This window comes from Frigoriflavimonas asaccharolytica (assembly GCF_013294015.1).
GTDB classification, from domain to species: Bacteria; Bacteroidota; Bacteroidia; order Flavobacteriales; family Weeksellaceae; genus Frigoriflavimonas; species Frigoriflavimonas asaccharolytica.
Map to the genome: position 1 here is coordinate 57,672 of NZ_JABSNO010000003.1, position 115,343 is coordinate 173,014.

106 protein-coding genes (2 of these 106 cut by a window edge) are annotated in these 115,343 nt (G+C 32.4%); 49 read left to right on the forward strand and 57 right to left on the reverse strand.

The features are described 5' to 3' along the window. The 6 genes in view from hisC to hisIE are tightly spaced (at most 22 nt apart) and all read left to right on the forward strand, a layout consistent with a single transcriptional unit that may run on beyond the window. Positions 1-606, forward strand: the 3' portion of a protein-coding gene (gene hisC, locus HNQ03_RS02650) for a histidinol-phosphate transaminase (RefSeq protein ID WP_173778102.1). Its footprint begins 417 nt before the window's first position; 606 of the gene's 1,023 nt are visible here — the last part of the coding sequence; its start codon lies beyond the left edge, outside the window; it ends in the stop codon at positions 604-606. Positions 607-608: 2 nt separating this feature from the next. Continuing rightward, complete coding sequence (gene hisB / locus HNQ03_RS02655) at positions 609-1,703, forward strand: bifunctional histidinol-phosphatase/imidazoleglycerol-phosphate dehydratase HisB (protein ID WP_173778103.1); 1,095 nt, start codon at positions 609-611, stop codon at positions 1,701-1,703. Continuing rightward, complete coding sequence (gene hisH, locus HNQ03_RS02660) at positions 1,700-2,278, forward strand: imidazole glycerol phosphate synthase subunit HisH (protein ID WP_173778104.1); 579 nt, start codon at positions 1,700-1,702, stop codon at positions 2,276-2,278. The genes hisB and hisH overlap by 4 nt, the downstream gene beginning before the upstream one ends. Before the next feature lie 22 nt (positions 2,279-2,300). Continuing rightward, positions 2,301-3,014 (forward strand): 1-(5-phosphoribosyl)-5-[(5-phosphoribosylamino)methylideneamino]imidazole-4-carboxamide isomerase, encoded by a 714-nt coding sequence (hisA, locus tag HNQ03_RS02665; protein WP_173778105.1) that lies wholly within the window; start codon positions 2,301-2,303, stop codon positions 3,012-3,014. 2 nt (positions 3,015-3,016) lie between these two features. Further along, the gene (hisF, locus tag HNQ03_RS02670) at positions 3,017-3,769 is read left to right on the forward strand and encodes an imidazole glycerol phosphate synthase subunit HisF (RefSeq protein WP_173778106.1); all 753 of its coding nucleotides are present in this window, start codon (positions 3,017-3,019) and stop codon (positions 3,767-3,769) included. Further along, on the forward strand, positions 3,766-4,350 hold the full coding sequence (gene hisIE / locus HNQ03_RS02675) for a bifunctional phosphoribosyl-AMP cyclohydrolase/phosphoribosyl-ATP diphosphatase HisIE (protein ID WP_173778107.1): 585 nt from the start codon (positions 3,766-3,768) through the stop codon (positions 4,348-4,350). Before hisF ends, hisIE begins: the two co-directional genes overlap by 4 nt. A 53-nt stretch (positions 4,351-4,403) precedes the next feature. On the opposite strand, the gene HNQ03_RS02680 is transcribed toward hisIE, so the two are convergent. The 10 genes from HNQ03_RS02680 to HNQ03_RS02725 form a co-directional block, all read right to left on the reverse strand. Next, positions 4,404-4,892, reverse strand: coding sequence for a YehS family protein (locus tag HNQ03_RS02680; protein ID WP_173778108.1), 489 nt, complete (start codon positions 4,890-4,892; stop codon positions 4,404-4,406). A gap of 152 nt (positions 4,893-5,044) precedes the next feature. After that, positions 5,045-6,562 (reverse strand): carbon-nitrogen hydrolase family protein, encoded by a 1,518-nt coding sequence (locus tag HNQ03_RS02685; protein WP_173778109.1) that lies wholly within the window; start codon positions 6,560-6,562, stop codon positions 5,045-5,047. 224 nt (positions 6,563-6,786) lie between these two features. After that, positions 6,787-8,139 (reverse strand): MATE family efflux transporter, encoded by a 1,353-nt coding sequence (locus tag HNQ03_RS02690; RefSeq protein WP_173778110.1) that lies wholly within the window; start codon positions 8,137-8,139, stop codon positions 6,787-6,789. A 67-nt stretch (positions 8,140-8,206) separates the two neighbouring features. Beyond that, a complete protein-coding gene (locus tag HNQ03_RS02695; protein ID WP_173778111.1) occupies positions 8,207-9,391 on the reverse strand; it encodes a sigma-54-dependent transcriptional regulator in 1,185 nt (394 codons plus the stop codon). Between the two features lie 167 nt (positions 9,392-9,558). Beyond that, positions 9,559-9,783, reverse strand: coding sequence for a hypothetical protein (locus HNQ03_RS02700; protein ID WP_173778112.1), 225 nt, complete (start codon positions 9,781-9,783; stop codon positions 9,559-9,561). Between the two features lie 270 nt (positions 9,784-10,053). Further along, entirely contained in the window at positions 10,054-10,701 is a 648-nt protein-coding gene (locus HNQ03_RS02705) for a YggS family pyridoxal phosphate-dependent enzyme (protein ID WP_173778113.1), read from the reverse strand. Between the two features lie 6 nt (positions 10,702-10,707). Beyond that, complete coding sequence (locus HNQ03_RS02710) at positions 10,708-11,397, reverse strand: SIR2 family NAD-dependent protein deacylase (RefSeq protein WP_173778114.1); 690 nt, start codon at positions 11,395-11,397, stop codon at positions 10,708-10,710. 170 nt (positions 11,398-11,567) lie between these two features. Next, positions 11,568-11,981, reverse strand: coding sequence for a DUF6157 family protein (locus tag HNQ03_RS02715; protein WP_173778115.1), 414 nt, complete (start codon positions 11,979-11,981; stop codon positions 11,568-11,570). A 54-nt stretch (positions 11,982-12,035) separates the two neighbouring features. Continuing rightward, positions 12,036-12,494 carry a BlaI/MecI/CopY family transcriptional regulator gene (locus HNQ03_RS02720; protein ID WP_173778116.1) on the reverse strand — a complete coding sequence of 153 codons (459 nt, stop codon included), beginning with the start codon at positions 12,492-12,494 and terminating at the stop codon, positions 12,036-12,038. Positions 12,495-12,519: 25 nt separating this feature from the next. Next, a complete protein-coding gene (locus HNQ03_RS02725; RefSeq protein ID WP_226927418.1) occupies positions 12,520-12,930 on the reverse strand; it encodes a phosphatase PAP2 family protein in 411 nt (136 codons plus the stop codon). 315 nt (positions 12,931-13,245) lie between these two features. On the opposite strand from HNQ03_RS02725, the gene pdhA reads away from it, so the two are divergent. The 13 genes from pdhA (at position 13,246) to HNQ03_RS02790 (ending at position 25,195) form a co-directional block, all read left to right on the forward strand. After that, a complete protein-coding gene (gene pdhA, locus HNQ03_RS02730; RefSeq protein WP_173778118.1) occupies positions 13,246-14,253 on the forward strand; it encodes a pyruvate dehydrogenase (acetyl-transferring) E1 component subunit alpha in 1,008 nt (335 codons plus the stop codon). Positions 14,254-14,320: 67 nt separating this feature from the next. Beyond that, positions 14,321-15,976: a 2-oxo acid dehydrogenase subunit E2 gene (locus tag HNQ03_RS02735; RefSeq protein ID WP_173778119.1), complete on the forward strand. Its 1,656-nt coding sequence runs from the start codon at positions 14,321-14,323 to the stop codon at positions 15,974-15,976. A 131-nt stretch (positions 15,977-16,107) separates the two neighbouring features. Continuing rightward, positions 16,108-16,464: a hypothetical protein gene (locus HNQ03_RS02740; RefSeq protein WP_173778120.1), complete on the forward strand. Its 357-nt coding sequence runs from the start codon at positions 16,108-16,110 to the stop codon at positions 16,462-16,464. Further along, the gene (locus HNQ03_RS02745; protein ID WP_173778121.1) at positions 16,461-16,685 is read left to right on the forward strand and encodes a hypothetical protein; all 225 of its coding nucleotides are present in this window, start codon (positions 16,461-16,463) and stop codon (positions 16,683-16,685) included. The genes HNQ03_RS02740 and HNQ03_RS02745 overlap by 4 nt, the downstream gene beginning before the upstream one ends. Positions 16,686-16,714: 29 nt before the next feature. Then, positions 16,715-17,380 (forward strand): ABC transporter ATP-binding protein, encoded by a 666-nt coding sequence (locus HNQ03_RS02750; RefSeq protein ID WP_173778122.1) that lies wholly within the window; start codon positions 16,715-16,717, stop codon positions 17,378-17,380. 147 nt (positions 17,381-17,527) lie between these two features. Continuing rightward, positions 17,528-18,139, forward strand: coding sequence for a murein L,D-transpeptidase catalytic domain-containing protein (locus tag HNQ03_RS02755; protein ID WP_173778123.1), 612 nt, complete (start codon positions 17,528-17,530; stop codon positions 18,137-18,139). A gap of 63 nt (positions 18,140-18,202) precedes the next feature. After that, complete coding sequence (radC, locus tag HNQ03_RS02760; protein ID WP_173778124.1) at positions 18,203-18,880, forward strand: RadC family protein; 678 nt, start codon at positions 18,203-18,205, stop codon at positions 18,878-18,880. Continuing rightward, positions 18,877-19,752 (forward strand): hypothetical protein, encoded by an 876-nt coding sequence (locus HNQ03_RS02765; RefSeq protein ID WP_173778125.1) that lies wholly within the window; start codon positions 18,877-18,879, stop codon positions 19,750-19,752. The genes radC and HNQ03_RS02765 overlap by 4 nt, the downstream gene beginning before the upstream one ends. Before the next feature lie 165 nt (positions 19,753-19,917). Continuing rightward, a complete protein-coding gene (locus tag HNQ03_RS02770; RefSeq protein WP_262888535.1) occupies positions 19,918-20,304 on the forward strand; it encodes a polysaccharide deacetylase family protein in 387 nt (128 codons plus the stop codon). A gap of 137 nt (positions 20,305-20,441) precedes the next feature. Continuing rightward, the gene (locus HNQ03_RS02775; RefSeq protein ID WP_173778127.1) at positions 20,442-21,041 is read left to right on the forward strand and encodes a class I SAM-dependent methyltransferase; all 600 of its coding nucleotides are present in this window, start codon (positions 20,442-20,444) and stop codon (positions 21,039-21,041) included. A gap of 100 nt (positions 21,042-21,141) precedes the next feature. Continuing rightward, positions 21,142-21,669, forward strand: coding sequence for a DUF7935 family protein (locus tag HNQ03_RS02780; RefSeq protein WP_173778128.1), 528 nt, complete (start codon positions 21,142-21,144; stop codon positions 21,667-21,669). Positions 21,670-21,689: 20 nt separating this feature from the next. Further along, positions 21,690-22,301, forward strand: coding sequence for an inorganic pyrophosphatase (locus HNQ03_RS02785; RefSeq protein ID WP_173778129.1), 612 nt, complete (start codon positions 21,690-21,692; stop codon positions 22,299-22,301). Between the two features lie 140 nt (positions 22,302-22,441). Continuing rightward, positions 22,442-25,195 (forward strand): sodium-translocating pyrophosphatase, encoded by a 2,754-nt coding sequence (locus tag HNQ03_RS02790; protein ID WP_173778130.1) that lies wholly within the window; start codon positions 22,442-22,444, stop codon positions 25,193-25,195. 471 nt (positions 25,196-25,666) lie between these two features. Here HNQ03_RS02790 and HNQ03_RS02795 read toward each other — a convergent pair whose 3' ends face one another. The 6 genes from HNQ03_RS02795 to HNQ03_RS02820 all read right to left on the reverse strand — a co-directional run bounded on the left by HNQ03_RS02795 (position 25,667) and on the right by HNQ03_RS02820 (position 32,338). After that, entirely contained in the window at positions 25,667-26,350 is a 684-nt protein-coding gene (locus HNQ03_RS02795) for a hypothetical protein (RefSeq protein ID WP_173778131.1), read from the reverse strand. A gap of 72 nt (positions 26,351-26,422) precedes the next feature. After that, a complete protein-coding gene (locus tag HNQ03_RS02800) occupies positions 26,423-28,228 on the reverse strand; it encodes an OmpA family protein (protein ID WP_173778132.1) in 1,806 nt (601 codons plus the stop codon). Positions 28,229-28,375: 147 nt separating this feature from the next. Continuing rightward, entirely contained in the window at positions 28,376-29,305 is a 930-nt protein-coding gene (locus HNQ03_RS02805) for a DsbA family protein (protein WP_173778133.1), read from the reverse strand. Between the two features lie 131 nt (positions 29,306-29,436). Beyond that, on the reverse strand, positions 29,437-29,979 hold the full coding sequence (locus HNQ03_RS16200; protein ID WP_173778134.1) for an RDD family protein: 543 nt from the start codon (positions 29,977-29,979) through the stop codon (positions 29,437-29,439). Positions 29,980-29,996: 17 nt separating this feature from the next. Further along, positions 29,997-31,145 carry an aminotransferase class I/II-fold pyridoxal phosphate-dependent enzyme gene (locus tag HNQ03_RS02815; RefSeq protein WP_173778135.1) on the reverse strand — a complete coding sequence of 383 codons (1,149 nt, stop codon included), beginning with the start codon at positions 31,143-31,145 and terminating at the stop codon, positions 29,997-29,999. Positions 31,146-31,195: 50 nt separating this feature from the next. Continuing rightward, positions 31,196-32,338, reverse strand: a complete 1,143-nt coding sequence (locus tag HNQ03_RS02820; protein ID WP_173778136.1) for a methionine aminotransferase — start codon at positions 32,336-32,338, stop codon at positions 31,196-31,198. 67 nt (positions 32,339-32,405) lie between these two features. On the opposite strand from HNQ03_RS02820, the gene HNQ03_RS02825 reads away from it, so the two are divergent. From HNQ03_RS02825 to HNQ03_RS02845, 5 genes are all read left to right on the forward strand, one after another. Continuing rightward, positions 32,406-33,407 carry a M28 family metallopeptidase gene (locus tag HNQ03_RS02825; protein ID WP_173778137.1) on the forward strand — a complete coding sequence of 334 codons (1,002 nt, stop codon included), beginning with the start codon at positions 32,406-32,408 and terminating at the stop codon, positions 33,405-33,407. Positions 33,408-33,553: 146 nt separating this feature from the next. Beyond that, positions 33,554-33,889 carry a hypothetical protein gene (locus tag HNQ03_RS02830; protein WP_173778138.1) on the forward strand — a complete coding sequence of 112 codons (336 nt, stop codon included), beginning with the start codon at positions 33,554-33,556 and terminating at the stop codon, positions 33,887-33,889. A 120-nt stretch (positions 33,890-34,009) separates the two neighbouring features. Then, the gene (locus HNQ03_RS02835) at positions 34,010-35,092 is read left to right on the forward strand and encodes an efflux RND transporter periplasmic adaptor subunit (RefSeq protein ID WP_173778139.1); all 1,083 of its coding nucleotides are present in this window, start codon (positions 34,010-34,012) and stop codon (positions 35,090-35,092) included. A 19-nt stretch (positions 35,093-35,111) separates the two neighbouring features. Continuing rightward, on the forward strand, positions 35,112-38,300 hold the full coding sequence (locus tag HNQ03_RS02840) for an efflux RND transporter permease subunit (RefSeq protein WP_173778140.1): 3,189 nt from the start codon (positions 35,112-35,114) through the stop codon (positions 38,298-38,300). Further along, positions 38,281-39,720, forward strand: a complete 1,440-nt coding sequence (locus HNQ03_RS02845) for a TolC family protein (protein ID WP_173778141.1) — start codon at positions 38,281-38,283, stop codon at positions 39,718-39,720. The genes HNQ03_RS02840 and HNQ03_RS02845 overlap by 20 nt, the downstream gene beginning before the upstream one ends. A 244-nt stretch (positions 39,721-39,964) precedes the next feature. On the opposite strand, the gene HNQ03_RS02850 is transcribed toward HNQ03_RS02845, so the two are convergent. The 6 genes from HNQ03_RS02850 to uvrA (HNQ03_RS02875) form a co-directional block, all read right to left on the reverse strand. Beyond that, positions 39,965-41,950, reverse strand: coding sequence for a hypothetical protein (locus HNQ03_RS02850; protein WP_173778142.1), 1,986 nt, complete (start codon positions 41,948-41,950; stop codon positions 39,965-39,967). 151 nt (positions 41,951-42,101) lie between these two features. Then, positions 42,102-42,716: a response regulator gene (locus tag HNQ03_RS02855; RefSeq protein WP_173778143.1), complete on the reverse strand. Its 615-nt coding sequence runs from the start codon at positions 42,714-42,716 to the stop codon at positions 42,102-42,104. Between the two features lie 43 nt (positions 42,717-42,759). Then, positions 42,760-45,633, reverse strand: a complete 2,874-nt coding sequence (locus HNQ03_RS02860) for a sensor histidine kinase (RefSeq protein WP_173778144.1) — start codon at positions 45,631-45,633, stop codon at positions 42,760-42,762. A gap of 136 nt (positions 45,634-45,769) precedes the next feature. Further along, positions 45,770-46,672: a CPBP family intramembrane glutamic endopeptidase gene (locus tag HNQ03_RS02865; protein WP_173778145.1), complete on the reverse strand. Its 903-nt coding sequence runs from the start codon at positions 46,670-46,672 to the stop codon at positions 45,770-45,772. A gap of 23 nt (positions 46,673-46,695) precedes the next feature. Beyond that, a complete protein-coding gene (locus HNQ03_RS02870; RefSeq protein ID WP_173778146.1) occupies positions 46,696-47,202 on the reverse strand; it encodes an O-acetyl-ADP-ribose deacetylase in 507 nt (168 codons plus the stop codon). 61 nt (positions 47,203-47,263) lie between these two features. After that, complete coding sequence (uvrA, locus tag HNQ03_RS02875; RefSeq protein WP_173778147.1) at positions 47,264-50,053, reverse strand: excinuclease ABC subunit UvrA; 2,790 nt, start codon at positions 50,051-50,053, stop codon at positions 47,264-47,266. Between the two features lie 359 nt (positions 50,054-50,412). Here uvrA (HNQ03_RS02875) and HNQ03_RS02880 point away from each other — a divergent pair, with 359 nt between their 5' ends. Then, positions 50,413-52,224, forward strand: coding sequence for a TonB-dependent receptor plug domain-containing protein (locus tag HNQ03_RS02880; protein WP_173778148.1), 1,812 nt, complete (start codon positions 50,413-50,415; stop codon positions 52,222-52,224). Between the two features lie 70 nt (positions 52,225-52,294). Here the strand turns inward: HNQ03_RS02880 and HNQ03_RS02885 are convergent, their stop codons facing one another. From HNQ03_RS02885 to yiaA, 4 genes are all read right to left on the reverse strand, one after another. Further along, positions 52,295-53,851: a flotillin family protein gene (locus tag HNQ03_RS02885; protein WP_173778233.1), complete on the reverse strand. Its 1,557-nt coding sequence runs from the start codon at positions 53,849-53,851 to the stop codon at positions 52,295-52,297. A 28-nt stretch (positions 53,852-53,879) separates the two neighbouring features. Beyond that, complete coding sequence (locus HNQ03_RS02890) at positions 53,880-54,449, reverse strand: NfeD family protein (protein ID WP_173778149.1); 570 nt, start codon at positions 54,447-54,449, stop codon at positions 53,880-53,882. Between the two features lie 82 nt (positions 54,450-54,531). After that, positions 54,532-55,413 (reverse strand): polysaccharide deacetylase family protein, encoded by an 882-nt coding sequence (locus tag HNQ03_RS02895; protein ID WP_173778150.1) that lies wholly within the window; start codon positions 55,411-55,413, stop codon positions 54,532-54,534. A 150-nt stretch (positions 55,414-55,563) separates the two neighbouring features. Next, on the reverse strand, positions 55,564-55,959 hold the full coding sequence (yiaA, locus tag HNQ03_RS02900; protein ID WP_173778151.1) for an inner membrane protein YiaA: 396 nt from the start codon (positions 55,957-55,959) through the stop codon (positions 55,564-55,566). A gap of 146 nt (positions 55,960-56,105) precedes the next feature. On the opposite strand from yiaA, the gene HNQ03_RS02905 reads away from it, so the two are divergent. Beyond that, positions 56,106-56,570, forward strand: a complete 465-nt coding sequence (locus tag HNQ03_RS02905; RefSeq protein WP_173778152.1) for an acyl-CoA thioesterase — start codon at positions 56,106-56,108, stop codon at positions 56,568-56,570. Positions 56,571-56,734: 164 nt separating this feature from the next. Here HNQ03_RS02905 and HNQ03_RS02910 read toward each other — a convergent pair whose 3' ends face one another. The 13 genes from HNQ03_RS02910 to proS all read right to left on the reverse strand — a co-directional run bounded on the left by HNQ03_RS02910 (position 56,735) and on the right by proS (position 70,098). After that, positions 56,735-58,210 (reverse strand): cryptochrome/photolyase family protein, encoded by a 1,476-nt coding sequence (locus tag HNQ03_RS02910; protein WP_173778153.1) that lies wholly within the window; start codon positions 58,208-58,210, stop codon positions 56,735-56,737. Between the two features lie 3 nt (positions 58,211-58,213). Then, positions 58,214-58,342: a DUF2256 domain-containing protein gene (locus HNQ03_RS02915; RefSeq protein ID WP_173778154.1), complete on the reverse strand. Its 129-nt coding sequence runs from the start codon at positions 58,340-58,342 to the stop codon at positions 58,214-58,216. After that, on the reverse strand, positions 58,339-58,968 hold the full coding sequence (locus HNQ03_RS02920) for a flavin reductase family protein (RefSeq protein WP_173778155.1): 630 nt from the start codon (positions 58,966-58,968) through the stop codon (positions 58,339-58,341). Before HNQ03_RS02920 ends, HNQ03_RS02915 begins: the two co-directional genes overlap by 4 nt. 106 nt (positions 58,969-59,074) lie before the next feature. Next, positions 59,075-60,031 carry an FAD-binding domain-containing protein gene (locus HNQ03_RS02925; protein WP_226927420.1) on the reverse strand — a complete coding sequence of 319 codons (957 nt, stop codon included), beginning with the start codon at positions 60,029-60,031 and terminating at the stop codon, positions 59,075-59,077. 140 nt (positions 60,032-60,171) lie between these two features. After that, positions 60,172-60,441 carry a TIGR03643 family protein gene (locus tag HNQ03_RS02930; protein WP_173778156.1) on the reverse strand — a complete coding sequence of 90 codons (270 nt, stop codon included), beginning with the start codon at positions 60,439-60,441 and terminating at the stop codon, positions 60,172-60,174. An 83-nt stretch (positions 60,442-60,524) separates the two neighbouring features. Next, complete coding sequence (locus HNQ03_RS02935; RefSeq protein WP_173778157.1) at positions 60,525-61,289, reverse strand: TIGR03915 family putative DNA repair protein; 765 nt, start codon at positions 61,287-61,289, stop codon at positions 60,525-60,527. After that, entirely contained in the window at positions 61,290-62,546 is a 1,257-nt protein-coding gene (locus HNQ03_RS02940) for a putative DNA modification/repair radical SAM protein (RefSeq protein WP_173778158.1), read from the reverse strand. A gap of 114 nt (positions 62,547-62,660) precedes the next feature. Continuing rightward, a complete protein-coding gene (locus HNQ03_RS02945; protein WP_173778159.1) occupies positions 62,661-63,524 on the reverse strand; it encodes an alpha/beta hydrolase in 864 nt (287 codons plus the stop codon). Positions 63,525-63,628: 104 nt separating this feature from the next. Beyond that, on the reverse strand, positions 63,629-64,744 hold the full coding sequence (gene dnaJ / locus HNQ03_RS02950; RefSeq protein WP_173778160.1) for a molecular chaperone DnaJ: 1,116 nt from the start codon (positions 64,742-64,744) through the stop codon (positions 63,629-63,631). Positions 64,745-64,830: 86 nt separating this feature from the next. Further along, entirely contained in the window at positions 64,831-65,382 is a 552-nt protein-coding gene (locus HNQ03_RS02955; RefSeq protein ID WP_173778161.1) for a nucleotide exchange factor GrpE, read from the reverse strand. 333 nt (positions 65,383-65,715) lie between these two features. Beyond that, complete coding sequence (locus tag HNQ03_RS02960; protein ID WP_173778162.1) at positions 65,716-67,044, reverse strand: Nramp family divalent metal transporter; 1,329 nt, start codon at positions 67,042-67,044, stop codon at positions 65,716-65,718. A gap of 142 nt (positions 67,045-67,186) precedes the next feature. Continuing rightward, the gene (locus HNQ03_RS02965; protein WP_173778163.1) at positions 67,187-68,527 is read right to left on the reverse strand and encodes an OmpA family protein; all 1,341 of its coding nucleotides are present in this window, start codon (positions 68,525-68,527) and stop codon (positions 67,187-67,189) included. A 95-nt stretch (positions 68,528-68,622) separates the two neighbouring features. Further along, entirely contained in the window at positions 68,623-70,098 is a 1,476-nt protein-coding gene (gene proS / locus HNQ03_RS02970) for a proline--tRNA ligase (RefSeq protein WP_173778164.1), read from the reverse strand. Between the two features lie 139 nt (positions 70,099-70,237). On the opposite strand from proS, the gene HNQ03_RS02975 reads away from it, so the two are divergent. Both HNQ03_RS02975 and HNQ03_RS02980 read left to right on the forward strand, forming a co-directional pair. Continuing rightward, entirely contained in the window at positions 70,238-71,314 is a 1,077-nt protein-coding gene (locus HNQ03_RS02975; protein ID WP_173778165.1) for a prolyl-tRNA synthetase, read from the forward strand. Between the two features lie 24 nt (positions 71,315-71,338). Further along, on the forward strand, positions 71,339-72,775 hold the full coding sequence (locus HNQ03_RS02980) for an OmpP1/FadL family transporter (protein WP_173778166.1): 1,437 nt from the start codon (positions 71,339-71,341) through the stop codon (positions 72,773-72,775). A 54-nt stretch (positions 72,776-72,829) separates the two neighbouring features. Here HNQ03_RS02980 and HNQ03_RS02985 read toward each other — a convergent pair whose 3' ends face one another. Both HNQ03_RS02985 and HNQ03_RS02990 read right to left on the reverse strand, forming a co-directional pair. Next, positions 72,830-73,519, reverse strand: coding sequence for a ZIP family metal transporter (locus HNQ03_RS02985; protein WP_173778167.1), 690 nt, complete (start codon positions 73,517-73,519; stop codon positions 72,830-72,832). Continuing rightward, on the reverse strand, positions 73,516-74,268 hold the full coding sequence (locus HNQ03_RS02990; protein ID WP_173778168.1) for a class I SAM-dependent methyltransferase: 753 nt from the start codon (positions 74,266-74,268) through the stop codon (positions 73,516-73,518). Before HNQ03_RS02990 ends, HNQ03_RS02985 begins: the two co-directional genes overlap by 4 nt. A 30-nt stretch (positions 74,269-74,298) precedes the next feature. On the opposite strand from HNQ03_RS02990, the gene HNQ03_RS02995 reads away from it, so the two are divergent. From HNQ03_RS02995 to HNQ03_RS03015, 5 genes are all read left to right on the forward strand, one after another. After that, complete coding sequence (locus HNQ03_RS02995) at positions 74,299-75,477, forward strand: THUMP domain-containing class I SAM-dependent RNA methyltransferase (protein WP_173778169.1); 1,179 nt, start codon at positions 74,299-74,301, stop codon at positions 75,475-75,477. A gap of 138 nt (positions 75,478-75,615) precedes the next feature. Then, entirely contained in the window at positions 75,616-76,593 is a 978-nt protein-coding gene (locus HNQ03_RS03000; RefSeq protein WP_173778170.1) for an acyl-ACP desaturase, read from the forward strand. Between the two features lie 88 nt (positions 76,594-76,681). Further along, positions 76,682-77,113, forward strand: a complete 432-nt coding sequence (locus HNQ03_RS03005) for a BT0820 family HAD-type phosphatase (protein WP_173778171.1) — start codon at positions 76,682-76,684, stop codon at positions 77,111-77,113. An 82-nt stretch (positions 77,114-77,195) separates the two neighbouring features. Beyond that, complete coding sequence (gene map, locus HNQ03_RS03010; RefSeq protein WP_173778172.1) at positions 77,196-78,008, forward strand: type I methionyl aminopeptidase; 813 nt, start codon at positions 77,196-77,198, stop codon at positions 78,006-78,008. Positions 78,009-78,023: 15 nt separating this feature from the next. Beyond that, complete coding sequence (locus tag HNQ03_RS03015; protein ID WP_173778173.1) at positions 78,024-78,791, forward strand: class I SAM-dependent methyltransferase; 768 nt, start codon at positions 78,024-78,026, stop codon at positions 78,789-78,791. 97 nt (positions 78,792-78,888) lie between these two features. Here HNQ03_RS03015 and alr read toward each other — a convergent pair whose 3' ends face one another. Beyond that, positions 78,889-80,052: an alanine racemase gene (gene alr / locus HNQ03_RS03020; protein WP_173778174.1), complete on the reverse strand. Its 1,164-nt coding sequence runs from the start codon at positions 80,050-80,052 to the stop codon at positions 78,889-78,891. Next, positions 80,042-81,181: a M20 metallopeptidase family protein gene (locus HNQ03_RS03025; RefSeq protein WP_173778175.1), complete on the reverse strand. Its 1,140-nt coding sequence runs from the start codon at positions 81,179-81,181 to the stop codon at positions 80,042-80,044. Before HNQ03_RS03025 ends, alr begins: the two co-directional genes overlap by 11 nt. Before the next feature lie 234 nt (positions 81,182-81,415). On the opposite strand from HNQ03_RS03025, the gene era reads away from it, so the two are divergent. The 6 genes from era (at position 81,416) to purF (ending at position 86,585) form a co-directional block, all read left to right on the forward strand. Further along, positions 81,416-82,306 (forward strand): GTPase Era, encoded by an 891-nt coding sequence (gene era / locus HNQ03_RS03030; RefSeq protein WP_173778176.1) that lies wholly within the window; start codon positions 81,416-81,418, stop codon positions 82,304-82,306. Between the two features lie 62 nt (positions 82,307-82,368). Then, the gene (locus HNQ03_RS03035) at positions 82,369-82,797 is read left to right on the forward strand and encodes a DoxX family protein (protein WP_173778177.1); all 429 of its coding nucleotides are present in this window, start codon (positions 82,369-82,371) and stop codon (positions 82,795-82,797) included. 229 nt (positions 82,798-83,026) lie between these two features. Further along, on the forward strand, positions 83,027-83,638 hold the full coding sequence (locus tag HNQ03_RS03040; RefSeq protein WP_173778178.1) for a hypothetical protein: 612 nt from the start codon (positions 83,027-83,029) through the stop codon (positions 83,636-83,638). Beyond that, positions 83,635-84,333: a DUF3307 domain-containing protein gene (locus HNQ03_RS03045; RefSeq protein WP_173778179.1), complete on the forward strand. Its 699-nt coding sequence runs from the start codon at positions 83,635-83,637 to the stop codon at positions 84,331-84,333. The genes HNQ03_RS03040 and HNQ03_RS03045 overlap by 4 nt, the downstream gene beginning before the upstream one ends. A 20-nt stretch (positions 84,334-84,353) precedes the next feature. Beyond that, positions 84,354-85,076: a phosphoribosylaminoimidazolesuccinocarboxamide synthase gene (purC, locus tag HNQ03_RS03050; RefSeq protein WP_173778180.1), complete on the forward strand. Its 723-nt coding sequence runs from the start codon at positions 84,354-84,356 to the stop codon at positions 85,074-85,076. 18 nt (positions 85,077-85,094) lie between these two features. Continuing rightward, positions 85,095-86,585 carry an amidophosphoribosyltransferase gene (gene purF / locus HNQ03_RS03055; protein ID WP_173778181.1) on the forward strand — a complete coding sequence of 497 codons (1,491 nt, stop codon included), beginning with the start codon at positions 85,095-85,097 and terminating at the stop codon, positions 86,583-86,585. 64 nt (positions 86,586-86,649) lie between these two features. Here the strand turns inward: purF and HNQ03_RS03060 are convergent, their stop codons facing one another. Together HNQ03_RS03060 and aroB are read right to left on the reverse strand one after the other, a co-directional pair. After that, positions 86,650-87,300, reverse strand: coding sequence for a porin family protein (locus HNQ03_RS03060; RefSeq protein WP_173778182.1), 651 nt, complete (start codon positions 87,298-87,300; stop codon positions 86,650-86,652). A gap of 353 nt (positions 87,301-87,653) precedes the next feature. Further along, the gene (aroB, locus tag HNQ03_RS03065; RefSeq protein ID WP_173778183.1) at positions 87,654-88,694 is read right to left on the reverse strand and encodes a 3-dehydroquinate synthase; all 1,041 of its coding nucleotides are present in this window, start codon (positions 88,692-88,694) and stop codon (positions 87,654-87,656) included. A 91-nt stretch (positions 88,695-88,785) separates the two neighbouring features. Here aroB and HNQ03_RS03070 point away from each other — a divergent pair, with 91 nt between their 5' ends. Then, positions 88,786-89,754: a pseudouridine synthase gene (locus tag HNQ03_RS03070; protein ID WP_173778184.1), complete on the forward strand. Its 969-nt coding sequence runs from the start codon at positions 88,786-88,788 to the stop codon at positions 89,752-89,754. A gap of 77 nt (positions 89,755-89,831) precedes the next feature. On the opposite strand, the gene pncA is transcribed toward HNQ03_RS03070, so the two are convergent. Beyond that, positions 89,832-90,437, reverse strand: a complete 606-nt coding sequence (pncA, locus tag HNQ03_RS03075) for a bifunctional nicotinamidase/pyrazinamidase (RefSeq protein WP_173778185.1) — start codon at positions 90,435-90,437, stop codon at positions 89,832-89,834. Positions 90,438-90,526: 89 nt separating this feature from the next. On the opposite strand from pncA, the gene ytxJ reads away from it, so the two are divergent. Beyond that, positions 90,527-90,901, forward strand: a complete 375-nt coding sequence (gene ytxJ / locus HNQ03_RS03080; protein WP_173778186.1) for a bacillithiol system redox-active protein YtxJ — start codon at positions 90,527-90,529, stop codon at positions 90,899-90,901. A 1-nt stretch (position 90,902) separates the two neighbouring features. Here the strand turns inward: ytxJ and HNQ03_RS03085 are convergent, their stop codons facing one another. Both HNQ03_RS03085 and HNQ03_RS03090 read right to left on the reverse strand, forming a co-directional pair. Beyond that, entirely contained in the window at positions 90,903-91,514 is a 612-nt protein-coding gene (locus HNQ03_RS03085; protein WP_173778187.1) for a hypothetical protein, read from the reverse strand. A 107-nt stretch (positions 91,515-91,621) separates the two neighbouring features. After that, entirely contained in the window at positions 91,622-92,488 is an 867-nt protein-coding gene (locus HNQ03_RS03090; RefSeq protein WP_173778188.1) for a sigma-70 family RNA polymerase sigma factor, read from the reverse strand. A gap of 358 nt (positions 92,489-92,846) precedes the next feature. Between HNQ03_RS03090 and uvrA (HNQ03_RS03095) the strand changes: the two genes are divergently transcribed. The 3 genes from uvrA (HNQ03_RS03095) (at position 92,847) to HNQ03_RS03105 (ending at position 97,048) form a co-directional block, all read left to right on the forward strand. After that, positions 92,847-95,681 (forward strand): excinuclease ABC subunit UvrA, encoded by a 2,835-nt coding sequence (uvrA, locus tag HNQ03_RS03095; RefSeq protein ID WP_173778189.1) that lies wholly within the window; start codon positions 92,847-92,849, stop codon positions 95,679-95,681. Between the two features lie 326 nt (positions 95,682-96,007). Beyond that, positions 96,008-96,526 carry a DUF421 domain-containing protein gene (locus tag HNQ03_RS03100; RefSeq protein WP_173778190.1) on the forward strand — a complete coding sequence of 173 codons (519 nt, stop codon included), beginning with the start codon at positions 96,008-96,010 and terminating at the stop codon, positions 96,524-96,526. A gap of 24 nt (positions 96,527-96,550) precedes the next feature. Further along, a complete protein-coding gene (locus HNQ03_RS03105) occupies positions 96,551-97,048 on the forward strand; it encodes a GNAT family N-acetyltransferase (RefSeq protein ID WP_173778191.1) in 498 nt (165 codons plus the stop codon). Between the two features lie 137 nt (positions 97,049-97,185). Here HNQ03_RS03105 and HNQ03_RS03110 read toward each other — a convergent pair whose 3' ends face one another. From HNQ03_RS03110 to HNQ03_RS03120, 3 genes are all read right to left on the reverse strand, one after another. Further along, positions 97,186-98,214: a YncE family protein gene (locus HNQ03_RS03110; protein WP_194305148.1), complete on the reverse strand. Its 1,029-nt coding sequence runs from the start codon at positions 98,212-98,214 to the stop codon at positions 97,186-97,188. Positions 98,215-98,327: 113 nt separating this feature from the next. Then, the gene (gene nhaB, locus HNQ03_RS03115) at positions 98,328-99,821 is read right to left on the reverse strand and encodes a sodium/proton antiporter NhaB (RefSeq protein WP_173778192.1); all 1,494 of its coding nucleotides are present in this window, start codon (positions 99,819-99,821) and stop codon (positions 98,328-98,330) included. 68 nt (positions 99,822-99,889) lie between these two features. Next, positions 99,890-100,204 (reverse strand): DUF4286 family protein, encoded by a 315-nt coding sequence (locus tag HNQ03_RS03120; protein ID WP_173778193.1) that lies wholly within the window; start codon positions 100,202-100,204, stop codon positions 99,890-99,892. A gap of 147 nt (positions 100,205-100,351) precedes the next feature. Between HNQ03_RS03120 and gyrA the strand changes: the two genes are divergently transcribed. Then, positions 100,352-102,988 carry a DNA gyrase subunit A gene (gene gyrA / locus HNQ03_RS03125; RefSeq protein ID WP_173778194.1) on the forward strand — a complete coding sequence of 879 codons (2,637 nt, stop codon included), beginning with the start codon at positions 100,352-100,354 and terminating at the stop codon, positions 102,986-102,988. 35 nt (positions 102,989-103,023) lie between these two features. Then, positions 103,024-104,391 carry a tetratricopeptide repeat protein gene (locus tag HNQ03_RS03130; protein ID WP_173778195.1) on the forward strand — a complete coding sequence of 456 codons (1,368 nt, stop codon included), beginning with the start codon at positions 103,024-103,026 and terminating at the stop codon, positions 104,389-104,391. A 55-nt stretch (positions 104,392-104,446) separates the two neighbouring features. Here HNQ03_RS03130 and HNQ03_RS03135 read toward each other — a convergent pair whose 3' ends face one another. Further along, positions 104,447-105,100: a metal-dependent transcriptional regulator gene (locus tag HNQ03_RS03135; RefSeq protein ID WP_173778196.1), complete on the reverse strand. Its 654-nt coding sequence runs from the start codon at positions 105,098-105,100 to the stop codon at positions 104,447-104,449. Between the two features lie 87 nt (positions 105,101-105,187). Beyond that, positions 105,188-105,811, reverse strand: a complete 624-nt coding sequence (locus HNQ03_RS03140; RefSeq protein WP_173778197.1) for a DUF4082 domain-containing protein — start codon at positions 105,809-105,811, stop codon at positions 105,188-105,190. 131 nt (positions 105,812-105,942) lie between these two features. On the opposite strand from HNQ03_RS03140, the gene HNQ03_RS03145 reads away from it, so the two are divergent. The 3 genes from HNQ03_RS03145 to HNQ03_RS03155 all read left to right on the forward strand — a co-directional run bounded on the left by HNQ03_RS03145 (position 105,943) and on the right by HNQ03_RS03155 (position 110,124). Continuing rightward, positions 105,943-106,971, forward strand: coding sequence for a threonine aldolase family protein (locus HNQ03_RS03145; RefSeq protein ID WP_173778198.1), 1,029 nt, complete (start codon positions 105,943-105,945; stop codon positions 106,969-106,971). Positions 106,972-107,064: 93 nt separating this feature from the next. Next, entirely contained in the window at positions 107,065-108,837 is a 1,773-nt protein-coding gene (locus HNQ03_RS03150) for an aminopeptidase P family protein (RefSeq protein ID WP_173778199.1), read from the forward strand. Between the two features lie 30 nt (positions 108,838-108,867). Beyond that, complete coding sequence (locus HNQ03_RS03155) at positions 108,868-110,124, forward strand: hypothetical protein (RefSeq protein WP_173778200.1); 1,257 nt, start codon at positions 108,868-108,870, stop codon at positions 110,122-110,124. Between the two features lie 41 nt (positions 110,125-110,165). Here HNQ03_RS03155 and HNQ03_RS03160 read toward each other — a convergent pair whose 3' ends face one another. The 4 genes from HNQ03_RS03160 to HNQ03_RS03175 all read right to left on the reverse strand — a co-directional run. After that, a complete protein-coding gene (locus tag HNQ03_RS03160; protein ID WP_173778201.1) occupies positions 110,166-111,146 on the reverse strand; it encodes a dipeptidase in 981 nt (326 codons plus the stop codon). A gap of 49 nt (positions 111,147-111,195) precedes the next feature. Next, positions 111,196-112,170 carry an NAD(P)H-quinone oxidoreductase gene (locus tag HNQ03_RS03165; protein ID WP_173778202.1) on the reverse strand — a complete coding sequence of 325 codons (975 nt, stop codon included), beginning with the start codon at positions 112,168-112,170 and terminating at the stop codon, positions 111,196-111,198. 7 nt (positions 112,171-112,177) lie between these two features. Beyond that, positions 112,178-114,931 (reverse strand): class I SAM-dependent DNA methyltransferase, encoded by a 2,754-nt coding sequence (locus tag HNQ03_RS03170; protein ID WP_173778203.1) that lies wholly within the window; start codon positions 114,929-114,931, stop codon positions 112,178-112,180. A gap of 276 nt (positions 114,932-115,207) precedes the next feature. Then, positions 115,208-115,343, reverse strand: partial view of an HU family DNA-binding protein gene (locus HNQ03_RS03175; protein WP_173778204.1) — the end only. 251 nt of this gene lie beyond the right edge of the window; the window shows 136 of its 387 coding nt (coding positions 252-387); its start codon lies off the right edge, out of view; its stop codon occupies positions 115,208-115,210.

A 115,343-nucleotide genomic window follows, 5' to 3' on the forward strand; every position in this document is an offset into this window, starting at 1 on the left:
AAAGCCAAAATTTTATTTTTATGTTCCCCAAATAATCCGACAGGAAATTCGATTAATGATTTAGAATTTTACATTCAGAATTTTGATGGAGTTGTAATTGTGGATGAAGCTTACATTGAATTTTCAAAACAGAAATCTGCGGTAGATTTACTTAGCAAATATCCAAACTTAATTGTATTAAAAACATTGTCAAAAGCTTATGGAATGGCAGGTTTGCGTATAGGATACGGTATTTCTTCACCCGAAATTGCGGATTTGTTTAATCAGTTTAAACCGCCGTACAATATTGGTTCTGAAAGTCAAAAATTGGCTCTGGAACAGTTGAAAAATACTGAACAATTGAAACAAAATATTTCTATCGTTTTAGAAAATAGAGAAAGATTAAAAATTGATTTGCAAGAAATTGAAACAGTTTTAAAAATTTATCCTTCTGATGCTAATTTTTTTCTGGTCGAATTTAAAGATGCTGAAATTATTTATGAAAAATTACTAAATGCAAATATATTAACGAGTTTAAGGCATCCTGCTTTACAAAATTGTCTGCGAATTACTGTTGGAACTGCTGAAGAAAATTCAAAATTATTAAAAATATTATCTCAAATATAATCATGAAAAAAATATTATTTATCGATCGTGACGGAACAATAATTTTGGAACCACCTACAGATTTTCAAGTAGATTCTTTGGAAAAATTAGAATTTTATCCGAAAGTGCTGCAAAATTTAGCCAAAATAGTAAAGGAATTAGATTATGAATTGGTGATGGTTACGAATCAAGATGGTTTGGGAACAGATTCTTTTCCAGAAGAAGATTTCAATTTACCACAGGATAAAATGATGAAAACTCTTGAAAATGAGAACATTATTTTTTCTGAAATTTTAATTGATAGAAGTTTTGAAGCTGAAAATTCGCCAAATCGCAAACCGAGAACTGGAATGCTTCAAAAGTACATTTATGGAAACTATGATTTGAAAAATTCCTTCGTGATTGGCGATCGAAAAACAGACGTAGAATTGGCAAAAAATCTAGGATCACAATCTATTTTTATAGCCGAAGAAAATTTTGAAGAAGCGACTTTAACCACAACAAACTGGGACGAAATTTATCAATATTTAAAGCAAATTCCTCGCAGAGCAAAAGTGCAAAGAAACACCAATGAAACCAAAATTTTAGTTGAATTAAACCTTGATGGAAGTGGAAAATCTAATATCAATACGGGTTTAGCGTTTTTTGATCACATGTTGGAACAGATTTCTAAACACGGGAATTTTGATTTAGAAGTGAATGTTGATGGCGATTTGCAAGTAGATGAGCATCACACGATTGAAGATACGGCGATTGTTTTGGGCGAATGTTTTTTGCAAGCATTAGGAAATAAAAAAGGCATTGAAAGATATGCGTTTTTGTTGCCAATGGATGATTGTTTGGCGCAAATTGCCCTTGATTTTGGAGGTAGAAATTGGTTAGTTTGGGATGTAGATTTTAAACGTGAAAAAATTGGCGAATTGCCTACAGAAATGTTTTACCACTTTTTCAAATCTTTTTCAGATGCTTCTAAGAGCAATTTAAATATAAAATGTGAAGGCGAAAATGAGCACCACAAAATAGAATCAATTTTCAAAGCATTTGCAAAAGTTTTAAGAGCTGCTGTGAAACAAGATGAAAATAATTTTTCCATACCAAGTACAAAAGGAATTTTATGATTGCAATAATAGATTATGGCGCGGGAAATGTAAAATCGGTAGAAAATGCGGTGAGAAAACTAGGTTTTGAAACTAAAATCACTTCCAATTTAGAAGAAATAAAACAAGCCGATAAGGTGATTTTTCCTGGAGTTGGAGAAGCTTCTACCGCGATGAAATATTTGAAATTGAAAGGTTTAGATGTTTTAATTCCTACTTTGAAACAAGCTTTTTTGGGCATTTGTTTAGGTCAGCAATTGTTGTGTAAATTTTCTGAAGAAGGAAATACAAAATGTCTCGGAATTTTTGATTTGAAAGTAAAGCAATTTCCTGCGACAGATATTGTTCCACACATGGGATGGAATAATTTAATAAAAACAAAAACTTCTTTATTTGAAGGCGTTTCAGACGAAGATAATTTCTATTTTGTCCACAGTTATTATTGTGAAATTGGCGAAAATACGACATCAGAATGCGATTATATTTTGCCATTTAGTGCAACTTTGCAGAAAGATAATTTTTATGGAACGCAATTTCATCCCGAGAAATCAGGAGATATTGGTTCTAAAATTTTAGAAAACTTCTTAAAACTTTAATCATTTAACCAGAAATTTAATTATGAAAATAATTCCAGCTATAGACATCATCGACGGAAAATGTGTTCGGCTATCCAAAGGTGATTATGATACCAAGAAAATTTACAATGAAAATCCGATAGAAGTAGCCAAAGATTTTGAAGCAAACGGTATCAAATATTTGCATTTGGTGGATTTGGATGGTGCAAAATCTGGCTCAATAAAAAATGCAAAAGTTTTAGAAAACATTGCCAAAAACACTAATTTAATAATTGATTTTGGAGGCGGAATAAAATCTGATGAAGCTATAGAAACTGCTTTCAATGCAGGTGCAAACCAAATTACTATTGGAAGTATTGCCGTTGCAAACAAAGAAAAATGTGTAGAATGGATTGCAAAATATGGCGAAAAAAAAATAATTTTAGGCGCTGATTGTTTAGATAGAAAAATAAAAACTTCGGGTTGGTTAGAAGATTCAGATTTAGAGGTCATCGATTTTATAAAAATGTACAAGACATTGGGTTTAAACGATGTAATTTGCACCGATATTTCTAAAGATGGAATGCTTGAAGGTGCTTCAAATGAATTATATGAAGATATTTTAAGTGAAATTAATATTAATTTAATTGCAAGTGGTGGTGTTTCTTCTGTTCAAGATTTAGAAGTTTTACAAAAAATTGGTTGCAGCGGTGCAATTGTAGGAAAGGCGTTCTACGAAGGGAAAATTACGTTTAAAGAACTTCAAAAATTTCTGTAATTATGTTGAAAAAAAGAATAATTCCTTGTTTGGATATTAAAGACGGCAGAACGGTAAAAGGGATCAATTTTATTGGACTTCGTGATGCGGGAGATCCAGTAGAATTGGCAAAAAAATATGTAAATGATGGAGCAGACGAATTGGTTTTCTTAGATATTACCGCAACTTTAGAAGGTAGAAAAACATTGATAGAATTGGTAGAAAAACTAAGTTTAGAAATCAATATTCCTTTCACAATTGGTGGAGGAATTTCTTCTGTGGATGATGTAGAAGCTTTGCTAAAAGCTGGTGCAGATAAAGTTTCCATAAATTCTGCTGCAGTAAGACGACCAGAATTGGTGCAAGAAATTGCGCAACAATTCGGTAACCAATGTGTGGTTGTTGCGATTGATACCAAAAATATTGATGGTGAAGATTACGTTTTCATCAATGGAGGAAAAATAAAAACAGAATTGAAAACCATTGATTGGGTAAAAACTGTCACAGAATTAGGAGCTGGAGAAATATTACTAACTTCCATGGATTTTGACGGCACAAAAAATGGATTCGATACGAGAATGCTGAAAAATATATCGCAGATTTGTCAACTTCCAATCATTGCTTCTGGTGGTGCTGGAAAAATGGAAGATTTTACGGAAGTTTTTTCAGAAACTACTGCAACTGGAGCTTTAGCTGCAAGTATATTTCACTTCAACGAAATTAAAATATCAGACTTAAAAGAAAATTTAAAACAAAATAAAATAGCTATACGATGAACTTAGATTTTGAAAAAGGGAATGGATTACTTCCTGCAATTATACAAGATAGCCGCACTCAACAGGTTTTAATGTTGGGATATATGAACGAAGAAGCTCTAGAATTGACGAAAAATGATGGTAGAGTTCATTTCTTTAGCCGAACAAAAAATAGAATTTGGTTGAAAGGCGAAACCTCAGAAAATTATCTTTATGTAAAAAACATCAAAGAAGATTGTGATTCTGATGCGCTCTTAATTCAAGTAAAACCTGCCGGAAATGTTTGTCACACTGGAACTTACAGTTGTTTTGAAGAAAAGACTTCTAAAGGATTTTTATATGAATTAGAAGAAACTATTTCTGAAAGAATAGACCAAAAAGTGGAGAAATCTTACACCTACGATTTATACCAACGCGGCATCAATAAAATGGCGCAGAAAGTAGGAGAGGAAGCTGTAGAATTAGTGATAGAGGCAAAAGACGACGATGCCAATTTATTTAAAGGTGAAGCTGCAGATTTATTGTACCACTTTTTGATACTTTTGAAAGCAAAATCTTTTAAACTATCAGATATCGAAGAAATTTTAATGGAAAGAAGATAATATCAAACTTTTTTGAATAAATTGCTCAATTTCTTTTAAAATTTTTTCATTGTTTACTTGTCCTTTTGGCTGTCTTTGCTTTTTTGCGCAGAATCTTTACTTTGCAAAGCATTTAAAAAATTGCGCAAATATTGATCTAAACATGGTTTGTAAGAACTATGATTTGGATTTCTAAAGAAAGCGCTTAATTCGTGCTTACTCATTTTAACTGCGGATTTGTGAAATAATTCTAGTATTTGGTCGGAATCTAAATTCAACGCAATTTTTAGTTTTTTTAAGATGATATTATTGTTCAAAACTTTTTCAGGTTTTGGAGATTCACCTTCTCGTTTTCCGCGTTTTTCTATGATTAATCCGTCTAAAAATGTTGCAAAATCTACGTCTCGCATTTCTACAAAATTTTCTTCGTCTTCTCGTTTTAGCCAATTAACAATCTGACTTTCATCTGTTTTGTAATTGGTTAAATTGTAGATGCGTTGCATTTTGGCATCTGGATAATTAAATAAAAATCTTATTCTTCGGAATATGTCGTTGTTGGTCATGGAATAGTTTTGCGTTAATAAAAATGCGATTTAGTCTTCATTTTTCAACTTTCTCGCAGATTTTAATGTGTTATAGTAATTGCTATTAACTCATTCTGCGAGAAATTTTTTATGAAAAATTTTAGGATTATGGGTGATCTGTGATTACAAAATTAAGCATCTTTTAAATCTTTAACTTCATACAGATCTTTTCTACGATCGCTCATCGTTCTTACAGCACCGTTGTAATGCAAATCTTTCAATAAATTTAAATCTACATCTACAATCAATGTCATTTCAGAATTTGGCGTGGCTTCACCTTTCACTGCATTGCTTGGGAAAGCAAAATCTGATGGTGTAAAGACTGCGGCTTGGCCAAACTGAATATCCATATTATTTACACCCGGAAGATTTCCTACACAACCTGCAATCGCAACATAGCATTCATTTTCCACTGCTCTTGCTGCAGCACAAACGCGAACTCTGGTATATGCATTTTGAGTATCTGTGAGGTAAGGAACGAATAAAATTTTCATCCCTTGATCTGCCAAAAGTCTTGGTAATTCTGGAAATTCAACATCATAACAGATAATTAAACCAATTTTTCCGCAGTCTGTATCAAAAACTTTGATGCTATCTCCACCTTTCATCCCGTAATAGCGTTTTTCATTCGGTGTGATGTGTATTTTGCGGTATTCATCTATTTTCCCATCACGATGAAGAAGGTATGAAATATTAAAAAGTTCGCCATTTTCTTCAATCGGCATACTTCCAGAAATGATATTTACGTTATAAGAAATAGCAAATTCTGAAATTTTATTTTTAATTTCTTCTGTTAATTTTGCCAATTCAAACATACTTTCTCGCTCTTTCATATGGTTGAAAGGTGCGAGTAGAGGCGTATTGAACAATTCTGGAAACAATACGAAATCTGATTTGTAATCTCCCAAAGTATTTACAAAAAATTCTACCTGATCATAAAAATCTTCAATTGTTTTAAAATGTCGCATTTGCCATTGCACCAATCCTAAACGAATGATGCTATCTTGCATGGTAGAAACTGTATTTTTTTTGCTGTAGTAAATGTTATTCCATTGAAGTAGAACTGCGTTTTCTTTGGAAGATTCGTCTTCTGGAAGATAATTTTTTAAAACTCTTACGGGCAAAAAATTATTCGCAAGCTGAAAGCTTAAAACTGAATCGTATATTTCTTTGTCGCGTACTTTTTCAATATACATTCTAGGCGTCAAATCTTTACTATATTCCCCATAATTTGGAATTCTACCACCTAAAATTATCGATTTTAAATTTAATTGTTCGCACAATTCTTTTCTGGCATCATATAATCTTCTTGCCAATCGCAATTCTCTGAATTTTGGATCTACAAAAACCTCAATTCCATAAAGTACATTTCCGTTTTCTGTATGCGTATTGAAGGTATAATCTCCGGTAACTTCTTTGTATGTATGCTCGTCTCCAAATAATTCATACCGAACAATTATCGAGAGAGAAACTGCTGCCAATTCTCCATCAACAGTAATACAGATTTGCCCATCTGGAAATATTTTCGTTAATTTTTGAATGCTTTTTTCTTGCCAAACATATTCCTTCATTTGTGGATATGCCTTTTTCATTACTGAAATAAGGGCTTCATAATCTGAAAAAGCGAGAGGTCTGATGTTGATATCCATAGAGAAATATTGTTTTTTTTAAATTAGACAATTGAAAAAGTATTTTAAAACTTTTTAAATAATGATGATTTGAATTTTTACTATAAAAATAGAAAAATGAAATGAATTAATTATAATTGAAATGAAATAAGATTTTTATTGCATATTTTTCATTCGTCAATATAAATAACTTCCGAAATATTTATTACTAACGTTAGTGTAAATTTAAGGCTGTGGTTATTATTTTAAATTAAATTTTTCTTAGACAATTTTAAAAATCTCATTATTAATAAAAAAGCAGAGATTGTTAAGCCAATTCCAAGTGCAATCCACATTCCGTAAGCACCCAATTCCATCTTTACGCAAAGATAATATCCTAATGGAATAGTGATAATCCAATAAGCAATAAATGTGATGATGCTTGGTATTTTCACATCTTGCATGCCACGCAAAGCGCCCAAAGAAAGGACTTGCAAACCATCGGAAAGTTGAAAAAGTGCAGCTATTATTATTAAACTTGAAGCCAAATGTATCACTTCTAAATCTCCAGGTTGCGTGAAAAATGTAGGTAAAATATTTCTACCTAATATAAAGATAATTCCGCAGAAAACCATGAAAAGAAATACAATTTTTAAATTATTAATACCAACTTCTCGCAATGCTGCGTAATTTTTTTCCCCAAATCTGTTTCCCGTCATTATCGTAGTTGCAATACTAAAACCGATGCAAAGATTGAACGTAAATGAGGCTAAACTTAAAGCTATTTGATGAGCAGCAATATCGGTAGCAGAAACAAGTCCGCAAATAAATGCTGCCGCTGCGAAGGCTGTAATTTCAAAAAACATTTGCAATGCAGTTGGAACTCCCAATTTAATTAACTTTTGGAACATAGATTTCTGAAAAAGCTTGGCTTTTAAGCTAAAATCATTCATATATCTTTTCGTAGTTGGATGTTTTTTCATTACAAAAAATAGGAATACCGCCATAAATACGCGCGCAATGAATGATGCATAAGCAGAACCATCTACTCCCATAGATTCAATGCCAAACAATCCTTTGATGAAAACATAATTCAAAAAAATATTGATCACGTTTGCAATAATAGTTGCTTTGGTAACGCCAATTGTAAAACTTAAGCCTTCGGAAACTTCTCGCATCGTCTGAAAAACCATAAAAGGTAAAATACTGATAATTGAAATCCGAAGATAACTTTCCGTATCAGGAATTATTTTTGCGGGTTGATCTAAATGATATAAAATGGGCAATGCAAGCAACATGATGATGACCAATGCCAAACCTATACTCATATTTAAAACAAAACCATGGCGGAAAATTCTATTAATTCTAGTATGATCATTTTGAGATTGCGCTTCTGAAACTAAGGGCGGAATTGCTAAAGAAAAACCCAAAGCCAATACAAAAATGGAAAAAAACACGCCATTGGCCAAAGAAACCGAAGCTAGAGCATCTGCTCCCAATAATTTGCCCACCATTATGTTATCAAATAATTGGACGGTCACTTGTCCAACCTGCGTTACCATCACTGGAAGTGCCAATTGGAATAATCTTTTGGTATGAGTGGGATTTAAAATTTGCATAAATTTTGTAAAAAAAATTTGCGGCAAAATTACCGCAAATAAAAGTGAAATTAAGTGTAAATGAGTTTTATTTTCTCACAAAATTTGCAACATCTTCTGCAGAAACAGGATTGCTACCCAAAATGATCAATCTTTCTACAACATTTCGCAATTCTCGAATGTTACCTGTCCAACTAAAATTTTCTAAATCTTTAATGGCTTCATCAGAAAAACTAACCATTGCGTTGCCATGTTCTTCGGAAATAACTTTGGCAAAATGTTCTATTAAAATCCTGATATCTTCTTTTCTTTCATCCAAAGGTGGTACGTAAATTTCTATAACAGAAAGGCGATGATACAAATCTTCTCGAAATCTTGAAGCTGCAATTTCTTCTTTCATGTTTTTATTTGTCGCAGCTAATACGCGCACATCTACCCGCACAGATTTGTCGCTTCCTACGGGAGAAACTTTACTTTCTTGTAACACACGCAATACTTTTGCTTGTGCTATAAGGCTCATATCTCCAATTTCGTCTAAAAATATTGTTCCATTATTGGCGAGTTCAAATTTTCCTTGCTTGTCTTTTATAGCACCAGTGAAAGATCCTTTCACGTGACCGAAAAGTTCGGATTCAATTAATTCTGAAGGAATTGCGGCGCAATTTACTTCTATCATTGGTCCTTTGCTTCTGTTGCTTTGGGAATGCAGCGCATGCGCAACCAATTCTTTTCCCGCTCCATTTGGTCCGGTTATGAGAACTCTAGCATCAGATTCTGCCACTTTTTCAATCATATCCTGAATTTTTTTCAACGCAGGACTTTCGCCAATCATCGTAAATCTTTTATGAACTTTTTTCTTAAGAGATTTATTTTCCGTTTGCAAAGTTTGATTTTCTGCGAGCAATTTTTCTTTATCTAAAGCGTTTTTCACACTCGTTAATAGTCGATTGATATCGATAGGTTTAGAAATAAAATCATAAGCTCCGTTTTTTAAGGAATCTATTGCAGTATCGATATCTGCGTGGCCAGACATCATCACAAAAGTAATCTCTGGTTTTAGTTGCAATGCTTGTTTCAGGAGTTCTGTGCCATTTAGTTTTGGCATTTTTATATCAGAGATTACGAGAGCGAAATCGTCTTTTTCTATCAATTTATAGCCTTCCAAACCATCTTCTGCAATCACAAATTCGTAATCTTTTAGCTCGTCAGAAAGAATACTTTCTAAAACACCAGAAATGGCTTTTTCATCTTCAACAATTAGGATTTTTGGCATATTTTATATTTTATTTTAAATTTAATTCTGAGAATGGGGAAGCAAATATCGTTCCTTTGGAAAATTTTTTGCATGAGAAATTATTTCCAATCTTTCTAAAGATTTTAGGATATAACTCGCTTTTCAACGATATCATATTTTTTTTAAATTTCGTCAGCAAAAATATATTATCTTTTTTTGATCAATTTCGGAATTTCATCTTGCTGGTATTCTCCATACTTCTTAATATATTCTCCATTTGGTTCGATAATAATGTAATTCCCACAAAAATCTGCATTTCCAAAAAGCAATTTTTTTATTTCTCCATTTTTGTCTTCCACAACTTTTTTACTTTTATAATTATACATTTGCTCTACTATATAATATTGAATTATATTTTTGTATTTTTTCAAAAATTTTAGATATAATTTGTCATTTATATAATAATCTATGCAAGAGCCATTAGGTTCTGTTTTTGGTTTAATAAAAAAATTCAATATTATGGTATTAGTTTTTTCAATTTTTGAACCAGTCAGTTGGGATAATTCCTCAACTAATTCAGTTCTACTTTCAACTGACAGAATTCCCTTATTAGAATCTTGTGAATGAATATTAATGCAAAAAAAAATTAACCCAATTAAAATTATTTTTTTCATTAAACATTAAATAAAGGCTTTAATCGACTATCTACTCCCAAAAATTGCCGAACCAACTCTCACGGAATTTGCGCCACATTCTATTGCAGTTTCATAATCTCCGCTCATTCCCATAGATAATGTATGTTCTGTTTTATTTAAATTCAGATCATTAAAAAGATTTTGCAAAACAGAAAATTCTTGTTTCAGTTGTTGAGTATCGTCGGTAAAAGTTGCCATTCCCATCAAGCCTGAAAATGCTACGAAAGAATATTTGTTGTTGATTATTTCTGTAAATAAAATTTTTGCTTCATCAAGTGTTAAACCATATTTAGAATCTTCTTCGGCGATTTTTACTTGTAATAAAATTTTTATTTTTCTATTATTTTTTGCAGCTTCTTTATTTATTTCTTTCAAAATTTTTTCAGAATCTACACTTTGTATCGTATCTACAAAAGCAGCGATGTATTTCACTTTATTGGTTTGCAAGTGCCCAATCAAATGCCATTCGATATCTTTTGGCAGAATTTCCTGCTTTTCTACCAATTCTTGCACTTTATTTTCGCCAAAAACTCTTTGACCTTCATCATAAATTTCTTGAATTATTTCTGAAGGATGTGTTTTCGAAACTGCTACCAGCGTTACATCTTTAGGCAGCGAAGATTTTATTTTATGAAAATTTTCTGTAATACTCATTTTAATTTATTTTTTTGCCATTAAAACCGGCAGCAATCGCCGCATACCATCCGTTGCCGTAGTTTTGTAGCATTTTTTTTCTTCTGTAAATTTTGTTTCCAAGTTCGGATCTATCACAAATATCTCACAATTTTTTGGTACATAATTAATCAATCCAGCTGCAGGATAAACTTGCATTGACGTTCCAATAATTATTAATAAATCTGCTTCTGCACAAATTTCCATAGCGCGATCCATTTCTGGCACCATTTCGCCAAACCAATCAATATGCGGACGAAGTTGAATCCCATTTTGATCTAAATCGCCTAAATTTAAATCTTCTTTCCATTCTATAATTGATGTTTCAGAATTGATGGGTTTTGCTTTCAACAATTCGCCATGAAGATGGATAATTTTTGTAGAACCAGCTCTTTCATGCAGATCATCAACATTTTGAGTGATAATTTGTACATCAAAATACGCCTCTAAATCTGCTAAAATTGTGTGCGCATCATTAGGTTTTACGCTATTCAATTGTTGACGACGGAGATTATAAAATTGAAAAACCAAATCTGGATTTCTCGCAAAACCTCCTGGACTTGCAACATCTTCTACACGATGATTTTCCCACAATCCATTAGAATCTCGAAAAGTACTGATGCCACTTTCTGCAGAAATTCCAGCACCAGAAAGTACTACGAGTTTTTTCTTTTTCATATTAATTCTAATTTTAAAAGAAAGTTTAAAAAAATAATTGAAAATCTGTTTGTAAATTCATCGAAAAGAAATTGTGAGTGTATTGGGAACCTTTTCTACCGTTTAATTTTAAATAATTTACCGAAATATCGCTAAAGATTATCTGAGCAAAAATTGGATAATATCAAAAATTATCCTTGTTTATTTCGCATTGCTTTTGTCTGTTCTAGATTTTCATCGCAACTGAAATTTTCATATTCAGTACTTTCCATAGGAACCAAAGCTACTTTGCTATCATCATTAAAGTGAAAACCGAAACCGTATCTTTTTGCCAAAGCGGAAGAGCGAAGACAAGGTTGACCTTTAGAAAAAAATGTTTCTCTAGCAGATTTTCTTTCGCTTTCAGTTATGTTATTTTTTTGAGCAAAACATTCAAACAAAACATCATCGGAAGTATGTTTGTAAGGGTTGGCAGCCAGCATTTCATATTGAATATTTGCCAAAGTTTTGTTCCTTTTTACAGCAGGAATTTCAGATTTTTCTACAGAAATATCTTCTGCAACTTTTATGAAATTATTTTTATAGTTAGTAGTGTGTACTTTCATTAGTTTTTAATTTAAAATAGATAATAAAATGAATTTTTTGATTGTGCAAATTTATCAATTTTTACTTTTCTTTTTCTTCTTTTTTTTCGGTTCTGTAATTGTTTTAATAAAATCTGCAATTTCCAAATTTTCTATTTCAGATTTTTTCTTTTTCTTTTTTAAATCACCATCAGATTTAAATATATTTTTTAAATCATCGGTTTTTAAAGTTTTGTCCAAAATCATTTTCTGCACCATTGCAAGACTAGAATCATCAAAATGTTTCTCTAGAAGTTGATTAATTAAATGGCTCTTATAATCTTCGTAAGAAATTTCTACATAATATTTGAAAATTCTGCCTTCTTTTTTGGTAGAAACAAATTTTTTCTCTCTTAAAATTTTTAAATAAGTAGAAACGGTATTTTGATGCGGTTTCGGATTGATCTGTGCTTCCATTATATCCTTAAGATAAGCAGAATCTAAAGACCAGATAACCATCATTATCATTTCTTCAGTATTGGTAAGGTCGTTCATTTTTTATGTTTTAATTATAAGAAAATTATCCAATCTGCATTTGGATAAAGGTATAAAGGTAAGCAAAAGAAACTACTGTCGAAAGTAAAAAGCCCATCAATACCTCTTTTGGCGTATGCCTTTTTACAATAATTCTAGAAATTCCCACTAGAATTGAAATTAAAATCCAAGTGATACCTAACCAAAAATTCTGAGAAATAAATAACGCTGCAACAAAGAAATTGAGCGCTGTATGCATAGAACTTTTGATGAAAAAATTGCTCACTTGCATTATTAATAAAAGGACAAGAAGGAAAAACATCATCACATCAAATGATTCCTTCACAAAAAAGTCAAACAGTAAGTAAATAAATATAGAACTATTGATAAAGATATAGAGAGATTTCCGTTTTACCCTATTAGAAACATCTAAATTTTGATAATTCCCTTTTTTCACGTTATAAAAAATCCATAAACTTGAGGGTAAGATTATAATTAAAAATATGGGCAAAAATCTTTCGATAGAATCATGGAACGTAAAATTTTTGTAACTAAAATATATAAAGTAAAGGACTAAGGAGGTGAAAGGATTAAAAAAATTTGAAATAAATTTTGAAACCTTTTTTAAGAAAGAATTTTCTTTGATGATCATAAATAAATTTAGAATTTCAAAAATAAGATAAAAAGATTAAAAAAAAGTACTCCATATCGGAACAATCATTATTAAAAAGATAAAGTTTTTTCTTATTTTTGCTTTTTAATAGAAATTACAATGAAAGAATTTTCGCAAGATGTTTACCTTCAATGGTATAAAGATATGGAAATGTGGAGAAGATTTGAAGACAAATGCAGATCTCTCTATCTAAAACAAAAGATTAGAGGTTTTTTACATTTATATAATGGTCAAGAAGCTATTCCTGCAGGATTTGCTCACGCGATGGATTTATCTAAAGATAGTATGATTACTGCATATAGATGCCACATTTTGCCAATGGCAATGGGAGTTGATCCTAAAAGAATAATGGCAGAATTGTGTGGAAAAGCTACTGGAACATCTGGTGGAATGGGAGGTTCTATGCATATTTTTAGCAAAGAACATCGTTTCTATGGCGGTCATGGAATTGTAGGTGGTCAAATACCTTTGGGAGCAGGAATTGCGTTTGCAGATAAATATTTTGGAACTGGAGGCGTAAATATTTGCTACTTCGGAGATGGTGCTTCCAGACAAGGATCTTTACATGAGACTTTCAATATGGCAATGAATTGGAAACTTCCAGTAGTTTTTGTTGTAGAAAATAATCAATATGCAATGGGAACTTCTGTAAATAGAACTGCCAATCATGATGATATCTACAAATTGGGATTAGGATATGAAATGCCTTGTTTAGCTGTAGATGCAATGGATCCTGAGAAAGTAGCAGAAGTCGCTTTTGAAGCTATTGAAAGAGCAAGAAGAGGAGATGGACCAACATTTATAGAAGCTAGAACATACAGATACAGAGGACATTCTATGTCTGATGCAGAACCTTACCGAACAAAAGAAGAGGTAGAAATGCATAAGAAAGATGATCCTATTGAATTGGTGAAAGCTAGAATTTTGTCCAACAATTGGGCTACAGAAACAGAACTAGAAAGTTATGTACAAGATGCAAGAGTTTTTGTAGATGAATGCATAGAGTTTATGGAAAATTCTCCATATCCAGAAGTAGACAAAGTATATGAATACGTTTATGAACAAGAAGATTATCCCTTTTTAAATCAGTTCGAGAACGGTAAATAATTTAAAATTTGATCATTTAAAAATGTGCATATTCTACATAATAGCATACTAAAAAAATATAAAAACTATGGCAGATGTAATTACAATGCCTCGTCTATCTGATACGATGGAAGAAGGTAAAGTGGCAAAATGGCACAAAAAAGTTGGTGATGCTGTGAAGGAAGGCGAAATACTAGCAGAAATAGAAACAGACAAAGCAGTACAAGATTTTGAATCCGAAATTGATGGTGTAATGCTCCACATTGGCGTAGAAGAAGGAAATGCAGCACCAGTAGATTCTATTCTTTGCATTATCGGAGAAGAAGGTGAAGATATTTCTAATTTATTAGGAGGAAATACCACTGCTAAAGTAGAAAATTCTGAAGTTAATTCTGATAAAAATGATGATTCCGTAGAAATTGAAAATACCGCTAACAATAACTCTGGAGAAATTCCGGCAGGTGTGGAAATTATCAATATGCCAAGACTTTCTGATACGATGTCGGAAGGAAAGGTTGCCAATTGGAACAAAAATGTAGGAGACCAAGTAAAAGAAGGCGACATCATCGCAGAAATAGAAACTGATAAAGCTGTTCAAGATTTTGAATCCGAATTTGATGGCGTTTTACTTTTTCAAGGAGTAGAAGAAGGTGGAGCGGCACCAGTTGATACTATTTTGGCAATCATTGGTCCTGCAGGAACAGATATTTCATCATTAACTTCTGGAAAAGCAAAAAATTCTGAAAAGAAAACAGAAAAAACTGCTGATTCTAGAGTTGAAACTGAAGGAGATGAAATTGATGAAGCAGACCATTCTAAAAAAGTAGAAGCTAAAAATGATAGTGGTAGAATAGCAATTTCGCCTTTAGCCAAAAAAATGGCCGAAGAAAAAGGATTGCAAATTTCCGAAATGCAAGGTTCTGGCGAAAATGGTAGAATCGTGAAGAAAGATGTAGAAAACTATCAACCGAGCGCGAAAACAGAGGCTGCAACAGTGCCACAAAAAGCTGCAGAAGCAAGTGCAAAACCAGTAGCTGTTCAAATGCCAACGAATTTTGTTGCAGGAGAAACTACAGAAACGCCAAACTCACAAGTAAGAAATATCATCGCAAAAAGACTTTCAGAAAGCAAATTTACAGCACCACATTATTATTTGATTGTAGAAATCAATATGGACAAAGCCATCATTGCCCGTTCAGAAATTAATGCTTTGCCAGATACAAAAATTTCTTACAACGATATGATTATCAAAGCTGTAGCAATGGCTTTGCGCAAGCATCCACAAGTAAATTCTACTTGGAAAGCAGATAAAATTATCCATCATGGGGAAATTAATGTTGGTGTAGCCGTTGCCATTCCAGATGGTTTGGTGGTTCCAGTATTGAAAAATACAGACTTCATGAATTACACTCAAATTTCTGCAGCCGTGAAAGATATGGCAGGAAGAGCAAAATCTAAAGGATTGAAAGCCAACGAAATGGAAGGATCGACTTTTTCAGTTTCTAATTTAGGAATGTTTGGTATCGAGACTTTTACTTCTATTATTAATCAACCGAATTCTGCGATTTTATCTGTTGGTGCCATTATAGAAAAACCTGTGGTAAAAGACGGTCAAATTGTGGTAGGAAATACGATGAAGCTTTCTCTAGCATGCGATCATAGAGTAGTAGATGGCGCAACTGGCGCACAATTCCTACAAACTTTGAGAACGTATTTGGAAAGTCCGTTGAGTTTATTGTTGTAATTTAATTTTAATATTTGTAAATTTATTTTGGGCAGCAATTTCCGCCTTCCGTTCCCAATCTTTTTTTTTGCAAAAAAAGGATTTCCACTCAAGTCGGGCTGCAAAGTATCTCAAGTTGAAAAGTTACTTTTATGATTTTAATTAAATACCATCAAAAATTATTTACCTTATTATTTTTGATTTCATGTGTATTAAGTTGTGATTATAAAAGTAACAATTTCAAAAAAGAAACAACTTTAAGAAAAATTGAAATACTTGAAATTCCAAAAAAGAATATTTCAATTATTGAAGCTGCAAAAAAATATGGCCCAGAAGTATCTTCTACATATAAAAAAGCAGTGTGTACAGAATTTTTAATACAAATATTAGAAAAGTCTGAAAATTTAACTTCTTTAGATAAAAGTAGAATAAGGATAATCACCAACGACGATATTCAAGATTTATTAAAAAATAAATCCATGATCCAAAAGGAGTATATTTTGCTTTGATTGAAAAAGGAATTGATATTCCAATAGACGATCAGAAAAAGGTAGTGGAAGGAGATTTGGTTCAATTTTGGACAGAAACTTGGGGACATTGTGGTATTGTAAAAAGCATTAATCCTTCAGACAATACAATGGAATTATATTCATCATTTCCATCTACAAATGGTTATGGTATTCAGAAATTTGAAATTCCTAATAATACATTTTTTGTAAGACTGAAATAAAGTTTTATAAAACTTACAATAGTAAAACTATGATCCAAGCAAAAAATATACATAAATTCTACGGAGATTTAGAAGTGCTGAAAGGTGTAGATCTTCATATCAAACAAGGCGAAGTAGTTTCGATTGTAGGAGAATCAGGCGCTGGAAAATCTACCCTTCTACAAATTTTAGGTACCTTAGATTCACCCTCAAATGTGAAAAAATACGGTACAGAAATAAGTATTGATGGCAATTCTTTCATCTATATGAGCGACAAGCAAATTTCTAAATTTAGAAATTCTAATATTGGTTTTGTATTTCAATTTCACCAATTATTACCAGAATTTACAGCTTTGGAAAATGTACTATTGCCCACAAAAATTTCTGGAAGAAATGATGCAGAATCTATGGAAAAAGCCATTCAGCTTTTCGAAGATTTGAATATTGCCCACAGATTGCACCACAAACCAAGCGAAATGTCTGGTGGAGAAGCACAAAGAGCTGCGGTTGCAAGAGCATTGATCAATTCCCCGAAGATAATTTTTGCAGATGAGCCAACAGGAAATTTAGATTCCAAAAATGCAGACGATCTTCATCAATTATTCTTTGATTTGCGCGATAAATACAATCAAACTTTTGTCATCGTTACGCACAATCCAAATTTAGCAGACGTTACAGATAGAAAATTGGAAATGAAAGACGGGATGATTATTTAAGAAGTATTCAGTCTGGAGTCCTTAAGTATGAAATAATAAAATTGTCTAAAGTAAATATTTAGAATTATTTTGTCATGTTTAAATTCTTTCTGTTTCATAATAATTTTTTTCAACTTTTGCTTTAAAAATCAATTTCCAAATTCAATAATGAAATATATTCATTTTTTAAATTTTCTATTCATCTTTCTGCTTTGCATCAATTGTAAAGGCGATGCACAAATACCGAAATCTAACGTTAAAATTGAAAATAAAAAACCAACGATTTCTGCAGAAAAAATTTCTTCTTTACAAAATTTTATAAAAAATAAGATCTATAATCAAGAATTGGCCATCTTCATAGATTTCAAAATTCCATCCAACAAATTCAGATTTTTTCTGTATGATTTGAAAAATGAAAAAATTCTAGAAAAAGGCTTGGTTGCACATGGTTCTGGAAGCGAAATTCCTGGTAGTGCCGAACTTCAATTTAGCAATATTGAAAATTCTCTTCAATCTTCTTTGGGAAAATACGAAATTAGCAGTTCTTATGTTGGTAGTTTTGGAAAATCTTATCGACTAAAAGGTCTTGATAAAACCAACGATTTAGCGATGAAACGTGCAATAGTAATGCATCCATTATCTTGCATGCAAGATGTGGAGCAAAAATATCCGTCTTGTCTAAGTTGGGGTTGCCCAATGCTTTCTCAAAATTTTTTCGATAAAATCGCAAAATATATTGATGCTTCAAAAAAGCCAATAATCTTGTATTGTTATTACTAAAAATTTTATCTTTGAACAGATTTTAGATCAATTAATCATTACGCAACCATCAATTATTTCAAAATGTCCATAAAATTTCTTGCTGAAGACGATAGACCGAGAGAAAAAATGATGTTGAAAGGCAAAAGTGCTTTGTCAGATTCAGAATTGTTGGCAATCATCATGAGAAATGGAAGCCGAGAAGAAACTGCAGTAGAATTGGCACGAAGAATTTTAAATTCTGTAGACAACAATTGGCACAATTTAAGCAAATTGTCCCTACCAGATTTAATGAAATTTAAAGGAGTAGGACAAGTAAAAGCCATAGAAATAACCACAGCTTTAGAAATTGGTAAGAGAAGAGCAGCGCAAGAAATTCCTGAAAAAATTAAAATTGCTTCTAGCAAAGATATTTTCCATGTTTTGCATCCATATCTGGGAGATTTGCAAACCGAAGAATTTTGGGCAATATTCCTCAATCAAAATAATAAAATCTTACACAAAACTAGACTTACTTCTGGCGGAATTAATCAATCTGTTGTCGACATCCGCATTTTATTTAAAATCGCATGTGAGCATTTTGCGACCGGAATTATAATCTCTCACAATCACCCTTCCGGAAATTTGAAGCCTAGCCAAGAAGATTTTAAAATTACAAAAAGCATCAAAGAAGCTTCTAGAATTATGCAAATCACGCTAATAGATCACATTATAATTGCGCAAAATTCTTATTATAGTTTCGCAGACGAAGGAGAATTATGATTAGAAAAGTATCATATAAAGATATTGATTTTCAAAAATATGAAAAGTGTTTAGAAAATTCTGTGCAGAGAAATTTCTATGCAAAAAGAGAAATTTTAGATTTTTTGTGCGAAGCTTGGGAACTGCTAATTTATGGTGATTATCAATATATAATGCCAATACCAATAAAAAATAAATTTGGCTTAAACATCGCTTTAATTCCACTTTTTTGCCAACAACTTGGAGTGTATAGTTTAGAAAAAAACACCAATGTAGAGCAAGAATTTTTAGAATATTTTAGAGTAAATTATAAAATTTATCTGTATCCTTTTAATTCATCAAATAGCTTTGAAGAACAATTAGCGCCGAAAAAAAATTACATTATTGAAAAAACGGCTTATTCTTCATTAAAAAAGCGATATTATAAAGGTAGAAAATCTGCGGTTAAATCTGCACAATATCTTAATTTGCAGATAGTTTCACTTGACGCTAATATTTTAAATTTCATCAATACCCATTTCAAAGGTTTGGATAAAAACTCGGATAAGATTTTTTTTCAGGCATATCTAGAATTTCTATCTGCACAAGCTTTTTTAAAATGTTATGCTGCTTTTGAAAATGATCAATTATTGAGTCTCGCAATTGTAATTCAAGATGATGATACCAATTATTTATTAGGTTTAATGAATGATCCGGAATTTTTAAATAAAAATGCTGCTTCATTTTTACTAGATAAAATTTTTGAAAAAGAAATTGCAAATAAAAAATTTAGTTTTATGGGAGGCAGCATTCGAGGTATCGAGCTGTTTTTTAAGAGTTTTGGGGCAGAATTAGAGTGTTTTCCGATTTTACAAAATAATAAAAAACAATTGTTAATGAGTTTATTTAGATAGCTTATTATTTATTTAATGAGAGTTTTGGTGCAAAAGTTTCTGAATATCTTTCAATACAGCATTCAAAAAAAGATTTAGTTAAATATTACTTAAAAAGTTTATAAATTATTAAAAAATTTTTCAGATTATTTAGAAACTGAAAAGCCTTATTTTTCACTTTCACAATTGCATGAAATGAAGAAAATGGGTTTCGCTATTGGTAATCATAGTAGAAGTCACGCTCGTTTTCCAAAAATTGATTTTGAAATACAAAAAGCAGAACTTTTGGAAGCAAATTCCATTTTGTTGAAAGAAAATTTATCAGAAGATCTCAATTTTTGCTTTCCTTTTGGTGATGATTCTGTGAATAATGAATTTTTTGAGTGGATGTATTCTGAAGCAAATATCTTGAAATCTTTTGGGACAGCAGGTTTAAAAAAGGATCATTTTATAAATCATCTTCATAGAATTTTGATGGAACATGAAAATTTTGATGCTTCAGAAATCATTAAATCTGAATATATTTATTATTTTTTAAAAAGCTTTTTTAATAAAAATAAAATTCGAAGATGATAAAAGTTTTTTATAAATAAATATTTCCGAAGAAATTCCGAAACGATATCCATATCCATATCCGAAAAGTAAAAGCAATTTTTTTGAAAGGTGACAATTTCTATTGCCCTTGCTGTCAAAAATCTTCTTCAAAATTTTTGAAAAAAGGAAATGTCTTAGTTTGCATAGAAAACGCTGTTTGTCCACATTGTGGTTCTTTGGAAAGGTCTAGATTATTAAAATTATTTTTAGAAAATGAAACTAAAATATTTAACGATAATCCTAAAATCCTTCATTTTGCGCCAGAAGATTCTTTAAAAAATATTCTAAAAGCAAATCCAAATTATCAGGATGTAGATTTAAATCCAAATTTAGCATCGCTACAAATGGATATTACAGATTTAAAATTCTCTGATAATACATTTGATTTTATTATTTGCGCTCATGTTTTGGGGCATATTCCTGATGAAAAGAAAGCGCTAAGCGAAATGTATAGAGTTTTAAAATCTGGTGGAAAATTATTTCTATTATCATTAATGAATCTAAATTCCGAAGAAACCTTGGAAAATTTTGAAAATAATACACCAGAAAAAAAATTGAAAGCCTATGGAGAATTTGATTTGCAAAGATTATATGGTTTAGATTTTGAAAATAGACTACAATCTAAGCAAGTTGTAATAAAAAAAATAGATTATCGAAAGAATTTTGGAAAAGCTGAAAGGGAAAAATGTCTTTGGGTAATGGAGAAAGAGAAATAATTTATCAAGTTACAAAGCTTTAAATTCCCACGGATAGTTGACAATTATCAGCAATTTTTACATTTAAAAATTTCGTAAATTTGCGATTATTAAAGTAGCAATGGACTCTCTAAACGAAATTTTTTCCGAACCATATTTTCCTTACGCATTCGCGTTGGTTTTTATAATTCCGATCATTTTTTTATTGAGACTTTTCGTTTTTAAATATATTGAATTTAAAAATAGAGAATTTAAAATGCTTACTGTAAAAGGGAATGCAGAAAATAAAAGCCAATCTTATGAAAGGATGGCACTTTTTTTAGAAAGGATAAAACCTTCTAATTTGGTTTCTAATTTCGATGCTAAATTAGAAAAGCATGAATTTCTTTTTTTAACGGAAAAATCTATAATAGAAGAATTTAATTATAATACGTCTCAACAAATTTACATTACCAAAAATACGTGGTCTTCTGTAGTTATGGCTAAAGATGAAGTTATAAAATTGTTGCAAGAAACATACAATAAGATTGGAGAAAACGCCAATTTAGAAGAATATAAAACACTTTTGCTGCTCAATTATATGAACGGTGAAGATTATATCAGCCAGACAATTGATGAATTGAAGCGAGAAGTTTTGCTGGTTACCTAATACAATTAATTTTACACAAAATGATACCAAATTTTAAAGCACATCCATGGCACGGAATTTCCGTAGGGGAAGAATGTCCAGACGTAGTGAATGTTTTTATAGAAATAGTACCTTCGGATACTATAAAATATGAAGTAGATAAGGAAAGTGGTTTCCTAAAAGTAGATCGCCCACAGCAATTTTCTAATATAATTCCTGCATTGTATGGTTTTGTACCTAGAACATATTGCCACGATGAAGTTTTGAGACTAGCTTTAGAAAGTGGAGCAGAAGACGTAACTATTGGAGATAATGATCCTTTGGATATCTGTGTTTTGAGTTCTCATAATATTCACTCTGGCGGAATGTTGATGGAAGCTTTGCCAATTGGTGGTTTTAAAATGATAGATGCAGGTGAAGCAGACGATAAAATTGTAGCAGTAATGAAAGGAGATCACGCTTTCGGGCATTTCCGAGATATTTCTGAATTGCCGCAAGCTGAAGTAAAACGTTTGATGCACTATTTCCTTACCTACAAAAATTTACCAGACGAACCTGCAAAATGTAGAATTCATGAAGTTTACGGAGCTGATCATGCAAAAGAAGTAGTTTTAGCTTCTATGCGAGATTATGCAAGTAAATTTGGCGGATAACATTAAACAATATCCAAATTTCATAAATTTTTACGGTAAATTCATAGTTTTTGCCTGTTAAATTTTTAAACATCAGAATTATTTATGTACTTTTGATTTTCTTTAAATAATTTAACAGAAATTAACATTAAACAAAAACTATGAATAATCTTTTCTATTTGGTACCAATATTTGGTGTCATTGCTCTTATTTACACTTTTATCCAAAGTGCATGGGTTACCAAACAACCAGACGGCGATAGCCGCATGAAAGAAATTGCTGGCTATATTGCAGATGGAGCAATGGCTTTCTTAAAAGCAGAATACAAAGTAATGAGTTACTTTGTTGTAGTAGCTGCTCTATTGTTAGGTGTAATGGGATATGCGGATAAAAATAGCCACTGGTCTATTGCATTGGCATTTATCTTTGGTGCATTTTTCAGTGCTTTAGCCGGATTCTTAGGAATGAGGATCGCTACAAAATCCAACGTAAGAACTGCAGAAGCTGCAAAAACATCACTTTCAAAAGCATTGAAGGTTTCCTTTACAGGAGGTTCTGTAATGGGAATGGGAGTTGCTGGTTTGGCTGTTTTGGGTTTAGGTAGTTTGTTTATTATTTTAAAAATGGTATTTGCTCCAGATTCTGCTGTAGACAGCGAAGAAATGAAGCGTGCTATTGAAATCCTGACAGGTTTTTCTTTGGGTGCAGAATCTATCGCACTTTTTGCAAGAGTAGGAGGTGGAATATACACTAAAGCGGCAGATGTAGGTGCGGATTTAGTAGGAAAAGTAGAAGCAGGAATACCAGAAGACGATCCAAGAAATCCGGCAACTATTGCAGATAACGTAGGAGATAATGTAGGAGATGTAGCAGGAATGGGAGCAGATTTATTCGGTTCTTATGTAGCTACCGTTTTAGCAACTATGGTTTTGGGTAGAGAAACTACTGGTATAGATTTAAATCCATTAGTTGATGGATTTGGAGGTTTATCTCCGATTTTATTGCCGATGCTTATTGCAGGTGTTGGTATCATACTTTCGATAATAGGTACTTTTTTCGTTCGTATCTCGGAAAGTGCAGGATTGAATACTTCGACTGTGCAAAATGCATTAAATATGGGGAATTATGGTTCCATTGTATTAACCGCAATTGCATGTTTCTTCTTAGTTACCAATATTTTGCCAGCAGAAATGTCTTTAAGAGGCTTTAATTTCACTAGTATGGATGTTTTTTATTCCATTTTAGTTGGTTTAGCAGTTGGTACTTTAATGAGCATCATTACAGAATATTATACAGCAATGGGGAAAAGACCAGTGCAAAGTATTGTAGATCAATCTTCTACTGGTCATGCAACAAATATTATTGGTGGATTGGCAGTAGGAATGGAATCTACATTTTTACCAATTTTGGTTTTAGCAGCGGGAATTTTTGGATCTTACCATTTTGCAGGTTTGTACGGTGTTGCTATTGCAGCAGCCGGAATGATGGCTACAACAGCAATGCAATTAGCAATTGATGCTTTTGGTCCAATTGCAGATAATGCAGGTGGAATTGCAGAAATGAGCGAATTGCCTGCAGAAGTTAGAGAAAAAACAGATATTCTAGATGCAGTAGGAAATACCACAGCTGCTACAGGAAAAGGATTTGCAATTGCTTCTGCGGCTTTAACGGCTTTAGCATTATTTGCAGCGTTCGTAGGAATTGCAGGAATTGATGGTATCGATATTTATAGAGCAGATGTACTTGCAGGTTTATTTGTGGGAGCTATGATTCCATTTATATTTTCTTCTTTAGCTATTCGTGCTGTTGGAGAAGCTGCAATGGCAATGGTAGAAGAAGTTAGAAGACAATTTCGTGAAATTCCAGGAATTTTGGAAGGAACAGGAAAACCGGAATATGACAAATGTGTAGCAATATCTACAGAAGCATCTTTGAGAAAAATGATGTTACCTGGTGCAATTGCTATCGTTTCTCCGCTAATTGTTGGTTTCCTTTTAGGTCCAGAAGTTTTAGGTGGATTTTTAGCAGGAGCTACTGTTTCTGGAGTATTGATGGGTATGTTCCAAAATAATGCTGGTGGAGCTTGGGATAATGCAAAAAAATCTTTCGAGCAAGGTGTAGATATTAAAGGTGAAAAATTCTACAAAGGATCTGAACCTCACAAAGCATCTGTAACAGGTGATACTGTAGGAGATCCTTTCAAAGATACTTCTGGTCCATCTATGAATATTTTAATTAAATTAATGTCTATCGTTTCTTTAGTTATTGCACCTACTTTAGCGGTGATACACGCAGATCAAATAAAGGAAAATAGAGCAGCGAAATTAAAAGTAATTACATTAGCTCAAATTAAAGCAGACAATCCAAACGGAGAAGCTGCTGTAGATTTGGCCGCAATTTCTACGATGAAAGGAGCATTGAATGCAGATGGAGATTTCGTGTATGAAACAGGCGAAATGCAAGAAGTTTCTTTAATGAATGGAAAAAAAATCATGATAGGAAATAGCAGTTCTATATTTAATATGGTGAAAAGTATTGAAGGAAAAGATGAATCTATTTTAAATAAAGATGTTTGGTTTACCATAGAAAATCTTTATTTTGATACTGGAAAAAGTACCATTAAAGCAAGTTCTATGGTTGAATTACAGAATATTGCAGAAGTTTTGAAAGCCAACGAAAATTTAAAGATAAAACTTGGTGGGTACACAGATAATTCTGGTTCACAAGAAATCAACCAACCACTATCTCTCCAAAGAGCAGAAAGTGCAAAAAAACAATTGACAGCAATGGGAATTGCCGCAGACAGAATTGAGGCAGAAGGATACGGAAGTGAATTTCCTGTTTGTGCTGCAAATGATACTCCAGAATGCAAAGCTCAAAACAGAAGAATAGCTGTGAGAGTTACAGAATTATAGAATTTTTTATTTTAAAAAGATAAACGCCTCAAAGTTTTTGAGGCGTTTTTTTATTATCATTTTTTATAATTTAAGAATTTCATTGCTAAATTTAATATTCGTAATTACCTTAATAATTATTTGTTTATAAAATCTTTTTAAGTAAACATAATCCTGAATATATTTTTTAATACATATACTTGCAAATATTAGTTTTAATAAGTTTAATGTTCTCCAAAAAAACATAAATTAATGATTAAAATACTAAACAGAATCTGAATAGAATTACAATAGAACTATCGATAGCATTATTGGTAAGAAGAAAGCGCAGAATCAATAATTTTATATGTAGTATTCTTCATAAAATGTGATGCCAACTACAAATGTGCGCACAACTATTTTTAGTATGATGAAGATAAGGAATTGGTTCAATAAAAAAGACCTATCAAATTTGATAAGTCTTTTTGCTTTTTTTATTGTACGATTTAGAAATTAAAATGTGGAACAGCAAGTTTTAATTTGAAAATCATCATAATACCAAACTACATTTTCTGCATTAGGAACATCTACAGTGAAAGAAACTCCTCCTCTGTTTTTTAGTACATCATTAAATTTTTGAGCATCATCCGCTGCATTCACAGAGGGAACTATTGTCCATTGCCCATATTCATTACTTGGCAACACATTGTTTGAAGCCAAAGCAATTGGAATTTTAATTGATGTAAATACTCCCTTATTTGCAACAATTTTATAAGGGTCTTTCAATTTAAAAACTGCTCTGTAGGTAGAATTGTAAAAGTTGGTAGTATTATACAATTCCATTGCATTTTCTGCAGTGGCATCTCCAACTGCATTTAATGCTACTTTGTAATATATATCGCAACCAGTTGCGATAAGATTAGCCGTTAAAAAATTAGAATTGAAGGTAGTAGAAACACCAGATCCATCTGTGAATTTCATGGCTTTGTTGGTGTTTCCTACCGGAAAATTTGCAACAATACCAGTTCCATTGATGGTTGTCCAACCGTTGACATTATTTAAGGTTGCGGTCTCAAAATTTTCTGTGTAGGTGAAAGTACTGCAATCTTGAGATACATAAACACAATCTTCGCTTCTAGAACAATTAGAAAATAAGAAGAGTATATTGAAATAGAATATATATTTTATATTTTTCATTTTAATAGGATTATTTAATTATAAAAATAGTATTACTATGCGGTTTAGAACATAGTAATACCAAGATAAGATTTATTTTTTTTGATCCGGACAGATAACTTTCATTTCCGTTCTACGATTCACTTCATGTTCTGCATCGGTACATTTTGCGCCGTTTATACATTGGTTCAAAATGGCTTTTTCGCCCATTCCTATTGCAATCAATCTTGATTTTGTAATTCCGTTTGTAATCAAATAGTCTACTACAGATTTTGCTCTTTCGTTAGATAATCTTTGGTTGTATTCATCACTACCTCTCGCATCTGTATGAGAAGAAAGCTCCACATTTGCGTTTGGATTATCTTTCAAGAATTGCAATAATTTATTTAATTCTGGGTATGCTTCTATTCTTAATGTAGCTTTATCAAAATCATAATAAATTTTGTTTAGGGTAACTTTATTACCACAACCAGCATTATCTGCGCAAATATTCAATTCCATATATACAGATCCACCTACAGTTTTAGATGTTGTAATCTCTTTAATTTCAGAGAAATACAATTCTTTTGAAGCATAGATTCTGTATCTTAAATTATTTTGCAATATCATAGTGAAATTTCCATTTGCATCAGACTTGGCAGTTTTATTATATTCCGGACTATTACTTTCTGCATATATCAAAGCATTTTTCAGTGGTAATTTTGTTTTGCAATCCGTAATGTTTCCTCTCACAATGATGTGATTTTGAGTATAATAGATATTCTTACGAACGATAGGGTTTTTATCAAACTCTGCACTGTCTACCGTTGTAACTTCTAGTGGTTCGCCATAAAAAGCTGAATTGATTGTGTAAGTATCATAAGGTAGGTTTTTAAATGTAACACTTCCAGATCCGTCTGTAGTTTCTTCTCCAATCGGTTCACCGGTAGAATCAAATAAATTAACCTTTACGCCAGCAAGAAACTCTTTCGTTATTTTATCGAACGTGTTTACAATGATGGTGTTGTCTTGTGACTTTGGAATTTCAATCAATGGTTCTGGCTCAATCTGTTTCTTTTTGATGCCAAATCTATAATTAAGTCCTAAGGTAACACCATAAGAATCAAAATCGCAGTTGCATTCCGAATTTCTAAATTTTACGTTATCCGTTACAACGTTGGTATTATTCACATCGTTGAATTCTCTGTAAGCAGTATAACTAGATCCGCTTAAAAGCTCGGTAGTTTTCTGATGCTTTATGTAGTATCCTCCAATACTTAAAGCAACATCTTCTTGGATGTTGAACATCACATTCAATCCACCTTTGAAGGTAAGAAGGCTTTTAGAATCAAAGCCATTGTATTTATTAAGGGTTACGTTTGCAGTATTGTCTCTCAACAATAATTCTCCACCAGTTATATTGGAAAGTCCGACTCTTCCATACAATTCTGCACTTATTTTCTTTGCTTCGTTGGTCTTGAAACTTGGTCCAACACCAAAAAATAACCTCGAAATTTTACCTTCTGTATTTTGAAGATTTGTTAACGAGGTAGCGCCAAACTTTAGATTGGTGGTTGGATAAAGATTTTTCATGTTATTTTGAAAATAATCAACATCAAAACCAACACCGAAATATTTCCAGTAATAATTCAAATTCACACCGAATTTTAGCCCATTTTGAATCTCTGCATACGCAAGATGATTTTTGACAGTGGGAATGTCATACCCTATATTTGCACCTATTTGAAAATAATTAGTAGTAGCGGGCAAATCTGGTTTTATGATGGTATCTTGTTTAATACTCATCATTTTAGAATGATTTTCACTGAAAATTAATTCAGTATTTCTAATATTTGATTTTATTTGGATACTCCAAAGTAAAATCAAACTCAGAAACAGCAAAGTTTGTTTTGTTTTCATAAAATAGTTAGTTTTTTTAATGGAAACAAAAATAACGCTATTTAGCCTTATAGCAATGCTTTTTTAAAATTTTCATCAATTAAAATTGAATTTTCCCTTACTTTAAAAAAAATCTCATACTTTTTCATGTATTTTCGTCACAAAAATTTAGCTATTCGCCTTTGTACAAGTCCAAATAGAGCCATTTTTAGTATTGAATTTTTCAATTTTTTCGTCCGCAAGGAGTTGATCTAAAATCGCGTCGGTTTCGGAGCGATTTATACCCGACAATACTGAGAATTCTAAAGCAGTCATCGTTTCAAATTTTGAAAAAAGAGATTCCCAATCTTTTTTATAGCTTTCAGTTTTAATGCTGGGATTTATTTTTTTTAAAATCGCCTCATAACTTTCATATGGTTTTACGCCATACATTATTTCAGATTTCCCTTCATTGTTGATGAAAAATAGCGTAGGAAAACCTCTTACACCCAATTTTCTAGCAAAATTCAAATCTTCTTGAAATAAGAGATTTGCTGCATTTTCGTAATCTTCTTTAAATTTCACCATATTTAAATCACATTTTTCTGCGGCGAAAGCCAAATTTTCCCAGTCGCAGATATTTTTCTTCTGCAAAAAAACCATTTCTTTTATTTCTCGTAGAAAATCTTGGGCTTTCTTTTCATCTTGAATTTGTGCCGCTTTGAATGCAATACTTGGTGGATAAGAAGAATGCAACGGATTTTCTAACCATATATCTCCATCAATTGGCATATCATAATGCGCGCTTACTTCGTCCCAATGTTCTGCAACATCAGAAGGTTTGCTGATGCCACCACTATTGTAGGACCAATCTTTTAGCAAACCGCCCATTCTATATTCAATTTCTATATCATTTCCATATTCCAATTTCAGTTTTCTCAATTGTGGTTCTATTCCCCAACAAGATGAGCAAATAGGATCTGTAAAATAGATGATTTTCACCGATTTTTCTTTTGAATTTTCATCAAAATTTTCAGCATTTTTTGTTGAATTATCTTCGGCTATTTCGCAAATTCCTGTATCTATATCGCACAATAGTGGATTTTTTTCTTCTTGCATAATTTAAATTTTAAATATGAATTTTGTTCTAGCACTTTATCTTTTAAGGAATTCTATTTCCAAATATTTTCCGCCAGTAAATGGTGTTTATTTGGTAAAATTAGTTTTAATTTTTTGTGTATAGTTACATTTTATTCCTTTCTATGAAGCAAATTTTTAATTTCCAGATACACTTTGTTATTTAATACAAAAGTATTTGAAAATTTATTATTTAGATGCATTTCAAAATTATATGCTAAACCTGGTCCAGTTCTTCCATTTTTAGTATAGTAAAACGATGTTGGCAATAAATTAATTAAACATAGAAGATTTCGTTTAAATGATCTACTAAAATTTGGACGATTGCCGTAATCATCTACAACCTTCAATTTAAATATTTTCTTTCCTAAAGTTTGTCCTGTTAAAGTTTCAGAAATAGCACCAATAATTATTACCATTGGAATAGAATACAAAAAACTTAGAAACGGATTTAACTTAAATATAAAGATCAAAATAAAAATATTTGGTATTAAATCTATTACTTTAGATAACAGTCTTGCTGTATGATTGTCCTTAGATTTTGTATCGAATTTAAAATCATAATCAATCGCTTGGTAAATTCTATTTCCACCTGCATCAAAATTTTGTGTTGGTCTATGAATTAATCTTTTTTCCTTTATTTCTGAAATTTTCACTTTTTAATGATTAAATTTTAACAAAAATATTTCCTCAAATTCGCCACAGCTTCTTCCAAAGTTTCATCTTTTTTTGCAAAACTAATTCGCAGTTTACCCGTATTTTTTTCGTCATGATAGAAAGCAGAGTAGGGAATTGTTGCCACTTTTGCTTTTTCTATTAGTAATAATGAAAAATCTTTGTCGCTTATTTTGGAATTAATGTTGGTGAAATCAAAGGTTTGTGCATAGCCACTTTTCGCTTTTTCAGAAATAGTGAAAGGTACATCTTCCATTAATGTTAAAAAATAATCTCTTTTATTTTGGAAATAGATGCGATTCTCTTTTTCATCGAAAATTTCTAAAAATTTTGCCAAAGCATATTGTGCATGAAGATTGGTGGTGAAGCAAATATATTGATGCACAGATTGCAAATGTGCCGTCAACTTTTCCGAAGCCAAAATATAACTCGTTTTCCAGCCAAATAAATAGAACATTTTTTCCAAAGAAAAAAGGCAAACACATCTTTCTTTTATTTCTGGATGGTGATATGCGCTGTAAAATTGATGATCATCAAAAACCAAAACATCATAAACTTCATCAGATAGAATGACGATATTTCTATCTTTTATTAGTTCCCAAAGTGTATCCCAATCTTCTTTATTCCAAATTTTTCCAGTTGGATTATGAGGAAAATTTACAATAATCACCCTCGTTTTTTCCGTGATTGAATCTTCTAAAACCGACCATTCTAAAGGAGAATTATCTTTGGAACTGATAAAAATTGGTTTGGCTTTTCGCATTTCTACCAATGGAAGATAGGTTTCATAGCAAGGTTCTATGATGATTACTTCATCGTTTTCTTGCACAAGCGCTTGCATCGCAATATGCAATCCATAAGTAGCACCTGGAATTATAGAAATTTCTTTCTCAGTAATGAAAAGGGGATTTTCTCTTCTCTTATTAAATTGTAATATATTTTCAATTAAAATGGGAAGAGCAGGAGCAGATGCAAATTTTTTAAAATCCTTTTCTGCAGATTCTTTTAAAAATTGAGATAATCTAGAATCCATCGGGAAATCTGGTGCATTTTGTGCAAGATTTATAGCGGAATGAAGCCTAGAATGATTGCCAATATCTGTAAAAATATTAACTTCTTTTGCAGAATGTATTTTATTGAAATTCATAATTTCCTATTTTTAAATCTAACTAGAACAACATTTTTTGCTTTTAAAAATTAAAGATTTCTTAAATTTTCCACTGCTTTTATTATGGTTTCCTCTTTTTTTGCAAAACAAAATCTTACGGTTCCTGTATTTTTTTCATTGTGGAAAAATGCAGAAGTAGGAATTAAGGCCACTTTTTTTTCTACAGTTAGCCAAATTGCAAATTCTTTATCCGTCATTTTAGGTTTTATATTGGTAAATTTTCCCAATTGAAAATAGCTTCCATTTGCTTTTTCATTAATGATGAAGGGTGTTTCTTGCATCAAATCAAAAAATAAATCGCGTTTATTTTGCATTATTCTTTTATTTTCTACCACATCAAAAACTTCTAGATATTTTGCCAAGGCTCTTTGCGACGGAGAATTAACGCAGAACGTCATATATTGATGCACTTGCCTGAAAGCCATACTCAATTCTTCTTCCGCAAAAATATACCCGATTTTCCAGCCTGTTGCATGAAACATTTTACCAAAAGAATAAATGCAAATAGATCTTTTTCTTAATTCTGGATGATGAAAAACAGACATCAACTCTAGATCATCGTAAATTAAAAGATCATAAACTTCATCCGAAATTACTATAATATCTTTATCCTTTATATAAGAATATAATTTTTCTAAAGATTCTTTGGTCCAGACTTTACCGGTAGGATTATGCGGGGAATTCACAATTACGGCCTTCGTTTTTTCTGTAATTGCATTTTCAAAATGATCCCAATTCAATTCAAAATCATTATCTAACTGCACAAAAACAGGAATACCGCCATTCATCTCAATTGAAGGAACGTAAGAATCATAGCAAGGTTCAAATACAATAACTTCATCACCAAAATCTATTATTGTTTTGAGGGCGCAATATATTCCGTAGGTTGCTCCAGGTATTATGGTGATGTTTTCCTTATCTATTAATATTGGTAATTTTCTATTTTTATTAAAAATTGATAAATTTTCTACCAGTAATGGATCTCCTTGAAGTGGTGTATATTGATTGTGATTTTCTAAAGTTGCTTGTGCTAAAAAGTTTTTCAACCGAATATCGATTTCATTATCTGGAAATCCCTGTGCAAGATTTACAGCATGATGTTTATTTGCCAAGGCAGACATTTCCGAAAAAATGGTAAGATCTCTGCCAGAATGTTTTTTTGAAAGCTTCATATGGTAAATTTAGTAAGATAAAATAGAGAATTTGCAAATAATTTGATATTTTTAACAAAAAATTGAGATGGATAAAAAAATAATTGCACTTTTTTCTATTATTGCTCTTAACTCTTGTACTGCACAAGTTGGTTTTGAAAGCAAAGCGTTTAAAAATTCTTACGAAACTATCACTGCTTCAGATTTAAAAAAGCATTTGTACATCATAGCTGGTGATGAAATGGAAGGTAGAGATACAGGATCTGAAGGTCAGAAAAAAGCAGGAAGATATATGATAGAGGAATACAAAAAAATGGGAATTTCTCAACCAAAATCTATGGCGGATTATTATCAAAAAGTTCCGGCAGAATTTATGAATGGAAAAAGAGGAAGTTTACCAGATTCTGAAAATATTCTTGCTTTTATAGAAGGCAGCGAAAAACCAGAAGAGATTATTGTAATTTCTGCGCATTATGATCATGTAGGAATGGATTCTAAAGGTGTAGTTTACAATGGTGCAGATGATGATGGAAGTGGAACTGTGGGTGTAATGGAAATTGCAGAAGCATTTCAATTTGCGAAAAAAAATGGAAACGGACCAAAAAGATCGATACTTTTTCTTCATGTAACTGGCGAAGAACATGGTTTGCACGGTTCTAGATATTATGCAGAAAATCCTGTTTTCCCGATGGCAAATACAGTGGTAGATTTAAATATAGATATGATCGGTAGAGACGATCCTGCAAATAGAGGGAAAGATTACGTGTATGTGATTGGTTCTGAAATGCTTTCGAAAGAATTGAAAGTTATAAATGAAACCTCAAATAGCAAAACAGTAAAACTGGAATTGAATTACAAATACGACGATAAAAATGATCCAGATAGATTGTACTACAGATCTGATCATTACAACTTTGCTAAAAATGGAATTCCGGTAATTTTTTATTTTGATGGAATTCATGAAGATTACCACAAACCAACAGATACACCAGACAAAATTGATTACGAATTGCTGAAAAAACGCACGCAATTGGTTTTTGCTACTGCATGGGAATTGGCAAATAGAGAGGCACGAATTAAAGTTGACTAACTAAATTTCTTATGTAAAAACGATATTATAAAATTTTGTTAAAATTCATTTGTGTGCATTTATTTATCTTTTTTAAGATTTATATTTGCACCGTGAATTTTAAGAATTTTATAGTAAGTATTATTTCCTGCGTCTTTCTACTATCAATGGTAGAGGGAAAATCTGGCGACTACCTTAGTTATCAAAATTCTTTTAAAGCCGCTACTTCTCAAAATTTTAAATCAAAACCTCAACTAGAGAAAAATTTTAAAAAAAATCATTTAGTTATTCAAGACTCTTCAAATAATTTCATATTTGAAAGTTTAGATGATTTTTCAATCTTAGATAATTTTTCAAATTCTATTGGTTTTTCTACTGCTGATTTCAGTTTATTCTGCAAAGCATTAGACCCATCCAAAAATCTAGTTTCGAAAAGTGTTTTTGCAAATGCAGAACTTCACCCAGTAAAAACGTATATTCTGATTGAATCTTTCAGAATTTAGACCAACTTTCTTTTTCTATTTAATCTAAATTCTATTTTAGATCAAACATTTTTGAGTTTATTTTTAAACTCAATATCAGCCTATTCCATTATTTTCCCTTAATAAATTAGATTTTTTGCTATGAAAAAATTCGCATCCTTATTTGCGTTTGTTTTGTTGTTGTCGTTAACGAACTGCACCAACAAAGCAGAAGAAAAAGAAACCGCAGAAGTATTTCCAGTAACTACTGCACTTCAAAAAGATACCATTGTAACGAAAGAATATGTATCTCAAATCCGCTCTGTAAAAAATATAGAAATACGAGCACAAGAAAAAGGCTTTCTGCAAAATGTATACGTAGACGAAGGTCAGTACGTAAAAGCAGGTCAACCATTATTTCGCATTATGCCACAATTGTATCAGGCAGAATACCAAAAAGCAATGGCAGAAGTAGAAGAAGCCAAAATAGAATTGCAAAATGCAAGCACTCTGGCAAATAACAATGTAGTTTCTAAAAATGAACAACGTATGGCCAAAGCTAAATTAGATGGCGCCAAAGCTGAAGCAAATTTAGCCAATTTGCACTTATCTTTTACCAATGTGAGAGCGCCATTTTCTGGCATTATCAATCGTTTACCAATGAAATTGGGAAGCTTGGTAGATGAAGGGGATTTGCTAACGAGCCTTTCAGATAACGGAGATATTTATGCATATTTCAATGTGTCTGAGCCAGAATACATTTCCTACCAAACAAAAATGGCAGATAGAGGAGATGTGCATGTCAATTTACTAATGGCAAATGGTGAGCAATTTCCACAAGCCGGAATTATACAAACTATTGAAGGAGAATTTGATGCAGAAACTGGAAATATTGCCTTCCGCGCAAAGTTTCCAAATCCGAATGCTCTGCTAAGAAATGGCGAAACGGGTAAAATTTTGATGAATTTTCCTTTAAATAATGCCTTAATTATTCCGCAGAAAGCAACCTACGAAATTCAAGATCAGAAATATGTTTTTGTGGTGGATAAAACAGGTAAAGTAGTGTCTAGAAATATAAAAATTGCCTACGAATTACCAGATGTTTACGTGGTGAGTTCTGGGCTATCTGCAAAAGATAAATTTGTAGTAGACGGCGTGCAAAAATTAAAAGAGAACCAAAAGGTGAAGGTTAAATATCAGCAAGCTCAACAAGTGATTTCTTCTTTGAAACTACAAGCAGATTAATTTTTAAAAATTATACATTATGTTTAAAAGATTTATCCGAAGACCAGTATTATCCATAGTGATATCGCTGATCATAGTTTTTTTGGGAATTTTATCACTCGTTGCACTTCCAGTTACTCAGTTTCCGTCTATTTCGCCACCAAAAGTGAATATTACGGCAGAATTTCCGGGTGCGAATAATGAATTGCTCATAAAATCTGTAGTAATTCCCCTAGAAAGAGCCATAAATGGTGTTCCGGGAATGAAATATATGGCTTCAGATGCTGGAAATGATGGCGAAGCATCTATACAAGTAGTGTTTGATTTGGGTACCGATCCAAATGTAGCTGCCGTGAATGTGCAGAATAGAATTTCTTCTGCAATTAATAAATTACCACCGTTAGTAGTAAGAGAAGGTGTGAAAATTACAAGAGAAGAACCAAATATGCTTTTGTATGTTAATATTTACAGTGACGACCCAAAAGCCAACCAGAAATTTTTATTCAATTACGCAGATATCAATGTAACTTCAGAATTAAATAGAATAAAAGGAGTAGGAGATGTAGATATTTTGGGAACACGGGAATATGCAATGAGAATTTGGTTGAAACCAGACCGTTTAATTGCTTATGATATCTCTGCAGATGAAGTAATGGCAGCATTAGATGAGCAAAGTATAGAGGCATCACCAGGAAAAACAGGCGAAAGTTCTGGCAAACGTTCGCAATCTTTTGAGTATGTTCTAAAATATCCGGGAAGATATACCACAGAAGCGCAGTATGGCAACATCATCTTAAAAGCAAAATCTGGTGGAGAATTTGTCCGCTTAAAAGATGTTGCAAATATTGAGTTTGGTAGTTCTATGTATGATATTTATTCCACATTCAAAGGAAAACCTGCCGCATCTATCATGGTGAAACAGTCTTACGGTTCTAATGCAAGCGACGTTATAAAAAATGTAAAAGTTTTGATGGCAGATTTGCAGAAAAACAATTTCCCAAAAGGAATGCACTATGATTTAAGTTATGATGCTTCCACATTTTTAGATGCATCTATAGAAAAAGTGATTCACACTTTATTTGAAGCCTTTATTTTAGTAGGAATAGTGGTGTTTTTATTTTTAGGAGATTGGCGATCTACTTTAATTCCAACTATAGCCGTTCCCGTTTCGTTGATAGGAACATTTGCAATTATGTCTGCATTTGGTATTACCTTAAATATGATATCGCTCTTTGCTTTGGTTATGGCAATTGGTGTGGTTGTAGATGATGCCATCGTCGTCATAGAAGCAGTTCATGCCAAGATGGAAGAAAAAGGTTTGTCCCCATTGAAAGCCACAGAAGAAGCCATGCACGAAATTAGTGGAGCTATTATCGCCATTACATTGGTGATGGCATCTGTTTTTATTCCAGTTGCTTTTATGAGTGGACCAGTAGGAATTTTCTACAGACAATTTTCTGTAACTATGGTTTCCTCAATCATATTATCTGGTGTAGTTGCATTAACCTTGACACCAGCTTTATGCGCTTTAATATTAAAAAACAACCACGGCAAAGTTAAAAAGCAAAGCCTTGTAGACAAAGGTTTAGAAAAATTTAATAAAACCTTCAACCGTGGAGCAGATAAATACAAAAATGTATTAAATAAAACTGTTTCCAAAAAGATGATAACGCTACCAGTGTTACTTATTTTCTGCTTAGGAATCTATTTAATTGGCAATAAATTGCCTTCTGGTTTCATACCAACGGAAGATCAAGGGATGATTTATGCCATCATACAAACGCCACCTGGTTCCACGTTGGAAAGAACAAATCAAATTGCTTTAAATCTTCAAAAGAAAGCAGAAGAAGTGGAAGGTGTACAATCTGTATCTTCTCTAGCAGGTTTTGAAATTTTGACGGAAGGTACTGGTTCCAACTCAGGTTCATGTATTATTAATTTAAAAAATTGGAGCGATCGTTCTAGTTCTGCGGTAGATATTATGGGAAAATTAGAAGAAAAAGCCAAGGAAATTCCCGGTGCAGATATAGAATTTTTCCAACCACCTTCTATTCCCGGTTATGGAGCAGCAGGAGGTTTTGAGCTGCGGCTTCTGGATAAAGCCGGAAGTGGAGATTACCACAATATGGAAAAAGTGAGCAAAGATTTTGTTTCAGAATTGAAGAAAAGACCAGAGTTAGGCTCTGCATTTACATTCTATTCCGCAAGTTTTCCGCAATATATGTTGAAAATAGACAATGATTTGGCAGAGCAAAAAGGTGTGAGTATTTCTAAAGCCATGGACAATCTTTCTACTTTGATAGGTTCTAATTACGAAACCAGCTTTATTAAATTTGATAGACCTTACAAAGTAATTGTGCAAGCAAGTCCAGAATATCGAGCTCTACCCAGTGATTTGCTAAAATTATATGTGAAAAATGATAAAGATGAAATGGTGCCTTATTCAGATTTTATGCATCTGGAAAAAGTGTACGGACTGTCTGAAATCACCCGGCATAATATGTATAACGCTGCAGAAGTAAGCGGAACACCAGCCAATGGATACAGTTCTGGGCAAACCATAAAAGCCATACAAGAAGTAGCAGATAAAACCTTGCCACGTGGTTTTGGTATAGATTGGGCAGGAATTTCTAAAGATGAAGTTTCTCGTGGAAACGAAGCTGTTTATATATTTTTAATATGTTTGGGTTTTGTCTACCTCATATTATCTGCACAATATGAAAGTTTTATTTTGCCATTGCCCGTAATTTTATCCTTACCAACTGGAATTTTTGGGGCATTTCTTTGCTTGTCTCTTTTAGGTTTAGAAAATAATATCTACGCACAAGTTGCAATGGTGATGCTCATTGGATTGCTCGGAAAAAATGCAGTTTTAATTGTAGAATTTGCCGTCCAGAGAAAAGCCGAAGGAATTGGCGTTCGCGAAGCTGCTATAGAAGGCGCTTATGCAAGATTTCGCCCAATTTTGATGACATCTTTTGCATTCATTGCAGGTTTGTTGCCATTAGTAATTGCAAGCGGACCAGGTGCAATTGGAAACAGAACAATCGGTACTGCAGCAGCAGGTGGAATGCTTATAGGAACACTTTTCGGGGTGTTTATTATACCAGGATTATACTTTATTTTCGGAAGTATTGCCGCCAAAATGAAAATGGCAAAATATGAATCTGAATCCCCATTAACAGAACAAACAGAACCATACTTACACGATGATAAATTTGAAGATTAAACCAGCAATTGCCATTACAGTTTTCCTTGCGCTTGCAAGTTGTAGAGCACCAATGGCAACAGTGATAAAAGATGAAGTAAAGGAAACTTTGCCACCAAAATTCGCCGAAGAAAATACCACAGAAATAAACAGTGGCACTACACCATGGCGACAATTTTTTACAGATGCAGATCTGATAAATTTAATAGAAATTGCGCTGAAAAATAACCAAGAATTGCTCATCACGCTACAAAATATAGAAATAGCAAAATCCAACGTCCTTTTTCAAAATGGAAAATTGAACCCAACATTTATTGCAGCAGCAAGTGTTGGCGTAGAAAAAGTAGGAAGATACACCAGTACTGGAGCAGGAGATGCAAGTACAGAAATCACCGAAGGAAAAGAAGTTCCGGATAATTTGGGCAATCTAGACGTTGGTGTTTCTGCAAATTGGGAGGTAGATATCTGGCACAAATTGCGTACGGAAAAGCAAGCTGCAGTTGCCAAATATCTTTCTACAGTAGAAGGCAAAAATTTTTTGCTGTCTAATTTAATTCAAGAAATAGCCACAGATTATTATGAATTATTAACCTTAGACAATCAATTAGATGTCATACAGCAATACACCGTTTTGCAAACCAAAGCATTGGCAGTGGCAAAAATTCAAAAACAAGCAGCGGCAACCACAGAATTGGCGGTGAAAAAATTTGAAGCTGAATTGGCAAAATCTAAAGCTGGAGAATTTACCTACAAGCAAAATATTGTAGAGAAAGAAAACGCTATCAATGTGCTTTTGGGCAGATATCCGCAAGCTATTGTGCGCCATAAAGAAAATTTTATGACGAGCATTCCGCAATTGGTTTATACAGGAATTCCTTCTGAATTGCTCTCTAATCGTCCAGATATAAAGCAAGCAGAATTAGAATTGCAAGCAGCAAAATTAGACGTTCAGGCGGCGAGAAAAGAATTTTATCCCTCTTTAGAAATATCTACAGCTTTAGGATTAAATGCCTTCAAACCGGGCTATTTGTTAAAACTTCCAGAATCTGTTGCCTATAGTTTGGCAGGAGATTTAGCTGGACCATTAATAAATAAATCTGCCATAAAAGCCAATTTTGCGAGTGCAGATGCCATGCAAATACAGGCACTTTATGAATATGATAAAACGATTTTAAATTCCTACATAGAAATTTCTAATTTAATGAGTAAAGTAAAAAACATCGAGCAGTATTATCAATTAAAGTCTCAGGAAACGGAAGCTTTAAATCAATCTATCAATATTGCAGATATTTCATTTAAAAATTCTCGAGCAGATTATCTAGAAGTTTTGATGACGCAAAGAGACGCTTTAGATTCTAAAATGGAATTGATAGAAGCAAAAAAGCAGCAATTAACAACAGTTGTAGATGTCTACAAAGGACTTGGTGGTGGCTGGAAATAGAGAAGATAAAAGAAAGACCATTTCATACAATTGAAATGGTCTTTCTTTTATCTGATTTTTCATTGAAATAAATGATTGTAGAGAATTCCTAACTTCAAATGAGAATTATTTTCATCTGTATATAATTTTTTTTAAAAAATGAATTTGAGAAAAAATATTTTCTTTACGAATATTTAGGATTTGCAACTGAAGTTAGCACAAAAAACCTTGCTTTTGAGGGCAAGGTTTTATTGTAAAAAATTAATTATTTTAATAAAGTTACATGACCAACATAATTATGTTTTTTACGTTGAATAAATTCAATTGGTTTTGTAATTCCATTTAAAGTAGAAGAAGCGGATTCTATTTTTATTAGATTCATATCACCATTTTCTAAAATTTCTACTATCGATTTTACACTCACTATTTCTTTGGTTTTAGGGTTTGTAAAAGTTGAATTTAATCGATGACCATCTTCTGGATCTTCAACCATTAATTCGGATAAATCAATAGTACTTGCAGTTGCCCAACCTTCAGTTAATTTTGGATTATGAGGTAAAAATGCTTCTATTTTATCAACTTTAATAGCAATACTTGATATTTTCATACAACTAAAATCAAACCTTCTATTGTAAGAGATAGTATTGATTGGCGCACCATTTATTGTTGTGCTTGCAAATGGTAAATGACTTGCATCTAATAATTTTATAGAGTAAGGTGGAGAATAACAAGCAGTGGTATTTCCTGGCACAAATGGTTCATATACAATTCCGCTCGGCGAAGTAATTTCTAAAACTGCACCTACAGAAGTTGTGCCTCCCATTGCAAAACTTACTTGTCCTGTAAAATCACCTGCATGTAATCCATGTACAATTGTACAACATTTTTTTAATAAAGTAACATTTGCAGAAGTGGGTGTTGGTGGTGATGCAACATTCACGGTAACACATCCTAAAGTAGTTGTACAACCTGAAGAAGTGCAAGTTGCAATGATACAAATTGTATTAGTTCCTTCATTCAAATCATTGAATGAAACTGTCATGCTTCCATTATTAGAAGTAAGTAGATAGTTATTTGTTGTTCCTAAAGGAGAAGTTCTATTTAAAGCGAAAGAATCAACACCATTTATTAAAACTTTAATTTTTGTAGCCCAAACACCACTTGACAAACTATTTGAATGAGGTCGATAATTAATTGTTAAGGTTTTTGTATTGTTGCTTGCATTATAAGGTATATTTAATACCGACCCAATATTTGCACTTGTACCTGAACCACTTGGAAACTGAACAGAAGCTGTCGGATCTGGTGTACATCCACAAGTAGTAGTTGTTTTATTAGAATTAGAATTTTCTGTAACTCCATCCCAACCTTTGTATTCACTTTCAGCAAGTCCATCCCAACCTTTTCTTGGTTTGCCAAAGGCAATACTCAATCCTACATTTACGCCAAGTGCAGAATAACTGGTGCTTTTGGTTTCTCCTTTTACATACGTTCCGTTGTTCACAAAATTTGCTTCGTAAAATCCGGCCTGGTTTGGTGGTCCAGTTGGTACCAAAGTACTTATTTGTGTTTCCACTTTCGGACCTAAAATATAACTGGCATCTGCAAATAATCCCAAATTTTGAGTAATCCAATATTGCATTCTTACTTTTGGGGTAATTGCTAAACCACTTGTTTTGGTTTCTGGCAAAGTCCACAAAGCTTTTTCGTAGGTTTGTCCGTTGTATTGTGTGGTTTGCACGGCACTCAATTCTTTTTGTGTCATAGAGAAATATTCTGCCAAAACCATTGGAGAAATGGTAAATTTTTCTCCCAAATTAAAATTTACTTGTGGTCCAATTCCTATTCTAAATCCTGGGTTTCTTGGATCAACTCCTTTATAAGCTACAGAAATTGAAGTGCTACCAAAAATTGGAAAAGTATTTGGTAATGCAGCACTTGGGTTTCCGCTGCCACCAAAGTTGTATTGTCCGCCAATGTTTATACCTAGTGTTGTTTTTGGCCAACCGTCCCAACCTTTGCGAAAAGCTATAAGTGGTTGGTAATAATCTAAACTTACTCCAGATGAATTGGTTATATAAGCATTTTTTGTGGTGCTACTTGGCATTGTGCTTCCGTAACCAACAGATATTGCGGATTTTGTAATACCGTTCCATCCTTTTACGATGTCATCTTTCTTTGAACTTTCTTGCGCATTTGCGAACAGTATTGTTCCTAAAAGAAAAGCTGTTAAAATTGTTTTTGTTTTCATAATTTTTATTTTAAATTTTTTCTTTTTTAATGAATTTAATTTTTAGTGGAAAATTTTAAGATTATTATTCCACAAATGTGAAAAGAATTTGTACATAAAAAAATCCCTAAAAGTAGGGATGAAGGAGATTTGAGACTTCGAGATTTAGGGATTACACGTTTTTGTAATACCAAGCAATGGCTTCTCCTAAAGAAGAGATGTGCAATTTTTCGTAGATGTTTTTTGTATGAGAATTTACTGTGGAATAACTTACACCCAAAAAATCCGCAACCATTTTGTAGCTTTTGCCTTCTGCAAGAGATTTCAGAACTTCTTGCTCTTTTGGCGTAAGGAATTCCAGATTTTTCTTTGGAGCAAAATACTCCAAAACCTTTTTTGCAATCGCAGGATTGATGGAAGCGCCGCCTTCATAAACTTCTTCTATCGCTTGCAAAATTCTGGTGGCAGAATCAGATTTTAAGATGTAACCACTTGCTCCACCAGTAATACTTTTGAAAATTTTATCGCTGTCATCAAATGCAGTTTGTATCAATACCTTTATCTGTGGAAGATTTGTTTTAATGATTTTCAAACCTTCCAAACCATCTACTTCTGGCATATTAATATCCATCAATACTACATCTGGCTTAAATTCTTGCATTATGGCAAGTACGTTTGCACAGTTTTCGGCTTCACCAATGTATTCCAAATTTTCGCTCATAGAAATAAGGGCTTTCAAACTTTGGAGCCTTTCTTTGCTATCATCAAATGCGAAAATTCTAATCATTTTTTTACCAGCTAATATTGTACAAAGATATACGGAAAAACAGCTATTTTTTCTCCCTAATTATAGGGATACTTACAATTATCTTAGTTCCATCGTGGTTTATTAATTCAAATGTGCCACCTAATTCTTCGGCTCTTTTTTTCATATTATCAATGCCATTTCCTTTTTTTGCAGCCTCAGAGAAACCAATGCCATCATCTTCAATTTCTAACACATAATTGCCCTCTATTTTTTGCAATGTAACGCAGACTTCATTTGGATGTGCGTGTTTTAGAATATTATTAAAGGCTTCTTTGCAAATTAGTATGATGTTTTTTCGGGTTGCAAAATCTTTTATTTCAGAATCTACACTTCCATCTAATAACAACCCGTAATGTATATCTGCATTGCCCAATATTTCGCTGGTAATATTTTTTATTCTGGTACTCACAGACATAAATTCATCATTTGAAGGCTTTAAACTCCAAATGATATCACCTATGTTTTCAGAAATATTTTTTGCTTGAGCTTCTATTTTTTCTAAAATTTTTTTTACTTCAGTTGGGTTTTTATCTAAATATTTCTGAGCTATTGCACTGTTTATCTGCAAACTGCTCAGTGAAGCGCCCAAATCGTCGTGCAGATTGGCTGTAATTTCATTTCTTTGATGTTCTAAAGCCAATTGTTTTTCAAATGCAATTTTTTGCTTTTCCAATTTTCTTCTGTTGTAATACATAAACAATAAGCCAGAAAAAAGAAAAGTTAGCAAACTCCAAAATAATATCGATTGAAAAAACGGCGTTTGAATCTCAAATTTTAATTGAATCTCGCTCTGGTGGATTTCATTATTTTCATCTACTGCTCTTATTTTCAATAGGGTAGTGCCATTATTTAATTTTAAATTTAAAAAATTACCAGATATATTTAGAAAATTAGAATCATTCACAGAATATTGAAAATTTTTGAAATGCCCAGAAATATCTACTCCTGCAAGTTCTAAAGAATTATTGTTTTGATCGCTTTTTAACTTGAAATTATTGGCTAATGATACTACCTTACCATTTATTTTCAGTTCTATTAATTTTGGGAAAAGACGATACCGATAGTGGTAATTTCGCTCTGGAATTTTGGATATCCCTACATCTGTTGCAGCGTATACCGTATCATTTTTTACATCTAAAAAATTGATGGTATTGGAAGATAATCCGTCTGAAGTAGTGAGCTTTGTAATATCTGCATCTGCTTTATTTTTAAAATTCAAAATGGTAATTCCTGTTTTAGAGGCAATCCAAAGTTTGTTCTTAATGCATAACAAGTAAGAAATATTGATGGGAATTCTAGGATCACCAATAAATTTTTTTAGTATTTTTTTATTCTTGACTAGGTATAGATTTCCTTTGTAGGTGCTTATCCAAATTCCCAAATTATCGCCGGCTTCAAAGTATTGTATCCTATCATTTTGCAAAAGAATGTTGGGTATAATGAGTTGATATTGGTTTGAAATAATATCATATTCATACAAACCATCATTGGCAGAAAAATAGAAAATTTGGTTGTTTTTTCTTTTTATATTTAAAATTCTTTGCTTCGGAAAATTTAATAATGAATACTTTTCAGTAGCAATATCGTATTTCATCAATCCTGCAATAGTGCCCAAAATAAGTGTCTCATTATTCAATTTCGCAGATGATTTTAAATTTAATGTAGATTTTGCATCATTTAAAATGGCCAAAGTTTTTTTGAAATTTATATTCAATCCGATATCACTAACAACGATGGTTTTATCTGGAAAAAAGTGAATGTTTCTAATCCACAAATTATTTTTAAAGGTATGATTAAAAAAATACTGTTTCTCTGTTTTCCCATCTTTCATGTAAATTTCACCTTGATAATTACCCGCATATAATTTACCATCATCAGACATTTTTGCACACAAAAAATTGGTGATATCTTTTGCCGCATAATTCACTTTTTTGATGGTTTTGTGAGTGTAGTACATCAATCCGTTGTTCAAAGTGGCTATCCAAACATTGTTTTGATCGTCTACAAAAGCAGTGTTTACATTGTATTTGTTTTTAATAATAGAAAGCAATTTCAAGGTATTTTCATCATATATTAAGATGGTACCATCATTACAAGTGATGCTCAATTTAGTTTTAGAAAATTGAAACCACTTTACAGACTGCTCAATTTTTTTATTGGTAATTTCAATTTGAAAATTTTTTATACTTTTTACGTTAAACTTGCATATTTTGTGTGGACTAAATCTATAAATAGAATTGTTGTTGAAATAGCTATTGATCACATCATCGGTAAATTCTTCTTTTATAGTACCAATATGCTTATTGTTGATGTAAAATTTGCTTTCAGTAGTTTTTCTATTATTTACTTTTTTCTCGGTATATATGGTTTCAACAAACTGATTTTTTAGATAAAAGGACAAATTATTTTGGTTTTTGCTTAGTCTTTTTCTATTTTCAATATATTTATCTTTCACCGTAAAACTGCCTGCATTACTCATGAAAAACAATTCGTTATCTCTGATAGGATATATCGCGTTGAAGAGAGAATTGCTTACATCTGCAACAGTTTTGTCTTTTTCTAAGCAAACAAATTGGTTCAACTTAACATCAAAATAGCTAGGAGCTTGCTTGTAGCAAATTGCCCAAATGCTGCCATCTTTTTGCTTGATGATTTGAATTACATCATTGGAAGGCAATCCGTTTTTTGTGGTATAATTGATGAATCTTTTCCCATCAAACCGAGAAATTCCATTGTCTGTGGCTACCCAAATAAAACCTTCATCATCCAACAAACATTGATACACCAAATTGCTTGGCAAACCATCTTTTGTAGAAAAAGAATTGGTGAGATTGTAATTTTGGGCATAAAAATTTTGTCCGAAAAACAGAATGTAGAAATAAAACAGATATTTCAATAATTTTTTAATAATCTAAGAAAATTACAGTAAGCTAATGTATTACTATTTCAAGATTTATGTATAAATTAATTATTTTTTTTTTTGAATTAAAAAGCATGAATGTTCTCAGAACTTTTTGTAAAAAAATGTCATATTAAGGAGAATCCATTTGTATTTCTTGCTTCAAAATTTTCAACAATTCTTTTCTAGAAATTCCTTTTTTTGAGGTTATTTTTAAGTTGAGAAGCCGAACATCTTCTGAAGTATATTTCTTTTTGATAATTGTTTCCGTTAAATGATCTAACCTGAAATTTTGCGCATCTATATTTGTAATGAATCCATCTTTTTCACTAATAGTATAAAAAGATTTTCCTTCATCAGTTTCTAAATAGGTTGCTATTATTTCAACTTTGTCAGTTTTGTAATGAAATAATTCTGAATTGTGGTACAAAGAATAGGAACCAAAAATTAGTAGAAAATTAAAAGCAGTATGAAACAAGACACCATACCAAAAGCCAATTTTTAAACGCAGGTATCCCAATATAATCCCAGTTGAAATCTGAGAAAATGTGATGAGTGGAGCACACAAAAAGAATAAAAGTGTTTTCTCATTTTGAAAATTGAAAGCGTGAATAAGACCAAAACAAATAGCAAAACCATAGAAATACCAACTATAATTTTTTCGCCAATGATATTCTAATTTATTTTTACCCAATAGTTTATTGATACCTCTAAAAATATAATTATTCTTAAATCTCAAAGGAAATCGAAAAACAAATTCCTCCCAAAGTGGTGCAAAGACACAACCGAAAAGTAAAATTTCAAGTAGAGAGAATGAACCAAGATCGGCTTCCTTTAAATCTAGAATATAATCTGCAAAAGAATAAATCGGGATCACTACCAAAATCCACAAAAATTGCACGACCAATAAAATGGAGAAAATTTTCGCTTTTGTATCGAAAGATTGCTTTGCAGGTGAAAGTTCTCTCGGGTTTTTAAGAAAACTTATAAATGCTTTAGTTTCTTCTTTGAATTCTAATATTGCTTTATTTATCATAGTTTACATCAATACTATACAAATTACTGCAATAGATTTTTATACAAAGAATAATTCTCATCATCAAAACACACAAAAATGATGTTTTTAATCGTTTCACTTTTCCATTGAGTTACTGTTTCAAAAGCAATTTTAGCTGCTTTGTCTTTTGGGAAACCGTAAATTCCTGTACTGATATTAGGAAATGCAATACTTGTCAAATTATTTGCTTCTGCTAATTTTAAACATTCTATATAGCAAGATCGTAATTTTTCTTCCTCGTTTGAATTTCCATTATTCCATCTAGGACCAACGGTATGTATAATTTTTTCAGCACTTAGATTTCCAGCATTTGTAATTACAGCTTCGCCAACTTTACAGCCACCTTGTTTATTTCTAATTGTGTAGCATTCTTCTAAAATTTTTGGACCTCCAGCTTTGTGAATTGCTCCATCTACACCACCACCTCCTAGTAAACTAGTGTTTGCTGCATTTACTATTGCGTCAACTTTAATTTTAGTTATATCTCCTTTTAGTAATTCAATTTTCATATCAAGAGGTTTTAAAATTTCTTACGTAAAGTAATTACAAGATTTATTAATTCTCAAATTCTCAAATTAACTTCTCCGCAATATACTTCGCTGTTTTAGATATTTTATTTTTTGCTAAATTTTCTGGCGTACCTTCAAATACGATTACGCCACCATGTTTACCGGCTTCTGGACCGAGATCTATCACCCAATCTGCAGATTTTATAATGTCTGGTTGATGCTCAATTACGATTACAGAATGTCCTAATTCTATTAAAGCATTGAAGGAAATTAGCAACTTTTTGATATCATGAAAATGCAAACCAGTGGAAGGTTCGTCGAAAATAAATAAGACTTTTTCTGCCGTTTTTCCTTTCACCAAAAATGAGGCAAGTTTCACACGTTGCGCTTCTCCACCAGAAAGTGTGGAAGAACTTTGTCCTAGTTGCAGATAGCCCAAACCAACATCTTGCAAAGGTTGCAATTTCGTGGCTATTTTATTTTGTTTATTATCATTAAAAAACTCGATAGATTCGTCTACCGTCATGTGCAAAATATCCGAAATATTCTTTTCGTCATATTTAACTTCTAAAATTTCTTTTTTGAAACGCGCACCTTTGCAAACTTCGCATTCCAATTCTATATCTGCCATAAATTGCATTGCAACCGTGATAACGCCTTCTCCTTTGCACTCATCACATCTTCCACCATCTACATTGAAGGAGAAATGTTTGGTTTTGTAGCCCATCATCACAGATAATTTTTGCTTGGCATACAATTCTCGAATATCGTCGTAGGCTTTCAAATAGGTAACAGGATTGGATCTGGAAGATTTCCCAATAGGATTTTGATCTATTAATTCTATATTTCTCACCAAATTTAATGGAAATTCTACAGAATCATAATCCATTTTTTTGCCACCCATTCCCAATTGAATTTGCACTTCTCGGGTCAGAACTTCTTTCATTAAGGTAGATTTTCCACTACCAGAAACGCCCGAAATTACAACCAAACATTCCAAAGGAATATTTACATCTACATTTTTAAGATTATTTTCTCTCGCACCTTTTATTTTAATAAATTCTTTGGCTTTCCTTCTCTTCGTGGGAATTTCTAATTCTAATTTTCCAGTGAGATAGTCGGAGGTTAATGTATTTGCGTTTTTCAATTCATCATAAACTCCAGCAAAAACCAATTCGCCACCTAAATATCCAGCTTCCGGACCAATATCTATAATGTAATCTGCAGCTTTCATCATATCTTCATCATGTTCTACAACGATGACGGTGTTTCCAAGATCTCGCAGATTTTTTAAAACTTGGATGAGGTTTTCTGTATCGCGAGAATGCAAACCGATGGAAGGCTCATCAAGAATATAAATACTCCCAACCAAAGAACTTCCGAGAGATGTTGCTAAATTTATCCGCTGACTTTCCCCACCAGAAAGGGTATTTGACGTTCTGTTGATGCTCAAGTATCCTAGACCAACTTTCATCAAGAATTCTAATCTTGTGATGATTTCGTAGAGCAATCTTTTGGCAATTTCTGCATCATGATCCGTTAAATTTAAACCTTTCATCAATGGTAAAAGCTCGTCCAAAGGCAATTCTACGGTAGATTGTATGTTGTGGCCATCAATTTTTACCCAAGAAGATTCTTCTCGCAAACGCAAACCATCACAGCTATAGCATTTGGTTTTGCCACGAAATCTGGAAAGCATTACACGGTATTGGATTTTGTATAAATTTTCTTCTACCATTTTGAAGAAATTATCTATAGAAGGAAAATCTTTCTTGCCATCTCCTTTCCACAAATAGTTTTTTTGCTCTTTAGATAATTCAAAATAGGGTTTGTGTATCGGGAAATCTTTTGCAGCTTTGATGAATTTTCTTTTCCATTCACTCATAGAGTCGCCTTTCCAAGCGGTAACTGCATCTTCAAAAACGGATAGATTTTTATTTGTAATTACTAAATCTTCATCAATACCAATCACTTTTCCGTAGCCTTCGCAAGTTGGGCAAGCTCCTAAAGGATTATTAAAACTGAATAAATGTACGGTTGGTTCTAAAAATTCTTTGCCGTCTAATTCAAATTTGTTAGAAAATTCTCGTATTTCATTAGTCTCCATGTTTTTTAGAGAGCAATATCCATGACCTTCGTAGAATGCCATTTGTATAGAATCTGCTAATCTTTGCTGAAAACTTTCATCTTCTTCATAGTTAAATCTATCGATGACCAGATGAATTTCCATATCTTTTTCTGGCACAAATCCAAAACTTTCTAAATCTTCTATTCCGGCTACATTTCCATTTACTTCCAATCTTGTGAAACCTAGCAATTTTAAAGATTTTAAACTTTCTTCAAATTTTTCTGTTTCAAAGACTAAAGGCGTTCTTAATAAAAAAGAAACATCTTTTCCTGCTTTTTTGATGAAATCCATTACATCAGAAACGGAATCTTTCTTCACTTCCTCGCCAGAAATTGGGGAAAATGTGTGGCCGATTCTCGCAAAGAGTAACTTCATATAATCGTAGATTTCTGTAGAAGTTCCTACGGTAGAGCGAGGGTTGCTAGAAATAACCTTTTGCTGAATAGCGATAGATGGAGCCAAACCCTTGATATCGTCGATTTTCGGTTTTTCTAATTTTCCAAGAAATTGGCGTGCATAAGAACTCAAACTTTCTACGTATCTGCGTTGTCCTTCTGCATAAATAGTATCAAAAGCGAGGGAAGATTTTCCGCTGCCAGAAACACCTGTGATCACGATTAATTTATTTTTCGGAATAAGTACATCTATATTTTTTAAATTATTTAGATGCGCATTTTTTACGAAAAGTTGAGTTTTTATATTGATATTTTCTAGTGTAACCATGGTAAAATTAAGACTAACAAAATTACGGAAAATATGTGGATTTAATTTGTTGCATTTGGATGAAATCTTTCTTAATAAATGATTTTTCTTATAAAAAATGATGATCGATAACTCTTATTTTAACTTCTTGTTTTTTATATTTGCGCAAAATTCATTTAAATTTATCTTTTATAATTATCAATAACGGATTTTTTGGCTTGCTATATTTTGAATTCCGACATGAGCGAAAGTCTTTTTTTGACCAAATAAAATTGTAAGCAGAAGGCATAAGCAAAATTATAGCGAAGGCATTATTCGAAGGATACAAAACGAAATTCAAGCTAACCAAAAAATCATATTAGAAATCCTAACTAAAATTTATGCTAAAAAAAATAATTCCAATTTCAGTATTATTATTCTCTTTAAATGCTTATTCTCAAGAAAAAGAGGTAGCAATTGAGGAAGTACTATTGCATGATAAATTTCTGAACTTGAAATATGAGAATGCCAATGAAAATGTAGTGGTAATAACTAAAAAAGATATAGAAAATTCTCCTGCGCAAAGTATAGACGATCTTTTGCAACAATACGTTGGAATGGATGTAAAAAGACGAGGAGCCAATGGCGTACAAAGTGATATTTCCATAAGAGGTGGCAGTTTTGAGCAGGTTTTGATCCTATTAAATGGCATCCGAATGAATGATTCTCAAACTGGCCACAATTCATTCAATATTCCTGTAGATGTGAGCAATGTAGAACGTATAGAAATTATAAAAGGTCCTGCTGCAAGACGTTTCGGACAGAATGCTTATGCGGGAGTTATCAATATCGTAACGAAAACATCTTCTGAAGAAACGATAAAAAGCTCCATAGAAGTTGGTGATTTTAATACTAGAAATTTAACGGCAAGTGGAACTTTTGGTACGGAAAAATTTACAAATTTAATCCAAGTTAGTTCTGCAAAATCCGATGGCTATAGATATAATACAGATTATGATATTGCGAATTTTTATTATCAAAACCAATATAAACTGAAAAACGGTAAAATCCTTTTTCAAGGAGGATATTCTGAAAAGAAATTTGGAGCAAATGGATTTTATGCATCACCAAAAGCGACGGAACAATATGAAGAAGTGCAAGCATCTGTAGTAAGTTTGGGTTTGGAACAAAAATTTGAAAAATTTAATTTTAATACCAGTATTTCCTGGAGAAGAGGGCAGGATATGTATCTTTTCAATCGAGAAAAACCGGAAATTTATAGAAATATACACATCGGCAATAATCTGCAGGCAGAGGCAAATGGAAGTTATCAATCTAAATTGGGTACTACAGGATTGGGCGTAGAATATAGAAAAGAGTTTTTGGTAAGCAATAATCTTGGGGAAAGAGAAAGAGATGTGACGCAACTTTTTTTTGAACATCATTTTTCCCTTTTAAATAATAAATTAACGATTTCGCCTGGAATTTCTTGGGCTAATTTTTCTGGAAAAGACAACTTTTTTTATCCAGGTTTAGATGTTGGATATGCTATAAATGATCAAAATAAAATTTATGGTAACGTAGCGAAAGTACATAGAATTCCTACGTTTACAGATTTGTATTATGTAAGTGGAACGGAACAAGGAAATCCGGAATTGAACCCAGAAAGCGCAATTTCTTACGAATTTGGTTACCGCTTTGAAAAAAATAATTGGTTGGCAAAAGCGAGTGTATTTGGAAGAAATTCTGAAGATGCAATAGATTTTGTGAAACAAACGCTTGCTGATAAATGGATGGCGGAAAATATTGGAAATATAGACACCAAAGGTTTGGAGGTTGAACTGAAAAAAACGGCAAACAATTTTATAAAATCATATTCCCTCGGTTACGTATTTCTGGAAAATAGATTGAGTCAAAGTCAACCTTTTTCTAGATATGTTTTAGATAATTTCAAGCATCAGCTTATTGGTAAATTAGAGAATAAATTTGGTAAATATGTTTCTACTCAATTGATTTATAGATACCAAGAAAGGATGAATAAAGACAGTTATCATCTTCTAGATGCAAGAGTAAACCTGGATTATAAAGATGTAACGCTATTTGTATTGGTAAATAATGTAACCAACACCAAATATACAGAAGCTTTTGGAGTTCCGATGCCAAATAGATGGTTTCATGTTGGGGTTTCTTATGAAATTCAATTTAAAAAATAAAATTCAATTTTTCATAAAAAAAAGAGCAATAATTAATTTGCTCTTTTTTTATATTTTATTTAAATAATTATTAATTATTCAAATCTGTTGGTTCTTCTTTTATTTCAATTTTTGGCTTAGTAGAATTCCCTAGATGTTTTTTTGCTAGATTTGCAGTTGCTTCATCTTCACCCTTTAGATAATTGGGTAAATTAAGACCTGCCATATTGAAAAGATCATTCAAAGGTGGTACAGATTTCATCATTCCCGATACAAAATTTGATGTAGAAGTGCTACCATCTGCATTATTTCCGCCATCCCAAACGGTAATTTTATCAATTTTAATATTCTTAACAGCTTCTACTTGGGTTTTAACCAATTCTGGTAGTTTTTCTATTAATAATAATTGGAAGGCAGAATTTGTATCTCCACCTGCAGCTTTCACAATTTTATCATAACCATCTGCTTGTTTCGTCAAAATTTCATACAAACCTCTCGCTTCTGCGTCCATTTTTGCAAAGATTGCATCTGCTTCTCCACGAGCTTGCAATCTTATTTTTTCTGCATCTGCTTCTGCATCTATTATTTGCTTTTGTTTTGCAATTTCTGCTGGTATTACGATATTCGCATTTTGGGTTGCTCTTTCTCTTTCTGCACGGGCTTTTTCTGCCTTTTGCTCTGCAACATAAGATTCTTCTAAAGCTCTTGCAGCTTGCACTTTTTCTGCAGTCATTGCTAATTTTGTAGCTTCTGCTTCTTTTTCTCTTCGTAACGCATCAGATTGAGCGATGGTTATTTTCGCTTCGTTTTCTCCTTTCACAGCAATAGAGTCTGCTTCTGAAGTTGCGATTCTAGATTCTTTCATTGCAACAGCTCTACCAATACTTTCATCTTTTGCGGCAGAAGCAATGCTTACTTCTCTATCTTTATTGGTGATTGCAATTTTTACATCACGATCTCTGTGCGTTTCTGCAATCTGTGTTTCACGTTCTCTATCTGCAATTGCTTTTCCTGTTTCCCCAATTTTTTCTTGTTCTGCAACAGAAATTTTCGCCTCGTTGATTGCTTTTGCAGCGGCTTCTTTTCCTAATGCTTCTATATAACCAGATTCATCTTTGATGTCTGTTACGTTAACGTTGATCAATTTTAAACCAATTTTTTTCAATTCATTGTCTACGTTTTTCGCAATATTTTCTAGAAATTTATCTCTGTCTGAGTTAATCTCCTCAATCGTCATCATCGCAACAACCAAACGCAATTGCCCGAAAAGTATATCTTTAGATAATTCTTGAATTTGCTCCGTCGTTAAACCCAATAATCTTTCTGCAGCATTTCCCATAGAATCTGATTCTGTAGAAATTGCAATTGTAAATCTACAAGGTACATCTACACGAATATTTTGTTTGGAAAGTGCATTGGTAAGATTGGCTTCAATAGAAATTGGTTTTAAATCCAAATAAGCATAATCTTGTATCACTGGCCAAATAAATGCACCTCCACCATGTATGCATTTCGCAGATGTGCCACCAGTTTTACCATAAATTACCAAAACTTTGTCCGAGGGACATCTTTTATATCTTGAGATAAGTGCGAGTATGGTTGCAAATACTACTACTGCAGCTACTCCTATTAAAATAAATCCTTCCATCATTGATTATGTTATTTTTAATTAATTTTTAAATTTTTTCTACAAATACTATTTTATTTTCTATTTTCATCACCTTTACAATGCTGCCTGCCTCAATTTTTTCTTTTTCATGTGTCATTGCATCCAATTCATGAATGCTTCCTTTAATGCTTATTTGCACTTTACCAGAACCAGTTTCATGCCCAGGAATTGTCATATAAATTTCTCCAGATTTTCCCAGTACATTATTTAAATCAAAAGTATTGTCTTCTTGTAATTTTAAAATTTGTTTGATGATGACAAAAAATATTGCAACAAATATAAGTCCTACTACAAAGGCGAATAATACTAATAAAGTTTCACTAAATTTTCCATAGAAAGCAGCGCCCGTCCAGCCAAAACCTAGCAGAAAATTAATTAAATTTCTGAAAGTAAAAAGTTCAAAAGGTGCATCAATATGTTGAAAATCTCCATTAAAATCCGCATCTACATCTGCAGAAGCATCTGAACCTATAAAAGTAAGGATGGTTTGAAATATAAAAATTAACGAGGCAAAAAAAGCGAGATACCAAAATGATTGCAGCAAAGTTGGCATTTCAGAAAAATATTCTGGAAACATAATGTTATTTAATACTGCTAATATAATTAAAAGAAAATAATTAAATTGAAATAATTTCTGAACTTAAAAAATCAAATATTTATCAATCCAAAATACCTCTTATTTCTGGATATTCAGATATTTTTTTAAATTGATATTTTTTAGATTTTTGCAAACTAGCAATCAATAATTTTAATTCCTTTACAGAATTCTCGTCTCTCAAATATTGATCATGCGTAAGAATTACCAAATGTTTTGATGTTTTTTCTAAATTATTTTTAAAAATACTATCAATGTTTGCGATCATCACTTTATGATCTTCCGCAAGTTTCATATCCTTTGTTGGTCGCCATTCAAGATCCCAACCAACTACTTTAAAACCATCTTTGTATAGCAAATCTGCAGCTGATTTGGAAGATTTGATGTCCGTAGAATTTACATTTTTCATTCTCCATATATTTCTACCTGGTGTTCTTACAATTTTGGTTTTTAAATTCAAACTATCTTTTGCGTTTCTAAAATCTGCAAGTACATTTTCGGGATTTTTATAAAATTCGCTGTATTGATTCTTAGCGTGAGAATAGCTGTGGTTTGCAATTTCAAATAGGGAATCTGCTTCCAATTGTTCATACATTTTCTTTTGAAAGCTGCTGCTTTTTGCATGCTTCGCAACAATAAATGTTGTAACAGGAATTTTGGCTTCATCAATAATTTTAATCAGATTGTCTGTTCCATTATTAGGTCCATCATCAAAAGTAAAATATAATGTTCTGCGTTCGTCTACAATTTCTGGATTTTCTACGTAATTATCTTTTGCATCTTTTTTTATTTTTTCCTCATCTTTATGTGAGGATTTCATCGTTGCAATTTTTTTCTGATCTCCTACATTAGATTTTAAAAAGTGATAAGAAATTGCAGATGCAAACAAGACAGCAAAACCGACAAGAATTTTTACTTTAGGTTCTGTCGCAGAAAATTTTTTCATGTAATTGGAAGTGTTAAATTTAGTTAAAGTTTATTAAATTATCTTAACAAAAAATATGCCAAATTGAAATTTTTACTAAAATTTTTCTAAAAAAAAATGTCCTCCATTTAGAAGAACAATTTTAAGTAAAGAGAAAGATTAAGTAAGCAATTATTGATTGCCACCTGGTAAACTATCTCTCGTATTCTTTTGCACTGCAATAGCACCAAACAATGCTAAAAGAAAGGCAAATGCATAAAATCCCTTTTCACTTGGCAAGATTGTAGCGTTCCACAAACCAACAATTAATAAGCAGATTGATAGTATTGTGGCAAACCAGCAAATACCATAATAGATATTGGTAACGGGAAGACCTTCTAATTTATCTCGCACACTTTTTTGTAGAGATATAACACCAAAAAGTCCGAACATCAAAACGGTGAAATAATATCCTTGCTCATTCAATTCCATTTCTGCGCGAAATAACCCAATTAAAAATCCTATTGTTCCAGATCCGAGTGCTATCCAAGAAGCAGCTACGAAGGCATTAGAAGTTTTTTGCATCATGTTTTTATTTTATAAATTATTGTTCAAAAATAAACTTTTTTCTGAGATACTAAATTTTAAATTTCATAAATATATTTATTTATCAGAATTTTTTCACAAATTTCCATTTGAATAAATATTTTATGAATACCTTTAATAAAAAAATCATGAAAAATAAAACTGTTTTCCAATTTATTTCAGAACCAAGCGACGTAAACTACGGTGGGAATGTGCATGGCGGAAGTGTGATGAAATGGATAGACCAAGCAGGATATGCTTGCGCAAGTAGTTGGTCTTCTAGTTATTGTGTAACCGTTTATGTAGGCGGAATCAGGTTTTATTCTCCCATAAAAATAGGACACTTGGTGAAAGTGGAAGCGGAAGTAATTTATACGGGAGAAACAAGTATGCAGATAAGCATCAATGTATTTTCTAGAAACATAAAACACAAAATTTTTGAAAAGAAAACGCATTGCATCATCGTTTTTGTTGCGGTAGACGACGAAGGAAAATCCGTTTCTGTGCCCAAGTTTTTTCCGAAATCTAAAAAAGACAAAAAGATGGAAAAATATGCAATAAAATTAATGAAATTGAGAAAAAATATTGAAGAAGAAATGAAACCGTTTTTGTAGATAATTTACTGTTTAATATCCTTTACAACAGTTCGTATTGCAATTTTACTTTTTTAGAAATACGGTGTTTTTTATTGCCTCGTTCTTCTCAAGATTTGCAAATTGACCAGTGAAATTCTTATGGAATTGTTTAATTTTTGATTTTGCAAAATTAAAATTAGCAGTTAAAGTCCATTCAAAAACTCTTCCGCATTTTTATAATGTGCACTACGTTTCTCCTCATCCATTTTAGTAAAAGTATGGTACATCATACCAACTCTCGGATTTCCTTTGAAAAAATCTTGATTTTCACCAACAAACCTCCAAAATAATCCGTCCCAAATTTTGTCCCAATCTCCAGAAGGGTAGTTGCTCATTTTTTTGATGTAATTAGAACCGCTTAAATACGGTTTGGTAGCGAAAGTTCCACCATCTGCAAATTGGCTCATTCCGTAGATATTGGGAACCATCACCCAATCATAAGCATCAATAAATAATTCCATAAACCACTGGTACACTTCATCTGGATCTATTTCGCAAAGCAACATGAAATTTCCCAAAACCATTAATCTTTCGATATGATGACAATATCCGGTTTTCAAAACTTTTTTTATCGTCTCATCAATTGCTGGAATTCCCGTAGTTCCATCATAAAAACTTTTTGGCATTTTTCTCTTGAAACCAAAGAAATTTTTATTTCTAGAAAATACGCCTTTTGCCAAATACATTCCGTGAATAAACTCGCGCCAACCTATAATTTGACGAATAAAACCTTCCAAAGAATTGAGTGGAATTTCGTTCTTCTTTGCAAAATTTAAGGTTCGTTCAACAACTTGCATTGGCGTAAGTAAACCTGCATTCATCAACGGAGAAAGCAAACTATGGTTAAGAAAATGTTCTTTTTCTACTATCGCATCTTCATAAATACCAAAATCGTGGAAACGAAAATCTAAAAACTGCTCCAACCAATTTTCTGCTTCTTCATGTGTTGCTGGATAATATGAATTTTCTGAAATTTCGCCTAAACTTTGAGCAAAATTATTTTGAACATAAAGTACTGCTTCCTTCCAATACGCAGATTTTTCTGGAAAATCTATGCTTGGTGGAATTTTATTTTTCGGATATTTCTTGCGATTATCTGCATCATACGTCCATTTTCCACCTTCGGGATTTCCGTTTTCGTCAATTAATATATTTAAACGAATTCTTTCTTCTTTATAAAATGAAGTTTGGAAATAGGATTTTTTATTGGGATCAAAAAATTTTTGCAAATCTTTGAGATTATTGATGAAATAAGGAGTTTCTAAAATATTTAGTTGAATGTTTTCCGAAACTTTTGCCAATCTTTTTTCCAAATTAAAATCTGCAGGATAAAGCACATTTATTTCTGTAATATTTTTAGAATCTATTTCTTTATTAAATTTTCTAATATCAGAGCATTCAGTTTCACTTTCTATATAATGTACTTTTGCTCCTTTTTCTTCTAAATATTTTTGATAATATTTCATAGAAGCACGATGAAAAGCCAACTTTTGTTTATGAAATTTGTATTGTTGGAAAAATAAATATTCTTCTACCAAATAAAAATCGCCTTTATTTTCTAGTAAAGGATTATCTGCAATCAACTGATGCGGAAAAACTATATTGATTATTTTAGACATATTTTATTTATTTCTACGGCATTTTTCACTGCAATATTTCACTTCTTCCCAATTTTTCTCCCATTTTTTTCTCCAAGAAAAAGGAAGTTTACAGACTGGGCAAATTTTTGTGGGCAAATCAGATTTTTTCATTCAAACTCTGGTATTTCCGACGTTCTTACGTATGGAAAAGTGTCTAATTTGGATAAACTATAATAAGAATTTAAACCTGAAATTCCTGCAGATTTAGATTTTTGTAAATCTATTTGTCCTAAATTATTCACCAAATCATCTGCTAAAATTAATTGCTCCACATTACCAATAATAAATTTGCAATCGTTTGGTAAATCTATAATGCTAGATAATTTCATTCCAATTTTAATGGGACTTTCTTTTACAAATGGTGCGAAAAAATCTTCTACATATTCTTTTTCAATGTTCATTCTATCAAATTCAGATTCTTCCGAACCTAATTTTGCAGAAGTATAATGCGCTTTTTTTATTAAATTTTCTGGAATGTGGTTGATGCTGTACCTTTCCGTGGATTTAATATTTTTAAAAGTATCGCTTTCTTTTTCTACTTGCGGTCTCAAAACGAACGCCAATTGTGCAGGATGAGAACCCAAATGTACAACGGAAGAAATAACGGCAACATTTTCTACACCTTCTTCAGATTTTGTTGCTATTAAGTTGGCAGGTTTTATTCCGGTGATGGAATTGATGAGATTTAATCTGTATTTACGTTCCAGATTTTCTATTTTTGATTTTTTTAAATTCATAAATTGTAATTTTTAACAACTCTCGCAGATTTTTCAAATTTTGCAGATTTTTGTATAAAAATAAATAATCTGCATCATTAGCAAAATCTGCGAGAGAAAGATCTTTTTAATTTTCAAATTCTTTTTGCAACACTTTTTTAATTTTTTTCCAGAAATTAAAAAATGAAGGAAAATCGCCGTAAATATTGGTCAATGTCTCTCTTTCTTCTTTAATTCCCAAATAATGAGCATTGGTTGGATGTTCTTTATAAATAATATTTTCTTTTGAAATAATTTTATTTAAATCAGAAAATTCACTAATAATAATTTTTATATTAGGAATATTTTCGGATAAATTTAGAGCAAAATCTAGACATTTTTCTGATACGGGAAATTGCTTAAAATGGGAAGTTTCTAATAATAATATTCTTTGAAAATTGTCTTCTAAATGCCAATTGAAATCTAAATTGTAGTAATTGTAAACTAGAGTTTTTTCATTATTAAGGATAGGATTTTCTATTTTTGGAAGCATTGTTTGCAAATTCAAAACCTCTACATCTTTTAAAATTTCGGGAATTTGTAAATCAGGTAATGTAGAATAATCAACATCCATGAAAGTATCTTTCTGATTACCTTCAAAATATTTATTAAAATTTTCTTGATTTGCAAAATATTTTTTGCTAGAAAAACTTCCAGCAACCCATTGCCAACTTAAATGATTGCTTGCCAAATCTCCATCTAGCAAATTATAATACAACCATTTTGCAGGATTGAACCAGTGAGAATGTGCAATATTACAAGTGATAGAAGCAATGTACATCCGCAAATGGTTGTGAATATATCCGCTTGTATAAAGTTCAGAAATGCCTTTGTCTATAATATTTATCCCAGTATTTCCTACAAAAATTGCCTTTGGAATTTCCCAATTTTCTACATTTTCTTGCATTTTCTTTAAATCTGAAAATATCAAATCTTGTTTTGCTTTGTAAACTTCTTGAAAAAAATCTCTCCAAGCCAATTCTTGCACTAATCTTTCTACCTCAAACCATTGCAAATTTAAAGTTTTCAAATGCTCAAAAACCATTTTTGTAGATATTGCACCACGAGAAATGTACGGGCTTAAATGCGTGACAGCACCATTTCCAAAATTTCTAGTGGAAGAATATTTTACAGGATTTATCTCAGAAATCCTTGTTTTTATCGCTGATATGGAAGTTGGGAAGTCTATCGCTTTGAAATTTTATTGTTGGAAATTGCATTCTGCCGAGAACATTTGAAGCGAGAAATATCATCGCTTCGTTTTTTGAGGTGTTTTTTGCTAACACCAGAATTCACTCGTTTTCGCCATAATTTGAAAGAACTTTCTTTCAATTCGGTGCGCATTAGTTGAATAACATCTGCTTCTGCAAAGCCAAATTGGAATTTTATGGCTTCAAAAGGCGTTCTATCTTCCCATGCCATTTCTATGATTCTATCTGTTTGTCTGTCTGTCATGCTGTTAGGTTCAAAATTTAAAATTCAATGGTTTAAAGTTTTTAAGAATTAAATCTTAATCAATTATCATTTTTCATTTATATTTAAAGTTTCTCTGTCAAATATTTCCAATATCTTTTTGGTACGTGTTGGTAGTGTAATTTCAAGTTTTTTCGTTCGGGTATATTTGTTTTAAAAAAGTAGCGTTGCCACAACTTTTGGTATCTTTTTTCTTCATCATGCAGCAATTCATCTATCTTTTGAAACTGATATATTTGGTCAGATTCTGGATTAAAAAATTCCATTGTTTTCAAATCGTAAAAAACGCCGTAGTGTCTTTTCAAATCGTAAATCATCCACTTTTGGTCTTGATATCGATCTTTAAAGTGCTTCACAATTAAGGGTAAAACATTAAAATCTGGTTCAATCTTCGCAAAATAAACATCATCTTTCAATTTTTCAAACCGTACAAAAGCGTGCATTCTGTGGATTTCTCTATTGACGGATTTATTTATTTTTGCAATTTCCAAAATTTCATCGTCGCTGTAATTTAATAAAACATCAACAGTAGGATTTTTAATTGATTTTTTTACGGCATTTAAAACTAAAAATTCTACATCTTTTCTTTCGGATAAATATACTTTCAGCAATTTTGAAACTCCAGTTTTACCGATATTTTTTTCTAATTTTTTTAAAACTCTATCTGATTTTTCAATAGAAGTTAGCACTTCATGAAGATTTGAAAACATGTTTTCACTCAAATAATTTTCTTTAGCAATTATTTCTGCTGGCTCATATTTATATTCAAAAACCTCGAATATTGCGGTAAATAAGCCTTCAAAACTGCCATCATAGAGTAGAGTAGTCATTTAAAATAAACTAAGTTGCTCTGAAAAAGGGTTCTGAAATTTCGATTTCATACTATTCATTATAATTTTTTTAAAATTTTGCTCCTCAATATATTTGTTGAAAATATTTGGATTGTCAAATTCAACAAAATATTTTGCTCTATTTAAAGCAACGCCCATTTTCTTTAAATTTTCTAAAGTCAGTTTTTGAAAACGTCTTGCATTAATGATTTTATTCACCGATTTTCCGCCAATTCCTGGAATTCTCATCAGCATTCCTTTGGATGCAGTATTTACGTTGATAGGAAATTGCTCGCGATGACGCAAAGCCCAAGCCAATTTTGGATCTACTTCTAGGTCTAAAAATGGATTTTCTTTCTCCAAAATTTCATGTGCTTTAAAACCATAAAAACGCATCAACCAATCTGCTTGGTACAATCTATTTTCTCGCAGCATTGGAACTTGAGAATCTATGGAAGGCAATCTCGCATCCGTCAACATTGGCACGTAGCCAGAATAATAAACTCTTTTTAGATTGAAATTTTGATAAAAATGATCTGCAACTTTTATAATTTTTAAATCGGTTTCGTCTGTTGCTCCCACAATCATTTGGGTAGATTGTCCGGCAGGTGCAAATTTTGGAACTTTTCTAAAGATTTTTTTCTCTTCTTTGTACAATGCCAATTCATTTTTTACAAAACCCATTGGTTTGATCATCTCGGAATGAGATTTTTCTGGTGCTAATAATTTTAAACCTTTTTCTGTAGGAATTTCTATATTGATAGAAAGTCTATCTGCATAAAGTCCTGCTTCTTTCATGATTTCATCACTTGCGCCAGGAATGGATTTTAAGTGAATATATCCGTTAAAATTATGCTCTAAACGTAATTTTTTTGCTACCCGAACCAAACGTTCCATGGTGGTATCTGAATCTTTGAAGATCCCAGAACTTAAAAATAAACCTTCAATATAATTTCTACGGTAGAAATTCATCGTCAAATCTACCACCTCTTCTACAGTGAAGGCTGCACGTTTGATATCGTTTGTTTTGCGGGAAACGCAGTAGGCACAATCATAGATGCAATGATTGGTTAAAAGAATTTTTAAAAGTGAAACGCATCGTCCATCTTCAGTGTACGAATGGCAAATACCGGAAGCATGACTGTTTCCTAAGCCGCCGTTGTTTTTACGATTTCCACCACTAGAAGAGCAAGAAACATCGTATTTTGCTGCATCTGCGAGGATTTCTAATTTTTCTTTTATGCGTTCTAAATTCATTAATTTATTAAAATTTAATGATGTAAAAATACAAAAATAAAGTAAGAAAACATTCTAAAATTAACTTATTTGAATTTATTTATACCTTTATTGATTTAGAGCAATCGTTTATTGTTATTTCCTAATCCATTTTAGAATTTCGGGAAGTATAATTTTTTCACGTTTTTCTTTACTGAAAAATCTAGGGACATGACCCGTTTTCATCATATAAATTAGTTTGTGATCTACCTTATGTAAAAATAATACGGAATCTAAAGCAAGACCTTGTTTTCTATTTACAAGCAAATCTTGATCTCCTTGAAATAAAAGTGTTGGCACATTTGAAACTTGATAAATTGGACTTGCTATTTTAAAGCTTTCAGGAATTTTTTTTCTATTAAATTTTTCACCAACAACATCTTGAATTGTTGGCAACGCGTATCTAGAGTAGGTGGTAGCTAGAAATTGAGGTGTATAAAAATCAGTAGGTCCGCTTAGAGATATGATTTTCGAAATTAATTGGGGATTTTGATACCCATACAAAAGCGCTAAATGTGCGCCCGCACTCTCTCCTAAAATAATGAAATTGTCTTCTGGTAAAAGTGTTTTTGTAGAAAACTCGTTAAATTTTTTGATGGCAGATTCTATATCCTCTAGTTGATCTTTGTAGGTAATTCCCTTTCTCACGAGTCTATAATTGATATTAATTGTAGGAATATTTTTGCTGTGCAAATAATTCTGAATCATAATCATTTTTTGTTTTCTACCTCTTTTCCAAGCGCCACCATGCACAATAACGACTGCAGATCTATCTCTTTCGAAATATGCTGGTAAGAAAACATCCATATTTTGTTTTTTTTCTTCGCCGTATTTTAAATTATAAATTTTTTGCTCATTATTTTCTCCTACCCAGATTTTGTATTGAGAAGTACAAGATTGCAGTGCAAAGGATAACAAACCGAGAAACCAAAATATATAATTGAAGAATAATTTTTTCATAAACGTAGGTGGAAATGAGATAATAATTTCCGAAAAAGATAAGCCAAAATTAAACCAAAAAAAAGAGACTTTTTTAAAAAGTCTCTTTTGGTTTTTTGGGAATATTAATTGAAAAAATCTCGAACCTTGTCGAAGAAAGTTTTTTCTTTTCCAGAAGGTTCTGCAAGCATTTCGCCATTTTCCACTTGTTTTTTGAAAAAATCTTCTTGAGAATCAGTCAATTTTTGGGGTGTCCACACATTGATGTGAACGTACATATCTCCTTTTCCGTAAGATTCTAAACTTGGTAAACCTTTGCCTGCCAATCTCAAAATTTTACCAGATTGCGTACCTGCATCAATTTTAATCTTAACTTTACCTCCAACGGTATTTATTTCTTTTGAAGTTCCCAAAGCTGCTTCTGCAAAAGAAATATATAATTCTTGGTGAAGGTTATCGCCTTCTCTTTTTATATTTTCATCGGCTTGTTCTTCTACCACAACCAACAAATCTCCTGGAATTCCGCCAAAAGGTGCATCGTTCCCTTTTCCGCGAACATTGAGTTGAATTCCATCTCTTGCACCTGCAGGAATAGAAATCGTTACTTCTTCGTCTTCTTTTCTTAAACCTTGATTATTTGCGCCTTCAGGAATTTTGTCGGCAATTTTTCCAACTCCTTGGCAAGTACTACAAGTGGTTTGCGTTTGCATTTGCCCGAACATGGTATTCATCAATTTGATTTGTGCACCAGTTCCGTTGCAAGTAGTACAAGTTTTTGAAGTAGCTCCTGGAACTACTTTCAATCTTTTTACTTTAATAGTTTTTTGCGTCCCGTTGACAATATCTTCCAAAGAAAGTTTGATTCTCACTCTCAAATTGGAACCTCGAACTTGTTGAGTTCTGGTTTGACCGCCGCCAAAACCACCACCTCCTCCAAAAATATCTCCAAATTGACTGAAAATATCATCCATATTCATACCGCCGCCAAAACCGCCTCCTCCGAAGCCGCCGTTTCCGCTCATTCCAGCGTGTCCGTATTGGTCGTATCTGGCTTTTTTGTTGCCATCACTTAAAACTTCGTAGGCTTCTGCAGCTTCTTTAAATTTTTCTTCAGCAGATTTGTCATCTGGATTTTTATCTGGGTGAAATTTAATTGCCATCTTTCGATAGGCCTTTTTTATTTCGTCTGCACTTGCAGATTTAGATATTTCTAATATTTCGTAATAGTCTCTTTTCGCCATTTTTTTTTAATATAATTGATAGATGAATGATGTTTACATTTTGATAAATAAGATGCATTAATCAATAATCTATCATCATTTATTTTTTATTGTCCCGTTACTACTTTTGCAAAGCGAATTACTCTATCGTGCAATTGATAACCAGTTTCTACTACATCTACAATTTTCCCTTTTAAATCTTCTGATGGTGCGGGAATGCTTGTAATACCTTCGTGCAAATCCACATTAAAGACATCTCCAACATTCACTTCCATTGGTTTTAGACCTTTTTCTACTAATTTATTTTTCAATTTTGTATAAATTAATTCTATTCCGCTTTTATCTGCTTCATCTGAAATATTTTTCAACGCTCTTTCAAAATCGTCTAAAACGCCAAGCATAGAAATCATTAAATCTTGATTTGCGTATTGAAAAAAGTTCATTTTTTCTTTGGCCGTACGTTTTTTGTAGTTTTCAAATTCTGCATACAATCTTATGTATCTGTCTTTTTCTTCTGCCAAAAGTTCCTCGGGAGTTTTTACCACTGGCTCATTTTCAGCTGAATTTTCTTCTGAAATTTCAGAATTTACATCGGTATTGTTAGTTTCATTTTCTAGAAATTCTGCGTCGTCTGTGTGCGTATCTTTATTATCTATCATAATTTTTTCTTTTTAATAAATTGCAGTTCGCAAAGATTTTGCCAATTTTTTTAGTTGGACAATTAGGCAGATAAATTTTTTAAGTAATTTGTAATTCGGTCAATTAAGTTTTGAAAATTTAAATTTAAAAAAAATAAATTTCAACGTAGGAAGAATAAATTTTGACGATAATTTGCAGCCCGACTTGAGTGGAAATCCTTTTTTGCAAAAAAAGATTGGGAACGGAAGGCGGATTATGCTGCCCAAAAAACTGACACCTACTTTACGTTTGTGTAGATGAGATTTCTGCAGGAAAATAAACTTTGCTTTTTAAAGGATTGTTATTGTGTTTTTTTACACTAAGCCAGGAAAAACTGTTTCTATTAAAAGATAAATATTTAGCGTTAAAATGATAGCAGCAATGAAGAATATTACAATTTTCAGCCATGTTTTGTTTACGAATTCGCCCATTTTCGCTTTTGAATTCGTGAACATTACTAATGGAATGACGGCAAAACTGAGTTGCATTGAAAGGATAACTTGGCTTAAAACAAGCAAGTCCATTGTCCCTTTTTCGCCGTAAATAATGGCGACAGCTAGTGCTGGAATTATTGCAATCAATCTGGTGATTAAGCGGCGTAACCATGGTTTTAATTTGATGTTTAAAAAACCTTCCATCACTATTTGTCCGGCTAAAGTACCTGTTAATGTTGAATTTTGACCAGAAGCGAGCAGTGCAACGGCAAAAAATATGCTTGCTAAACTGGTGCCCAAAAGTGGCGACAGCAATTCATGTGCATCAAAAATATCTGCAACATCTTGATAGCCCGTATTGTGGAATGTGGCTGCGGCAACAATTAAAATTGCTGCATTTACAAAAAATGCTAAAAACAAGGAAAATGTGCTGTCTATGGTTGCGAATTTAATTGCCATTTTTTTCCCTTCTCTGTCTCTGCTATAATTTCGCGTTTGAACGATTGAACTATGCAAATACAGATTGTGCGGCATTACTGTTGCGCCCAAAATTCCGATGGCGATGTAGAGCATTGATGGATTGTAGACAATTTGTGTTGTAGGAATTAAACCTTTCAACATTGGGAAAATATCTGGTTTGCTGGCTAATATTTCGTAGCCAAAACATGCGAAAATTACAAAAATTAGACCTGCTACAAATGCTTCTATCCATCTGAAACCTTTGGATTGTAATAATAAGATAATGAAAACATCAATACCTGTAATCACAATTCCCCAAGTAAGTGGAATGCCGAATAGTAAATTTAAAGCTATTGCAGAACCAATTACTTCGGCTAAATCGCATGCTGCAATTGCAATTTCGCATAGGAGCCAAAGTATGAAATTGGTAGTTGGCTTGAAATGGTCTCGGCAAGCTTGGGCTAAATCTCGTTCTGCAACCACACCTAATTTTAAGGATAAATGTTGCAATATAATTGCGAAAATATTTGAAATTAGAATAACTGAAAGCAAGGCATATCCAAATTTTGCACCTCCTGCAATATCAGTTGCCCAATTTCCAGGATCCATATATCCAACAGCTACCATTAATCCAGGTCCTGTGAATGCTATTAATTTTTTCCAAAATCCAGCATCTTTAGGTATATTTATAGATGAATAAACTTCTGAAAGGGAATTCTGATGTTTTTCTTTTCGCCAAGCTCTGCTCATAAATCAAATGTTAGTTTGAACTAACAAATTTAGTATAAAATTTCTAACTATTTAGTTTTTAATTTAATAAATTCATTTTTAAAATTTGAAATAAAAAAAATCCCGATAGAAATCGGGATTTTTTTATAAATGTTGATTGTAATTATTTTGCAAATCTTACAGCCATTTTTCTATCAACTGCTCTGTCTTCTACACTTGCAGTAGCTGGCAATGTTGCAAAATCGCTTCCGTAACCATCTGCAGCAATTACTTGTGCAGCAACTCCTTTATCGGAAAGCCATTTTTTAATATATTCTGCTCTTGCTTTTGATAATGTTTTATTTGATGCCTCATTTCCGCTTTTATCTGTATATCCAGCAACTTTAATCTTAGATTCTGGGAAAGCTTTTAGTATCGCTAGAAGATTGTCCATTTGTCCTTCGGATCCTGCTTCAAAAACGGTAGAAGAACCAATTTTGAAATTTACATGATCAAAAGAATACCAAACATTTTTCAAAGCTTCATCATCTGCTGCATTTTTATAATTTCCATATTTTAAGAAAGTGATCATTTGCTCTTCCATTCCACCTTTGTAGCCTTTTAGCATTACACCATTCAAATCAATATCTGCATCTTCTTTTGTCATTGTAGTTGATGTAGAATTTGCTGCGTTTAAAGTATCTGCAGGAGTACTGTTATTCATCATTGTAGAATCTTCAGTATTTGCAGGAGTAACTACATCTTTCTTACCTTCACATTTTTTCCACAAAAATATAGAAACAGCTATTAATAATAATAAAGGAAGGAGCCATTTCCAAATTGAACCTCCACCATTATTATCGTTATTATTTTCTACTGTAGGAATGTTTTCTCTTACATTTGAAACTTTGCTTGAAGCGCTAGAAGTTACGGAACTTGCAGCAGAAGATACTGAACCTGCTGCGGAAGAAATCGTATTTGTAGCAGAAGTAATACTTTCATTTGCACTTCCAAACACATCACCTAAACCTAAAGAACCTAAAGAAAGTCCTGCTGGTAAAAGTGTAGAAACAATTCCTTTTTGATCTTTTAGCAAAGAAGAAACTCCAGAAGCACCAAGATTATTATCCGCTGCATATTTTCCTACAGAACCTAGTGTAGCACCAGTAACCATATTTAATAATGAGTTTGAAGTTGAATTACTTACTCCAGAAAAACTAGAAACAGCGTTCATTAATCCACCAATTTTGTCTCCAAAAACTGAAGATAAAATTGTAGTAATCATAGAATTATTAGAGGAACCTCCTAATAAATTACCGAGCATTCCACTAGATGCTGCACCTGTAATAGCATCCAAAACTCCTGGTTTTTCTGCATTGTTCGCCATACCACCAACAATGGCAGGTAATAAAGCTGAAATTGCTTTAGAAATACCCGATTCACTTTCCCCAAATTGAGTAGCTGCTTGAGATACTAAAGCTGGACCTAGTTGCCCTTTAATAAGATCAATAATGTTTAATGACATAATAGTTTTTTTATTTGATTAATAATCAAAGGTAAGGATTTTTCTTGTATAGAAATTTAATATCATGTAGATATTTATCTATTATTCACAATTTATTAATATGATTTAGCGAAAATTACACGTTGAATCGACTTTTTACCAGAAATTAATGAAACTCCATCTTCTAAAGGATTTTCCAATGGAATACATCTAATAGTTGCTTTTGTATCTTGTTTTATTTTTTCTTCTTCTTCTGGAGTACCATCCCAATGTGCAGAAATAAAACCTCCTTTTTCTTGTAGTACTTTTTTAAATTCTTCGTAAGTATCTACTTTTGTGATATTATCTTGTTGAAAATCTTTTGCTTTTGTATAAATATCTGTTTGTATTGTTTTCAAAAGTTCATCTATATAAGTGTCTAAATTTTCTAAAGGTTGAACTTCTTTTGTAAGATTATCTCTTCTTGCAACTTCTACAGATTTATTTTCCAAATCTTTAGGACCAATCGCCAATCTAATTGGAACACCTTTTAATTCGTATTCTGCAAATTTCCAGCCTGGTTTATTTTGATCGTCATTATCATATTTCACAGAAATTCCTTTGGATTCTAATTTTGCTTTTATATCAAAAACGACATTATCAATTTCTGCTAGTTGCTCTTCATTCCTAAAAATTGGAACAATCACAACTTGAATTGGCGCAAGTAGTGGTGGCAATACCAATCCTTTATCATCTGAGTGTGCCATTATTAAAGCACCCATCAATCTTGTAGAAACTCCCCAAGAAGTTGCCCATGCGTATTCTATTTTCCCTTCTTTATTGGTAAACTTCACATCAAATGCCTTGGCAAAATTTTGCGCGAGAAAATGTGAAGTTCCAGCTTGCAAAGCTTTTCCATCTTGCATCATTGCTTCTATGCAATAGGTTTCTTCAGCTCCTGCAAATTTTTCACTGTCGGTTTTCAATCCTTTAATCACAGGAACAGCCATGAAATTTTGTACAAAATTTGCGTACACGTGAATCATCTTTTCAGTTTCTTCTACAGCTTCTGCAGAAGTTGCATGTGCAGTATGTCCTTCTTGCCAAAGAAATTCTGTTGTTCTCAAAAATAAACGTGTTCGCATTTCCCAACGCACAACGTTTGCCCATTGGTTAATTAAAATTGGTAAATCTCTATAACTTTGAACCCAATTTTTGTAAGTACTCCAAATGATTGCCTCAGAAGTAGGTCTTACGATAAGCTCTTCTTCTAATTTTGCATCTGGGTCTACAATTAATTTCTGCGGATTGTTAGGATCGGTTTTTAATCTGTAGTGCGTTACAACTGCACACTCTTTTGCAAAACCTTCTGCATTCTTTTCTTCAGCTTCAAAAAGACTCTTTGGTACAAATAGAGGAAAATATGCATTTTGATGCCCAGTTTCTTTAAATTTTCTATCCAATTCCTCCTTCATTTTCTCCCAGATTGCATAACCGTATGGTTTGATAACCATACAACCTCGAACTCCAGAATTTTCTGCAAGATCTGCTTGCACAACAAGTTCATTGTACCACTTGCTGTAATCTTCACTTCTTGCTGTTAATTTTGCCATAATAAATCAATTTATAATTTAACATTTTAGATTAATCGAATCTAAAAATAAAGTAGTATTTTTATAAAAATTTCCAATTAATAGTTTGGAATATTTTTTGTATTAATTGCAAATATAAATTAATTAAAACTTTTTCAAGATGAAAAATATAAATTTACTCTACGATAGCTTAAAAATAGTGAGGAAAAATGCATTATATATTATGGCTAGCAGTTTTCTCCTTATTTCTTGCGGCACGCAAATGGGAGGATACACAGAAACAGACGGTGTCTACTATGATCCAAATACGGATACACTCCCACAAGGTGTAATCATCAACAACGAAGGAAATGTGGTAGGTGATTACTATGATTATCAAAATACTTCGTCTGTTATCTCAAATAGTGAAATGGTATCACAAGAACAAGATAGCAGATACCAAGATTGGAATTCAAATTCGAACTCAAATGCTACGGATTCTGATTGGGGTTCTTTTGCAGGAAGTGATCTAAATTATTATAACAACAATTTTTATGGATGGAATTCTCCATGGGGATTTGGCTATAATAATTTTGGCGGAGGTTTCGGATGGGGCGGAGGTTTCGGATACGGTATTGGATTTGGAAATTATGGATGGGGAGGTTTTGGATATAATAATTACTGGGGTTCACCTTGGGGTTATGGTTACAATTCTTATTTCGGATTTAATCCTTACAACAATTTTTATGGAGGATATTACGGAAACGGATTATTTGGAAATAATTTTTATGGCAATGGATATTATGGAAACGCAATAAGATACAAAAGAAGCGGAGCAAATGGTAGAGTTTATAATTCTAATTCAAATGGCTTCATTCAAAATGGAAATAAGCAGAATTCTAACGCCTTTAGAAATGCTAATAATCAAAACAACGGAAGATTTAGAAATGAAAATTCTAACAGAGTAGGAGAGAGAACCAACAATACGCCAAGATATAGAAATCAGTCTATGCAAAATTCTACAAATGGTAATTCTGTTCCTAGATTTAGAAATCCATCTACACAGCAAACTCCATCGACGAATAATACGAGAAACAATTCCTACAGAAACGATACTAACGTACGTCCAACGCAACAATCTTCGCCAGTTAGAAGTAATTCAAATTCTGGTAGTTATAATTCTGGTACTAGGTCCAGTGGAAGTTCTAGCAGCGGAAGTTCTAGCGGAGGATCAAGATCTGGCGGTTTCAGAAGATAATTTTATTAAAATAATATTCAACACATGTTAAAAAAATCTTTAATTATTTGCAGTATTTCCGTAGCATATTTTATACATGCTCAAGATGCTTCTACAATTACTAATACAATCGATGTATATTCAAATGGAGCTATGCAAGGTTCTGCTAAATATAATGCAATGGTAGGTTCTACTGGAGCTTTAGGCGGAGATGGAACATCTTTACTAAACAATCCTGCAGGTTTGGGTGTTGCAATCTCAGGAAGTTTTTCTGGAACTCTGGTAGTAGACAATTATAAAAATACAAGTAATTTACAGGGGAATTCTTTTGGTTATAAAAATACCAATACAGATGGTAATTTTAGTGGTATTACAACATTTCAATTGTTGACGGAATCTCCTTGGAAGTTTGTAAACGTGGGAATTAATTACACAAGTCAAAATTTAGATAATTATGTAGAAACACCTGGTAATTCTAATATCAAATTGCAGAAAAATTTATTAGATTCTAATAATAATGCAGTGACTGGAAATTTATCTTATCTAAGACACGCTTACAATAGAACAGGAAATTTATCTAAGTTAGGAATTGGAGTAGGTGCAAATTATGACAATAGATTGTATGTAGGAATTGGATTAAATATCCATTCCGCAGAAGTTACACAATACGATTCTGCTGCTTTTGGTTTGGATCTAGATAATTCTGTTACAAATTTTGACAAGCAATTTACCCCTTTTTCCGAATCTAGTAGTGGGTTTTCTGCGAATGTTGGGGTTATTGGAAAAATTACCAATACCTTGAGACTTGGTGCAGCTATAGAATCGCCAACATTCTGGAATATTCAGAGGGTTTTTTCAGAATATTATGAAGATAATTCTGGTTTTATTTCATATGAGAATTTCACAGAAGATAGAACATTAACTACACCAATGAAGGCAATATTAAGCGCTTCGCTAGTTCCTACCAAAAATTTTGCAGTAAATGTAGATTATACAATTGGGGTTACTAAATCTAAATATAAAAATCAAGGTCCTGCTGAACAAGAACTAAATGATTTCTTTAAAGAAAATTCTAAAAATACTTCGGAAATTAAAGTTGGTGCTGAATATAGAATTAAGGCATTGCGTTTGAGAGGTGGATACGCTTATGCAGCAAATCCGTTTGATGAAATTTCTCTATCTGCATACAATGCTGCAGGAATTGCGGGAACAGCATCATCTGATAATTTATTTTTAGGAAGTAGAAATACAATTGGTGCAGGAATTGGATATGATTGGAAATCGTTTTTTCTAGATGCTGCATATCAAAACATTAATTCTAAATATGATAGCCCTTTTCTTGCAGGTACTGTTGGGACTCCTAGTCAAATAGGAACTGGCTACTATTCGCAAGATTTTGATGCTACAAATCCAGTATCCGCGGTTTCTCAAGTAGAAAACAAAAGAAATTTATTTTCTTTAACGCTTGGTTGGAAATTCTAAAATAAAAATTGGTATTAAATTATGAAGCTCTGGATTTTTCCAGAGCTTTTTTTATTAATGTACATGAAAAAAATGCAAACAAAATCCCGCAGCAATTCCTAACAGCACTGCTCCAGTTTTTTCCCAATCTATATTGTGATTTTTATTGCTCTCAAAAATAATAACAGAAGATATATGCAGAAATATACCAGCTACTATTGCTAGAAAATATGTTTGGTATTCTGGATTGATAAATTTGCCTAAAAACATTCCTAAAGGTGATGCCAAGGCAAAAAGAATAATAATAATCCAAGATGTAGCGTTGAATTTTTTATTTTTAAATAAAAAAGCACCTAATATAAAAGAAATAGGAATATTGTGGATTAATATTCCCTGCAAAAATGGCGAGAATAGTGTGCTCTCATCTGCAAGTGGAATTCCCTCTATAAATGCATGTATGAATAATCCAAACATCAAAGTTATGGGTAAAATTCCTTCTTCCGTTGGATGATGAAAGTGCCCGTGTTCAAAGCCTTTTGTAAATATTTCTAACAGCATTTGCAGCAAAACGCCACCTATTACAAAAAATGCGATATGTGGTTTTCCAGAAAGATAAATTTCGGGAAAAATTTCGTTTAGACAGACTGTGATTAGAAATCCTGCGCTTAAAATTAGAATAAATTTTGCCAATTTTTTCTGCTGTCCAAAAAATTTACCAAGCATTATACCAATAAAAACACTCGATATTAATAGTATTGCAATCATTTTCTTTTAAATATAGTAATGCACCTTGGTGAAATTTGATTGTCAAAATTATTTAATTGATAATCTCCAAACAGTTTTACTCTTTCAAAGTTAAATTTTTTCGATATCATTTCTATTTCATTTTCTGTGTGCAATTTCACTTTTTCGAAAAAATGAAAGTCCTGTCCATTGTCTGTAAATCTAATATCTTTTATTATATGTTGATTTTCAATTCTTTTAGAAATTTTAAAAGTGATGTTATCTTTTACGATTGTATGCTCCTCTTGCAAATTATTTTTCACAAAAGTTTCATTTAAAAAATCTAAAACAAAAAAGCCACTATCTTTTAAGATTCCATCCACGGATTGGAAAACTTTTTCATCATCTTCCAAACTTTCAAAATAGCCAAAACTTGTGAAAAGATTGAACACAGCATCTACTTTTTCAGTGATGATTTTTCCAAAAATTGGTTCACGCATATCATGAACTTCAAAGGATACTTTAGAACTTGCTCCATACTTTTCTGCTAAAATTTTGTTGTGATTGATGCTTTCTTCAGATAAATCTAATCCCAAAACGTCAAATCCCAATTTATATAAGAAAAGAGAATGTCTTCCCTTTCCGCAAGCCAAATCAATTATTTTAGAACCGTTTTTTAGATCTAAATCTTTGACTAACAATGAAATAAAATTTTCTGCTTCTGCAAAATCCCTGTCTTTATAAAGAATATGATAATAAGGTGTATTAAACCAATTTTTAAACCAAGTCATTTTGCAAAAATAGATTAAATTTGCAAAACTATGAATACAGATAACTTACAAATTCAGATAAAAACATTTTTCGGATTAGAACCTATCCTTGCAGAAGAGATAAAAAAACTGGGCGGGAAAAACGTAGAGATTAAAAATAGAGCCGTAAACTGCGAAGGAGATCTTGGCTTTCTATACAAAATTAATTATTCCGCGAGAACAGCTTTGAAGATAATGGTTCCATTAATGACTTTTAAAGCATGGGACGAAGATCGTTTCTATGATAAATTAGTCAAATTTGAGTGGGACGAATATTTAGATATAGACCAAACTTTTGCCATAGATGCAACCGTATATTCGGAGAGATTTAAGCATTCTCAGTATATGTCTTTGAAAATGAAAGATGCTATTGTAGATTATTACAAGGCAAAATACAATTCCAGACCAGATGTAGATGCGAAAAATCCACAAATAAAATTTCATTTACATATTGATAGAGAATTAGTGACTATTTCTTTGGATTCTTCCGGAGATGCTTTGTACAAAAGAGGTTACAGACAAGATCATGGAGATGCACCCATCAATGAAGTTTTGGCTTCTGGGATGTTGCAACTTTCTGGTTGGGACGGAAAAGGCAATTTCTTGGATCCAATGTGTGGATCTGGAACTTTATTAATAGAAGCTGCAATGATAGCGATGGATCTGCCTGCACAAATTTTCCGAAAAGAATTTTCTTTTCAAAATTGGAAAAATTATGATCATGCTTTGTTTACAGAAATAAAAGAAGCAAGAGTAAATAAATTAAAAGATTTCACAGGTAAAATTGTTGGTTATGATATTAATCCAGAGATGATTGCAGCTACAGAAATTAACATTAGAAATGCGGAGATGGAAGATGTGATAGAGGTGAGGCAACAAGATTTCTTTGAAAGTAAAAAAGAACTTTTCCCATTGCACATTGTATTCAATCCGCCTTACGACGAGCGTTTAGAAATTTCTGATACAGATTTTTATCAAAAAATTGGAGATACCTTCAAGCATAAATACCCAAATACATTGGCGTGGTTTATATCTGCAGATTTGGATGCCTTGAAAAAAGTTGGTTTAAGACCGAGTAGAAAAATTAAACTATTTAATGGGAAATTAGAATGCAGATTCTTGCAATACGAAATGTACGAAGGCACCAAACGAACGCATAAATTTGAAGATAAAAAAGAGGAAGAATCTTAATATTTAATAGAAAAAACATTAAATTTATACAAAATTTCCAAATCAGAGGAATTTAATAAACTTTTAAGGCTAAAATTAAATCTATTATGCTGAAAATAGTATTATAAATTTTATCTTTGTATTTTAAAATAAGAGCGTATGTACGAAAAATTAGTTAGGAAAGAAGTGATGAAAATGCTAGACGGAAACGTGATGGGCTACATCAATGATTTTCTGACACCTATAGAAAAAATTTGGCAACCTTCGGATTATCTTCCAGATCCAACGAGTTCCAATTTCCAGTATGAAGTTGAGGAGTTGCAAACATTTGCAAGAGAAATGCCGTATGATCTTTTTGTAACATTGATTGGAGATTGCATTACCGAAGAAGCTCTTCCATCCTATGAAACTTGGATTATGGGAATAGAAGGTATAGACCAACACAATGGTAATAATTGGTCTAAATGGGTAAGATCTTGGACTGCTGAAGAAAATAGACATGGAGATTTACTCAATAAATATTTGTATTTGTGTGGAAGAGTAAATATGCGAGAAATGGAAGTTACTACGCAATATTTAATCGCAGATGGCTTTGATTTAGGTACTGCAAACGATCCTTACAAAAACTTTGTTTATACAAGCTTTCAAGAAACAGCAACTAATATTTCACATAGAAGAGTAGGAACTTTAGCAAAGCAATCTGGTAACAAAAAATTGGCTCAAATGTGTGGTCTAATTGCTGCAGATGAAGCCAGACACGCAAAAGCATATTCTCACTTTGTAAAAGAAATTTTCAAATTAGATCCATCAGAAATGATGATTGCGTTTGAAGAAATGATGAGAAATAAAATTGTAATGCCTGCACATTTAATGCGTCAATCCGGACAAAAAGCTGGTGAACTTTGGGAGCATTTTTCGGATGCTGCACAAAGATGTTCCGTTTATACTGGTCAGGATTACATCAATATATTGAGCGATCTTTTGCAAGATTGGAAAATTGAACATATCGATGGTTTGAGCGAGAAGGCACAAAAAGCACAAGAATATCTGATGAAACTACCGAAAAGATTACAAAAAATTACGGAAAGAATGGCAACGCCAGATAGAGATTGTACTTTTAAATGGGTGGCAATCTAATATTTTTTTCATAAAGATAATATAGAGGTGATGGATTTATTCCATCACTTTTTTTATTTCGTATATTTGCAATTCAAACACTCAAAGTATGAAAAGCAACAAAAAATTAGCAATTGATTTTGACGGTACCGTAGTTCATGACGGTTACCCAGGTATAGGAAAGCCGAGAACATTCGCATTTGAAACTTTAAAAAAATTACAATCTGAAGGATATAGATTAATTTTATGGACCTACAGAAGTGGAAAATATTTGGATGAAGCTGTAGAATTTTGCAAAGATAATGGCCTGATATTTTATGCCATCAATTCCAGTTTTGAAGGAGAAGTATTTGATATTCAATCACAATCTAGAAAAATAGATGCAGATCTTTTTATAGATGATCGTAATTTAGGTGGATTTCCTGGTTGGGGAGAAATCTATAATATCATCACAGATAAAATTGAATTTCGTGTAGAAGGTAATGAAGTTCTTGCCTATTCTAAAATGAAAAAAGAGAAGAAAAAAGGTCTTTTCTGGTAGTATTAAAACAATTTAAAATTTACGAGTTTCGCAATATAACAATTGTATCTCTTTTAAATTTTCACATTATTAAATTTATTAAATGATCAAATTAAAATCCCTAGAAGAAATCTATATCATGCGAGAAAGTGCGCAATTGGTTTCTAAAACTTTGGGTATGCTCGCAAAAGAAATAAAACCAGGATGCACAACTTTGCATTTAGACAATCTAGGTGCAGAATTTATCCGTGATAATGGTGGCGTTCCTGCATTTTTAGGCCTGTATGGTTTTCCAAAAAATTTATGCATTTCGCCAAACGAAGAAGTTGTGCATGGAATACCAAATGAAAAACCATTGGAAGAAGGTGATATTCTTTCTGTAGATTGTGGCGTACTGATGAATGGATATGTCGGAGATCATGCTTATTCTTTTGAAGTAGGAAATGCGAAACCGGAAACTAAAAAATTATTGAAAATAACTAAAGAATCATTGTACAAAGGTATCGAGCAGTGTGTGCGCGGAAAGAGAATAGGAGATATTTCTTACGCGATACAATCTTACTGCGAAAATAATGGATATGGTGTAGTGAAAGAATTGGTAGGACATGGATTGGGAAAAGAAATGCACGAAGATCCATCGGTTCCAAACTATGGAAGAAGAGGAAGTGGAAAAGTGATAAAAGATGGCTTGACAATCGCGATTGAACCCATGATAAATCTTGGAACAGATAAAGTGAAATTCCATAGTGATGGTTGGACGGTTACAAGTTTAGACAATTCTCCATCTGCACATTTTGAGCATAATGTGGCCGTTATAAACGGAAAACCAGTTTTACTTTCCACATTTAAATTCATTTATGAAGCTTTGGGAATAGAAAGTGATGAGGAAGAACCTTTCTTTTATGATTTTTCTTAATATTAAAACTTTAGTTTGAAAAAAATTTCTAAATTTATTTTAAATAAAATTCCAAGACCTTTTCTCATCTCGTTAAGTGTTTTTTTTCGTCCCTTGATCATTCTATTTTTTAAAGGAAATAAATTTACAGATCCTATAGATGGGAATTCTTACCGAAAATTTTTGCCTTATGGTTACGGAAAATCTCGTGAAAACGCGCTTTCGCCCGGAACTTTAAGTTTGGAACGTCACCGCCAGATGTGGCTTTTTCTTGAAAATGAAACTGAATTTTTCACAAAAAATTTAAAGGTTTTGCATATTGCCCCAGAGCAAGAATTTCTTCGCAAATTCAAAAAAATGAAAAATTTGGACTATACTTCTGCAGATTTATATTCGCCAATTGTAGATGTGAAAGCAGATATTTTGAATTTACCATTTGCGGATGAAACTTATGACGTTGTTTTCTGCAATCATGTTTTAGAACATATAGAAGACGATGCAAAGGCAATGAGCGAACTTTATCGAGTGATGAAAAAAGGAAGTTGGGGCATTTTTCAAGTTCCGATGAAAAATTCTTTAGCCAAAACTTTTGAAGATTTTACAATCACAGATCCGAAAGAACGTCAGAAACATTTCGGACAGTATGATCACGTTCGTTGGTATGGTTTAGATTATTTTGATAGGTTGCGAAATTCAGGATTTCAAACAGAAATTTCATATTATTCTCAAAAATTTTCATCTGAAGAAATTGAAAAATTTGGATTGATGAAAAACGAAATTTTGCCAGTGGTCTATAAAAATTAATGAAATTTAAGAAGTCAAAATTTAAAACTTCTTTTAATTGAAATTTAAAAAAAGTTTTATGGCATTTTGTGTGTAAGTTGAATACGTTTTATTTAAATTAATCCACAATTCTGCGTTCGATATCCATTGGCAATCTTGCTAAAAGTTCATAATTTAATTGATTGCTAAATTCGCTAAAGGAAGAAACTGTCAACTCTTGATCGCCTTGTTTACCTATTAAAACCACTTCATCGCCAATTTTTGCATTGGGCAGATTCGTAATATCAATAGTTAGCATATTCATATTTATCGTACCAATCACATCTTCCCGATTTCCATTTATTAAAACCTTACCCTGATTGCTTAAACCTCTAGCATAGCCAAAAGCATAACCAACTGGTAAGATGGCTATTTTTGTAGGAATATTGGTGTAAAATGCGGTACCATAACCAATAAATTCACCCGCTTTCACAATTTTGGTTTCTATAATATTTGTTTTCCAAGAAATTACACGCTTCAAAGGATTTTCTTGAATTTTATTTTTCAATGCGTAATATATAAAAGTTTCGTTGTTTGGAAAATATCCGTATTGCAAAATTCCAACTCTTGCCATATCAAAAACATACTTTGGGTACCGAAGAATTCCAGCGGAACAAGCAACATGATATAGCGGTTTCAAATGCTCTTCTGTAGCAAATCTCTTTTTTATTTTTTTAAATACTTTTATCTGGTCAGCAATTCTCTTAAAATTCGTAACGCTTTCAGAACCTGCTAAATGCGTACAAACACCTTTTATTTCTAATAAATTTTCATTTTCCTTTATTAATGAAATTACTTTCTCCAAACGAGAAAAATCTATACCAGTCCGGTTCATTCCTGTTTCAAATTCTAAATGAATTTTCGCAGATTTTGATAGTTTTTTGGCACATTTCAAAGCTCTTTCCAGCGATGAAATATTGATGATATAAAATTCTACACCATTTTCTATGGCCCAAATCATTTCTGTTTTAGTTAAATTTCCTAAAATCAAAAGAGTATAATCACCATTGATAGCATTTAAAAATCTTTCAGCTTCTTGAGCTCCATAAAGAGAAAAATGCCTAACTCCACAATCATATGCAAGTTGGCAATAGGTTTCTATATCGTGCCCATAAGCATTTCCTTTTACTACAGAAGATAAAATAGTTTTTTCGCCCAACATATTTTGGATGAAATCTATGTTGTTCTTCAATGCGCTTTTAGATAATTCTAGCCAAGAAGTAGTTTTTAGTTTAGATTGCATTTTCAAGAATTTTATAAAATAAAGTAGCGGCAGTTTCTGTAATTTCGTCTGGAAAATCGTAATCTGGATTATGCAAAGCTGGGCAATCTACTCCAGAACCAATACCAAACATTGCCCCAGAAATTTTTTGGGTAAACAATCCAAAATCTTCTCCCCATTTAAAAGGATTTTCTAATTTTTGATGATTTAAATTTAAATTCTCCGCAGATTTTTTAATTATTTTCACCGCATTTTTATCGTTTTGATTAGAGAAAAACTCTTGTGTCCACGATGTTTTAATTTTTAAAGAATATTTTTCAGCGATTAGATCTAAATAGTTTTGCAAAATTTCTACACGTTTATCAAACCATTTTGGATCCCAACTTCTAATGGTTAAATGTAATTCTCCACTTCCTGCAGAAATACCATAATCTTTTGTTCCAAACTCCGAATAAATAGGGGTAATTAAAAAGAATTTGTCTTTTTTTACATCTTTTTCTGTCAATTTTTCGCAAAATTGTAAAATTTCGGAAATCGCTAATGCGGGATTTTCGCCATGTTCTGGTTCTGCTGCATGTGCTGTTCTGCCGTTTAATTCTATTATTAAACTTCTCACATTTGCGGTAAAAGCTCCAGATTTGTATACTATTTTATTAAGTGGAATTCCTGGCAAATTGTGTAAAGCAAAAACCTGATTTATATTCAATTTTTTGAATACTTTATCTGCCATCACAGCTTTCGCGCCCGTTCCGTTTTCTTCGGCAGGTTGCCAAAGTAAAACTATTTTGCCTTTATTTATTGGTTTCTCTGTCAGCAATTCTGCAACGGCTAATAAAATCGTCGTATGTCCATCATGTCCACATTTATGAGAAACTTTTGGATCTGTAGATTTGTGCTCAAAATCGTTGGTTTCTGTTATTGGCAATGCATCAATATCTGCACGAAGCATTATTGTTTTACCTTTTTTTTTACCTTCAAAAGTTGCGATAATGCCAGTTCCCCCTACTTTAGAAATTTTTGCGTCTGTATTTTCTATTAGATAATCAAATATTTTCTGGCAAGTTCGGAATTCTTGTGTTGATAATTCAGCAAAATTTTTGTGAAGGTCTTTGCGAATGAGCTCTAAATTTTTGAAAAGTGTTTTGGACATTTATTTTTGTTAGAATTTGAAGGTTCAATTCAAGAAGATTACCAACAAATTGAACACTTATTTCTCAAAAATAAGAAAATTATCTGTCAATTCTAAATTTACGCGGCAATAATATATTTTTTTGCTGATTAAAAATTCAAATGAAATGCACTAATTAGCTGCTAAAATATTATAGTTTACTCATAATTTCAGTAACTTTGTGAAATTAAATATTCATTAAAGAAAACGAAAATATTGGAAAATTCTAAAAAGCATCAAGCCGGATTTGTAAACATAGTAGGGAAACCAAACGCTGGGAAATCCACCTTGCTCAACAATTTAATGGGCGAAAAATTGGCTATTGTTACGCAAAAGGCACAAACTACAAGACATAGAATTTTCGGAATTTATAATGAAGAAGATTTGCAAATTGTATTCTCTGATACTCCTGGAGTGATGGAACCAAAATATGGCTTGCAAGAAAAAATGATGGATTTTGTGAAAGATTCTTTACAGGATGCAGATGTATTTCTATTTATTATTGATATTACAGATGAGACGGAAGCGAATGCTTATTTAATTGATAGATTGAATAAAATACCAGTTCCTGTGCTTATTTTAATAAATAAAATAGATGTTTCTACTCAAGAAAATTTAGAGAAAATAATAGAAGAATGGCATGAGCGGATTCCAAAGGCAGAAATATTGCCGATATCCGCAAAAGAAGCCATTAATACTGCATTGATTTTACCGAAATTAAAATCTATGTTGCCAGAAAGTCCACCATATTACGGCAAAGATCAATTGACGGATAAGCCAGAACGTTTTTTCGTAAACGAAGCTATTCGCGAGAAAATTCTTTTAAATTACGAGAAAGAAATTCCATATTCTGTAGAAGTAGTTACAGAAATATTCAAAGAAAAAGACAACGCTATTGTGATAGAGGCGGTAATTTACGTAGAAAGAGATTCTCAAAAAGGTATTATCATTGGGCACAAAGGTGAAATGATAAAAAAAGTAGGTACTGAAGCAAGATTAGATTTAGAGAAATTCTTTGGAAAAAAGATACATTTAAGTCTTTTTGTGAAAGTGAAAAAGGATTGGAGGAAAAATGACAGAGATCTAAAGAATTTTGGATACTCTTAGTATTTCCAAAGCTTTTTTTGAATTTAAACCTTTTTACTATTTTTGATTAAAATTACAAACCTATGATTCAAAGCTCAAAGAAATTTTTTATTTTCTTCCAAAATTCTATTTTGTTAATTGTAAGAATGTTGGTTGGTCTAGCGATGTTGAGTCATGGTTTTCCAAAATTGCAGACGCTTATAAATGGAGGGAAAATTGAGTTCTATAATTTTTTAGGATTAAGTTCTACGATTTCATTAGGTCTTACGGTTTTTTCAGAATTTGTTTGCTCTATCTTTTTAATTCTTGGTTTGTTTTCTAGATATGCTGCTTTTTTTCTAGCATTTACAATGATTATTGCAGCTTTTGTATTTCATGGTGGAGATCCTTGGGAAAAGCAAGAGATGTCGATTATTTATTTATGCTCTTATTTTTTGTTATTGGCTTTTGGTGCAGGTAAATTTTCTATAGATAGTTTAATTGATAAAAGAAAAAGCACTAAAATTTATTAGTCAAAATCTTCGCATCTCTAAATTATTAGTAACAGTATTTTTAAAAAGATTAGTTATAAGTGAATCTACTTATAAACTTAAATATAAGTCATTTCGCTTATAATTTGAAATATAAGTGAATTCGCTTATAAAATGAATTATAAGCGATTTTGCTTATAATGTTAATAAAATGTACAAATGATTTGTTGTAATTGCAATAATGTTTTACTAAAAAAAGTATCTTTGTAGAATGAAAGCCGTGATAACTGCAGACATCATAAATTCTACCAAATCATCATCTAATTCTTGGATAGTTGATCTAAAAAAAGCACTAAAAAATTTCGGGAAAGAAGGGAAAGATTGGGAAATTTTTCGTGGTGATGAGTTTCAAATACTTTTGGACAAGCCAGAATTAGCCTTCATCATATCTGTAATGATAAAAGCATCGCTAAATTCAAACGGAATAGATGCAAAGATGGCGATTGGATTAGGCGAAATAAGCTATCATGGTAAAACGATAAAGGAAAGCAACGGCTCTGCATTTATTAATTCTGGTAGAACTTTAGATATATTAAAGGGCGAAAAATATCAAAAACTAGCCCTAAAAAGTGATATTTCTGGTTTTGACGAGCAATTTAAACTTATCTTTCAACTATTAGAAACTACTTTTGACAACTGGACAGAAAGCTCTGCGAAAGCCATACTTGCATATCTTCAAAATCAAGAATTAAACCAAATAGAGATTGCAAAAAAGTTGGGAATATCTCAAAGTGCATTCAGCCAATTTCTGAAAAAAACGAATGCAGAAGCAATTATTGCTACAGACCAATATTATAGAAAAAAAATAGCTGAAATTTCATGATATTTTTACTTCTCATATTGGCGCATCTGCTTGGAGATTTTATTCTTCAACCAAATTCTTGGGTAGCTGATAAAGAGAAGAAAAAGTTAAAAAGCATTTATTTGTACATTCACGTGTTGATTCATGCTGCACTAACAGCTATATTTCTTTGGGATTTACAGCTTTGGTGGATGGTTGCAATTATTGCTATAAGTCATTTTTTGATAGATGCCGCAAAATTATTATATCAAAAAGCAAATAATAGAAAATTTTGGTTTTTTCTAGATCAGGCGCTTCACATTTTTATAATTTTAGGTTTACTATTTATTTTAAATGGTCTCGATTTTAATTTTGAAATCACCCATCAAACTGTGAAAATAATAACAGGTTTTGTATTTATAACAGTTCCTACCTCTATTTTAATAAAAAATTTACTTTCAGCTTGGTCACCAATTACTATAGATCATAGCAAAATACAAACAGAATCTCTTGTAAACGCAGGAAAGTATATTGGGATTTTAGAAAGAGTTTTGGTTTTCATATTCATAATCGTCAATCATTGGGAAGGAGTTGGATTTATGATTGCCGCAAAATCCGTTTTTAGATTTAGTGATTTGGCAGAGGCAAAACAAAGAAAATTAACAGAATATGTATTAATAGGAACATTATTAAGTTTTGGAATCGCAATTTTAACCGCAATGGCAATCAATTATTAGTTTATAAAAATTAAAAAATCATGAGTAACAAAGGAGCCTTATTATACGAAGGAAAAGCAAAACAAGTATTTGAAACAGATAAAGCAGATGAAGTAATCGTGAGATTTAAAGATGATGCAACTGCATTTAACGCTCAAAAAAGAGGGCAAGTAGATCTAAAGGGCGAGATGAATAATGCCATCACAACACTTATCTTTGAGTATTTGAATGCGCAAAATATAGAAACTCATTTCATTTCCAAAATTTCTGAAAGGGAACAACTGGTAAAAAAAGTAAGCATTATTCCAATAGAAATGGTAGTAAGAAACTATTCTGCAGGAAGCATGGCGCAAAGATTGGGAATAGAAGAAGGTATAAAATCTCCAATTACCATTTTTGATCTTTGTTTGAAAGATGATGCTCTTGGAGATCCTTTGATAAATGATTATCACGCAATTTTTCTAGGAGCTGCAACCAGAGAAGATCTAAGCGAAATGTATGCTTTGACAGAAAAAATAAATAAGATTTTAATACAATTATTTGATGAGATAGGAATTATCTTGGTTGATTTTAAAATAGAACTTGGCAAAACATCCGATGGCAAAATAATATTAGCAGACGAAATTTCGCCAGATACTTGCAGACTTTGGGACAAAGAAACTATGAAAAAGCTAGATAAAGATAGATTCCGAAGAGATTTGGGAGATGTAACGGAGGCTTATGTCGAAATTTACAACAGATTGAAAAATCATTTAAACAAATAATTCTACCAAGAATATTTTATGGATCAAACAAAAAATCATAAAGAAAATTACCTTCAACAGTTTAAAGAGAGAAGCTACGGAAGAAATCTCTTTAGAACTAAAGAAGAAGAGCAACTAGACTCTCCAACAGAAGAATGTGGCATATTTGGTTTATATTCGAGAGATGACGTAGATACATTTTCCCTGTCCCAATTTGGCTTATTTGCCTTGCAACATCGTGGACAAGAAGCCTGTGGAATTTCCGTAATGAAAGAGGGAAATATTTTTAATCTAAAAGATGAAGGTCTTGTTCTAGATATTTTTAAAACAATACGAGAACCAGAAGCATTCATGGGAAATTCTGTAATTGGGCACACAAGATATACCACTGCAGGAGATAAAAAGAAATATAACTTTCAACCATTTTTTGCTAAAAATGAATATGACCAAATCATATTATCCATCGCTCACAATGGAAATTTAACCAATGCCAACAAACTAAAAAAAGAGTTGGAAGCAGAAGGTGTTGTATTTCGTGCCACTTCAGATTCTGAGGTGATCCTTCGTTTAATTCAAAAAAATCTAGATTTAGGATTGCGTGGGGCAATAAAAGCGACCATGGAGAAAATAGAAGGTGCCTATTCTGTAGTTGGAATGACGCGTAATAAATTCTTTGCATTTCGTGATTTTAACGGAATCCGCCCATTGGTTTTGGGAGAAATAGATGAGAAAACATTTGTTGTAGCATCAGAGACTGCAGCTTTGGATGCTGTTGGTGGAAAATACATTCGTGATATAAAACCTGGCGAAATTGTTTTTTCTAACGAAAACGAGACCGGTTTGCACAGTTTTATGGTGAAAGAAAATTGCGAAAATAAAATTTGCTCTTTTGAGTATATCTATTTTGCAAGACCAGATACAGATTTAGAAAACATTAGTGTTTACGATATTCGAGAAAAATCTGGCGAGAAAATTTGGGAGCAAGCTCCAGTAGAAGCAGATATTGTGATAGGTGTTCCAGATTCTGGAATTCCGGCTGCAATAGGATTTTCCAAAGCTTCTGGTATTCCGTATCGTCCAGTTTTAATTAAAAATAGATATATTGGAAGATCCTTCATCGTGCCATCTCAAGAAATGAGAGAGCGCATCGTGAATTTGAAATTAAACCCAATAGTACGCGAAATTAAAGGGAAAAGAGTAGTGATAATAGATGATTCTATTGTTCGTGGTACAACTTCTAAAAGATTAGTGAAAATTTTGAAAGATGCAGGTGTAAAAGAAATTCACTTCCGAAGTGTTTCTCCGCCCATTATTGCGCCTTGCTTTTTGGGTATAGATACGCCATCAAAAGATGATCTTATCTGTGCAAATATGTCTAAGGATGAATTGCGAGATTATCTAGGTGTAGATAGTTTGGAATTTCTGAGTATGGATAATTTAAAAACAATATTAGGCTCTTCAAATCATTGTTTTGGCTGCTTTACAGAGAAGTATCCTGTAGAAAAAGGCGAAGAAATAGGATTATTTTAAAATACAAAAAAGCCTGAAATTAAATTTCAGGCTTTTCCTTTTATCGTAATATATTTTACAAATTCTAGAATTTGTAACCTAGTCCTACTTGAAATACATTATTCATAACTTTGTCTCCAGATACTCTATCTTTTGCAACATCTGTAACTCCTGCTACATATCTTGCATTGATTCCGATATTATTTGTAATCCAATATCCAGCTCCGATACCAACACCAAAATTGAATGTATTAACATTATCTTTGATATCAGTCGTTCCGTTTGTAGAAATGGTATTTGTGTTTCCTCCGCCAGTTGTGGTAACAGAAGAATCCCCTTTTTGTTTAGCACTCATCAAAAATCCAAATTCTGGACCTGCTTCCAAATATAAAGATGGAATTAATTTATACTGAAACATTACTGGAACAGCTATGTAATCCAAATCCTGAGAGAAAGAATTTTTTTCTGTAATGGTAGTTGCTCCAAAAGTTGAAACAGTTGTACCATCTACTTTACTTCCATATTGAGAATACAAAACCTCTGGTTGAATACTAAAACTTTCAGAAACTGGTAGATTTACAAAAACTCCCGCATTAAAACCGATTTTAGATTTTTGATCGCTAAGATCTGCGTCTTTAGATAAAGAAGATACATTCATCCCTCCTTTAATTCCGAATTGTTGTGCAAATGTTAAAGAACTTGCTGCTACTGCAACTGCTAATACTAATTTTTTCATAATTTTAAATTTAAATTTATTTATTTTTATTTGAGCAAAAATAATGAAAATATGAATTGCGTTATTTATAAATATTTATACAAATGTTGCACAATTTATACTCAAATCATTCTTTTGCTATTAGTCACCTCGCAAACAAGATGCCAAAAAATAATAAATCTGATAAATTGAAAATATAAACATTTGTTTAATTTTAGTTCATTTTTAACTTACTGTAGTACAGTCGCTTAGATAATGATGAAATTTAGCGTTTAAGTTGGATTTTATTTTTAAAGTATCTTTATAAATTTGATAATTAACTCCAGATGAAGCAAATTTAGAATTTAATTAAAAAACACACCTTAATTTTAAATCTATTTACTATAAAATTCAATGGAATTTTTAATGTTTTTCTCTGCACATTCCACATTGTAACTACAATTTCCTACAGATGTAATTAAAGAAAACATTACTTTTGAATTCTTATTTTTCTTATCATTTTTCATCAAGGCTAAGATGTCGTCTATTACAAAATTTAAATTTTTCTTTGGGAAATAGTTGAAAATCTTATCAATAATATGATTTGATAATTCTAAATCTATTAAATTCTCTAAATAAGAAAGCCTGGTTTCGCAAATCATCCCAATTGCAACGGCTTCTCCATGAGAAATCGGATTGCCAGATCTTAAAAATAAACTTTCCACGGCATGTCCAATTGTATGTCCAAAATTTAAAATTTTACGGATATTTTTCTCATGAAAATCTTGGTTGATGATGTTTTGCTTGATCATCATTGATTCTTTAATATATGCTGAAATACTATCTACAGTGATTTCTTCAATCTGAATTAAATTTTCCCAATGATTTTTGCTATCTACCAAGCCATGTTTCAGCATTTCTGCAAAACCACTTATCAATTCTTTTTGAGGCAAAGTTTTCAGAAAATTTGGATTCGCAAAAACGGAATCTGCTAATGCAAACGTACCCACCAAATTTTTTAAACTCTCCAAGTCTACACCAGTTTTCCCACCAATAGAAGCATCACACATTCCCAAAAGACTGGTTGGAATATTGATGAAGTCTATTCCTCTTTTATATATACTTGCTGCAAAACCACCCAAATCTGTGATTACTCCACCGCCTAAATTTATAACTAAAGCATTTCTATCTGCTTCAAATTCTGCAAATACGGTAAGTAAATTGCAAACTGTTTCTAAAGTTTTATTTTCTTCGCCAGATTCTAATTCTATTATTTCAAAGGGGATATCGATTTCTAAATCACTCAAAAGTATTGGTAAGCAATGTTCGTGCGTATTTTCATCAACGATAATAAATAATATACTTGGCGATTTTTCTTCTAAATAAGAATTTAACTCTTGAAAATCTTCTGATAAAAATTGTATTTTGGTTTCCATTTTGCAAAATTATTATTAAAAAGTGAATATTTAATCATATTTGAATTTTTTTGAAATTTCAATTTCATATCTTTGCAAAAAATAGAAAACAATGGGCAGAGATAATAGCAACAATGATAAGAAAAAGAAGTCAACAGGTTTTAAGCCAAGAGAAGTTGCTTCAAAACAATCAGGAAGTAGAGGTGCTGCTCAAGATACAAGCTATAAAGGCAAAAGCGATTATGGTCCAAGCAAATCTGCACCAAAACCGACATTCAAAAAACCTTTTGATAAAAAACAAGATGATGCAGAAAAAACCAGATCTTTTGTACAAAAAAGAAGATTTGACAAAATTGCAAAAGCAGTTCCAAAAGAAACAATTCGTCTTAATAAGTATATCGCAAATTCTGGAATGTGCAGCAGAAGAGAAGCAGATGAATTGATAACCCAAGGATTGGTAACCGTAAATGGAAAAACTATTTCCGAAATGGGATACCAAGTTTTGAGAACAGATAAAGTAATTTTTGATGGACAAGGAATTGTACCAGAAAAACCAGTGTACGTACTTTTAAACAAACCAAAAGGTTATATTTCTGATACAAAATTTGATAAAGCAGATAAAAATGTAACAGATTTAGTTGCGAATGCATCACCATACAAACTTTATCCCGTTGGCAAATTGGATAGAACTTCTTTGGGAGTAATTTTGTTGACAAACGACCAATTGATGTTGAAAAAAATGACGCATCCTGCATTTACCCTTAAAAATATATATCAAGTAGCACTAGATAAAAAATTGGATAAAGACGATCTACAAGCCATAAAAGATGGGATAAGATTGGACGAAGGTATTGCGGAAGTAGATCACATTTCTTATATAGAAGGACAGGCAAAAAATGAAATTGGTATAGAATTACATTTAGGATGGAACAGAATTGTGCGCAGAATTTTCTCTAAAGTTGGCTATGAAGTAGAAGTTTTGGATAGAGTTATGTTTGCCGGATTGACGAAGAAAAACATCAAACGTGGACATTGGAGAATATTGACAGACCAAGAAGTGAATAATTTAAAGATGCTTTAATATTTAAATTTTTGAACATAAAAAAACTACAATTGTTGAAATTGTAGTTTTTTTTTGCATTAAATTATTTAGAAAATTTATCCTAAAATCGTTACGCCATTTTGCAATAATGTAAAGATGGTTTCTTTATCATTTCCTGGCTTTGCGTTCACAGCTTTGGTTCCGTTAAAGTGTAGGCAAGTAAGATATCCATTTGCTACAGCATCCAAACATGTATATTTGACGCAATAATCTAAAGCCAAACCAACAATTTCCACTAATTGTATATCTTTAGATTTTAAATAATCATCTAGATCTGTTTTTGTGAAATGATTGTTATCCTGAAAAGCACTGTAACTATCAATTTCAATATTCAAACCTTTTTGCACAATGTGCGTTGCTTTTTCGATGTTTAAATCTTTTTGAAATTCTGCACCGAAAGTATTTTGAACACAATGATCTGGCCACATAAATTGATTGATACCATTCAATTTGATAATATCTCCCACTTTTCTACCATTATTAGAAGCAAAACTTTTATGATTTGCAGGATGCCAATCTTGAGAAAGCACAATTTCGTCGTAATTATTATCTTCCATCAAAAGATTGATGTATGGTATAATCTGGTTTGCATCTGGAACGGCTAAACTTCCGCCTTCGCAAAAATCGTTTTGTACATCTACAATTATTAGGGCTTTTTTCATGCTGGCGTTTTATAAATAAAGGGAAGTAAAATTTTTAATTTTTAGATTTAATTTATTTTAATTAAATTGGCTACAAATTTATAAATAATATGGGCTTTTTAAATAATATATTTAATAAAAATTCTGAAGAAAACACTTCAACTTTTTGGAAAAACATAAATTCAGTAGAAGATTTGAATAATGCAATTGCAGAATCAAAAACTAAAAAAGTAATCATTTTTAAACATTCAACCCGTTGTCATATCAGCAAAATGGTGCTGTCGAGATTTGAAAAAGACGCTGAAAATTTTGAAGGTGATGCAGAATTTTATTTTCTAGATCTGATTGCACATAGAGATGTCTCAAATATAATAGCGGAAAATTTGGATGTTACGCATCAAAGTCCGCAATTATTAATATTGGAAAATGGAGTAGTGGTAAAGCATGCTTCTCACAATGATGCAAGTTTTAATCTGGTCGAATAGATTATTTCGCTTTCTTCAATTCCGTTAAAATTTTATTTTGCTCTGCCATTAATTTATTAATATTTGTAAGATCAAAACTATTGGTGTTTTGATATTTTTCTATTTCTGGCAAGGTTTTAAAAATTTTGAAAGAATCGTAATTATCATTGATAATAGTAATATTACTTTTTGCTGCAGCAATATAGTTTCTCACATTTGCAGTTTTCTCGGCGTAATTATTAAAACTATTTACCATCACACTATCCACTTTTTTTCTCATAAGGGAATCTTTGAAGGTGGTGGTTTTTTGCTGTGCATCTTTATAATAGTTGTCAGAATTGGCGAGCACATTTTCGTAGACGGAGATAGTTTCCGTGGTTTTTGTATTCAGATTTTTAATTTGTGTATCCAATTTTGCAAGATTTTTATCTTTTAAAAGTAATTGGCTATAGATATCTTCCACCATTCCAGCATTGGTTCTATATGTTTTCTGGAAGGGATCGGTAGATTTTGTTTCTATATTTTCCACCACATTTTTTTCTTCACTCGGTAAATCTGCATTCTTTTTTATAGAAGAGTTTTCTTTGCAAGAAAATAATAGAATTGGTAGAAGTAAAAAGCCGAATTTTTTCATTGAATTTGATGATTTTGAAAGATGATTGTTTTTGTGCCAAAAAGATACAAAAAAAATGCAAAATATCTAGTATTTTGCATTTTTAATTTTAAAAAATAATTCGAAAATTATTTCCCTAGATAAGATTTCAATATTTTACTTCTCGTATTATGTTTCAATCTTTTGATGGCTTTTTCTTTTATCTGTCTTACTCTTTCTCTTGTAAGATCGAATGTTTCGCCTATTTCTTCTAAAGTCATTGGATGTTTTCCGTTCAAACCGAAATACAATCTTACCAAATCTGCTTCTCTAGAAGTTAATGTTTGCAAAGCTCTTTCAATTTCTATTTGTAGAGATTCTAGCATCAAATCTTTATCCGGACTAGGAGATTCTCCCGAACGCAATACATCATAAAGGTTAGAGTCTTCTCCTTCTACCAAAGGTGCATCCATAGAAAGGTGACGTCCAGAATTCTTCATAGATTCTTTGATGTCTTCCTCGCTCATATCCAAAACTTCAGAAAGTTCTTCCGGAGATGGTGGTCTTTCATTCTCTTGCTCAAGATGTGCGTATGCTTTATTAATTTTATTAATAGAACCAATTTTGTTCAGCGGCAATCTCACAATTCTAGATTGTTCTGCCAAAGCTTGCAAAATAGATTGGCGAATCCACCAAACAGCGTAAGAAATAAATTTAAAACCTCTTGTTTCATCATATCTTTTCGCAGCCTTCATCAATCCAAGATTTCCTTCGTTGATTAAATCTGGCAAAGAAAGTCCCTGATTTTGATATTGTTTAGAAACAGAAACTACAAAACGAAGATTGGCTTTTATCAATTTTTCTAGTGCAACCTTATCACCTGCGCGAATTCTTTGCGCCAATTCTACCTCTTCATCTGCGTTGATAAGATCTACCTTACCAATTTCTTGCAAATATTTGTCTAGTGAAGCGGTTTCTCTATTAGTTACCTGTTTGGTTATTTTTAATTGTCTCATATATTTTTTGACGTTTAATTTTGATATACAATTATTATACGATACAAAACATAAAAAGGTTACAAAACATTTGATAATTATTATATTTCAAAAAGATTTGGGCAGCATAATCCGCCTTCCGTTCCCATTCTTTTTTTGCAAAAAAGGAATTCCACTCAAGTCGGGCTGCAAAGTTTCGCTTTATAAAAAGGTAATTAATGATGTAAAAACAAGAAGTATTATCAACTAAATAATAAAAATTTAATGAGGTTAATAGAAATAAAACCTTTCTAAAAAAACTTTATCAATCAATTTATTATCAGCATAAAATTCATTAATTTTGTAGAATTGCACTTTCTGCAATATACTTGAATATAAAATGAGCGACAAAAAAGAATATATAGAAGTTTACGGCGCGCGTGAACACAATCTCAAAAATATAGACGTAAAAATTCCCCGAAATGAACTCGTAGTTATCACGGGATTATCTGGCAGCGGAAAGTCTTCCTTGGCTTTTGATACCATTTTTGCAGAAGGACAGCGTAGATATATAGAAACCTTTTCTGCTTATGCACGTCAATTTCTTGGCGGCTTGGAACGTCCAGATGTAGATAAAATAGAAGGACTTTCTCCCGTAATTGCGATTGAACAAAAAACCACCAACAAAAATCCACGTTCTACAGTGGGTACAGTTACAGAATTGTATGATTTTTTACGTTTGCTTTTTGCCAGAGTTTCGGATGCTTACTCCCTTACTTCTGGTAGAAAAATGGTGAATTATACCGAAGAGCAAATTTTAGAAACTTTGATAAATAATTATCAAGGAGAAAAATTATTATTAACGGCTCCAGTTGTGCGCTCCAGAAAAGGACATTACAATGAACTTTTTATCCAAATGGCAAGAAAAGGATACGGACAAGCCAGAATTGATGGAGAATTGGTAGATATTGAATACGATTTGAAACTAGATCGCTACAAGACCCACGAAATAGATATTGTAATAGATAGATGGATCATCGGAGAGAATGCTACCGAATCTAGAATGCCGCAATCTCTGAAAACTGCCATGGAAATGGGAGAAGGAACCATTGGTATTCAAAAATTAGGAGACACAGAAATAGAATATTATTCTAAAAACCTGATGGATGAAGAAACTGGAAACTCTTTAGAATTACCAGAACCAAATACGTTTTCCTTTAATTCACCAAAAGGAAGTTGCCCAAATTGCCGTGGTTTGGGAGTAATAAAAGAGATCAATACCAAATATTTTGTAGAAAAACCAACATTATCCATCAACCAAGGCGGATTGCTACCTTTAGAAGATATAAAATCTAATAAATATGTGCTAAGCCAAATTAAAAATATACTAGAATTATTTGATTTAGATCTTTCTACGCCGATTGAAAAAATTCCAAAAGAAGCGATGGATTTTATTTATAATGGACATCATAGAGAGCTTACAAAAGAATTGAAACATGCGGGAATTACAAAAAAAATAAAAGTAAATTTTGATGGATTAATTGCTTATATGCAAGAATTAATTGATGATAAAGATAATTACGAAGCCGTACTTTTGGAAAGACATTTCACCACGGAAGAAGTTTGCCCAGAGTGCAAAGGTGCAAGATTAAAGCAAAGTAGTTTAAGTTTTAAAATCGATGGAAAAAATATTGCAGAAGTTAACGCCTTGAGTTTAACGGATCTTAAAATATGGATAAAAGAAATCGAAAACTCCTTTTCTGCAAAAAATAAAATAATTGCCTACGAAATTTTAAAAGAATTAGAAACCAGATTACAATTTTTGTTGGATGTTGGTTTAGAATATCTAAGTTTAAGCAGAAGCACAAGAACGCTTTCTGGTGGCGAATCTCAGAGAATTCGTTTGGCTACGCAAATTGGGTCTCAATTGGTGAATGTGCTCTATATTCTAGACGAACCTTCCATTGGTTTGCATCAAAGAGATAACGAAAGATTAATAAAATCTTTGAAGAATCTGAGAGATATCGGAAATTCTGTTCTCGTTGTAGAACATGATAAAGATATGATTTTAGAAGCTGATGAAGTATTAGACATTGGGCCAAAAGCTGGGAAATTTGGAGGTGAAGTTCTTTGGCAAGGCAAACCAGCAGATTTACTAAATGCAGATACCGTAACGGCAGATTACCTAACGGGAAAACGAAAAATTGAAATTCCTGCAGAAAGAAGACCAGGAAATGGCAAAAAAATTGTGCTGAAAGGTGCAACTGGAAATAACTTGAAAAATGTAAATCTCGAAGTTCCACTAGGGAAACTAGTTGTGGTAACGGGAGTTTCCGGTGGCGGAAAATCTTCATTAATCAATGGAACTTTGTATCCAATCCTCAATAAACATATTTATAGAGGTGTAAAAGAACCTTTGCCTTACAAAAAAATTGAAGGTTTGGATGAGATTGACAAAATTGTAGACGTAGATCAGTCGCCGATTGGAAGAACTCCTCGTTCCAATCCGGCTACTTATACAGGAATGTTTACCACAATTCGTACTTTATTTTCAGAAATGCCAGAAAGCAAAATACGTGGGTACAAACCAGGTCGTTTTTCCTTTAATGTAAAAGGTGGCCGTTGCGAAACCTGTCAAGGTGGTGGTTTGAAAGTGATAGAAATGAATTTTCTGCCAGATGTTTACGTGCATTGCGAAACTTGCAACGGAAAAAGATTCAATAGAGAAACTTTAGAAATTCGCTACAAAGGAAAATCTATTTCAGATGTTCTAGAAATGACTGTGGATGAAGCGGTAGAATCTTTCTCTAAAATTCCAAAAATTTATTTAAAAGTAAAAACCATGCAAGATGTTGGTTTGGGTTACATTACACTTGGTCAGCAATCTACCACACTTTCTGGCGGAGAAGCGCAACGTATAAAACTCGCCACAGAATTAAGCAAAAGACAAACAGGAAATACTTTATATATTCTAGACGAACCAACCACAGGTTTGCATTTTGAAGATGTAAAAGTATTGATGGATGCTATCAATCAGTTGGTAGATTTAGGAAATTCCTTCATCATTATTGAGCACAATATGGATGTGATAAAATTAGCAGATCACATTATAGATGTTGGTCCAGATGGTGGAAAAAACGGAGGAACCATCGTCGCAATTGGAACTCCAGAAGAGATTATTAAAAATAAAAAAAGTGTAACTGCGAGGTTTTTAAAAGCGGAATTGGAGGCTTAATTTATCTGCATCCACTTTGTCAAAGTTTCAATCCCGATAGCAATCGGGATGACAAAGTTTTTTTATGAACTGCGGATTTTTTACCGTTAAGGCAGTTAAGGAATTAAGGACATGAAGAATTTAAATAAGGAACAAACAAGTTTGTTCTCATTAAGGGAATTAAGAAACTATTTTTTAATAGTAGACGAAGTTCAAATTTCTTTAAAAAGCTTGATTTTACGACATTTTATCAGATTGAAGATTCGATGGATTTTAATTTTAAATAGTGCCAAATAGTTATCGTTAATTGAGTAAATTTTGTGGTTTAATTTTTAAATATAAATACAGTGAATCCCTTTCTTGATGTAGCTTTACGAAGCATTGCCGTTTATTTTTTCATGTTTGCTGCAATCAGAATTTTTGGTAAAAACCAACTGTCACAGCTAAATGCGGGAGACATTGTCTTGCTTTTGCTTATTTCCAATGCGGTGCAAAATGCGATGGTGGGTTCCAACAATTCTTTAGAAGGCGGTTTGGTTGCAGCAACTGTTCTGTTTGCTCTAAATTTTTTAGTAAAAAAAATAATTTTTAAAAATCCTATAATTAAAAGTTTAATTGAATCTGATCCTGTTGTTTTAATTAAAGACGGAATAGTAGATAATATTAAAATGAAAGAACAGCAAGTAAGTTTTGATGAATTAGAAGAAGTCGTTCGCGAACATGGCGTAGAAAATATAGGAGATGTGAAATTAGCTGTTTTGGAAGTTGATGGTAATATTAGCGTAATTTCAATGGATATAGAAAACAATCAAACTAAATTTACACATCATAAAAGAAAATTCCCAAGAAAAAGCCACAAATATTAATTTTTAGAATAATTTTATAAAGAAATGAACTACAAAATAAGACCAATGCTTCCCAAAGATGCTACACGCGTTTTGCAAATTTTCCAGCAAGGAATTGATGGCGGAAATGCCACTTTTGATCAGCATATTCCAACTTGGGAACAGTGGGATGAAGAACATGTGGACCAATGCCGTTTTTCTCTACTAGATGAAAATGATAAAGTGGTTGGTTGGTGCGCTTTGCTGAAGGTCAGCTCTCGTGAATGCTTTCAAGGTGTGGCAGAATTGAGCATTTATGTAGATAATGACAATCACGGGAAAGGTTTGGGTACCATTCTCTTGGAAAAAATAATTTTAGATAGCGAAGAAAATGGATTCTGGACCTTGCAAAGTGGAATTTTTCCGGAGAATACAGGTTCTATTCACTTGCACGAAAAATTAGGATTTAGAATTATTGGAAATCGAGAAAAAATAGGTAAATCCAATGGGAAATGGCGAGATATTATTTTGATGGAAAGAAGAAGTACGACTGTAGGAATTTGAAAATTTATAAATTTGAGAATTTGCGAATATTTGATTTTGTAATTAAATGTACCACATAAAATTTTAAAAAGCCAATCACTTTATGCGATTGGCTTTTTAAAATTATAGCTAAATAAATTTCAAAAATATAGTAGAATTTAGTTTACTTCTCTTTTGTAATATGCTAATCCAAAAGGATTTGTATTTGTAGTAATTGTAGTTTCTGGTGTTATTATATTTCCATTAATTGTGTAGGTAGAAACCGTATTCGACATAGAACCAGAATGTGTAACAAACATTTTGTTTCCTGCTTCATTCACTACTACATTGTGTGGAATTGCACTCAAAGTACTTACAGCACTTCCGTTTAATGCACTATTTGCGGAATTTATAGAATACACTTGGCTTCCCGTAAAATTGGTTACAAAAAGCGTACTTTGGCTCGGAGAAGGTATTATTCCGTGAGCACCAACCAATGTAGTAGTTGATATTAAACTAAAATCATTTGCATTCAAAGTATAAAATTGATTAGAAACTTGACAGGGAACATATAATTTGTTGGTAGAAGGTAGCGCGTAAAGATGTGGATCTTTTCCAACATTCACTTCACCGGTTTTTGCAAAGGTAGAAGTTGAATACATGAAAACTCTATCTGGCATAGACGGATTAAAATCTAAAATAGAAACATAAGCCTTTGTTCCATCACTATTTAAAAATACATCATGAGGAACAAAGCCAACATTAATGGTTTGCACAACGGTATTGGAATTTAAATCTATTACGGAAATGGTTTTATCTACATCATTTACTACCCAAAGTTGTTTCCCAAGACCATCTGCCCACATGTGAAAAACGCCAACTCCAACATTAATAGAACTTTCTACCTCTTTTGTTTTTGGGTTAATAATGTGCACTTTATTTTGAAATGCATCGCCAACATACAATTTATCTTTCGTTGGAACATAAACTACATACATTGGTGCAGCTCCTGGAATTGATAATGTTTTTAATACCTGATTGGTTTTGGCATCTAGAAAACTTACGCTTCCTGCATTTCGATTTGCAATCAGTACATTTTCTTCAAATACTTTTGGAGGTGCAATTATTTCATCTTCTGTGCTGTTACAAGAAACTAAAAAGGCAGAAAACATTACAATTGAAAGAACAGATAATAATACTTTTTTCATAATTATTTTTTTTAAATAGTCATTTGCAGATCTACGTATTTACTAAGAAATATATACGTAAGAAATGTATTTTAAATATTTATCAAAAATTAATTATCTCGAATTTTCTTTAATTAAATAAAAAGATAAACACACAGCAAACCAATTCCACCCAAAACGATGGTGTAAGGAAGCGCCATTTTCACCATTCTTCCGTACGATAAATCAATTAATGGTGCTAAAGAAGAAGTCAATAAAAATAGAAAAGCGGCTTGTCCGTTTGGTGTTGCAACACTTGGAAGATTAGTACCAGTATTGATGGCTATTGCTAATTGATGCATGTGCTCTTCCGTTATTTCGCCACGCTCAAATGCACCATGAACTTCATTGATATAAACCGTCGCTACAAATACATTATCGCTGATTGCAGATAATAGTCCATTGGCTACATAAAATATAGAAGGTTGCTGTTCAATAGGTTGTGCTAAAGCAAATTCTATAATTGGTTTGAATAAGTGCTGATCGTGAATCATAGAAACAATTACAAAAAATACTACCAACAAAGCAGTAAAAGGTAATGCTTCTGTGAACGCTTTTCCTATGGCATGTTCATCCGTAATTCCCATAAAAGCTGTTTGCAAGATGATAATTGCCAAACCGATAAATCCAACGGGTGCAATGTGCAAAGCCAAAGCAATTACCAATAATCCTGCGGCAACACCTTGAACTATCAACCCATATTTATCTGCTTTAGAACGTTTTGCAGAATTTTCTTCGGTGTAATTTTCGATTATTGTTCTTACATTTGAAGGTAATTCGGCGCCATATCCAAAAATTTTAAATTTTTCTAATAAGATGGTAGTAAGCAATCCACAAATGAAAACTGGAATAGTAACAGGTACCATATGCACAAAAAATGCAATGAAATCTTCGCCCATCTTTTCGCCTATTAATAAATTTTGTGGCTCACCAACTAAGGTCATTACACCACCCAAAGCAGTTCCTACAACACCATGCATGATGATGCTTCTCAAAAATGAACGAAACTGTACCAATGTATCCTTTATTTCTTCACTATCTGGTATACCATCATGATTATAATCTGCAGAATAATCTGATCGTATTTTATGATAAATTTCAAAAAATCCTACACAAACGCTTATCAAAACAGCAGTTACTGTCAATGCATCTAAAAATGCTGAAAGCAAGGCTGCGATAAAAACAACAGAAAATGAAAGTAAAATTTTGGATTTTACCTTCACAAAAACACGGCTAAAAATATACATTAATAGTGGTTTCATGAAATAAATTCCCGCAATCATAAAAAGCAAAAGAAGTAAAACCTCTAGATTTGCACCTACTTCTAGATACGCATTTTTTGCCGTCGTCAATCCTAGAACTACAATTTGAACTGCCAACAAACCACCACTTTGCAAAGGATAGCATTTTAAAGCCATACCCAAACAGAAAATAAATTCTGCGATGAACAACCAAGAAACTATTTGATGGGCAACATGGATATCCATAAAAAGCGGCAACCCAAAAAAGAGCAACATATTTAAGACCAATAAGCCGAGAATTGTAAATTTGAACCAAGATGGACTATTGCCCAGAAAACTTTTAAACATGAAAATAATTTTAACTTTTATAAGTCGGCAAATTTACAAAAACTCAATTTAAGAAAGGTCAAATTTCCCTATATTCTAGAATATTGTAAATTCAGTTCGGTTTTAAAAATGATTACAGCTTCACCAAATTTTTTAGAAATGATTTCAGAAATATTTACCAATTCGTTTACTATAAATTCTTCCCGCAAATTTTCATCATCAAAAATTAATAGTAGATTGTAATTTTTTCCTTCTGTGATGTAATCACTCGCCACTTCGGAGAAATAATATTTTTCTACTTGGTACAAATTTTCTACCAGTTGTTTTAATTCTTTTTGAGTATAAATTTCAAAATTTTCTAGATTATCTTGGTTCGTATGAAAAGTTAGACTTAATAGGCTCATTTAATTAATTTTTTAAGTGTTTTTTTGAAAATATATTGGGCAAAAATCGGTAAATATTTTGTAAATTAGCCCGTCAGTTTAATTAAAATAAAAATGAATTTTTTAAATTTTAAAACTTACTGATTATCAAATAATTAAAAAATATTTATGGAGAAAGAAGGAGAAAGGTTAATACCTATCAATATTGTAGATGAGATGAAATCTTCTTATATAGATTATTCTATGTCTGTTATCGTTTCTAGAGCATTACCAGATGTAAGAGATGGTTTGAAACCTGTGCACAGAAGGGTTTTATATGGAATGTACGGTTTGGGAAATTTCTTCAGTAAAAAACATCTAAAATCTGCAAGAATAGTAGGGGAAGTGCTTGGTAAATACCATCCACACGGAGATACTTCCGTTTATGATGCGATGGTGAGAATGGCACAACCTTGGAGTTTGAGATATCAACAAGTTCATGGCCAAGGAAATTTTGGTTCTATGGATGGAGATCCACCTGCAGCAATGCGTTATACAGAAGCAAAACTTCAAAAAATTGCAGATGACATTTTAGGAGATTTAGATAAAGATACCGTAGATTTTCAAAATAATTTTGATGATAGCCTTACGGAACCTAAAGTTTTGCCAACCAAAATTCCAAATTTATTGGTAAATGGTGCTTCCGGTATTGCAGTTGGGATGGCTACAAATATGGCACCGCACAATTTAACAGAAGTAATAGATGGAATTTGCGCTTATATAGATGATAACGAAATATCTATTGATGATTTGATGAAGCACATCATTGCGCCAGATTTTCCTACAGGTGGTATTATTTATGGTTATGAAGGTGTTCGAGATGCTTTCCATACAGGAAGAGGTAGAATTGTGCTTCGTGCAAAAGTAAATTTTGAAGAGATTGGCAATAGAAATGCCATTATCGTTACAGAAATTCCTTACCAGGTAAACAAAGCGGAGATGATTATCCGTACTGCAGATTTGGTGAAAGACGAAAAATTGGTTGGAATTCACGAAATACGTGATGAATCTGATAGAAACGGAATGCGTGTTGTTTATGAATTGAAAAATGACGCAATACCAAATGTAGTTCTTAATCTTTTGTATAAATATACTGCGCTACAAACTTCTTTCAGCGTTAATAATATTGCATTGGTACACGGAAGACCAGTACAATTAAATGTGAAAGATATGATTCATCATTTTGTGGATCATCGTCATGTGGTAGTAGTAAGAAGAACAGAATATGAACTTCGAAAAGCGAAAGAAAGAGCGCATATTCTAGAAGGCTTCATGAAGGTGATTGGTACGCAAGATGATTTGGATAGAGCAATCTACATCATTCGTCATAGTGCAAATCCAGCTGAAGCAAAAGAAGGTTTGATAAAAGAATTTGAGCTTTCTGAAATTCAAGCACAAGCAATTTTAGATTTAAGATTGGCGCGTCTTACCGGAATGGAGTTGGACAAAATCCGCGCAGAATACGACGAAATAATGGCTATGATTGCAGATCTAGACGATATTTTGGCAAATGAAGCTCGTAGATTTCAAATCATCAGAGACGAAATGCTGGAAATGAAAGAAAAATATGGAGATGAAAGACGTACAGAAATAGATTTTTCTGGTGGAGAAATGTCCATAGAAGATTTTATTCCAAATGAAAGAGTAGTTTTAACTATTTCTCACGCAGGATATGTGAAAAGAACATCGCTTTCTGAATATAAAATTCAGAGTAGAGGTGGTGTAGGAAATCGCGGTGCAACTACAAGAGAAGAAGATTTCTTAGAATATATTGTTTCTGCAACAAACCATCAATATATGCTTTTCTTTACAGAAAAAGGAAAATGCTACTGGTTGCGTGTTTTTGAAATACCAGAAGGTTCTAAAACTGCCAAAGGTAGAGCAGTACAAAATCTGATCAATATAGAACCAGATGATAAAATTAAAGCATATATCCGTACCAATGATTTAAAGGATACAGAATACATTAATCAAATGAACGTTGTAATGCTGACCAAAAATGGTACCGTGAAGAAAACTTCTTTGGAAGCGTATTCTAGACCGAGAATTAATGGTGTAAATGCAATTGAAATTCGTGAAAATGATCAACTATTGAGCGCAAGATTGACGGATGGAACTTCCCAGATAATGATTGCAACCAAAAATGGTAAATGCATCCGTTTTCCAGAAGAAAAAGCAAGAGCAGTTGGTCGTGGATCCATTGGTGTACGTGGTATCTCTCTTGAGAAAGGTGATGAAGCTATTGGAATGATCGTTGTGAACGACATGGAAAATGATACCGTTTTGGTAGTTTCTGAAAGAGGTTACGGAAAAAGAACCGCAGTTCTAGATTATAGAGAAACCAATCGTGGTGGAAAAGGTGTTATCACACTAAACATTACCGAAAAAACAGGTAATCTTATTGCCATACAATCTGTAACAGATGATGATGGATTGATGATTATCAATAAATCTGGTGTGGCTATTAGAATGAGCATGGATCAAATGAGAGTGATGGGTAGAAATACGCAAGGTGTAAAAGTGATCAATCTTAAAAAAGACGATGAAATAGCTGCAATTGCAAAAATAGAAATGGACAAAGAAGTTGCAGAAGAATTGGAAGAAAATGAAGGAGATGAAATCACAGATAGCAACAATCCAGAATTTGAAACAGAAGAGCAAACCGGAGATAATTCTTTCACAAATTTGGGTGATCCAGAAGTTTTAGAAACTATTGAGGAGGAGGAAGAAGAGTCTAAAAATGATGATAAATCTGATGAAGTTTAAAATTTAATAATAAAATCCAACAAATTAAAATTCTTATGAAAAAAATTATTTTAAGTATAGCAGTACTTTCTGCAACGTTTGCATTTGCACAAGAGAAAGAAATTAAAGCTGCAAACGACGCTGTTTCAAAAAAAGATATAGCAACTGCTAAAACTCAAATTGAAGCTGCTGACGCAAAATTAAACGGAAAGTTATATTTATTAGAACCAGAAATTCAAGAGCAATATCTATTTTCCAAAGGCTTTATTTTGTTACAAAGTGGTAAATCTGCAGAAGCTGCAGAAATGATTGGAAAAATATCCGAATTAGGGCAAAATAAAATTTACACTGGGAAAAATTCAAATAAAGAAAGAGTATATTATATTGGTAAAGCAGATGCAGATGCTTCTGGCGTTGCTGGTTTGAAAGAAGAAACTTACCAACCAAAAACATTGGAAACAATAAAACAGTTTGTTGGTCCATTGCTGCAAAAATCTAACCAGGAAGCAGTTGATGCATACAATTCCAAAAACTATAATGTTGCTGGTCCTAAATTTAAAGAAGTTTATAACTTCATGAAATCTATAGGACAAGAAAATAAACAATATTTGTACAATGCAGCTTTAAGTTATGGTTTAGCCAATGATTATTCCGAGGCAAATAGACTTTTCACACAGCTTTTAAATGGTGGTTATGATGGTGTAGAAACTACCTACACTGCTAAAGATAAAGATGGCAAAGTTGAACCTTATAGCAAAGCAGTTTGGGAACAATTAAAAAAGAATTCTACCTACAGTGAATTTAAAACTGAAAAAAGCAAAAGTATAGAAAGTGATTTGTATGATGCTGCTGTTAAAATACAAATTGAAGGTAAATTGTATGATGAAGCTTTGGTAACGATAGACAAAGGTTTACAAAAATTTCCTAAAAACTCTTATTTAGCAACTCAAAAAGGTGTTGTTTTATTTAAAACCGGGAAAACAAGTAAATTTATTGCAAGTTTGAAACAAACTTTGGCTCAAAATCCTAATGATTCAAGCAATTGGTTCAATCTTGGCGTGATGCAAAGTAATGATGCTACAATGCTAGATGACGCGAAAAAATCTTATGCTAAAGCGATAGAGATTGACCCAAAAATGAAAGATGCTTATCGAAATTTAACCTATTTAGAAATTGGAGACGATGCTAAAACGATTGAAGAGTATGGCAAAATGAAAAAATCTGGCAATATGGAAGAAGCCAACAAAATTTTGAAAGCAAGAAGAGAAAGATTTATAAATGCGATTCCGAATGCAGAAAAATGGTACCAAGCAGATCCTACAAATGTGGAAATAGTTTCTCTATTGAAAAACTTTTATCAAACAAGTGGGAACGATGCAAAATTTAAAGAATTTAAAGAAAAAGAAAACTCGATGAGTAAATAATAATCTTATTTTAAGTTATTTTTTAGAAGCAGCGTAATTTTTATTACGCTGTTTTTTATTTTTTCACCAACAGTTTCTCGGAAGCTTTTCCACTGAAAGTCGAATTTTTCCCATCTATTTTGACTAAAACACTGTGATCAAAATTTTCTATTTTTAAAACCTCAATTTTACAGCCCAATTGTATTTTTTTATCATTCAAATATTCCAAAAAATCTGAATCAGAGAAAGTTACAGACTTAAATATGACAATATCTCCTACTTTGCATTGGCTCAATTTAAGTAAATCTTGTGATATTATATTGCCTTCCTTATCTGGTATTGCTTCTCCATGAGGATCAAATTTTGGAAAGTTCAAAATTTCATCCATTTTCTCAAAGAATATTTCAGATTGTAAATGTTCTAGTTGTTCTGCAATTTCATGTACGTTTTCCCAACCAAAATTCATTTTCTCTACCAAAAACATTTCTGTTAATCTATGTTTTCTTACAATTAATGCAGCTTGTTTCATCCCTTCCTCCGTCACGATTATGGGTTTGTAACTTTCAAAAATCACCCATTTTTTTTCATGAAATTTTTTCATCATGTTATTAATAGAAGGCATTTTTAAATCTAAAAATTTGCTCACTTCATTTACGGTCACTTTTTTATCATCACTACAAAGATGGAAAAGAGCTTTCAAATAATTTTCTTCTGTGGTGGTATTTTTCAAATTGTTAGATTATATTAAATGCAAAACTAACACTAAAAAAAATAAATCCCAGGTTTCTGGGATCTAAATTATTTTAAAATAGTTTTTTTAAGGAGTTTGCTGAAAAACTACATTTAATTCTCCGGCATATTCTCCCGCACTTGTTATAGTAGGATATGCAGCTGCAGCAGCAACACCAGTACCATATATAAAATTATTGTAGATAATATTACCAATTGTCAAGGGATAGCTAGTTAAAGCTGGACCTGCAGAACTACCATAGTAATAATAACCAGCTACATTCATAGTCACGGTATATTGTTTGTCTTTCTGCAAAGCAAGTGCGGCAATATTTTTTGTAATTACGGTGTTATTTGCATTTACGTCTACTACCTCAGTTCTAATTATAGCTTGTGTAGAAGTATCCCAAATAGTTACACGTACTGCATTATTTATAATAGGTAGTTTTATTTGTAATGCATTCAAATTCCCTTGTACTTTTGGGGAAATTACCACTCCTACTTCGTAATTTGCACCATTCACAGTATTAGGAGTAGTATCACTCAAGCTTGCCATGTACGCAGACATGGGGCTTTCTACTGCATAAACGACTGTTGGTATTATAAGTTCGTCGTTATCTTTTCTACAAGATTCTAGAGCGAACATGAATACGAATATCAGTAGCATCTTGCTAAATAAATTTTTTGAGGTTGAAAATGTGTTTGTTTTCATAATTAAATTTTTAGTTGGTTTTTATAGATTTAAATTTCTACTGCAAAGGTTCAGCTTTTAAGCATAAATTATTTAAGTGAAAACACTATTTTTTAATAGGTGTTTTTCCTCTATTTTTGTATTTTTACTTGATGAAATATTCATTCAAAAACGATTACTCCGAAGGTTGCCATCCAAATATCTTAAAAGCATTATTAGAAACAAATGAGCACCAGCAAAATGGCTATGGATTAGACGATTACAGTATCGAAGCGCAAAATTTAATAAAGAAAAATATTAAAAATTATGACGCCAAAGTATATTTTGTTTCCGGTGGTACGCAAGCAAATATTATTGTAATTTCTGCTTTTTTGCGTCCTCATGAATGCGTAATTTCTGCAGATCTTGGTCATATCTTAAATAATGAAACTGCTGCGATAGAAGCAACTGGGCACAAAATAATATCTATTCCAACGGAAGATGGTAAAATAAATCCAAAGCAAATTCAAGACATTATAGATACGCACCAAAATAAACCTCATCAAGTAAAGCCAAAGTTGGTTTATATTTCAAATTCTACAGAAATTGGGACTACCTATTCTAAAAATGAATTGCAAATACTTTCTGATTTTTGTATGGAAAATGAGCTTTATCTTTTTATGGATGGTGCAAGGTTAGGAAATGCAATAATGGCAGAAAACACAGATTTATCTTTAGAAGATATCGCAAAATATACTGATGCTTTCTATCTCGGAGGTACTAAAAATGGTGCACTTTTAGGCGAAGCAATCATCATTAATAATAAAAATTTGCAACCAGAATTTGATTTTCACATCAAACAAAAAGGCGCACTGCTCGCAAAAGGTAGACTTTTGGGTATTCAATTTTTAGAATTGATGAAAGACAATTTGTATTTTCAACTTGCCAAGAAAGCCAATAATCACGCGATGAAAATAAAAGAAGCTTTCGCAAATAAGGGAATCTTTTTCTACACAGAAAATTTCACCAATCAATTATTTCCAATTTTAAATCTTGCACAAATAGAAAGCTTAGCAGAAAACTTTGATTTCTATGTCTGGAAAAAAATAGACGAACAAAATTCTGTTATTAGAATCATCACATCTTGGCAAACTCAAGATATTGCTGTTGAGCAATTAACGAATAAAATCCAAGAATTTTAATCAATCCTTAATTCAATCCATTATAAAAATTGTCCTTAAATTAATTTCTAAAAACTATTTTTCTTTGTAAATTACACTCAAATAATAAATTCTATGACTTCCGCAGAAAAAATTTCTCTTCTTCGTCAGAAAATGACAGAAAATAACATCAACGCATTCATCGTTTATTCCGCAGATCCACACATGAGCGAATATTTGCCAGCAGAATGGCAAGAAAGAACATGGCTTTCAGGGTTCACAGGTTCGGCTGGTTTTGTAGTAATTACGAAAGAAAATGCAGGTTTGTGGACAGATGGTAGATATTTTGTGCAAGCTCCCAAAGAATTAGCAGGTTCTGGTATAGATTTATTTAAAGATGGTATGGATGGAACGCCTAATTATATAGATTGGATCATCTCGGAAATCCCAGAAAACGGGACTGTTGCCGTAAATGCAATCGCAACTTCTCATGCAAATTGGGAACTTTTGAGTGAGAAATTAAATTCAAAAAATAGAAAATTAGTAGATCTTCCTTTATTAAAAGAAATTTGGAAAGATAGAAATTCCAATCTTCAAAAAAATCCTATTTACACGCAACCAATAGAAAGAGCCGGAAAATCTGTTGCAGATAAATTGAATGATATCCGCAATGAAATGCTCGTTTTAGATGCATCTATTCATATTATTTCAAGTTTGGATGACGTTGCTTGGACCTTAAATTTACGTGGAAGCGATGTACAATCCAATCCAGTATTTCTAGCTTACATTATATTAACTAAAAATGAAACTAAACTTTTCGTAGATGTAGAAAAATTAGATGTAGATGCTAGAAAACAACTAGATGATGCTTGGGTGAAAGTCTTTCCTTATGAATATTTTGAGAAAGATTTAAAAAACTACTCCAACGAAAAAGTATTGATTTCGCCGAATAGCAACCAATCTATTTTTGAAAATCTAAAAGAAAACAATACCTTTATAAAAGCTCCAGTTCCAGGAAATTTAATGAAAGCCATAAAAAATGATACCGAACTAGAAGGTTTTAGAATTGTGATGCAAAGAGATGGCGTTGCGATGGTGAAATTTCTACATTGGCTTACAAAAAATGTTGGCAATGAAACAATGAATGAATTTTCTATCGGCGAAAAACTACGTGGATTTCGTGCAGAAGGGAAAAACTTTGTTGGCGAAAGTTTTGGTAGCATCGTTGGTTTTAAAGAAAATGGTGCCATAATGCATTATTCTGCTCCAGAAATTGGAAGCAAAGAAGTGACGAAAGAAGATACTATTTTGGTAGATTCTGGCGGGCAGTATTTGGAAGGTACGACAGATATTACCAGAACTTTTGCATTGGCAACAGCTTCGGAACAATTTAAAATAGATTGCACGTTAGCTCTAAAAGGTATGATACAACTTTCTATGGTTAAATTTCCAAAAGGAACGCGTGGTGTGCAATTAGACGCTTTTGCGAGAATGGCACTTTGGAAAGAAGGCAAAGATTATAACCATGGAACGGGACATGGTGTTGGAAGTTTTATGAATGTGCATGAAGGTCCGCAAAACATCCGTAAAGATATGAACAATCAGGAATTAATTCCCGGAATGGTTTTGTCTAACGAACCAGGATTCTACTATAATGATCATTATGGTATTCGTCATGAAAATTTAATCGCCGTTCGGAAAGTAGAAACCACAGATTTTGGTACTTTCTACGATTTTGAAACCTTAACTATTTGCCCTTTTGATAGAAATGTTTTGGCTTTAGAAATAATGACAGAATCAGAAATCCAATGGTTAAATAATTACCATAATTGGTGCCAAGAGAAACTAGAAAATAGTTTGGAAGGCGAAGTGAAAGAATGGTTTTTGGAGCAGGTAAAAGCGATTTAAAAGTATTAAATACAATAATATCAAAGGTTTATGAAATATGTAGTTGTAGTATTAGCATTGTTTTTTTATACACCAGCTTTTGCAGATTCTAGTTTTTTGTCTGGATTAAATTTCACTACTACGTATAGAGAAAATGGCGACAATCAATATGAAAGCATCAGTGAGAAAGGAATTTCTACAACCAGTTTTTTATCCAAAATAAATGACGGAAAGGCGACTTTAGGCAGCAAAGTAGCTTTGCTAGAAGCTCTTTCTTCCTATTATGAATGGGCAGAAAAACCGAAGGGAAATTTTAAGTCTTTTCAAAATGCATTTGCTGCATCTTTGCAAAAAATTAAGTCTGCGGATAATGAAAAGTATGAAAACGAACTGCTAATGCAGTTGATGTCTGATTATGGAACATCTTCGCCGGATGTATTGAAATACCAATCTTTAGCAAAAAAAATGCCCAATAGTTTGACAGCACAAACGGTTTCCGTTATGGCTTATGCTTATGATATTTTGTACAACGATAGAAATGATTTTCAAAATATTCAGAATTTTAGAATGAATTTTTTGAATCCTTACAATGAAAATATAAACAAATTTATTGCAGATGTTCCCATTGAAGTGGCAGAATTATCTGTCGCAGAACTTGTACAATACACCTTTGATTGTGAAGGCAGATTGAATTGTTTGGTAGATACTTCTAGTCCAAAATCTACCATAGATGGTTTGGATATTCTGTCCAATACCATAAAAGACAACATCAACTCTGGTGTGAAAATAGGAGAGATGTACTCTTCAGATTGGTTTGCAACAAAAGATACAGCGTACAATTGGATTAATATTACCGAGAAAAACATTGAAAAACTAAAAGCTTCCGAAATACAAAAAGCTGAAATGAGGTATTTTTTCAATAACACTTTGTATCAGCTAATGCACAACATAGATTATCTTACTATAAAATTTACCAGTGGTTCTCTAAACAACGAGCTAAAGAAGTACAAAGCTAAATGCAAGATGGATGCAGTTTGTGCCGCAGATCTTTATGTGAAAAGTGCCAATACGCAACTTACAAAAAACGGAATCTCTGCAAAAGATATCCAAGCTTTAGAAGCCATCAAAACTGAATATGCAGTAGTTTTTTCTGCAAACGTGAATGGATTTGATGGCGCATTTGCCGTTGCAAGCACAGATGGTACACCCGTTTATAATTTTACCAGCAATTTTGATACGCTTCACTATTTGATGATTTATCTTTACGCCAATCCAGAAAAAATTTCAGAGATGTATAATATGGAATAGTAATAAGTAACAGATGTATTTCATTTCTGCAGCCATTCATCCTAGGCCCACAAACGCTCTATAAATCGTTTCGCATTATTAAAACTTAAATTCTCAACCAATTCTTTTCCAAAGCGTTCCTCAAATCCTTTGTTTAATGTTGGGTAGCAAGCTGCATTCTCGTGCGCGGGAAAATAGAAAGGCAATCTTCCTAAATCTGTAGTTCCTTTGGTGTAAAAATAATCTGCGCCATAGGCAATTGCATGTTCGGCACCCAAACTTACACCGTGCTGCAAATGATTCGTCAATGCATTTTCATTTTCTAGGTTTACGAAAGCGCGCACGAAATTCAAACCAATAACACCATTTCTATGGATGATTTCTTTTGCAAGATCATCTGGTAAATTTCTCGGATGATCAAATATCGGACGGTAATTGGAATGACTGGCAAGAATAGGTATTTGCAAATTTTGTTTGCTCAAATAGTCCAAAATATCATAAGCCAAAGCATCACTTGTATGCGAAAAATCTATGGCAATATCACGATCAGATAGGTAATCGATCAAGGCTTTTCCATCGTTTTTCAAACCAGCAGTGGCATAGTTTCCACCGCCAAAACGATTTTCTGCATGATGGGTGAAACTGATGTACAAGACATTTCCTACGTTATCAATAATTCTTTCTAGGTTTTCAAAACCTTTTTTCAGGGGCAATTCTTCATCACAAAAAGCAGACGCACTTTCTATAGAAGCAATCATTGCTATGTTTTCCTCGGTTTCAAAAGTGGATAGATGCTGCTTTTCAAAACGATACAATTCATTATCTTCTTCATTCAACTTATGGAAGATTTCGCTTTGTTGCAAACCAAATTCGTGGCTTTTTGCTTCCACCGGTGCAAATATCGCCATGGTTTGCAACTTCACATTCCCCGACTTCAAATAGGGAATTGCGCAACCAATTTCTGATGTATCATATATGGTAGCATTCGTTTTGGTAAGATAGCTTAGTAGATCGCAGTGAAGATCGATGATGGGTTCGCTCATGGTTTTTATTTATGTTTGAATTAATTTTATTGATAATGAGTTTGCAAAGTTAATCATTCACCAATAAAATCTTCCCTATATGCTCGCTGCTTTCCATCAATCGTTGTGCATCTGCAGCTTGGGCGAGCGGAAAAGTTTTGTAAACCACAGGTTGTATTTCTTTAGAAAGAAACATCGGCCATATATTTTCTTGTACTTCTTTTGCAATGCGGGTTTTCACTTCTGCAGGTTGCGGCTTTAGAAAACTACCCGTCAATACTAGATTCTTGGCCATTATGGTACGCAGGTTGATGTTCACATCCATGCTATTCATCCCGTTGATGTAGACCAAACGGCCTTTCTGATTCAAGATAGTCAGATTTTTTTGTGTGTAATCTCCGCCCACCATATCTAGAATTACGTCTATTTTCTCGTCTTTCCAGATATTTTCAAAGCTTTCTTTCTTATAGTTAATCACTTTATCCACGCCCATGTTCTTTAGGTATGCTACTTTATCATCCGTTCCAGCAGTTGCGTAGGTTTCGCAACCCCAGGCTTTTGCCATTTGCAATCCCATGGTACCAATGCCACTAGTGCCGCCATGAATTAATAATTTCTCGCCTGGTTTCAAGTTTCCATGGTGGAATATATTAAACCAAACCGTGAAAACTGTCTCCGGTATTGCCGCGGCATCTATAAGATTAATGCCTTCTGGAATGGGAAGACAGTGAGAACTTTCTACCGCTACAAATTCTGCATAGCCGCCATCTGCAATAAGAGCACAAACCAGATCTCCCACTTTTTTGTCTGTCACAGCTGCTCCAAGTTCTATCACCTCGCCAGAAACTTCTAGACCGGGAATTAAGCTTGTTGGGGAATTTTTGCCGTAGGTATTTGTATTTTCTCTGGTGATGATGTCGCTTCTATTGATGCCGGCTGCTTTTATTTTTATCAATACCTGATGGCTTTCTGGTTTTGGTGTAGGCGTATCTTGTAATTCTAAAACTTCCGGTCCACCGGATTTTGTGATGTGTATTGCTTGCATTGTGTTTTTATTTAATTTCTTTCTTCTTCGTCTTTTTCACTTTCTCTTTGCTAAAAAGGTCTTTGGTGTACTTTTCATACAGTTCAAAAAGGAATACCATTCTATTGGCTTCACTGGCAAAAGCTTGCGGTCTGTAGGCAAGATCTACCATTTTATCTAGTTCATTGTGGGCTTTTACGAGTGCAGGTGGCATCGTAAGAGGATCATAAAGATCTGCCAAAGAGCTTGTAGGGAATTGCAACCTTGCATCTAAAACCTTTTGTGCTGCCGCTTCTATATTAGCAATTTGTTTCTCTGTTGGGTTCTCTGGCCAAGGGAAGTTATTGTAAACTATTGTATTTGAATATCTGTAATCGCTTTTCAATCTGCCACAAACAATACTTGTCCAAGACATATGCATAACTGATGTTAAAATTCCGAAGTGGAATAGAGTTGACTTCTCTAATGCAAAAGCACTATCACTTATTATATTATCTGATTTTAAATAACCAATGGGAATATATTTTCTATTTTCAGATGATACTCGTGGGATAATTATATAATCATCTGTTGGCTGTCTCTCCTCAATGAATAGTGATGGCAAATCTGCCCATCTTCTCGTAGCGGCTTTAGTGCTTTTAAGTCTAAAATTTTTAACACTATCTAATCTAATTAATAATTTTTTATTTATTTTAATTTCTTGGGGGCTAACATTCTTTAACCATAAACACCATCGAGATTTATTGTTAATAAACTCAAAACTTCCCACATATCGTTTTATAAAATTTATATTATCCTTGTCTTCATTAACTAAATTGCATTTATCGTCATCACTTAAAAGTAAAAAACCACCATCTGTGGGTGAGCTACCTTTGATCATTTCAGGAACTTTGCAAAGAGGCTTAGATCTTCTTCCAATAATAATATTTGTTGCATCTACTAAATAAGGATTAATGTTGTTAGCCTTAATTTCATGCGCTTCTCCTTTTATATCTTCATATTCGAAAATTGACTTTTTTACAATATCAAAATTAGCAAAACCGATTATTACGCAAAATACCGCTGCATTACCTTTTGCTTCATTACTCCATTTAAACGTTCTGTGTGCAAAATGAATTTTAATATCATAAATGTTGAGCATTTGTCCCCAAAGAATATTCGTTTGCTCGCCTTGTACTATAGAATTTGTAGAAACAAAAGCCACCTTAATATCTGTGTTTTGAATGTACTTCGCCGCTTTTATATACCAACCACTCACATAATCTAATGTGCCACTCCCTTTGCAATTATCTAATTCTTTCACAATTTGATTTCTTTGTAATTGCGTCATAATATTAGCTCCAATAAAGGGCGGATTGCCGAGAATGTAATTTAAATCAGATGTAGCAACTACACTTTCCCATTCTGTTTCCAATGCGTCACCATGCACAATCTTCGCAGATTTCGTTAGTGGCAAACGCACAAAGTATTGTCCAAATTCATTGCTTATCTGCATATTCATTTGGTGGTCTATCAGCCACATCGCTACTTCGGCAATTCTAGCAGGGAATTCTTCGTATTCAATTCCATACATCATATCCACATTTAACCAAATGATTTCGCCAATGTTTAGAAAGCCTTGTCCGCTAGTGTTGCTTGCACGCAAAATTTCCATTTCTAGCAAACGCAATTCTCTATAAGTAATAACCAAGAAGTTTCCGCAACCGCACGCAGGATCTAGAAATTTCAATTCACTTACTTTTTTATGAAATGCGGGTAGTTTGTTCTTATTGGTTTTTATGCTTTCAAACTCTGCCCAAAGCTCATCTAGAAAGAGAGGCTTTATAAGTTTGAGGATATTCTTTTCACTTGTGTAGTGCGCTCCCAGATTTCTGCGCTCTTTCGGGTTCATTACACTTTGGAACATCGAGCCAAAAATAGCTGGCGATATTTTGCTCCAATCTAAGATGCAACAATCTAGCAAGGCTTGTCGCATTTTGGTATCAAAGCTTGCGGTGGGCAATATCTCTTCAAATAATTTCCCGTTCACGTAGGGAAAATCTGCCAATTGCTCGTCAAGATTTTTAAAACGTTTGTCTTCTGCAGTATTTAAAACCTGAAAAAGCTCTTGCAATTTACCCGCAAGATCGCTCCCATCGATAGCAGTGCGTTGTTCTACATACTCTTGAAATTGATCTTTGTTGAAGATGGTAGTATCTTCTGCAAACAACAAAAATAAAATTCGAACAAGATAAACCTCCAAAGGATGCCCGGTGTAGCCAATCTCTTCTAAGCGATCATGCAGTTTTCCCATTAGTTCTGCTGCACGTATATTCGCCGGATCTTGTTCTTTGTATAGCTTCTTTTGGTAGCCTAAGAGATATCCAAAATGCTGTACATTCTGCACAAGATCTTTTAATTGGAATTCAATGGTTTTGCTTTCTTCCAAATCGTATAAGCGGAAGTTCTCAAAATCGCAGATCAATATGTATTTCGGAAGTTCGTGTTGTTTCAAACCATGCGTATAGTCGATGGCTTGTTGGTAAGCTTTGTCTAGATTTTTACCTCGGCTTTTCATTTCTATTAAGATGGTGCCTTTCCAAAGAAGATCGATATAGCCATCTCTATCATCCAATTTTTTCACCTTATGTTCAAAAGTAGAAACACGTTTTCTGGTGATACCAAATACATTGAAAAATTCTACGAGAAAAGGTTTGGCGTCGGCTTCTTCATTAGAGGTATCTGCCCATTCTTTGCTAAATTGTAGCGCACGGTCCTTTATTTCGTTCCAGCTTAAAGCCATATAATTTGATGTTAGGTGAGAAAATTTTTATTTTCTGGTGAATAGAAAATCTAAAAAGTAAATATACTAAAGTAAACTTTAAAACTGGCTACAGTCTATATATAAGTATCATTTTTTGTTGAGTGTAGTAATGTTTTTATAAACCAATACCACCCCCAAAAAAAAAACCTGCGCACGTTTCAAAATAAACATGCGCATGTTCGGAGGGAAACATGCGCATGATTGAAGGCAAACATGCGCATGTTTGAAGGTAAACATGCGCATGTTTTTTAAATTCTACTTTTCTTTGGTGAAAGTGGCTGTTTTCAGAGCATCGCTGATGCGTTTTCCCGGTCGGTAGTTCACTTTTGCACCTTTGATCATGCTGACATTAAATTTATCTTCGGATATTGCTCCCTCACTAGAAATACCT

Excerpts from the sequence above, each read along its gene's own strand:
- hisB (WP_173778103.1), top strand. The coding sequence starts at position 609 with ATGAAAAAAATATTATTTATCGATCGTGACGGAACAATAATTTTGGAA.
- hisH (WP_173778104.1), top strand. The coding sequence starts at position 1,700 with ATGATTGCAATAATAGATTATGGCGCGGGAAATGTAAAATCGGTAGAA.
- hisA (WP_173778105.1), top strand. The coding sequence starts at position 2,301 with ATGAAAATAATTCCAGCTATAGACATCATCGACGGAAAATGTGTTCGG.
- hisF (WP_173778106.1), top strand. The coding sequence starts at position 3,017 with ATGTTGAAAAAAAGAATAATTCCTTGTTTGGATATTAAAGACGGCAGA.
- hisIE (WP_173778107.1), top strand. The coding sequence starts at position 3,766 with ATGAACTTAGATTTTGAAAAAGGGAATGGATTACTTCCTGCAATTATA.
- HNQ03_RS02680 (WP_173778108.1), bottom strand. The coding sequence starts at position 4,892 with ATGACCAACAACGACATATTCCGAAGAATAAGATTTTTATTTAATTAT.
- HNQ03_RS02685 (WP_173778109.1), bottom strand. The coding sequence starts at position 6,562 with ATGGATATCAACATCAGACCTCTCGCTTTTTCAGATTATGAAGCCCTT.
- HNQ03_RS02690 (WP_173778110.1), bottom strand. The coding sequence starts at position 8,139 with ATGCAAATTTTAAATCCCACTCATACCAAAAGATTATTCCAATTGGCA.
- HNQ03_RS02695 (WP_173778111.1), bottom strand. The coding sequence starts at position 9,391 with ATGCCAAAAATCCTAATTGTTGAAGATGAAAAAGCCATTTCTGGTGTT.
- HNQ03_RS02705 (WP_173778113.1), bottom strand. The coding sequence starts at position 10,701 with ATGAGTATTACAGAAAATTTTCATAAAATAAAATCTTCGCTGCCTAAA.
- HNQ03_RS02710 (WP_173778114.1), bottom strand. The coding sequence starts at position 11,397 with ATGAAAAAGAAAAAACTCGTAGTACTTTCTGGTGCTGGAATTTCTGCA.
- HNQ03_RS02715 (WP_173778115.1), bottom strand. The coding sequence starts at position 11,981 with ATGAAAGTACACACTACTAACTATAAAAATAATTTCATAAAAGTTGCA.
- HNQ03_RS02720 (WP_173778116.1), bottom strand. The coding sequence starts at position 12,494 with ATGAACGACCTTACCAATACTGAAGAAATGATAATGATGGTTATCTGG.
- pdhA (WP_173778118.1), top strand. The coding sequence starts at position 13,246 with ATGAAAGAATTTTCGCAAGATGTTTACCTTCAATGGTATAAAGATATG.
- HNQ03_RS02735 (WP_173778119.1), top strand. The coding sequence starts at position 14,321 with ATGGCAGATGTAATTACAATGCCTCGTCTATCTGATACGATGGAAGAA.
- HNQ03_RS02740 (WP_173778120.1), top strand. The coding sequence starts at position 16,108 with ATGATTTTAATTAAATACCATCAAAAATTATTTACCTTATTATTTTTG.
- HNQ03_RS02750 (WP_173778122.1), top strand. The coding sequence starts at position 16,715 with ATGATCCAAGCAAAAAATATACATAAATTCTACGGAGATTTAGAAGTG.
- HNQ03_RS02755 (WP_173778123.1), top strand. The coding sequence starts at position 17,528 with ATGAAATATATTCATTTTTTAAATTTTCTATTCATCTTTCTGCTTTGC.
- radC (WP_173778124.1), top strand. The coding sequence starts at position 18,203 with ATGTCCATAAAATTTCTTGCTGAAGACGATAGACCGAGAGAAAAAATG.
- HNQ03_RS02765 (WP_173778125.1), top strand. The coding sequence starts at position 18,877 with ATGATTAGAAAAGTATCATATAAAGATATTGATTTTCAAAAATATGAA.
- HNQ03_RS02780 (WP_173778128.1), top strand. The coding sequence starts at position 21,142 with ATGGACTCTCTAAACGAAATTTTTTCCGAACCATATTTTCCTTACGCA.
- HNQ03_RS02785 (WP_173778129.1), top strand. The coding sequence starts at position 21,690 with ATGATACCAAATTTTAAAGCACATCCATGGCACGGAATTTCCGTAGGG.
- HNQ03_RS02790 (WP_173778130.1), top strand. The coding sequence starts at position 22,442 with ATGAATAATCTTTTCTATTTGGTACCAATATTTGGTGTCATTGCTCTT.
- HNQ03_RS02795 (WP_173778131.1), bottom strand. The coding sequence starts at position 26,350 with ATGAAAAATATAAAATATATATTCTATTTCAATATACTCTTCTTATTT.
- HNQ03_RS02800 (WP_173778132.1), bottom strand. The coding sequence starts at position 28,228 with ATGAAAACAAAACAAACTTTGCTGTTTCTGAGTTTGATTTTACTTTGG.
- HNQ03_RS02805 (WP_173778133.1), bottom strand. The coding sequence starts at position 29,305 with ATGCAAGAAGAAAAAAATCCACTATTGTGCGATATAGATACAGGAATT.
- HNQ03_RS02815 (WP_173778135.1), bottom strand. The coding sequence starts at position 31,145 with ATGAATTTCAATAAAATACATTCTGCAAAAGAAGTTAATATTTTTACA.
- HNQ03_RS02820 (WP_173778136.1), bottom strand. The coding sequence starts at position 32,338 with ATGAAGCTTTCAAAAAAACATTCTGGCAGAGATCTTACCATTTTTTCG.
- HNQ03_RS02825 (WP_173778137.1), top strand. The coding sequence starts at position 32,406 with ATGGATAAAAAAATAATTGCACTTTTTTCTATTATTGCTCTTAACTCT.
- HNQ03_RS02830 (WP_173778138.1), top strand. The coding sequence starts at position 33,554 with ATGGTAGAGGGAAAATCTGGCGACTACCTTAGTTATCAAAATTCTTTT.
- HNQ03_RS02835 (WP_173778139.1), top strand. The coding sequence starts at position 34,010 with ATGAAAAAATTCGCATCCTTATTTGCGTTTGTTTTGTTGTTGTCGTTA.
- HNQ03_RS02840 (WP_173778140.1), top strand. The coding sequence starts at position 35,112 with ATGTTTAAAAGATTTATCCGAAGACCAGTATTATCCATAGTGATATCG.
- HNQ03_RS02845 (WP_173778141.1), top strand. The coding sequence starts at position 38,281 with ATGATAAATTTGAAGATTAAACCAGCAATTGCCATTACAGTTTTCCTT.
- HNQ03_RS02850 (WP_173778142.1), bottom strand. The coding sequence starts at position 41,950 with ATGAAAACAAAAACAATTTTAACAGCTTTTCTTTTAGGAACAATACTG.
- HNQ03_RS02855 (WP_173778143.1), bottom strand. The coding sequence starts at position 42,716 with ATGATTAGAATTTTCGCATTTGATGATAGCAAAGAAAGGCTCCAAAGT.
- HNQ03_RS02865 (WP_173778145.1), bottom strand. The coding sequence starts at position 46,672 with ATGATAAATAAAGCAATATTAGAATTCAAAGAAGAAACTAAAGCATTT.
- HNQ03_RS02870 (WP_173778146.1), bottom strand. The coding sequence starts at position 47,202 with ATGAAAATTGAATTACTAAAAGGAGATATAACTAAAATTAAAGTTGAC.
- uvrA (WP_173778147.1), bottom strand. The coding sequence starts at position 50,053 with ATGGTTACACTAGAAAATATCAATATAAAAACTCAACTTTTCGTAAAA.
- HNQ03_RS02880 (WP_173778148.1), top strand. The coding sequence starts at position 50,413 with ATGCTAAAAAAAATAATTCCAATTTCAGTATTATTATTCTCTTTAAAT.
- HNQ03_RS02885 (WP_173778233.1), bottom strand. The coding sequence starts at position 53,851 with ATGGAAGGATTTATTTTAATAGGAGTAGCTGCAGTAGTAGTATTTGCA.
- HNQ03_RS02890 (WP_173778149.1), bottom strand. The coding sequence starts at position 54,449 with ATGTTTCCAGAATATTTTTCTGAAATGCCAACTTTGCTGCAATCATTT.
- HNQ03_RS02895 (WP_173778150.1), bottom strand. The coding sequence starts at position 55,413 with ATGAAAAAATTTTCTGCGACAGAACCTAAAGTAAAAATTCTTGTCGGT.
- yiaA (WP_173778151.1), bottom strand. The coding sequence starts at position 55,959 with ATGATGCAAAAAACTTCTAATGCCTTCGTAGCTGCTTCTTGGATAGCA.
- HNQ03_RS02905 (WP_173778152.1), top strand. The coding sequence starts at position 56,106 with ATGAAAAATAAAACTGTTTTCCAATTTATTTCAGAACCAAGCGACGTA.
- HNQ03_RS02910 (WP_173778153.1), bottom strand. The coding sequence starts at position 58,210 with ATGTCTAAAATAATCAATATAGTTTTTCCGCATCAGTTGATTGCAGAT.
- HNQ03_RS02915 (WP_173778154.1), bottom strand. The coding sequence starts at position 58,342 with ATGAAAAAATCTGATTTGCCCACAAAAATTTGCCCAGTCTGTAAACTT.
- HNQ03_RS02920 (WP_173778155.1), bottom strand. The coding sequence starts at position 58,968 with ATGAATTTAAAAAAATCAAAAATAGAAAATCTGGAACGTAAATACAGA.
- HNQ03_RS02925 (WP_226927420.1), bottom strand. The coding sequence starts at position 60,031 with ATGGTTTTTGAGCATTTGAAAACTTTAAATTTGCAATGGTTTGAGGTA.
- HNQ03_RS02930 (WP_173778156.1), bottom strand. The coding sequence starts at position 60,441 with ATGACAGACAGACAAACAGATAGAATCATAGAAATGGCATGGGAAGAT.
- HNQ03_RS02935 (WP_173778157.1), bottom strand. The coding sequence starts at position 61,289 with ATGACTACTCTACTCTATGATGGCAGTTTTGAAGGCTTATTTACCGCA.
- HNQ03_RS02940 (WP_173778158.1), bottom strand. The coding sequence starts at position 62,546 with ATGAATTTAGAACGCATAAAAGAAAAATTAGAAATCCTCGCAGATGCA.
- HNQ03_RS02945 (WP_173778159.1), bottom strand. The coding sequence starts at position 63,524 with ATGAAAAAATTATTCTTCAATTATATATTTTGGTTTCTCGGTTTGTTA.
- dnaJ (WP_173778160.1), bottom strand. The coding sequence starts at position 64,744 with ATGGCGAAAAGAGACTATTACGAAATATTAGAAATATCTAAATCTGCA.
- HNQ03_RS02955 (WP_173778161.1), bottom strand. The coding sequence starts at position 65,382 with ATGATAGATAATAAAGATACGCACACAGACGACGCAGAATTTCTAGAA.
- HNQ03_RS02960 (WP_173778162.1), bottom strand. The coding sequence starts at position 67,044 with ATGAGCAGAGCTTGGCGAAAAGAAAAACATCAGAATTCCCTTTCAGAA.
- HNQ03_RS02965 (WP_173778163.1), bottom strand. The coding sequence starts at position 68,527 with ATGTCATTAAACATTATTGATCTTATTAAAGGGCAACTAGGTCCAGCT.
- proS (WP_173778164.1), bottom strand. The coding sequence starts at position 70,098 with ATGGCAAAATTAACAGCAAGAAGTGAAGATTACAGCAAGTGGTACAAT.
- HNQ03_RS02975 (WP_173778165.1), top strand. The coding sequence starts at position 70,238 with ATGAAAAATATAAATTTACTCTACGATAGCTTAAAAATAGTGAGGAAA.
- HNQ03_RS02980 (WP_173778166.1), top strand. The coding sequence starts at position 71,339 with ATGTTAAAAAAATCTTTAATTATTTGCAGTATTTCCGTAGCATATTTT.
- HNQ03_RS02985 (WP_173778167.1), bottom strand. The coding sequence starts at position 73,519 with ATGATTGCAATACTATTAATATCGAGTGTTTTTATTGGTATAATGCTT.
- HNQ03_RS02990 (WP_173778168.1), bottom strand. The coding sequence starts at position 74,268 with ATGACTTGGTTTAAAAATTGGTTTAATACACCTTATTATCATATTCTT.
- HNQ03_RS02995 (WP_173778169.1), top strand. The coding sequence starts at position 74,299 with ATGAATACAGATAACTTACAAATTCAGATAAAAACATTTTTCGGATTA.
- HNQ03_RS03000 (WP_173778170.1), top strand. The coding sequence starts at position 75,616 with ATGTACGAAAAATTAGTTAGGAAAGAAGTGATGAAAATGCTAGACGGA.
- HNQ03_RS03005 (WP_173778171.1), top strand. The coding sequence starts at position 76,682 with ATGAAAAGCAACAAAAAATTAGCAATTGATTTTGACGGTACCGTAGTT.
- map (WP_173778172.1), top strand. The coding sequence starts at position 77,196 with ATGATCAAATTAAAATCCCTAGAAGAAATCTATATCATGCGAGAAAGT.
- alr (WP_173778174.1), bottom strand. The coding sequence starts at position 80,052 with ATGCAATCTAAACTAAAAACTACTTCTTGGCTAGAATTATCTAAAAGC.
- HNQ03_RS03025 (WP_173778175.1), bottom strand. The coding sequence starts at position 81,181 with ATGTCCAAAACACTTTTCAAAAATTTAGAGCTCATTCGCAAAGACCTT.
- HNQ03_RS03035 (WP_173778177.1), top strand. The coding sequence starts at position 82,369 with ATGATTCAAAGCTCAAAGAAATTTTTTATTTTCTTCCAAAATTCTATT.
- HNQ03_RS03040 (WP_173778178.1), top strand. The coding sequence starts at position 83,027 with ATGAAAGCCGTGATAACTGCAGACATCATAAATTCTACCAAATCATCA.
- HNQ03_RS03045 (WP_173778179.1), top strand. The coding sequence starts at position 83,635 with ATGATATTTTTACTTCTCATATTGGCGCATCTGCTTGGAGATTTTATT.
- purC (WP_173778180.1), top strand. The coding sequence starts at position 84,354 with ATGAGTAACAAAGGAGCCTTATTATACGAAGGAAAAGCAAAACAAGTA.
- purF (WP_173778181.1), top strand. The coding sequence starts at position 85,095 with ATGGATCAAACAAAAAATCATAAAGAAAATTACCTTCAACAGTTTAAA.
- HNQ03_RS03060 (WP_173778182.1), bottom strand. The coding sequence starts at position 87,300 with ATGAAAAAATTAGTATTAGCAGTTGCAGTAGCAGCAAGTTCTTTAACA.
- aroB (WP_173778183.1), bottom strand. The coding sequence starts at position 88,694 with ATGGAAACCAAAATACAATTTTTATCAGAAGATTTTCAAGAGTTAAAT.
- HNQ03_RS03070 (WP_173778184.1), top strand. The coding sequence starts at position 88,786 with ATGGGCAGAGATAATAGCAACAATGATAAGAAAAAGAAGTCAACAGGT.
- pncA (WP_173778185.1), bottom strand. The coding sequence starts at position 90,437 with ATGAAAAAAGCCCTAATAATTGTAGATGTACAAAACGATTTTTGCGAA.
- ytxJ (WP_173778186.1), top strand. The coding sequence starts at position 90,527 with ATGGGCTTTTTAAATAATATATTTAATAAAAATTCTGAAGAAAACACT.
- HNQ03_RS03085 (WP_173778187.1), bottom strand. The coding sequence starts at position 91,514 with ATGAAAAAATTCGGCTTTTTACTTCTACCAATTCTATTATTTTCTTGC.
- HNQ03_RS03090 (WP_173778188.1), bottom strand. The coding sequence starts at position 92,488 with ATGAGACAATTAAAAATAACCAAACAGGTAACTAATAGAGAAACCGCT.
- uvrA (WP_173778189.1), top strand. The coding sequence starts at position 92,847 with ATGAGCGACAAAAAAGAATATATAGAAGTTTACGGCGCGCGTGAACAC.
- HNQ03_RS03105 (WP_173778191.1), top strand. The coding sequence starts at position 96,551 with ATGAACTACAAAATAAGACCAATGCTTCCCAAAGATGCTACACGCGTT.
- HNQ03_RS03110 (WP_194305148.1), bottom strand. The coding sequence starts at position 98,214 with ATGAAAAAAGTATTATTATCTGTTCTTTCAATTGTAATGTTTTCTGCC.
- nhaB (WP_173778192.1), bottom strand. The coding sequence starts at position 99,821 with ATGTTTAAAAGTTTTCTGGGCAATAGTCCATCTTGGTTCAAATTTACA.
- HNQ03_RS03120 (WP_173778193.1), bottom strand. The coding sequence starts at position 100,204 with ATGAGCCTATTAAGTCTAACTTTTCATACGAACCAAGATAATCTAGAA.
- gyrA (WP_173778194.1), top strand. The coding sequence starts at position 100,352 with ATGGAGAAAGAAGGAGAAAGGTTAATACCTATCAATATTGTAGATGAG.
- HNQ03_RS03130 (WP_173778195.1), top strand. The coding sequence starts at position 103,024 with ATGAAAAAAATTATTTTAAGTATAGCAGTACTTTCTGCAACGTTTGCA.
- HNQ03_RS03140 (WP_173778197.1), bottom strand. The coding sequence starts at position 105,811 with ATGAAAACAAACACATTTTCAACCTCAAAAAATTTATTTAGCAAGATG.
- HNQ03_RS03145 (WP_173778198.1), top strand. The coding sequence starts at position 105,943 with ATGAAATATTCATTCAAAAACGATTACTCCGAAGGTTGCCATCCAAAT.
- HNQ03_RS03150 (WP_173778199.1), top strand. The coding sequence starts at position 107,065 with ATGACTTCCGCAGAAAAAATTTCTCTTCTTCGTCAGAAAATGACAGAA.
- HNQ03_RS03155 (WP_173778200.1), top strand. The coding sequence starts at position 108,868 with ATGAAATATGTAGTTGTAGTATTAGCATTGTTTTTTTATACACCAGCT.
- HNQ03_RS03160 (WP_173778201.1), bottom strand. The coding sequence starts at position 111,146 with ATGAGCGAACCCATCATCGATCTTCACTGCGATCTACTAAGCTATCTT.
- HNQ03_RS03165 (WP_173778202.1), bottom strand. The coding sequence starts at position 112,170 with ATGCAAGCAATACACATCACAAAATCCGGTGGACCGGAAGTTTTAGAA.
- HNQ03_RS03170 (WP_173778203.1), bottom strand. The coding sequence starts at position 114,931 with ATGGCTTTAAGCTGGAACGAAATAAAGGACCGTGCGCTACAATTTAGC.